The 115,343-nt window shown below is 49.7% G+C and carries 69 protein-coding genes (2 of these 69 cut by a window edge); 20 read left to right on the forward strand and 49 right to left on the reverse strand.

What is annotated here, in order from left to right; genetic code table 11:
* The 5 genes from B4W65_RS05440 to B4W65_RS05460 form a co-directional block, all read right to left on the reverse strand.
* Positions 1–24: the beginning of a RagB/SusD family nutrient uptake outer membrane protein gene (locus B4W65_RS05440; RefSeq protein WP_088654114.1), read on the reverse strand. Its footprint begins 1,767 nt before the window's first position; 24 of the gene's 1,791 nt are visible here — the first part of the coding sequence; the start codon lies at positions 22–24; the stop codon falls past the left edge of the window.
* 10 nt (positions 25–34) lie between these two features.
* The gene (locus B4W65_RS05445; RefSeq protein ID WP_088654115.1) at positions 35–3,226 is read right to left on the reverse strand and encodes a SusC/RagA family TonB-linked outer membrane protein; all 3,192 of its coding nucleotides are present in this window, start codon (positions 3,224–3,226) and stop codon (positions 35–37) included.
* A 317-nt stretch (positions 3,227–3,543) separates the two neighbouring features.
* Complete coding sequence (locus B4W65_RS05450; RefSeq protein ID WP_088654116.1) at positions 3,544–4,290, reverse strand: rhamnogalacturonan acetylesterase; 747 nt, start codon at positions 4,288–4,290, stop codon at positions 3,544–3,546.
* A gap of 26 nt (positions 4,291–4,316) precedes the next feature.
* On the reverse strand, positions 4,317–5,330 hold the full coding sequence (locus tag B4W65_RS05455) for a pectinesterase family protein (protein WP_088654117.1): 1,014 nt from the start codon (positions 5,328–5,330) through the stop codon (positions 4,317–4,319).
* A 10-nt stretch (positions 5,331–5,340) separates the two neighbouring features.
* Positions 5,341–7,065, reverse strand: coding sequence for a T9SS type A sorting domain-containing protein (locus tag B4W65_RS05460; RefSeq protein WP_088654118.1), 1,725 nt, complete (start codon positions 7,063–7,065; stop codon positions 5,341–5,343).
* Positions 7,066–7,312: 247 nt separating this feature from the next.
* On the opposite strand from B4W65_RS05460, the gene B4W65_RS05465 reads away from it, so the two are divergent.
* Positions 7,313–11,719, forward strand: a complete 4,407-nt coding sequence (locus tag B4W65_RS05465) for a hybrid sensor histidine kinase/response regulator transcription factor (protein WP_088654119.1) — start codon at positions 7,313–7,315, stop codon at positions 11,717–11,719.
* Between the two features lie 285 nt (positions 11,720–12,004).
* On the opposite strand, the gene B4W65_RS05470 is transcribed toward B4W65_RS05465, so the two are convergent.
* From B4W65_RS05470 to B4W65_RS05495, 6 genes are all read right to left on the reverse strand, one after another.
* The gene (locus tag B4W65_RS05470) at positions 12,005–12,763 is read right to left on the reverse strand and encodes a hypothetical protein (RefSeq protein ID WP_088654120.1); all 759 of its coding nucleotides are present in this window, start codon (positions 12,761–12,763) and stop codon (positions 12,005–12,007) included.
* A 28-nt stretch (positions 12,764–12,791) separates the two neighbouring features.
* Entirely contained in the window at positions 12,792–14,444 is a 1,653-nt protein-coding gene (locus B4W65_RS05475) for a RagB/SusD family nutrient uptake outer membrane protein (RefSeq protein WP_088654121.1), read from the reverse strand.
* A 32-nt stretch (positions 14,445–14,476) separates the two neighbouring features.
* On the reverse strand, positions 14,477–17,695 hold the full coding sequence (locus tag B4W65_RS05480; RefSeq protein ID WP_088654122.1) for a SusC/RagA family TonB-linked outer membrane protein: 3,219 nt from the start codon (positions 17,693–17,695) through the stop codon (positions 14,477–14,479).
* Positions 17,696–18,688: 993 nt separating this feature from the next.
* The gene (locus tag B4W65_RS05485) at positions 18,689–20,020 is read right to left on the reverse strand and encodes a TolC family protein (RefSeq protein ID WP_158522780.1); all 1,332 of its coding nucleotides are present in this window, start codon (positions 20,018–20,020) and stop codon (positions 18,689–18,691) included.
* A gap of 30 nt (positions 20,021–20,050) precedes the next feature.
* Positions 20,051–23,128: an efflux RND transporter permease subunit gene (locus tag B4W65_RS05490; protein WP_088654124.1), complete on the reverse strand. Its 3,078-nt coding sequence runs from the start codon at positions 23,126–23,128 to the stop codon at positions 20,051–20,053.
* A 38-nt stretch (positions 23,129–23,166) separates the two neighbouring features.
* Positions 23,167–24,240 (reverse strand): efflux RND transporter periplasmic adaptor subunit, encoded by a 1,074-nt coding sequence (locus B4W65_RS05495; RefSeq protein WP_146697717.1) that lies wholly within the window; start codon positions 24,238–24,240, stop codon positions 23,167–23,169.
* Between the two features lie 204 nt (positions 24,241–24,444).
* Here B4W65_RS05495 and B4W65_RS05500 point away from each other — a divergent pair, with 204 nt between their 5' ends.
* The 7 genes from B4W65_RS05500 to B4W65_RS05530 are packed head-to-tail and all read left to right on the forward strand — an operon-like array spanning position 24,445 to position 31,089.
* Complete coding sequence (locus B4W65_RS05500) at positions 24,445–25,011, forward strand: RNA polymerase sigma factor (RefSeq protein WP_205741229.1); 567 nt, start codon at positions 24,445–24,447, stop codon at positions 25,009–25,011.
* An 11-nt stretch (positions 25,012–25,022) separates the two neighbouring features.
* A complete protein-coding gene (locus B4W65_RS05505) occupies positions 25,023–25,580 on the forward strand; it encodes a hypothetical protein (protein WP_088654126.1) in 558 nt (185 codons plus the stop codon).
* On the forward strand, positions 25,570–26,661 hold the full coding sequence (locus B4W65_RS05510; RefSeq protein WP_088654127.1) for a hypothetical protein: 1,092 nt from the start codon (positions 25,570–25,572) through the stop codon (positions 26,659–26,661). The genes B4W65_RS05505 and B4W65_RS05510 overlap by 11 nt, the downstream gene beginning before the upstream one ends.
* 32 nt (positions 26,662–26,693) lie before the next feature.
* Positions 26,694–27,206, forward strand: coding sequence for a hypothetical protein (locus B4W65_RS05515; RefSeq protein WP_088654128.1), 513 nt, complete (start codon positions 26,694–26,696; stop codon positions 27,204–27,206).
* 31 nt (positions 27,207–27,237) lie between these two features.
* Positions 27,238–27,912 carry a hypothetical protein gene (locus tag B4W65_RS05520; RefSeq protein WP_088654129.1) on the forward strand — a complete coding sequence of 225 codons (675 nt, stop codon included), beginning with the start codon at positions 27,238–27,240 and terminating at the stop codon, positions 27,910–27,912.
* 13 nt (positions 27,913–27,925) lie between these two features.
* Positions 27,926–30,211, forward strand: a complete 2,286-nt coding sequence (locus B4W65_RS05525) for a TonB-dependent receptor (protein WP_088654130.1) — start codon at positions 27,926–27,928, stop codon at positions 30,209–30,211.
* A 20-nt stretch (positions 30,212–30,231) separates the two neighbouring features.
* Positions 30,232–31,089, forward strand: a complete 858-nt coding sequence (locus tag B4W65_RS05530; protein ID WP_088654131.1) for a DUF4249 domain-containing protein — start codon at positions 30,232–30,234, stop codon at positions 31,087–31,089.
* On the opposite strand, the gene B4W65_RS05535 is transcribed toward B4W65_RS05530, so the two are convergent.
* A complete protein-coding gene (locus B4W65_RS05535) occupies positions 31,086–31,550 on the reverse strand; it encodes a DUF4494 domain-containing protein (RefSeq protein ID WP_088654132.1) in 465 nt (154 codons plus the stop codon). The two genes, B4W65_RS05530 and B4W65_RS05535, sit on opposite strands and share 4 nt — an antisense overlap.
* A 255-nt stretch (positions 31,551–31,805) precedes the next feature.
* Here B4W65_RS05535 and B4W65_RS05545 point away from each other — a divergent pair, with 255 nt between their 5' ends.
* On the forward strand, positions 31,806–32,045 hold the full coding sequence (locus B4W65_RS05545) for an acyl carrier protein (RefSeq protein ID WP_088654134.1): 240 nt from the start codon (positions 31,806–31,808) through the stop codon (positions 32,043–32,045).
* 106 nt (positions 32,046–32,151) lie between these two features.
* On the opposite strand, the gene B4W65_RS05550 is transcribed toward B4W65_RS05545, so the two are convergent.
* The 5 genes from B4W65_RS05550 to B4W65_RS05570 all read right to left on the reverse strand — a co-directional run bounded on the left by B4W65_RS05550 (position 32,152) and on the right by B4W65_RS05570 (position 41,534).
* On the reverse strand, positions 32,152–33,621 hold the full coding sequence (locus tag B4W65_RS05550; RefSeq protein WP_158522781.1) for a carboxypeptidase-like regulatory domain-containing protein: 1,470 nt from the start codon (positions 33,619–33,621) through the stop codon (positions 32,152–32,154).
* A 101-nt stretch (positions 33,622–33,722) separates the two neighbouring features.
* On the reverse strand, positions 33,723–34,700 hold the full coding sequence (locus B4W65_RS05555; RefSeq protein WP_146697718.1) for a FecR family protein: 978 nt from the start codon (positions 34,698–34,700) through the stop codon (positions 33,723–33,725).
* A gap of 13 nt (positions 34,701–34,713) precedes the next feature.
* Positions 34,714–35,256, reverse strand: coding sequence for an RNA polymerase sigma-70 factor (locus B4W65_RS05560; RefSeq protein ID WP_088654137.1), 543 nt, complete (start codon positions 35,254–35,256; stop codon positions 34,714–34,716).
* Positions 35,257–35,301: 45 nt separating this feature from the next.
* A complete protein-coding gene (locus tag B4W65_RS05565; protein ID WP_088654138.1) occupies positions 35,302–36,915 on the reverse strand; it encodes an endonuclease/exonuclease/phosphatase family protein in 1,614 nt (537 codons plus the stop codon).
* 332 nt (positions 36,916–37,247) lie between these two features.
* A complete protein-coding gene (locus B4W65_RS05570) occupies positions 37,248–41,534 on the reverse strand; it encodes an ATP-binding protein (RefSeq protein WP_240509491.1) in 4,287 nt (1,428 codons plus the stop codon).
* Positions 41,535–41,665: 131 nt separating this feature from the next.
* On the opposite strand from B4W65_RS05570, the gene B4W65_RS05575 reads away from it, so the two are divergent.
* Genes B4W65_RS05575 through B4W65_RS05590 form a run of 4 tightly spaced genes read left to right on the forward strand, consistent with a single transcriptional unit; the run spans position 41,666 to position 45,605 of the window.
* Positions 41,666–43,153 carry a glycoside hydrolase family 10 protein gene (locus tag B4W65_RS05575; RefSeq protein ID WP_158522782.1) on the forward strand — a complete coding sequence of 496 codons (1,488 nt, stop codon included), beginning with the start codon at positions 41,666–41,668 and terminating at the stop codon, positions 43,151–43,153.
* A gap of 15 nt (positions 43,154–43,168) precedes the next feature.
* Positions 43,169–43,840 (forward strand): ferredoxin--NADP reductase, encoded by a 672-nt coding sequence (locus B4W65_RS05580; RefSeq protein ID WP_088654140.1) that lies wholly within the window; start codon positions 43,169–43,171, stop codon positions 43,838–43,840.
* Between the two features lie 13 nt (positions 43,841–43,853).
* Entirely contained in the window at positions 43,854–44,900 is a 1,047-nt protein-coding gene (rlmN, locus tag B4W65_RS05585) for a 23S rRNA (adenine(2503)-C(2))-methyltransferase RlmN (RefSeq protein ID WP_088654141.1), read from the forward strand.
* 21 nt (positions 44,901–44,921) lie between these two features.
* The gene (locus B4W65_RS05590) at positions 44,922–45,605 is read left to right on the forward strand and encodes an RluA family pseudouridine synthase (RefSeq protein ID WP_088654142.1); all 684 of its coding nucleotides are present in this window, start codon (positions 44,922–44,924) and stop codon (positions 45,603–45,605) included.
* Positions 45,606–45,924: 319 nt separating this feature from the next.
* Here the strand turns inward: B4W65_RS05590 and B4W65_RS05595 are convergent, their stop codons facing one another.
* From B4W65_RS05595 to B4W65_RS05635, 9 genes are all read right to left on the reverse strand, one after another.
* Positions 45,925–46,782, reverse strand: a complete 858-nt coding sequence (locus tag B4W65_RS05595; RefSeq protein ID WP_088654143.1) for an outer membrane beta-barrel protein — start codon at positions 46,780–46,782, stop codon at positions 45,925–45,927.
* Complete coding sequence (locus B4W65_RS05600; RefSeq protein ID WP_088654144.1) at positions 46,779–47,135, reverse strand: hypothetical protein; 357 nt, start codon at positions 47,133–47,135, stop codon at positions 46,779–46,781. The genes B4W65_RS05595 and B4W65_RS05600 overlap by 4 nt, the downstream gene beginning before the upstream one ends.
* 96 nt (positions 47,136–47,231) lie before the next feature.
* The gene (locus B4W65_RS05605; RefSeq protein WP_088654275.1) at positions 47,232–48,059 is read right to left on the reverse strand and encodes a glycoside hydrolase family 16 protein; all 828 of its coding nucleotides are present in this window, start codon (positions 48,057–48,059) and stop codon (positions 47,232–47,234) included.
* Between the two features lie 65 nt (positions 48,060–48,124).
* On the reverse strand, positions 48,125–49,579 hold the full coding sequence (locus tag B4W65_RS05610; protein ID WP_088654145.1) for a PKD domain-containing protein: 1,455 nt from the start codon (positions 49,577–49,579) through the stop codon (positions 48,125–48,127).
* Positions 49,580–49,616: 37 nt separating this feature from the next.
* A complete protein-coding gene (locus tag B4W65_RS05615; protein WP_088654146.1) occupies positions 49,617–51,125 on the reverse strand; it encodes a RagB/SusD family nutrient uptake outer membrane protein in 1,509 nt (502 codons plus the stop codon).
* Between the two features lie 18 nt (positions 51,126–51,143).
* Positions 51,144–54,278, reverse strand: coding sequence for a SusC/RagA family TonB-linked outer membrane protein (locus B4W65_RS05620; protein WP_088654147.1), 3,135 nt, complete (start codon positions 54,276–54,278; stop codon positions 51,144–51,146).
* A gap of 322 nt (positions 54,279–54,600) precedes the next feature.
* Positions 54,601–57,495, reverse strand: coding sequence for a triple tyrosine motif-containing protein (locus B4W65_RS05625; protein ID WP_158522783.1), 2,895 nt, complete (start codon positions 57,493–57,495; stop codon positions 54,601–54,603).
* 123 nt (positions 57,496–57,618) lie between these two features.
* A complete protein-coding gene (locus tag B4W65_RS05630; protein ID WP_088654149.1) occupies positions 57,619–60,285 on the reverse strand; it encodes a family 16 glycosylhydrolase in 2,667 nt (888 codons plus the stop codon).
* A 331-nt stretch (positions 60,286–60,616) separates the two neighbouring features.
* The gene (locus B4W65_RS05635) at positions 60,617–62,605 is read right to left on the reverse strand and encodes a glycoside hydrolase family 97 protein (protein ID WP_088654150.1); all 1,989 of its coding nucleotides are present in this window, start codon (positions 62,603–62,605) and stop codon (positions 60,617–60,619) included.
* A 183-nt stretch (positions 62,606–62,788) separates the two neighbouring features.
* On the opposite strand from B4W65_RS05635, the gene B4W65_RS05640 reads away from it, so the two are divergent.
* Together B4W65_RS05640 and B4W65_RS05645 are read left to right on the forward strand one after the other, a co-directional pair.
* On the forward strand, positions 62,789–63,727 hold the full coding sequence (locus B4W65_RS05640; RefSeq protein ID WP_088654276.1) for a bile acid:sodium symporter family protein: 939 nt from the start codon (positions 62,789–62,791) through the stop codon (positions 63,725–63,727).
* Between the two features lie 16 nt (positions 63,728–63,743).
* Positions 63,744–65,087, forward strand: coding sequence for a 1-acyl-sn-glycerol-3-phosphate acyltransferase (locus B4W65_RS05645; protein ID WP_088654151.1), 1,344 nt, complete (start codon positions 63,744–63,746; stop codon positions 65,085–65,087).
* A gap of 21 nt (positions 65,088–65,108) precedes the next feature.
* On the opposite strand, the gene B4W65_RS05650 is transcribed toward B4W65_RS05645, so the two are convergent.
* Together B4W65_RS05650 and galA are read right to left on the reverse strand one after the other, a co-directional pair.
* On the reverse strand, positions 65,109–67,466 hold the full coding sequence (locus B4W65_RS05650; RefSeq protein WP_088654152.1) for a glycoside hydrolase family 31 protein: 2,358 nt from the start codon (positions 67,464–67,466) through the stop codon (positions 65,109–65,111).
* Positions 67,467–67,500: 34 nt separating this feature from the next.
* Entirely contained in the window at positions 67,501–70,356 is a 2,856-nt protein-coding gene (gene galA / locus B4W65_RS05655; RefSeq protein ID WP_240509492.1) for a beta-galactosidase GalA, read from the reverse strand.
* Between the two features lie 237 nt (positions 70,357–70,593).
* Between galA and B4W65_RS05660 the strand changes: the two genes are divergently transcribed.
* Positions 70,594–71,535, forward strand: coding sequence for a glycoside hydrolase family 43 protein (locus B4W65_RS05660; protein WP_088654154.1), 942 nt, complete (start codon positions 70,594–70,596; stop codon positions 71,533–71,535).
* A gap of 1,039 nt (positions 71,536–72,574) precedes the next feature.
* On the opposite strand, the gene B4W65_RS05665 is transcribed toward B4W65_RS05660, so the two are convergent.
* The 8 genes from B4W65_RS05665 to B4W65_RS05700 form a co-directional block, all read right to left on the reverse strand.
* Positions 72,575–74,989 (reverse strand): glycosyl hydrolase family 95 catalytic domain-containing protein, encoded by a 2,415-nt coding sequence (locus B4W65_RS05665; protein WP_240509493.1) that lies wholly within the window; start codon positions 74,987–74,989, stop codon positions 72,575–72,577.
* A 95-nt stretch (positions 74,990–75,084) separates the two neighbouring features.
* Entirely contained in the window at positions 75,085–77,925 is a 2,841-nt protein-coding gene (locus B4W65_RS05670; protein WP_205741230.1) for a TIM-barrel domain-containing protein, read from the reverse strand.
* A 182-nt stretch (positions 77,926–78,107) separates the two neighbouring features.
* On the reverse strand, positions 78,108–82,232 hold the full coding sequence (locus B4W65_RS05675; protein WP_146697719.1) for a hybrid sensor histidine kinase/response regulator transcription factor: 4,125 nt from the start codon (positions 82,230–82,232) through the stop codon (positions 78,108–78,110).
* Positions 82,233–82,367: 135 nt separating this feature from the next.
* Positions 82,368–83,900 (reverse strand): cellulase family glycosylhydrolase, encoded by a 1,533-nt coding sequence (locus tag B4W65_RS05680; protein WP_088654157.1) that lies wholly within the window; start codon positions 83,898–83,900, stop codon positions 82,368–82,370.
* Between the two features lie 91 nt (positions 83,901–83,991).
* Complete coding sequence (locus B4W65_RS05685) at positions 83,992–85,953, reverse strand: hypothetical protein (RefSeq protein WP_088654158.1); 1,962 nt, start codon at positions 85,951–85,953, stop codon at positions 83,992–83,994.
* 20 nt (positions 85,954–85,973) lie between these two features.
* On the reverse strand, positions 85,974–87,692 hold the full coding sequence (locus B4W65_RS05690; protein WP_088654159.1) for a RagB/SusD family nutrient uptake outer membrane protein: 1,719 nt from the start codon (positions 87,690–87,692) through the stop codon (positions 85,974–85,976).
* A gap of 19 nt (positions 87,693–87,711) precedes the next feature.
* Positions 87,712–90,846 carry a SusC/RagA family TonB-linked outer membrane protein gene (locus B4W65_RS05695; RefSeq protein WP_088654160.1) on the reverse strand — a complete coding sequence of 1,045 codons (3,135 nt, stop codon included), beginning with the start codon at positions 90,844–90,846 and terminating at the stop codon, positions 87,712–87,714.
* 183 nt (positions 90,847–91,029) lie between these two features.
* On the reverse strand, positions 91,030–91,218 hold the full coding sequence (locus B4W65_RS05700) for a hypothetical protein (RefSeq protein WP_088654161.1): 189 nt from the start codon (positions 91,216–91,218) through the stop codon (positions 91,030–91,032).
* A 49-nt stretch (positions 91,219–91,267) separates the two neighbouring features.
* Here B4W65_RS05700 and B4W65_RS05705 point away from each other — a divergent pair, with 49 nt between their 5' ends.
* Positions 91,268–94,726, forward strand: coding sequence for a hybrid sensor histidine kinase/response regulator (locus B4W65_RS05705; protein WP_088654162.1), 3,459 nt, complete (start codon positions 91,268–91,270; stop codon positions 94,724–94,726).
* Positions 94,727–94,799: 73 nt separating this feature from the next.
* Here the strand turns inward: B4W65_RS05705 and B4W65_RS05710 are convergent, their stop codons facing one another.
* The 6 genes from B4W65_RS05710 to B4W65_RS05735 all read right to left on the reverse strand — a co-directional run bounded on the left by B4W65_RS05710 (position 94,800) and on the right by B4W65_RS05735 (position 106,145).
* Positions 94,800–96,344, reverse strand: a complete 1,545-nt coding sequence (locus B4W65_RS05710) for a RagB/SusD family nutrient uptake outer membrane protein (RefSeq protein WP_088654163.1) — start codon at positions 96,342–96,344, stop codon at positions 94,800–94,802.
* 19 nt (positions 96,345–96,363) lie between these two features.
* Entirely contained in the window at positions 96,364–99,348 is a 2,985-nt protein-coding gene (locus B4W65_RS05715; RefSeq protein WP_240509494.1) for a SusC/RagA family TonB-linked outer membrane protein, read from the reverse strand.
* 189 nt (positions 99,349–99,537) lie between these two features.
* The gene (locus tag B4W65_RS05720; protein WP_088654165.1) at positions 99,538–101,262 is read right to left on the reverse strand and encodes a glycoside hydrolase family 9 protein; all 1,725 of its coding nucleotides are present in this window, start codon (positions 101,260–101,262) and stop codon (positions 99,538–99,540) included.
* Positions 101,263–101,289: 27 nt separating this feature from the next.
* Positions 101,290–103,722, reverse strand: coding sequence for a GH36-type glycosyl hydrolase domain-containing protein (locus tag B4W65_RS05725; RefSeq protein WP_088654166.1), 2,433 nt, complete (start codon positions 103,720–103,722; stop codon positions 101,290–101,292).
* 21 nt (positions 103,723–103,743) lie between these two features.
* On the reverse strand, positions 103,744–105,372 hold the full coding sequence (locus tag B4W65_RS05730; RefSeq protein ID WP_088654167.1) for an MFS transporter: 1,629 nt from the start codon (positions 105,370–105,372) through the stop codon (positions 103,744–103,746).
* Positions 105,373–105,377: 5 nt separating this feature from the next.
* Positions 105,378–106,145 (reverse strand): NUDIX hydrolase, encoded by a 768-nt coding sequence (locus B4W65_RS05735; protein WP_088654168.1) that lies wholly within the window; start codon positions 106,143–106,145, stop codon positions 105,378–105,380.
* A gap of 193 nt (positions 106,146–106,338) precedes the next feature.
* Between B4W65_RS05735 and B4W65_RS05740 the strand changes: the two genes are divergently transcribed.
* Positions 106,339–107,088 carry an NYN domain-containing protein gene (locus tag B4W65_RS05740; protein ID WP_088654169.1) on the forward strand — a complete coding sequence of 250 codons (750 nt, stop codon included), beginning with the start codon at positions 106,339–106,341 and terminating at the stop codon, positions 107,086–107,088.
* Here the strand turns inward: B4W65_RS05740 and B4W65_RS05745 are convergent, their stop codons facing one another.
* From B4W65_RS05745 to B4W65_RS05755, 3 genes are read right to left on the reverse strand one after another with little or no spacing between them, the layout of a single operon-like run.
* The gene (locus B4W65_RS05745; protein ID WP_088654170.1) at positions 107,089–107,562 is read right to left on the reverse strand and encodes a low molecular weight protein-tyrosine-phosphatase; all 474 of its coding nucleotides are present in this window, start codon (positions 107,560–107,562) and stop codon (positions 107,089–107,091) included.
* Between the two features lie 11 nt (positions 107,563–107,573).
* Positions 107,574–108,251 carry an NUDIX hydrolase gene (locus B4W65_RS05750; protein WP_088654278.1) on the reverse strand — a complete coding sequence of 226 codons (678 nt, stop codon included), beginning with the start codon at positions 108,249–108,251 and terminating at the stop codon, positions 107,574–107,576.
* Between the two features lie 49 nt (positions 108,252–108,300).
* Complete coding sequence (locus B4W65_RS05755) at positions 108,301–109,302, reverse strand: sugar ABC transporter substrate-binding protein (protein WP_158522784.1); 1,002 nt, start codon at positions 109,300–109,302, stop codon at positions 108,301–108,303.
* A 108-nt stretch (positions 109,303–109,410) separates the two neighbouring features.
* Between B4W65_RS05755 and B4W65_RS17775 the strand changes: the two genes are divergently transcribed.
* Complete coding sequence (locus B4W65_RS17775) at positions 109,411–111,192, forward strand: methyl-accepting chemotaxis protein (protein WP_088654172.1); 1,782 nt, start codon at positions 109,411–109,413, stop codon at positions 111,190–111,192.
* A 25-nt stretch (positions 111,193–111,217) separates the two neighbouring features.
* Here B4W65_RS17775 and B4W65_RS05765 read toward each other — a convergent pair whose 3' ends face one another.
* Genes B4W65_RS05765 through B4W65_RS05775 form a run of 3 tightly spaced genes read right to left on the reverse strand, consistent with a single transcriptional unit; the run spans position 111,218 to position 112,918 of the window.
* Positions 111,218–111,580: an MmcQ/YjbR family DNA-binding protein gene (locus B4W65_RS05765; protein ID WP_088654173.1), complete on the reverse strand. Its 363-nt coding sequence runs from the start codon at positions 111,578–111,580 to the stop codon at positions 111,218–111,220.
* Positions 111,581–111,610: 30 nt separating this feature from the next.
* Positions 111,611–111,985, reverse strand: a complete 375-nt coding sequence (locus tag B4W65_RS05770; RefSeq protein WP_088654174.1) for a YraN family protein — start codon at positions 111,983–111,985, stop codon at positions 111,611–111,613.
* A gap of 27 nt (positions 111,986–112,012) precedes the next feature.
* Positions 112,013–112,918, reverse strand: a complete 906-nt coding sequence (locus tag B4W65_RS05775; protein ID WP_088654175.1) for a S66 peptidase family protein — start codon at positions 112,916–112,918, stop codon at positions 112,013–112,015.
* Between the two features lie 93 nt (positions 112,919–113,011).
* Here B4W65_RS05775 and metG point away from each other — a divergent pair, with 93 nt between their 5' ends.
* Positions 113,012–115,045 carry a methionine--tRNA ligase gene (gene metG / locus B4W65_RS05780; RefSeq protein WP_088654176.1) on the forward strand — a complete coding sequence of 678 codons (2,034 nt, stop codon included), beginning with the start codon at positions 113,012–113,014 and terminating at the stop codon, positions 115,043–115,045.
* Between the two features lie 81 nt (positions 115,046–115,126).
* Here metG and B4W65_RS05785 read toward each other — a convergent pair whose 3' ends face one another.
* Positions 115,127–115,343 carry the 3' portion of an HU domain-containing protein gene (locus B4W65_RS05785; RefSeq protein ID WP_158522785.1) on the reverse strand. The gene runs 704 nt beyond the window's last position, so 217 of the gene's 921 nt are visible here — the last part of the coding sequence; its start codon lies off the right edge, out of view; it ends in the stop codon at positions 115,127–115,129.

The following is a 115,343-nucleotide window of genomic DNA, read 5'->3' on the forward strand; positions in this document are numbered from 1 at the left end:
TGCTTTATATATCAAACTCTTCATAATCTACTGTTTAAAAAGTTAAATTCATACCAACTACAAAGGAGCGGCTTTTGGGATAAGCCGAATAATCTACACCGGGAGTCAAAGCCGTTTTTCTACGTGTAGAAACCTCCGGATCGAATCCAGTATAGTTGGTCAGGGTGAATACATTATAAGCCGATGCATAAAACCTTAAGTTGCTCACTTTTATGCGTGATGTAAGATCACTGGGCAAAGTATAACCTAAAGTAAGCGTATTCAGACGAAGAAAAGAGCCATCTTCTACTGCCCAGTCAGAAAACACAAAGCGCTGCATATATGGCGACCACATCGTTGTGGAGGCATTCATTTCTGCCAATTCCACAGGATCGTTGCTGATGGTTCCATCTTCTCGCAGATTGGTCCATCGCTCACCATCTTCCATAATGGTCAACATATTACGCGAGTGATATTTACTGGTTGAGGTGTACTCAATTTTATTGGCGTTGTAAACATCGTTGCCATAACTCCAGTTGAACGCAGCAGACAAATCGAAACCATAAACCCGGCCATTCAAGGTAAGTCCACCTGTATGCAAGGGATTAGCATCCCCAATAACAACCCGATCATCCACATCAACCAGGTTATCATCAGTCTGATTTTGCAGCTTCATAGAACCTGGACGCAAGGTTCCCACAACAGGCGAGCTGTCGACAACACCTTCCTTCAAAATCCAAGCCCCATCAACAAAACCATCAAAATCATCCACCTCATAACGACCTGCACTGCGGTATCCGAACATCTGACCAACGGAGCCGCCTTCGGCTACCATAAAGTCAGCCCCCACTTCGGTGGAAGCCCAGCCAGAATCCTGAGTAAAGTCCTCCATGAGTCCCAGGGACAAGATCTCGTTTTTATTAAACCCAATGTTTCCACTGATGTTTAATCCAAAGTTGCGGGTATCCAATGCCACCCAATTCAGCATGAATTCAAAACCTTTATTCTGAGTCTCTCCCATATTTCGATACTGGTTATCGTATCCGGTACCGGCAACAGGAAACTGAATCAACAAATCTTTGGTATTGTTGATGTAAGCCTCAGCACTACCATTCAGACGTCCTCCCATTATTGCAAAATCAAGTCCCAGGTTACGCGTAACGGTAGTCTCCCATTTCAAATCAGGGTTAGCCATGGTTTTAGATCCTGCCCAATAGCTGTCAAAACCATTGACATAGTTAGTGGTACGTACTTCCAAATTTTGAATCAACTGCCCTGATGGAATATTGTTATTTCCAGCTGTACCATAACTCAAACGTAATTTCAGATCGTCCAGCCAATATTGGGTTCCCTCCATAAACGATTCCCCGGTAACACGCCAGGCTGCTGCTGCTGAGGGGAAATAGCCCCATTGGTTTCCTTCCGAAAACTTAGAAGAACCATCAGCACGGAAAGTGGCACTGAACAAATACTTATCGTCAAAAGCGTAGTTCACCCGACCAAAATAAGACAAGAGTACATCGTCAGGACTGTAATAGTTTTCGATGGAGTGGGGACTCCCCTGTGCTGGCAAGGCCGCTGCGTCTTCCAGTAAGAACGACTCGGGCAAACCATGAACAGTGGTGGTATGCTCTTCCTGCTCACGAACATAGTATTCGTGTCCTGCCAACAAATTCAAACTCTGACGCTCGCCCAACAAATCATCAAGGTCGTAGTTTAAGGTGTTGGTATTTCTAAAGGTATCCCGATTACGTTTGTTAAAAATAATGGCCGGCATTCCGCTGTCGTCAGCAGAAGGTCGATCCTTTACGTAATAGGTGGTCAAACCATAAAACCTTTGATCATTTGATTTATAATCATCGAGTCCGACTTCCGTACGAAGGGTTAAATTATCGATAACTTCCCAGGCAGCACTAGCGTTCATATTATAGGACCTGCGAGCCTGATAACGATCGTTATCTTGAAGTGCAGTAACAGGGTGATAAAGGTTGAAGTCCGGATCTGTCTCCCCGGAACTCGTCAATCCACTTACCGGAAAGGGAGGATAAATCATCGCATACTTCAAGCGGGAATCCGCTGAAGATATTTCATTTTGCTCATTGGCACCCCCACCTTCAATTTCTGTATTTGAATAACGCAACGAAAAATCAAGGGTAACCTTTTCATGGGGTTTATTACTCATTTTCAGCGTAAGGTTGTCGCGCTTAAAGCTGGACATTTGCATAATGGCCTTATCATCGATATGACTGTAACTGAAGGCGTACTTGGTTTTTTCTCCCCCCCCGTTAATGCTCAAATTGTGGTTAAATGTAAAACCGGTGCGTCCAAAAACCTGATCCTGCCAATCGTTACCTTGAACCTCCTTATACAAATCCAAGTCCTGATAATTGCCAAAATAGTCAGTAAAATTCTCAGGCTTATTGGCCAATTGAGCACGTTCATATTGGAACTTGGCATAATCATAAGGCTCCAAAACATCTAATTTCTTAGCCAACTGCTTCCAGGAGGCGTAAGCATTGTAGTTTACATTTACTTTCCCGGCCTCTCCACTCTTGGTGGTTACAATAATTACACCATTTGCACCACGTGAACCATAAATGGCGGTTGATGAGGCATCCTTTAAAACATCGATCGATTCGATGTCGCTAGGCGCGATATCGTTAATGCTTTCAACAGGAAAACCATCGACAATTAAAAGAGGGGTATTGTCACCGGTGATGGAACCACCTCCCCTTACCCGAATCTTAATCTCGGCATCGGGCGAACCCTCTGTCGCAGAAATTTGCACACCGGCCAACTTACCCGTAATGGCCTCAGTTGCACTGGCTACGGGAATGGCCTGCAGCGCATCTCCGCTAACCGAAGCAACCGAACCGGTAATGTCTCTCTTTTTCACAGTACCATAGCCTATGGCCACCACCTCATCCAAACCTATGGAGCTTGTATGAAGCACGGCAGTAATACTTGATCGCCCATCTACAGCGATCTCCTGCTCTTCAAATCCAATAAAACGCAATACCAAAACGGCATTTTGCGCATCGGGTACCTGAAGTTGAAAGTTTCCATCAAAGTCGGTTACCGACCCTGTGGTAGTCCCCTTAATAATGATGTTAACTCCAGGAAGAGGCTCACCCTGGGTGTCGACCACGTTACCTGTGACCAACTGACTCTGCTGAGCGTAAGCCAATAAACCAAAGGCCCACATTCCAGCGATCATTAACACTCGAAAAATCTCTCTTTTTCTCATAATTTGAATTGATTACTTAACAAATTCTACCTTTTTAATTTCATTTGCCAATCTGATCGGGTTTTGCACACATTAACATTTATGCTGCAATTTAAACACAGATCACGGTAAACAGGTGGGACTAATCATCCAAAAAGGATGCCTAAAATGACCAAAAACACCCGCCATAAATCATCTAAACCCTCATAAACAACAAGTTACCTGCCAAGCCACAACATCAATTCAACAAAAGTCTGAATATTTAAAATCCTTTCACAAAAAAACTGCACATCCAGCCACGCGGCTCAATGTGCAGTTTTATTCCGTTTTAGCGATAACTATTTTTTTAAAAAACCGGCCAGTTTGGGGATGGATTTTTTAAGATCTGCAGCAACCAAATCAGCCACTTTAAAGGCGCCATAGGGCGAAAGGTGGGTGTCGTCTGCAAGGGCCTGCTTAAGGTTGCCGTATTCTGTGGTGTCGATATGCAGAAAGAGTTTCTTAGAGGCTTCCGGCCCAAAGTCAACCAGCATTTGCCAGGTACTTTTATGCAAATCGATGAGCACCACATCCAGTTCTGCGGCTACTTTTCTGACGGCATCGGGATAGCCTTCATGGGTGTCGTAGAAAACGCCCTGCTCATCAAAACGTCGACGTACAATGGGAGTAAGTAAAACCGGTATGCCTTCACGATCGCGCACATCGCTTACAAAACGCCGAAGATTGTCGGAATAGGCCCCCTCGGCAGCGGCATAACGCTTTTCCGATTCAATTTTAGAATCGTTGTGACCAAATTCAATAAAAACATAGTCACCTGCCCTTACTTCATTCAACAGATCTTGCCATCGTCCCTCATCAATAAAGCTTTTTGTGCTGCGGCCATTCACGGCATGATTCTCTACACGCACTCCTTCCATAAAATAAAGAGGGAAAACCTGGCCCCACCCTTTTTCAGGATTCCCGTCGCGATAGGGTTTGTCGGCCACCGTAGAATCTCCGGCCAAAAACACGGTAATGGGCTGCTCGTTTTGCAAACAGCCCGTGAGGGTCAGCACCAACAAACCAAAAGACAGAATATTTTTCATAACCAAAAACTATTTTTTTATAAATATTAATTAATCTGAGGCATAAGTGGCGCGCGCGTAGGATCCCACTGATCATTGCCACCAAGCACACGATCCAGAGTGAGTTCCCGGGCTTCTTCAGCAGTCAGGTGGTGCGACCAGCTGACCCTCTCGTGGGTTAAGGCTCCCGGACCATAATTTTCATATTCGGCATAAAACACCGTGGCTTCGGCGTGGGGCTTGTTCCAATTGTGCCAGCCTTCGGGCTTAATGGAGGCATCCATATAGGTGCGCATAAATACCGTTTGGGCATGATCTCGCCAGGGGCGTCCCAGGTAAACCGAAGCCTCCGGGGCCCTACTCTCAATGCGACAATTATTAAAAACAAAACCATGGGGGGTGTCGGCCTCGGTGGAAGCTGCAGTAATATAACTGCCCTTGAGCGGGACTATGGTGCAGGCCTCGAACCAGGCGGTGGCCCATCCAAAAATAAAATCGACGGTGCCCTGGATGTAGCAGTTGTAATAAAACTGTCGGCTGCCTGCCTGATTAGGATACAAGGTATCCTGATGCCCCAGAAAACGACAATTATTAAAAACGGCCTTGTCGCCACTTACCCGTACTGCTACCGCCTGACCAACGGGACCCGCACTGTTTTCAAAAGTAATGTTGTGCGCTGTAAATCCCTCGCCAAAAACAAAAAAAGCAGAAGACCCGGTGGTACCCATTTCTTCCCCAAAAACATTGGGCTTTTGGGCAAAATCGTCGTAGGTAAGCACCACATCCTGAGGATTACTCCCCCAAAACACGACATTGGTCTTCGAGGCGGGTAAAACCAGCTTTTCTTTATAAGTACCGGGACGAATAACCACTATGGTGGCCTCCTTTCGGAAATCCGGAATGGCCATAACAGCTTCCTGAACCGAAGTGAAATCACCGCTGCCATCGGCCGCAACCACAAAATGAGCTGCCGGTTCCTCCTCCGGTAAAACGGCACTGCCGGCCCCCCATAGAGGGGCCAGCAGTCCGACAAAAAACATCAACATCCAACTTCTTCGCATATCCTTAGCTTTACAACTGCAATTTAACAACTTGTTTACTTCCATCAATCAATCGTACTTCTACCAGGTACAGCCCCTTATTTAATCCGCTTACAGGAACAACCTGCTCATTAGCGTGGACCGGGGTTTGTTTAACCAATGTTCCCGACGGAGTGTATATACGCACGGCGGCTATGGCTGTGGAGCGACTTACGACTTTAAAATGGTCGGTGGCGGGATTGGGGAATAAGCTTACCCCTTCCATACTGACTATTTCAGGGTTAGAGGCAATTACCTCATCGGAATAACCGTAATCGTCCACATAATTGGCAACACCCTGCGCCAACTTTGCTTTGGTTATGGGTGCAACAAGACTGTTGAGATACACCTCTACATTGGTAAACATGGTGCTTAAGGTATAGGCATTGCCGTCCGCAGCATTATTGGGATCGAGGCCAAAAGTAGTCTCCCAAGCATCGGGCGTACCGTCGGTATCGGCATCAGCCGGGGCAGCAAGAGATTCCAGCACTGGCCATCCGCCTACATCGGCCTGACTGTCGATGAGGCCGTTGGTGCTGCCATTTGAACCGGTATAAGTATAAGTCCCCTCGCGGGTTTCGCGCACCACACGAACATCTACCGCATCGCGCACCAGACTGGCCCCGGCATAGCCCAAAACCGCCTCATAAGCATCCTGAGCCGAATGTGTGGTTATCTGTCCCTTATCAAACTCCACATCGGAACGCAACTCAGCTTTGGGTTTGGAACTGTACTTAGGGTGAATACCCACCCAATTATCGTTGTTCACACTGGCATATTCGGTGTTGTGATTGCCGTTGACATAGAAAGTGCCCCACACACCGGCCGGCTGTTCATTTCCCCCGTTATCCGGATAAGGATAAGGCTGAAAAATACGCCCCCTGTTACTGCTGGCGGGACCTGGCTTATAATAATTATTGACCATATTGTAACTGCCGCCCTCTCCGGCGTAACCGTTATTGCCGCCCCAGTTAAAAATAACATTGTTTCGAAAATCAACCAACTCTTGGTCGGGAAGATTGGAATAACGGCTGCCACAAAAACGGGCTACACGACTGTCGTGATGGGCCATCAGATTGTGATGAAAACTGGCCTTTTTGCCACCCCAAATGCCCATATAGCCGTGCTTACCTTTGTCGTGCACCGAATTGCGTAAGCTCTCCGAAAGTATACACCACTGCATGGTAAAGTTACTGTTGTCGTAAAACGAAGAAGCCTCATCAGTGGCCCAACTCATGGTGCAGTGGTCCAAAATAATATCTTGTTGCTCCCGGCCCCAGATGGCATCGTTCTCGGTAGCCTTCTCGTCACCCATTCGAAACCGCAAAAAGCGAATGATGAGATTATTTGCCCTTACCTGAACCGTATGATTTTTCAGCGTAATACCATCACCCGGTGCCGTTTGTCCCGCAATGGTCAGGTTTCCATTACGGATGGTAACCGTGCTCAGCAATTCAATGGTTCCCGAAACGGCAAAAACCACGGTACGCGCACCGCTCTGAGTTTCAACGGCATCTCGAAAAGAACCAGCACCTGAATTGTTGAGGTTGGTAACATAAATGATGCGACCACCGCGACCGCCCGTAACAAACCTTCCGTGTCCTTCAGCACCCGGAAAAGCTACAGGAGTAGTATTTTCGATCACCTGTGCGGTCAGATTGCCGAGCGAAAAAAGCATCGTACAAACTGCCATACCCAATGTGTAAATCTTTTTCATATTCTTAATATCGTAAGGTTTCTTTCTCAACAAAATTAAACAAACCTTCCACTTGTAAGCAAGCCAAAGTAACATGCAACAAAAACCCCAACATATTTGGTCACAATACACCACCTGTTAAAGGTAGTGCGGACAATAATTCCAGTTTAACAATCAATTTTTCCACCCGCTTTGCGACTTAAACAAAACTCTTAACTTTTTAACTATATTTGTATTCTCTGCTGAAATCACCACCAAACAAGAGCAAATGATCAAAGCATTCTTACCAATTCTGAGCCTTTTTACCACCGTCCTCTGGGGACAGACTATAAGCGAGAACACAAGAGCAGAAATCCTGCGCTTTGAGCACTACAACACCTCCAGGGGCCTGTCTCAAAACACAGCCACCAGCATACTTTGTGATTCGAAGGGCTTTTTATGGATTGGCACCAACAACGGACTGAATCGCTTTGATGGAAATCGGTTTAGGGTATTCATGAATGAAGAAGGGGGCGAGCAGTATTTTACCCACAACCGCATCATCAATATTTGGGAAGACAACAAAGGCTTCATCTGGTTTGAAACCCACGACGGACACTACCATTATTTTGACCCTGTTAAAGAGACTTTTCAGTCGCTTTCGTATTTGATTTCTGATTTGGAAGAAGGACAATCTGTTTTCACCGAATTTCTGCAATACTCCGACAATGAAATCTGGCTGGGTCTGACCACCAAAGGGGTTTTGCGTTTGATGTACAATAAGGATTTGCACCAATATGATGTAAGCCATTATACCTCCAGGGGCCAACACGCCATTACCAACAATCACGTATCTTTCATCCATTCCGATCGAAACGGCAACATCTGGATTGGCACCCAAAGAGGTCTCACCCAAATAGATAAAGAGAGTCTGCAACAAAGTCACCCGGTTTTTAACCACCTTCTAATTTCGCACAGCTTTACCACCATGGTTGAAACAGCTACCGAACTGTGGTTTGGCACCCGGGAAGACGGCATTCTGAAATTTCAAAAAAACAGCCAGCACTACACCTTTATAAACACACAAAACACCCCTTCCCTTAAGAGCGACAACATTACCCACCTCCACATCACCAAAACGGGTACCGTTTTGGCGGCTCTTGCGCAAAACGGCATGCAGGTTTTCACCCCGCGTTTGAACCAGTGGCAGGACATTTCCTTAAGAGGTCAGCAAATTGAACAGGTGTATGAAGACCAGCAAAATATGGTTTGGCTGACTACCGAAGCCCTTGGTATAACGGGCTTCAACCTGGAAACTGCCGAATCAGAATTTCATTATTTCATAGACCCGAACCAATCCACCTTGCCCGATTCGGAGCGACACATTTTTTACGAAGACAGTAAAGGGAATTTGTGGATCGGAACGCATGAAGGGGGCCTGAACCTATACGACAGAAAGCGCAAAGACTTTCGTCAATTCAAAAACAACCCCCAGGATCCGCACTCTCTTTCGACCAACATTGTAATGTGTATTACTGAGGATCACAGTGGACAGTTGTGGGTCGGAACCGGTCAATTCCAGGGCAGTCTCGAAAAGGTTATTCTCAAAGATGCGGCCTTCGACCACCTGCTGCCACGCACCGAAGCCAGGCACATTTCGGACAACATAGTGCGGGCTGTTTTTGAAGACCCCCAGAAGCGCATTTGGGCGGCTACTAAAGCCGGACGACTCCATGTCTTTCAGAACGGCCGTCAAATTCATGTATTTGAACAATTCCCTACCAACAAAGGCCTGTTAACCGGCGTAAATGTTTATACCATAATGCTGGACAAAGACGGCTACCTCTGGCTCGGTTCAAAAGGCAAGGGCCTATTGGTAAGTCAACACCCCCTAAACAGCTACCAACACCCGGCAGAAATTCGCTTCACCAATTACCAACCAGAAGAGAACGATTCGGGAAGCCTGAGTCACATCAACATTTACAGCCTGGTTCAGGATCCCAGCGGACACATTTGGGTAGGCACCTATGGAAATGGGCTGAATTTGGGAGTGAAGCAAGAAGACGGAAGCTACCGCTTCCGTCGCTACAACACCGCCAACTCCACCCTCAGCAGCAACCTGGTAAGACACATATTGGTCGATCAAAAAAATCGCCTGTGGGTAGCCACAGGCTACGGACTCAACCTCTTCGAAAACAATCCGGCAGAGGGGCATCCCATACGTATCCGCAACTTTTACGCCAGCATGGCCCCCCACACCCTGAGTGTAAACGACATCATTCATCTGTTTGAAGACAAAGAAGGAACACTCTGGCTGGCCACCTACGGTGGCGGCGTTAACCGGCTCGACTCCCTTAGCCGGGAGGATGCTTACTTCACTAAATTTGATGAAATGGGCGGTTTGAGCAACAATGTTGTTTATTCCATCACAGACGACTTCAGCGGCAACCACCTTTGGTTCAGCACCGAAAACGGCCTAAGCCGTTTTCATTTGAGCAACAGCACCTTCGAGATTTTCAACAGCAACAACGGCCTCAACTTCGACAGTTTTTCAGAAAACACCGTTTACCAAACTACCAACGGAACCCTGCTGTTTGGCGGATTCATGGGTATAGAAATTATCGAACCCAGCCGCATTGAAATTCCCAAATGGAACAAAAGAGCAGAGCTCACCAACTTCCAGCTCTTCAACAAAGCCGTACCCATTGGTCCCGACGAGCCCTTGAAAAAAAGCATTGCCTACACCAACGAAATCACCCTCAAAAACAACCAGAACAGCTTCAGTTTTGAGTTTTCGTCGATGGATTACATGGACCCGGTAAAAACCCAATACGCCTACAAGCTGGATGAATTTGATCCCGACTGGACCATTGTTTCGGGCGATCGACGTGCCATCTACACCAACCTCTCCCCCGGAAAATACCTCTTCAGAGTAAAAGCCACCAATCGCAAGGGCGAATGGATCACCAATCAGCGCATCCTGCGCATCACCATACTGCCACCCTGGTACAAAACAACCTGGGCCTTCCTCCTCTATTCCTTGCTCATTGGAATGTTGTTTTACATCATAGCCACCACTGTGGCCAAAATTAACCAGTACCGCAACGAACTCCAGATCGAAAAGCGGGTAAATGAGATGAAGCTCCGCTTTTTCACAAACATTTCGCACGAAATCAGAACCCCGTTAACCCTAATACTGGGGCCCATAGACGACATGTTGCAAAAAGACCTCAGCAACAACGACAAACCGCGTCTCGAAATCATACGAAAAAACGGCAAACGGATGTTGCAGCTCACCAACCAACTGCTCGATTTCAGAAAAATACAAAACAACAAAATGCAGCTGAAAGTGCGTTCCTTTGAGTTGGTCGCCTTCACCCGCAGCATATACGAAAGCTTTGTTCCCCTGGCTCTGCACAAAAAAATTGCCTATCACTTCAGCACCGACCTCGAACATTGCGAAGTTTGGGCCGACCCGACCAAATTAGATACCATCATTTACAACCTGCTTTCGAACGCCCTTAAATTTACCGAAGCCGAAAAGGAAGTGAGACTGCACCTGTCCATTAACCCCGCCGACGAACAAATAGAAATTACCGTAAGCGACCAGGGCCGGGGCATTGCTGCCGCCAACCTTAATCAGCTTTTTGATCGTTATACCATCCTTAGCGGAGAAGAGCTCGCCGGCACCGGCATAGGGCTCTCCTTAAGCAACGAGCTGGCCCGTCTGCACCACGGCGAAATCATCGTAGCATCGGAAGAAAACCAAGGCAGCACCTTTACCCTTCGACTGCGCCAGGGTAAAAAGCATTTTGAAAAGGACCATCGCATAATATGGAGCGAACAAAACGACGCCCTTCAGCCCGTGACCAATCTTCATACCGAAGAAGATTTGCCCAGCCCAAAAAGCGCCAGCGTTCTGGCAGATCCACTGGATAAGCGTCCCTCCATATTGGTCGTGGAAGACAACCCTGAAATTGGAGATTACGTCTGTCGTTCGCTCAGTCCCGAGTTCAGCACCATTTTGGCAGGCAACGGCCAGGAGGCTCTGGACTTGCTCGAGAACCAGAACCCCGACCTGATTGTATCCGACATTATGATGCCGGTGATGGACGGAATGGAAATGACCGAAAAAATAAAAGGCAACTTCAGCACCAGCCACATCCCCATTATTCTGCTTACCGCCAAATCGGGCGTAGAAGACCAGATTGCCGGCGTGGAGCTCGGAGCCGACGCCTACCTGGTGAAACCCTTCAATGCCGGCTATCTCAAAGCCATGGTTAAAAACCTGATTGAGCAACGCCGCCATGTGATAGCGAAATTCCGCGACAACAAAACCATTGATCCCTCCACCCTGAAGGTAAACTCCAAAGACGAAGAATTCCTCCAAAAGCTGATCAGCTATGTAGAAGAAAACCATGCCGAAGACTTCACCATCGAAGAGCTGGCAGACACCCTCTGCGTTAGTCGCACGGTCTTCTACAACAAAGTCAAAGGCCTCACCGGACTGAGCCCCGTTGAATTTGTGCGGCAACTCAAACTAAAAATTGCGGCCCACCTGCTGACCCAGGGCTACAACGTATCCGAAGCAGCCATAAAAGTGGGATTTAACGATGCACGCTATTTCAGTCGGCAATTCAAAGCCCTCTTTGGTTACCTGCCCAGCAAACACCTCGAAAAATCAAAAGAAGACTAAAAATAAGCTCATGAAACCAGCCAAATAGCCCTCTGGATAAAAACACAGTCGCTACCCTGGTATATAGCCGGCATGCACATGAAACACTAAAGCTGGCACAAAGGAACCGTCCACGGGATCCTAACCCTGCAACTGGCACCCGGCGGCGGCACCGCCATAGAGTTCAATAAAAACTAGACCGCAGAGAAAAAAAACACCCCCGGAAGATTCGTTCTTCCGGGGGTGTTTGTATTAAATCAACTACTGTCGGCATATATCATACCTTCAGAAGTTTGGCGTTACAATTTAGAGCTCCACAACCTCACCAAGCGAAAAAGGTACGCTGGCAGATTCTCCAAAATCACCTTCTACTTCAGCCAGTACTTCTTCACCAAAAGTAAGTGTAACCAATCCAGGAGCTCCCACACCATCACCATAACTGTCGTTTACAACAAGTGTGTAACTTCCATCCTCCAGACATAAGTCTACAGATATTGAGGCCTGTCCATCTTCGAATCCTCCACCGGAAGCAACGACCTCTTCCTCAGCATCAAGAATTTCCCAACTGGTTTCACTACCGTAATCATCAAAAACAATGCTGAGGTTAACTTCATTGTGCGCACACGGTGGCTTAACATAAACATCTGCACCAAAATAGGAAAACTCAGCCAAATAAGGATTTACAAATTGATCATCCAGCTCTAACTCTAAGGAAAAATCCTCTCCAATTGGAGCACTATCAGATACGGATAAAGTCACCACCAGAGTATCCACTCCCGCAGGGAAAGAAACCGTGCTGGTACTATTAAAATAGGAAACATCTTCTCCTCTAAAATAGAGCGGCACTTCAATAGCATTATTCGTTCCATTACGAATAATGGTCAATTCAAAATCAGTCTCGCCAGATGCGATCTCGATTCGAGACGGATTATCAGCAAGGAAGCGCACACCATCTGACGACACATTTACAGGTCCTCGTTCCACACTAACTTCCTCATCGCATCCAATTACGGACAAGCCAAGCAAAATGACCAAGGCACCAAAGGAACTAAAATATCTTTTCATAAAAATAATTTTAATTGTCTGTGAATTATTAATCAGTTACAGGGTCTGACAACCCGGCACCCTCACCGGATACAGGTTGAGCTCCGCCTGAATTATTATCCGTTTCACTAATTCCCATATTTGAGTTAATCTCTCGCTGAGGAATACGTAACAAAAGCCATGGATCGTTATAAGCCATATTAAAACGCATGGCAATGGGAAAATTTGAAGTAGTTGAGCTATTAAATCTAACAATATTCTTTTGCAGTCTGAGGATATCGAAGAAGGAGAAACCCTCTCCCCAAAGTTCAATTCTTCTTTGCTTCCAAACTTCGATTTGAAATTGCTCAGCAGAACCTGCACTTACAGTATAGGATGGATCCCTATAATCTTTCATAAAGGTCTCAAGCAAAGTAGCAGCAGCACCAACGTCTCCACTCATAGCTAAGGCCTCCGCTTCAATCAAAAGCATCTCCTCAGATCGCATAATAACCCAATCGGCAGAATTATCTCCATTACCAAACACATTATCTGTTGGTCCAAATTTCACATTCGTATATGGTGAAAATGGCATCTTAACATCAGTTATGCTCAATGGGCCAATAGGTTCACCTTCATGCCCGGGCCATGAAAGGTCTTCTAATATTGGAGAGTTAAGACTCTCATCTACCCACCATCCCTTTCTAACATCAGTCGCTGGAATCTTTGCCCACAACAACGAGCTTATGCTCATATACTGGCCAACATTGGCAGTATAACTATTACCTGCAAAGGAGCTTAATTTAGAGGGCCAGGTATCGTAATTACTGGAAATATTAACGGGATTAATCAGCACTGCCCACATCCAGTTGGCTGCAGAAGCGTCGTTGAACCCGGGCTTACCGGCATCCTCCTTTGAAAGAAACTCGAATCCAGCTCTGGCATCTGCAGCATCTGATGCAGCATTCTCCCAGTTTTGCATTACCAGGTGTACGCGAGCCCGAATACCGTAGGCGACAGCTTGATTCACAGCAGCCTTATTCGGCCTAGAAAAACCCTCTAAAAGCTCAATTGCTTGATTCAAATCAGACAAAATCAAATCATAAACTGCCTGGACTGTAGCTCTCGGATTGTTTGTAGGATCGCCCTCCATTTCGTTAGTGATGATTGGAATAGCTGGCTTATCTTCATTGCCTTTGTATGTAAACTGGTACATCTGTACAAGATTAAAATAATCAAAGGCACGAACGGCAAGCGCCTGACCACGATAATAGTCTAACATTTCGCTGTCAGAGTCCTCGGGAATTGCAGCCAATAGATCATTTGCCAATTTAATCTGCTTGTAGAACAAAGCCCATCTGATATAGGGGCTGGCATAAGTGTATGTCCTATCAGAAAACTCCAAAGGAGTGGCGAACCAGTTATAACCGGCATCCGGACTAACTATGTCGGCACCATTATGATCCCAAGCCAATGTAACCGATGCATAACCAAAATCATCGGATCGTTCAGATGCAGGCAAGGCAGGATACTGCGTTCCAAGAATTGCATACATACCATTCAAGTCGGCAGAAAGCCTCTCCGGTATCAATGCGGCAACTTCTTGCTTTTGTTCTTCTGTGAGAATTGATCCATCTGGACTCGTAACCAAATCATCAGTACATGAAACCAGTAATGAAAGGGCTACAAAAGGAACAAAGACTCTATTAATAAATTTCTTCATAATAATCAACTTTTTTAGTTTTCAACTCTTGGTTAAAAAGTCAAGGTTATTCCTCCAGAGAGGGTACGCAAAGAGGAATAATTATGACTACCTACCGCCTGCCAATCTGTTCCACCAAAAGACTGACGTGGATCCAAACCTTTACGGGCAGTCAGCAAAAACAGATTATCACCAGAGAAGTAAATCCGAGCACTATTGATGTTCAAATAGTCAGTCACAGTAGATGGCAAGGTATACCCAACGGTTAAATTGTTTAAACTCAAGTAATTTGAGCTAACCAAGAACCTGGATGAGTGCATCTGACGATTGTCGTCCAAAGAATTGAGACGAGGTATATTACTGTCTCGGTTATCATACGACCAAGCATCAAGTATGTCCATATGCCAGTTTACACCAGCCTCATCACCTCCATGCATCAATGATTGATAAGTTCCATCAAAAACCTTTCCTCCTAGCTGATAGCCAAAAGCAGCGGAAACATCAAACCCAAAAGCTTCAACAGAAGTACCAAAACCACCATAAACTTTGGCCAACGTACTTCCAAGGTTTACTTGATTTGTTCCGGTGTATGTGTCTACAGTCTGCTTCTGGTTATTCTCGTCAAGTACATATTCACCGTCACCGTCAACAAGGTAATATAAGGCCTTACCCGAAGTTGGATCAACTCCAGCATAGTCTCTCAAGAAAGCATCGTAGAGAGACCCTCCGATTTCATAAATATAGGTAGAGGCCTTAATTCCGGTTTCCTTTACTCCTTCAGCCAAGGCCAAAATCTCATTCTTATAGGAAGTGGCATTCAAATTCAGTCTCCAATTTACATTTGAAGTATTAATGATATTAACTGCTAGGTCAACTTCGACCCCTTTGTTCATAATTTCACCCACATTCATAGGCAAGGAAGAATAACCCAAGGACTCAGGAACTGGCTGATAATACAAAAGGTCACTGGTTTTACGAGTAAAATATTCAACACTTCCCACAACTCGGTCTCTTAGTAATGAAAATTCCGTACCTACGTTGAAGCTATGAGACGTCTCCCAAGTAATATCTCTATTTCCTTTATAATGCAAAGAGGTTGCAAAGTCACCATCTGCATTAAAGACTTTATACTGATCTAAATACGGATAATAGTTGGTTTCTTCCTGATAAATAAGGTTATCATTACCTTGCATACCATAGCTGGCCTTCAATTTCAACAAATCAATCCAGTCAGCACCGAGATTTTGGAAAAAGCTCTCCTTACTGATTAGCCAGGCACCACCTAAACTTCCAAAATCTCCCCATTGATTCTCCGGGGCAAACCTGGAAGAGGCATCCCTTCTATAAGAAGCAGACAAATAAAAGCGTGCATCGTAATCGTACTGAATACGACCAAGGAATCCGTGCGTCTTATAGGTATCGGTATATGAATCTACATTCGGATCCTCAAAAATGGAGTTTCCAATTTCACCTATGGAAGGATTATAAAGTTTCCTGTTGAAGACATACAGGTACTGCCGCGTCATATCATAAGCTTCATATCCAGCCAACACATCAAAATTGCTGGCTCCCATATCAAACTTATAATTCAACAAGTATTGTTGAGTTATACCAATCTGACGTTCATGTGAAACAGAAACCTGGCCCCCATCACTGGCAGCCGAACCATAAAAGGGATTGTACAATCTTGAAGTACGGGTGTTACGAGCATTCACACCTACATTCGTTGTAAACTGTAAACCTTCATACAATGACACTACGGCATACCATTTGGTATTTAAAACGTCACTTATTGAGTTATGATCATTAAGCTTCATTGTAATACCAGGGTTAGACAAGCCCATAAAAGGACGACTTGAATTGGTGGTAGTTCCAAAATCGTAAACAGTGATGCCTCTAGCATCCTTGCGAATTGACCCATCAGCATTTCTGACATACATCGGATAGATGGGAGCCATAAGATTGGAGGTATAGAACAAGTTCCCAGAAGATCCCCAATCGGACTGACCGGGAGGGGCTTGCATATTATAATTGGTATACCCCAGACTTCCGCCAACTTTAAGCCACTCTTTTGCTTGATAATCGGTAGAGGCTCGGGCAGTGTAACGTGTAAATCCTGATCCATCAATAATACCCGAATCGTCAAGATAGCCAGCAGACATGTAATAAGTCATTTTTTCGGAAGATCCAGCGATGGACACATTATGCTCTTGACGAAGGTTGCCCTTATCAAAAAGTTCTTCATACCAATCATCTGGAGTATAATAATAATCGCCATCAGAATATCCTAACTCGGCGTTGGGATTTAACTTAAAATTCGTTCCTACCAAGTATTCTCCCTCAGGAACAGTGTAGACCTGATAACCAAGCCCTCCCTCATCAGCATCTAAAAAGACGGTCTGAGCATAAGTATGTGCAGCAGCTGCCGACTCACCTGAATATAACCTACTGTTATACAAGCTCCTGTAGAACGTCTCATAATACATTCCTGGATCCGTCATAACATCGTAATTAGGAACTCCACGCTTATTAGACCCCCACCTTGAGTCAAGCGTTACGACAGCTTCGCTACCTCTTTTACCTTGCTTCGTCGTAACAATAATAACACCGTTGGCTCCCCGAGCTCCGTATATCGCACTTGCAGCAGCATCCTTCAACACACTAACACTCTCAATATCATTGGAGTTAATTGCTGAAATATTGCCTTCAAAAGGCATGCCGTCCACAATATAAAGTGGAGCATTACTAGCACTCATTGAACCAATACCCCTAATTCGGATATTTGCAGAACTACCGGGCTGTCCACTCGAGCTGGATGCTTGAACACCGGCAACTTGCCCAGCAATAGCATTGGTGATGTTAGAAACCTGACGCTTGGAAATCTCTCTAGCATCAACCGTTGCTGCAGAACCGGTAAAAGCTTGCCTTGTCGCAGTACCGTATGCCACCACCACAACTTCATCCATGGCAATGGCATCGCTGCCAAGCGTAACATTGATTACACTGCGGCCTGCGATTTCCTGCTCCTGGGTTTGCATACCCACAAAGGAGAAAACCAAGACCTCAGCTTCCTGGGGTACATTAATGGTATAATCACCATCAATTTGGGTGATGGTACCCATGGTTGTGCCTTTCACGAATACGGACGCACCAGGTATGGGCTGTCCGTCATCACTTCCTGTGACTGTTCCTGTAATGGTTCTGGTTTGGGCCACAAGAGCATTTAGTCCAAACACCATTACGAACGAAAGTGCCAAAAGAACTTTCTTCATAAAGTTAAAGGTTTAAATTAATAATAGGACAATAATAAATTCATCATATAAGCACGAAGACTTTTCGATGCCGAAACTAATCTCTCCGGAACCAAAGGCTCAGAAGGGGTTTTGGGTTGAAATCAAATCTTCGACCATTTGCACAAATTATACAACAATTACAGCTGCATAAGGTTTACATAAATACAAGTTAAGATATAATTAACCTGATTTTAAAACATTTTAACACTTTTCTTACTGTATTTTATCGACAACACACTAAACCTGACAAATATCAGGATCACCAAGTAATAAAACACAAGTTCGGATGGGTTATGAGTAATACGATGCTACAAAAATAGTAGAAAATTTCATTAAACCATAAGCAAGGAGAAAATAAAATATAAAAATCAAACACACCCCTAAAAAAAAAGGGTTGAATTCAAAAAAGAGTGACATTACTGGAGGGATACCCCTCAAAAACACACCCACGCAAGAATATTTTTAATTATACATTTCCGCAATCGTTTGCGGAGTGTTAAAAAGAAAAAATAGTAACACCAAGACAATTGGAGGACAAACTATAGAATTATGCCCAAAAGCCACTTCATCTTATAAAATGAAAAGAAAAGCTCCACTAATACTATAAAACAATGAAGGGGCGATATACAGGGTAAACCTGATGAATATCACTGTTTTATACTGATAAAAATCAGAGTAGAAATGCGACATGTTTAGAACAATACATTTAAGTATTTGAAAACTAAATTACTACACTAACGTGACATGGGTAAGAGCAGCAAAACTGCATAACGTATATTTATGCAAACCGCTGGACGTTCTTGCTCTCTCAACGACAGCTATCTGCTGGGTCAGATCGGGGTACACCATCGCTCAACTTTTCTGCAAAAAAAAAGATGGACCTCCGTCCATCTTTGCTCTGGCAGCAAGCGCAAGTCTTCTCGATAATATGCCGGGATCTTCAGCCCGGACTTTTAAAGGCCTTAATGTGCCCTACCTTATCCGCCCCATAAACTCTTCCATTTGTCCGCTCAGCACCAAAAGCGACAGTTCCAGCACTTTGCTTTGATACATCGATTCGAGGGAGCGGTCCACGGCATTGATGTAGCCGAGCTGAAATTCTCTAAAACCAAGTCCCGACAGCACCCCTAACTCATAACGTTCCAAAGCCAGGTCGAGATTGGCGCGGGCTACGTCTACGTTTTGCTTTTCAAAATCGACCATCATCAGGTTGTTCAGGTAGGTGTTGTACAGGGTGTGCAGCTGTCCCTTTACAGCGAGTTCGGTTTCCTCGTGGCTGAGACGCCGGTTTTCCAGTTCGATACGGGCATTGCGCACATTGCGGTTTACTTCAAAGCCATTGAAGATGTTCAGACTGGCTTCCAGTCCGTAATTAAAACCCTGCGACTCGTTAAAAGTAATGACCGAGGCGGGGGTTTCTGCCCGGCTGTAGGTGTAGCCGCTGACAAAGTTAATATTGGGATAACGTCGGGCCTGGGCCAGGCGCAGTTCCTGCTCTGTTATGGCCATTCCCAGCTCATTGGCCACCAGGTTTACGTTGTTCTCGAGCGCCATCAGCAAAAGGTCGTCTTCGACCAGAGGAGCACCCAGCAAAATGGTGTCGCCAACAAAGCCGTGATTCTTCAAGGGTTGGTTCATCAGCTGGTTCATTTGAATGTAAGCACCTTGTAGGGCTTCTTTTTGGCGGACCAACAAAGAGCTGTCGGCATTCAAATCCAATCGGGCCTGCTGCAAATCCATACCGGAGGCAGTTCCGATGTTTACTTGCTCGGTAATGATGCGGAAACGCTCACGCGACAAGTCCATGAGCTGTTCGGCCGCTTCCAGACGGTGCTGCTGCACCACAATACGAAAATAAAGATCGGCCAAATCACCCACCAACTGCTCCACTACCCTGCGGGTTTCGAGCTCTGCGGCATCCAACTGGTAGGCGCTGCGCCGGTAGTTGGCAAACATGCCCAGACCGTCGAACAGAGTCCAGCTCAAACTGACGCCGGCACTGAGGTTTTCGGAACTGGTGTTGCTGAAATCCTGTTCCTGTTCGTTAAAGGTGCGCTTACTGTCGGTCTGCGACTTGTTGTAACGTGCCGTTCCGCCCACACTGGGCAAAAAGGGCTGCAACGAATGGTTGTTGTCGGCCTGCTGCCAGCGGTTGCGGACCATGCGTACCGATGGATTTTGTTCCAGTGCCTGCTCAATAAGCGCAGACAAAGGTTGCTCTGAAACAAGGTACTCTTCCTGGTTTTGGGCGAGAGCACTCAAACCGAGGACAACAAAAACACATATAATAAGGTAGTTCTTCATCTTTCTAACGATTTGACTGATCATTGCTCCTTACTCCTTTTCTGTTTCATCCATTTGTGCATCGGCGTTACTCACACTCTTGGAGCTCTCCGAAATATAGGTGTACATAGCCGGAATAACAAAAAGCGTAAATACCGATGCTACGGTGAGGCCCCCAACCACAGCTATACCCATGGACACCCGACTTTCGGCGCCGGCCCCCCAGGCCAGGGCCATGGGCAGTACGCCCAGAATGGTAGAGAGACTGGTCATCAAAATGGGTCTAAAACGAGCGGCGGCTGCATCTACAATGGCGTCGTAGGCACTGAGTCCCGCAGCCTTACGCTGATTGGCAAACTCAACCATCAGAATGCCGTTTTTCGACACCAATCCGATCAGCATGATGATACCTATCTGACTGAAAATATTGAGACTTTGATCGAAGTACCACAGCGACAATAAGGCACCTACCAAGGCAAGCGGCACGGTAAACATGATGACCAGCGGATCGCGGAAACTTTCGAACTGAGCGGCAAGTACCAGATAAATCAATATAAGGGCCAAACCAAAGGCAAAGAGCAGACTGGAGGTACTTTCGACAAAGTCACGCGAATCGCCCGACAGCGTAGTACTGAAAGTATCGTCCAAAGTAGCCCCTGCAATCCGGTCCATCTCCTCAATACCATCGGCTATGGTATAACCGCGTGATAGTCCCGCCGATACCGTGGCCGAAACAAAACGGTTGTAGCGGTAGAGCTGGGGCGGCGTACTGCTTTCTTCTATGGTCACCAGGTTGTCGAGCTGAATGAGCTCACCCGTATTGCTGCGTACGTAAACGGAGGTGATGTCGGCAGGCTTATTGCGATCGCTGCGCTCCAGCTCCCCGATAATTTGATACTGCTTTCCGTTCATGATGTAATAAGCCAGTCGCTGACCGCTGAGACTCAGTTGCAGCGTTTGGGCGATATCGCGTACAGAAACGCCCATGAGTGCGGCCTTTTCACGATCAATATTTACGCGAATCTCCGGCTTCGTGAATTTCAGGTTAACGTCTGAATTCTGAAAGTGGGGACTGTTGCCCACTTCTTCCATAAAAACAGGCAAATACTCTTTTAACTTGTCGAGATTCTGGGCTTGAATGACATACTGAACAGGCAAACCACCCCGTCGACCACCAAAGGTGGCTTGCTGGGTGATAAAGGTCCGTGCACCGGTAAAGGCACGTACCTTTTCGCCCAGGTCATCGGCAATTTCCTGCTGGGAGCGGCTCCGGTCTTTGGCATCACTCAAAGTGATGCGGTGAAAGGCGGAGTTGGTATTCCACAAACCCACAATTTGAAAGAGCGAAGTAATCTCAGGCGCATCTTCCAGCATAAACTGCGACAACTCATCGGAGTAACGCAGGGTATAGTCGTAGGTCGCCCCTTCAGGCGCCGTACTGTTTACCGTCAATTGTCCCCTATCTTCCATGGGGGCCATTTCGGAGGGAATGCTGAACCACAATAGTCCTATGAGAACGAGGGCTACCAGCATCACCAAAGGCGTTGCCCAATGTCGGCGCAACAAAAATGCGTTGAGCGCATTTTTGTAGGTAGAACCCAACCATTGAAAGAAGGGCTCGGTAGCCCGGTACAGTTTGTTGTGACCGCCTTTGCGCTTTTTAAGGATGCGCGAAGACAACATGGGCGTCAAGGTAAGAGCCACAAAGGAGGAAATGATTACGGCTCCGGCAATGACGATACTGAACTCCCGGAACAGGCGTCCGGTAATCCCCTGCAAAAACACAATAGGAAAGAACACCGCCGCCAGCGTAATGGTGGTGGCAATTACCGCGAAGAAAATCTCAGCCGCTCCTTTAACACCAGCTTCCTTGGGGTCCATCCCCTGCTCTATTTTGGTGTAAATGTTCTCCATAACCACAATGGCGTCGTCCACTACCAGACCAATGGCCAGTACTACGGCCAAAAGGGTGAGGATGTTGATGGTAAAGCCGGCCACATACATAATAAAGAAGGCGCCAATGAGCGACACGGGTATGGAAAGGGCGGGAATGAGCGTGGTACGCCAGTCGCGCAAAAACACAAAAATAATGAGCACCACCAACGCAAAGGCCAAATAGATGGTTTGCTGCACTTCGGTGATGGAGTCGCGTATGTACTGGGTATTGTCGAAGCCCACTTCGGCAATAATGTCGGAGGGCAAATCTTTCTTCAACTCTTCGAGACGCAGCAGGGCGTCGTCCACTATGGAAATGTAATTGGCACCGGGCTGGGGCACCAACACATTGTTGACCATGGGCACTCCGTTCATTTTAAGAATACTGTGCATATTCTCCGCCTCTACAATGGCGCGGCCCAAATCACCAAAACGAACCACGCGGTCGCCGTCCTGATACACCACCATGCGGTTGAAATCTTCCACCGAGGTAAAGCGCCCCATGGTACGTACGGTAAGTTCGGTATTGCTGCCTTCAATCCGTCCGGAAGGCAACTCTATATTCTCACGGATGAGGGCATCGCGCACATCCACCGGCGTAAGCTCATAAGCGGCCAGCTTGGCAGGGTCCATCCACAGGCGAATGGCAAAGCGCTTGGCGCCCCAGGTGCGGACCTCGCTCACCCCCTGAATGGTCTGCAGACGCTCCTTAAAATTGACTTCGGCAAACTCGGTCAGGTCGATGAGGGAACGACTGCCGCTGCGCAGGGTAATGGAGAAAATGGGCTGGGCGTCGGCATCTGCCTTGGATACCACCGGAGGGTCGGCATCGGGGGGCAGGCGCCGCATGGCGCCCGAGACTTTATCGCGCACGTCGTTGGCAGCGGTCTCCAAATCCACTTCCAAGTCAAATTCTACGGTAATGCGACTGGAACCATCGCGACTGCTGCTGCTGATGCTTCGAATGCCCTGAATGCCATTGATGGCCTGCTCCAGGGGCTCGGTAATCTGGGTTTCGATAACATCGGCATTGGCCCCGGTAAAACTGGTGGAGACAGAAACAAAGGGCTGGTCAACGCTCGGGAAATCGCGCACGCCCAAATAACTGAAGCCAATAAAACCGATGATCATAATAAATATGCTCATTACAATGGCCAGTACGGGGCGCCGTATGCTGAGGGAGGATATACTCATATTCTATAACTTAAAAATGGAAGAAACCAGGATGGAGATTAACGACTGAACCCCTGAATGGTGACGGGCATGCCGGTTCGCAGCTGCAAAATTCCGCTGGTAATAACGGTATCTCCGGCAGCCAGTCCCTCAGTTACAGCCACCATGGCTTCGGTGCGACTGCCTGTGCGTATGTTAATCAGGTCGGCTTTGCCGTTGCGGTAAACAAAAACCTGGTCGCCATCCATTTGGGGAATAACGGCCTCACTGGGCACCTGCAATACGTTATTGTCGCGACTGATGATGATACTTAAATCGGCGAACATGCCGGGCAGCAAGCGATAATCTTCGTTGGGATACAGGGCGCGCAACGACAGAGAACGCGTGCGCTGTTCCACCATGGGCTCTACAGCATAAACATCGGCATGAAAGGCTTCGCTGTAGCCGGCTACATTAAAAACCACATCACGCCCCTGAAGCTGGGCCGCCTGGTAGCGCTCCGGCACCGAAAACTCAAGGCGCAAAGGGGCTGCTTTTACCAGTCGTGCAATGGGCTGCCCGGGTTGCAGGTAGGTACCGGGACTCACGCCACGGAATCCGATAACCCCGTCGAAGGGGGCACGAATCTGCATTTTTTCGATGCGGGTATTCAGCAGGTTCAGTTCCGACTCGATGACCAACATATCGGTCTGCACTTTGTCAAAGGCTTCGCGACTGATGGCTTCCTTTTCGAGCAGCACCTTTTGACGTTCCAGAGTTTGCGCGATCAGCGCTTTTTGGTGAATGGCCTTGTCGCGCTGTGCCTGCAATTCGGCATCATCGATCCGCACCAGCAAGTCGCCCTGCTTAACGCGAGCCCCCTCCTCAAAATGTATGCTGCGAACCATACCGGAAATTTCGGTGGTCACATTTACCTCCTCGCTGGCTACCAAGGTACCGGCCGCCTTCAACACGTTTTCCATAGCCATGGGTTGTACCACGACTCCGGAGACAGGTAAGCCCCTGCCTGCACCCGTAGGGACGGAAGACTCGGTCTCCTTTTTTGAAAACCACCCAAACTTGGGCAACAACAACAAGGCAAGAACAACAACTACCCCTCCTATCGACAAGGTGCGTTTTAGCGACTTCTTCATAAAAAAATGAAATGCAGTTAATGATTCAAAAGAAAAACTCAAATTAAAACAAAAAGTTCTGATTTGAAATTTTGGGAAGGTGGGCAAATCTTCTTCACATCAACTGTGACAGAGCTGGAAGAAAAAGGTTTAAATAAAACACAAAAACATGCAACTTACTTTTCCTAAATTTGTCTTTCCTAGTAAAACAAACACGGTTTCACCTTGCCAAGTACCGAAATACATCGTTCTCTGATCGAGCAAGCCGCCAAAGGCAACGCGCAAGCTATGAAAGAGTTGTATCGGCTCTACAGCCGGGCGATGTACAATGTGTGCTGCCGCATCATGAGCAACAGAACCGACGCAGAGGATATGCTTCAGGAAGTTTTTATAGATGTTTTTGCCAAGCTGTCGTCCTTTCGCTTTGAGTCAACCTTTGGGGCCTGGATAAAACGCATTGCTGTTAACAAATGCATCAACGAACTGCGACGTGCAAAAGTACAACTTGAATACGCAGATACGCACATACAGGAACCCAGCGATGACGCAGACACCGATTATGAAGAAGATACCACCCTGTCGGTAGAGCGGATTAAAAATGCCATGGGACTGCTGCCCGACGGTTACCGCGTGGTTTTTTCGCTCTACATGCTGGAAGGTTACGACCATGATGAAATATCTGCCATACTTAACATCAGCAGCTCTACCTCAAAAACCCAATTATTGCGAGCCAAAAAGAAACTGATCGAACTTATGCGAACCAGCCAGGAAATCCCATCCATTCCCTTATAAAACAAGAAACCATGAAAAAGCCCTTGCAAGATTTTATAAACCACAATAGGGAAGCTTTTGATGCAGACCTGCCTGCTCCGGAGCTGTGGGAGAAAATTACAGCCCGCTCCCCTGAACTAAAAAAAGGCCGAAAGCGGTCTTTGACTGTCACGATGCAGCGAATGGCAGCGGCTGCGGTGTTGCTGCTCATGGTTGCTTCGGGCCTTTACTGGCTTACGAACGAGCAGAATTTTCACACAAACCGGGACGGAGAAATGCATCGGGCGCAATTCGAAATACAAGAAGCCAGTCGGTTTTACGAACTGCAAATTGCAGATAAAAAGCACAAGGTTTTTGAGCTCACCGCCAAAGATCCGGCCATACGCCAGGGTATTGAAATGGATATGGCCGACTTGGACGAAGTGCTGCTGCAGCTCAAAAACGACCTGAATGACGATGTGGCCAATGCGGAAGTACTCGCTGCCATGATTCAAAATTACCGTCTAAAACTCGAAATACTGGAGCAGACCCTTCAATTTATTGAACAAGAAGAAGCCAAACAACCTAAGGAGATATTGTATGAACTGTAACAAAGCATACTTAGTAGGAGTTCTCCTGTTGGTTACTCACATTGCAGCCGCACAGCTGTTTGAAGACACCCGTACAATCGAGCGCTCGTGGAGCGTGCAGCCGGGGGTACTGGTATCGGTAAACAACAAATACGGTGCAGTGGTAGTGACTTTATGGGAAAAGGACTCGGTTAAACTATCGGTTACCCGCAAGGTGACCGAAAAGTCAGAAGACCGCCTAAAAAAAACAACAGATAACATTGAAGTGCTGTTCAGGGATAATCAACGAGCCATTTCTGCCGAGACGGTTATTGAGAATCGTCCTGGGGGACTGTTTCAAAATCTGATGGAAGCGGGAAACTTCACCGCTTCATCTCCTCGTACGCAAATTGACTACCACATTTGGCTGCCCCGTGAGGCCGACTTAAGCATCATTAACAAATATGGAGATGTTATCGTGCCTTCCCTGGATGGGGCCTTGAAAATAGACTTGTCGAACGGCAATTTCCAGGCGGGTGATTTAAGGGGAAGCAGCGATTTAACTTTGGCCTTTGGCCAGGCACAAGTGCGCAGCATAAAAAACGGCAAAGCGGCACTCAACTTCGTCCATTTTATGTGTGAGCAGAGCGAAAGACTCACGCTGCACGGCCGCTCCTCCACCATTCAGATTACACAGGGGAAATACCTAAAACTCTCCTCCAGACGCGATCAGGTAACACTTGGACGACTGGAACGGCTGGATGCCGACACCTATTTTTCGGTTTTGAATGCCGGTCTGGTAAGCCAAATCGCAAATATAAAAATGACCTACGGGCGATTGGAGCGCCTGAATATGGGGGCGCAATTTGCAAGCTGTAACATCGTTGCACAGACCTGCGATCTGCAGCTTCTGCTGCAACAGCCCACGGCCTACAGAGCGCTTCTTCAATGGAACAAAGCACCCGATTTACCAGAACAACTTGCACCTTTCAACCCGGGCAGGCAAGAAGAAGAGCAGCCGATACAGTTCTATTTCCAAAGCAAGACGGCTCCTGAAAAAGTAAGAATAAATTTAACAGACAGTTTTTTAAAAATGGAACACCGGCATGCAACCCAACAATAAAAACTCTGTCTTTATCCAAACAAGTCACTACAATGAAAATCAGCAAACTCAAATATATAGCAACACTCCTCCTGATGGCACAACTGGCCAGTGTGCACAGTCAGGATTACAAGAAGTCAGTAAAAATTCGTCCCGTTGACAATTACGGGTTAAGCTTTAAACAGCTTACCGGTTTTGAAAATGGGTATGAAATAAGTCTTTCGAAAATTGAATACGGCTACCGTTTGGGGGCACTTAGGGTGTTTCAAAAACCTGCATGGCCCTTAAAATCGGACAAGCTGTTTTTTTGCTACGGCTACGGGGTCCACTTGTCGGCGGGCGACGGCTACGACATTTACAACCCCTTTAAACCTTTCAGCAAGCCACGAAAGTACAACAGGACTTATCTTTCAGCGGGATTAGACGGCTATGCCGGACTGGAATACCGCTTGCTTAAGCACCCTTTAACACTGAATCTGGACTATGAGCCCAATTTTGAGTTTTTTGGACCTGCTTACTTCCGAAGCAACCACGTTTTGGCAGCAGGCATTTCTGTAGTATTCTAAGCAATTAAAAAACAATTAAAAACAACATCAGATGAAAAAGTTTTTTTTAATATGGACAGTGTGTTTACTCAGCGGAATGGTTGCAGTGGCACAAGATTATGAAGACGAACCCCAAATGCGCACCGTTTTTTCGGGTCCTGAGGTCAGCTCCCTGGGCGGTTACGGCGCTCTGGACGTGGGCTACACCAGTATTGACGGACTGGATGCCCTCTTACTGGGCGCCCGTGGTGCTGTGGTGGTCAACCACTCCCTGGCTTTGGGCCTGGGCGGTAAGGCTTTCATTTCACAAACGGTGTACGACTCCTACCTGCAAAACGATTACGAATATATTGGTGGCTATGGCGGCTTTATCTTCGAACCCATAATAAAGTGGGATCAGCCGGTTCACCTTTCGATTCCCGTACTGATTGGTGCGGGCGGCATAGGCTACCTCAGGCACTGGGGCGATTACGAAAATGACTTCGAGGACGAATACAGCGATGAGGACAGCTATGCTTTCTTCGTATTGGAACCCGGTGTGGAAGTGGAGTTTAACCTGGTCAGTTGGATGCGGGTGGCCGTTTACGGAAGCTATCGCCTGACCAGCAACGTAAAACTCGATTACAAAGACGCAGTAACAGATGTAAATGCCCCCTCCTCCATTGCCTCGCCAGATTTACTAAGAGGCTTTAATGCAGGTCTGATATTCAAATTCGGAAAATTCTGATAAGTTCCTATAAATGAGATTATACTTCTTACTGTTTTTGGCATGGACGGCCTACGCCGTCCGTGCCGAAGGGCCGGCTACTGCCTTAAAATCAAGGGTAGTATCGGGCTACATAAAGGATGCGCAGACCGGGGAAGTGCTTATCGGAGCAACTATAGGCATCCCGAAAAGCGGCACAGGAACCGTTTCGAACCATTATGGCTACTACAGTCTTTCTTTGCCAGAGGGCAGGCACAGCCTTCAGTTCACCTTTCTGGGCTATGAGTCCGTAGAAAAAGACCTGGATCTTTCTACGGATAAAAACCTGAACGTTGAGTTGGCCCCTGCCTCAGCCACCCTGAATGAAGTAAAGGTAGTGGCCAACCAAAGTCACTCTCGCCTGGATGAGCCCCTTACCGGTGTTCAAAAAATCAGCGGCGCCACCATTAAGCAAGTCCCCCTTCTTTTGGGGGAGGCCGATGCGCTCAAAGCCCTTCAGCTGATGCCGGGTGTACGCGCGGCAAGTGAAGGCTCCAGCGGTTTCAGCGTAAGAGGAGGCAACCCCGATCAAAACTTAATTCTGCTGGACGAGGCTCCGGTGTATAACGCGGGCCACTTGCTGGGTTTTTTCTCCGTTTTCAACAACGATGCCATTAAAGATGTAAGCTTGTATAAGGGTGACATTCCGGCAAAAAACGGGGGACGCTTGGCTTCGGTACTCGATATAAGGATGAAAGACGGCAATGCACGAAACTTTACAGCATCAGGCGGCGTGGGCACCATTTCCTCTCGGCTGACCCTCGAAGGCCCCATCGCTTCGGAAAAAACCACCTTTCTACTGGCAGGAAGACGCACCTACGCGGATTTGTTTCTAAAAATGTCGAGCGATGAGCAAATCAAAGACAACATCCTGTATTTTTACGATGTAAACGCCAAGCTTTCGCACAGCTTTAGTGAATCGGACCGCATTTACTTTAGTGCCTATTTGGGCAAAGATGTGGTAAAGAACCATTTCAGCGAAATTTACTTTGGCAACCACACCTCCACTTTTAGATGGAACCATGTATTCTCGCCCCGATTGTTCAGCAACCTCACTTTGCTGTTCAGCAACTACCAATACGGTTTAGCCCAGAGCGATGCCAATGCCAGCGGAATCAAATGGATCTCGAACATGCAGGACTATGGGGCACGACTGGACTTCAACTATTATCCAACACCTGCCCACAGCATCAGTTTTGGGGCTCAGTCCACCCTCCACGACATTCTCCCGGGAGAAGTAAGACCCTCCGACAACAGTGTGTTCAGTCCCGTAATAATGCAACGCAAACAAGCCCTGGAGCACGGTTTCTATATCGAAAATGCACAAAAAATAGGGACTAAACTTACCTGGCGATACGGATTGCGTCTTTCCGTCTTTCAAAACTACGATTTGGATGCCAAAAAGAGCGAACACAGTTATTGGCGCCTGGAACCCCGTTCGGGCCTAACCTGGATGTTTCACCCCAAAAGCTCCTTCAAAGCCAGTTATGCAAGAACTTACCAATACATGCATCTTTCGAGCAACTCACAATCTACCACACCGTTAGACGTCTGGTTTTTATCCTCACCGGTGGTTAAGCCGCAACGCAGCGACCAGTTTTCTCTGGGTTGGTTTCGCCACATGGCCAACAACAGTGTTGACCTCAGTATAGAAACCTTTTACAAGGATATGCAAAACACGATCGACTTTAAGGACTATGCCGATCTGATGTTGAACGAGGATCTGGAAAGTGAGCTGCGCTTCGGTCGGGCCTACGCCTACGGCCTGGAATTCATGACGCGCTACAACAGCGGGAAATGGAACGGCTGGTTGAGCTACACCTGGAGCCGCTCCAGACGAAAGGTCAATGAAATAAACAACAATGAATGGTATTACTCGCCTTATGACCTTACACACGACGTTTCCATAGTGGCCTCCTACCGCCTGAGTCCCCGTTTGCTGCTTTCGGGCAACTGGGTATTTACCACGGGGGCCCCGGTAACCTTTCCGGTGGGACGTTTTGAATCGGGCAACGACCTCATCCCCATATACTCAGAGCGGAATGCCGAACGAATGCCGGACTACCACCGACTGGATGTGGGCATCACCTGGAAGGGAAAGGAGAATCCGCAAAAAAAATGGCAGGGCGAATGGGTCTTTTCGGCCTACAATGCCTATGCACGCAAAAATGCCTGGTCCATTTACTTTGAACAGGATGAGAACAATCCGCACCGCACCAAAGCCATGAAAAGCTATTTATTCAGCATTATTCCGGCCATCACCTATAACTTCCGCTTTTAATCTCTATAAACCGCACCATTATGCAAAAGATACTGCGCATCACAATACTCTTCCTCCTTGTCCAGCAGCTGTTTTCGGCCTGTGGCGAAGAAGAAATTGAACTTGAACTGGAAGGAAGTACCACCCGGCTGGTGGTAGATGGCCTCGTGACCACAGATACCATGGCCCACAAAGTGCGCCTAAGCTTGTCGGGAGACTATTTTCACAATCAGTCGCTCCCCGGCGTATCAGGTGCTCAGGTAAGCCTGTCCGACGGACTGGCGAGTATTGATCTGCAAGAACTGGCGGAGGAACCGGGCACCTATACTACACCTTCCAATTACTACGGCAAACCTGACCACTGGTACACGCTCCGCATAAGCGGAGTGGATGCAGCCGGAATAGATCCCCGCGAGATCTTCGAAGCCCAAAGTTTTATAGCGCCTTTGGTAACTCCCGATTCCATAGCCATGGAATACGATCGCTTCTGGGAATTATGGAAAATACTACTTTACTGCCAGGACCCTGCCGAAGTCGAGAACTACTACCTGTTTCACACCTACTTAAACGAAAAACTCATCACCGATCGCTATGCCAAAGTCAGCATCATCGACGACGAATTTTTCAACGGCAACTATGCCAATGGGGTATGGATAGCCGATCTCGATACCAGGGAGGAGGATCAAAGACCAAAGGCAGGCGATGTAATAAAAGTAGCATGTTACATGATCGACCACAACTACTTCAAATTTATTGAAGCAGCACAAATCGAGACGACTCCTCGTGCCCCCCTGTTCTCCGGTGCACCGGCCAACGTACCGGGCAACATTTCCAATGGAGCACTGGGGATATTTTCAGCCGCCTCGGTGTCGCGTATTTCAACCGTATTTGAACCTTAGGCCTCCGGTTCCTGGCTGCGTGTTACGAGGTCGGCCTCATAGGGAAATACATCCATAAGGGGACTCTCATTGATGCCGTTGACTTCAAAATCGACGGTCATGCCGTCCAGCGCCTGCATCAAATTGTCGTAGGCCTCCTTCAGGTCGTTGCCCATAACCAGCATGGTATTAGATACTTTCTTTTCCTTGCCGGCTCCTTCGTCGAGAGCAACATAGCTGACTTTACATTTGAACCAGCGATCGGCATTGTCGAAGGGAAAAATATCGGCATAGTTGGCCTTGCGGATGTTGGTGACCATAAAATCGCCCCGAATCATTTGCTCCAATTCCTGATGAATGCGGTTCTCTGCCTCAGTAAACGACACCGCATCAACCAAGTAGGGCTCATTCACCTTCTTCTCCCTGCCGGAGACCTCATCAATTTTCACGTACTTAACTTTACATTCGAACCAGGTATGCATGGTAATAATTTTAAAAGATGGACAGCAAAATTAAGAAGCCGCGGCAAATTGAGGCACTTTTGGGGAACAAAAGACACAAATACTTATCAACAACATAAGAAGCTGGGCAACACCCTGCTGAAAGCAAGCAAAAGAAAAATTCAACCAAAATTAAAAAAAGTTCATTTCAAAATACGTGTGCCCCCCTGTTGGATTGTCCTACCTATGAATGCGCCTCAAAAGGCGGTATTTGCAAAGACATAAACAAAAGAGAAGATGAACGATAAAATGATTCGCAGAAACCTTTATAAGGTACTGAGAAAGACCGGAGTACCCCGGGATAGAATTGCTGAGGATGCCTCGTATGAGAACGACATGCTGATGGACGATATCGATATGACCTGCTTCCTGTTTTACCTGGAAACTAAGTTCAATTTGGCCATTGAGAATGAAATTCTACCGAAAATCCCGACTGTACAGTCGACCATAAACTATCTTCAACAACGCTGTGCTTAAACGACATAGCTTTAAATTTTAGTGCAGCCCTCCTGAAGAAGCAAAGCAGTTCCGCCCCCGGAACTGCTTTTTTGTTGCCTGTTTTTTGTTGCCTGCCTAAGAAATTTTACTGCTCCCCCTCCTGAAATACCCGTCGTAAATCCTCATCGGGCTCTACCACATTGTAAAACTGCCAAAAATGCGGATCAAAGGCCCCCAGCTGTTCCGACAACACGTAATCCGGACGGTAGGCCTCCGACCAGGAAATGCGCTGGCGACCGTCGGCGGGAGCAAAATCGCTCACCAACAATTCCGAAACAGTGGCAAAAAGACTGCGTTGCCGCCGATCGCGGTCGTTGACGCGCAGACTGACCTCCCCCCTTACCCTGGAGAGCACCCATTGCCCTTTCCAGGGGCGATAAGCCAAATGATAGCGAGCCAGCACCGGGCGTGTTCTGAAGCGTCGAGAGTCGCGACGCACCAAGTAGGAACGACTGCGCCGGATAGAGGCAGGAGTCAGCTCAAAATCGACACTCACCACGGCACGGCTCTCCTTGTCGATCCGCAGCTCTCCCCTGTAAAACAGTCCCTCCTCATCGCTTAGGGGTTCAAAACCTATCCGATAAAGCATCCGGTTATTATCCACATCTACCCCCTTGTACAAATAACGGTAAGCCGAAACGCCCTCCTTATCGGGCAAAAAATCGCCATTGCGCACAACATCCACCTGAGCAAAATGAAAGGGTCCGCCCAGCAACTTGAACTGCACCACCTCCATATCACGAGCCGTAGCACCCTTACGCCCCTTTACAAAGCGAACCCGCTCGCTTGCAAAACCGGAGTGATAAGAAGGTTTATAAATGTCTACCACCGCCTCGGACACCTCAACATACTCGTCGTCCTGACGAATTGTTTCCCGGAAAAAGGCGGTCAGTAAAAAGGGCTCGGAGGGATAGTTCTGTGCCAATCGACGGCGAACGGAGCGCATCAATTGGTCGGGATCGGTGTACAAAACCTGCACCTCGGGCAGGTGAATGGAATAATCCTTAAGCGCCACCTGCAAAGCACTGTCATTTTGGGGAAGCGAAAAACGTTCACTCACAAAACCCAGAGAAGAAAAAACCAGTGTTTCTCCGATAAAAGAACGGGGATAGCGCAACACAAAACGCCCCTCGTCGTTGGTGCTTGTCCCTAGGGCCCGGCCTTCCACGCCAACATTTACCATGGGCAGTCCCCCGGAACCATCGGCGGCCATAACTCTTCCACTGACTTCGACCAAGGCAGAGGGGCGACTGCCGGGCGTGCTGCGCCCAACAATAACCTGCTGGCCCATAAAAACGACCTCGAGATTTCGTGGCCCCGACAGTAAGGCCGTAATCCATTGTTTATCGAAGCCTTCGGGCAAGGCGCTGCTTACGAGACTGTCGCGACGGAGCACTGCTGCGTCGTAGGCAAAATCCAGGTCGTAACGCAGGGCCAGACTATCCATCACCTCGCCCAGAGGAACCAACTCCTCTGCCTCCTGCGCCCTAAGCAAAGAAAAGGGAACCAGCGTTATCCATAAAGACAGCGCCCATAGCCAGCTGTGGTTTGCCATAGTCATGCTTAAAGCTACAAAAAACAGCCCTTATTAAGGCAGATCGACAAGAAACTTCTGCTCCATACCTTTAGGAAGCACTCATCGGCAGAATAATGAACTTATTTTCGACTGAGAACCACTACGCCATTGACCGTATGCTGCTCCAGCTGAAAGGTGGTGCAAAGTACCTCCACCACGTGTTCGAAGGACTGATGACTGAAACTGCCTCCTAATTTTTCTTCAAAAATAGTAGGGTGGTCGGCCGTAATGGGACGTCGATAGGTCCGTTCCAGCGTTTGAAACACCTCCGAAAGCGGTGTGTCTTCAAAAATAAGCTGCCCGGTTTTCCAGGCCAGATAATTGCGGTTGAGCGCTACCTGCTCCAGACGCTTGGTGCTGCGGTGAAAAACAAGCCCCTCTCCCTTCTGCAAAAGAATATGTTCGCTGCCCTCCAAACCGGAATGCACTTCTACGCGACCGCTGCCCACTTCTACAGAAACGCCAGTCGGTTCGGGCCAGGAACGGACATTGAATGCGGTTCCGACCACCTTTACAAGCAAGTCCTCCGTTTCAACATAAAAGGGCCGCCCCCCTTGTGCTTCCACCTCAAACCAGGCCTCCCCATGCAGATACACCCTGCGCTCATGCGGACCAAATTCCTCCGGGAAAGATAAGCGACTGTTGGCATTTAAACTAACCCGGGTACCATCCTCAAGCACCACCTCCTGAATATCTTCACCTCCGGCCGTTACCAGCAATTCTGGCTGATTCGCAGCAGGAGTCCACAGCAAGGGCAGCAGCAAGGCCAGGAGCAGCACAGCGGCCGCAGCCAGACTCAAAGCCAGTGTGCGCTCTTTCAACAGAAAGAGCGGCGAATGGATTTTCCTTTGCAAACGTGTCCAGGCCACATCACAGTCCCTACGGTCGACTTCCTCAGTTCCAGCCGCATCCCAAACCCAAAGCCACTGCGCCCAGTCGCTCCGGTAGTCCGCGTCAACAGCCAGGCTGATCCGGTGTCTCTCTTTTTCCGACTCGGAGGCTTCTCCGGCCAACAATCTTGCGGCCAAGGCTGCATCAATACCAGTCGTTTGTTTCATGCTGCGGATATTATTAATCACTTACTTCACTGTTCTTAAGGACCTGGGGCAGACTGCTGCGTAGAAACTGCAGGGCTTTCCCCATTTGCGCTTCTACTGTTTTAACCGACAACCCCAACTGCGTTGCAATCTCCCGGTATTTGAGTCCATCCAGGCGACTCATTTTAAAGATGCGCCGGCGCTGTTCGGGAAGGGCATCGATCAAAAGTCGCACCACCTCTTCCCGCTGCTCGTCCACCTCATCGACCTCTTCTTCGGCCATGGGCGGAAGCAGCTCCAGGGAAGATTGTCGTTGATGCTGCATTAAAAAAGTGAGACTTTTGTTGTGGGTGGCACGCAAAAGATAGGGTTTGATCTGCTTTACTTTCAACCTTTTTCGCCCCTCCCAGATATTGGCAAAAACCAGCTGTACCACATCTTCCGCTGCAGCTTTGTCGCCCACAATTTTGCAAGCGTAGCGAAGCAAAAGCCTGTAGTGCGTGCGAAACACTGTCTCAAACGCACCAGCGTCTCCCGCAGCCAAACGCTCCATCAATTCCTGGTCGGCATTACCCATAGCAACAGCCACTTTGTTAACAGACTCCCGGGGAGTAAAAAACCCTTACTCCTTCCAATCAAAAACGACCACAACGGCAGCATGGTCAGAAGGAAAACCAAGGCGATGCTGGTCAACAATACGTGCCGAAGTGGGACTTACCGTATTTCCGTGGTAAAAAATAAAGTTAACCCGGTCGTGCAGCACTTCTTTAAAGCGCGGCGACCAGGTAAAACCGGGCTCTTGAACCGGATCCGGAAAAATCTCCCGGTAAGCATCTGAAAATCCTGAGTTTTCAAGAATTTGTGTGGCCGGAAAGGGAAGCACCAAATTGTGGCGCTTGCTGCGATTGGCTTCCACCCAGTCGAGATGCGAACCGGAATTAAAATCACCGGCCAATATTACAGGAACCCGATCGTTGCGGTCCAAAAGCGCTTGCAATTCCCACGAAATATAACGCATCTCAGCGCCGCGTGACTCCTGCTCGCGCAACAAAACCGAATCGGCACTGGCATTGCCCGACATAATGTAGGGCGCCAGATTAGGCAAATAACTAAGATAAAGGGGACAAAAAACGACTTGTTGCTGGCGGGGCAGTTCTATGGTAACCGCACCGGCGTGACGGGGGCGATACACATCGTAGGTCTGACCCAAAGGATAACGACTCAGCACAGCCAAGCCTTCGCTGCGCTGATAATAGTAAAAATCAAGCATGTCGGCGATCAGGGGACCGCTGGCAAAACCTTCCTGAATGGCCACCAAATCGGCACCACTTTCGGCAATCATATCGGCCATGCGTCGGGGTCCAACAAAACGTCCCTCACGCATGCCACCACCCCAAAGGTTCCAGGTCATTACTGTTAAGGAATCCGGCAGGCGCCTCGGCATGGTCTTCACCGGTTTGCGGTACTGCGCAAAAAGGGCAGCCACCTGATCCGAACTCAGCACTCTGCTCCAGAGACTCAGCTCATCCAGGCTGCCATTGAAAGCCTCCATAACCGGGTCCAGGGCAAGGGGACTCGCCCCCAGAAATATCTCCCGGTCAAACACTTCCAACTCTTGTTGAGGGAGGGTATACACCGCGCGATTTACCCCATCGTAATACAGGCGAACCTCCCGCGTGTTAAAATCTATGGAAAAACCAATCTGATGCCAGGCTCCATCATTCAATGGCTGCCGCTCGGGACTTGCCTTATACCGGGTTTGCTCCACCCCATCAGAAAACCACCAGCTCCAGGAGCCGCATTCTTCCGTTTTTATTTCCCAGCCTTTGGCGTCGAAATCATCACCGTCCGCCATCTGAGCGGCCACGGTATAACTGTTGTAATCAATGGGCGACTTTTTAACCCACAACAAAAAAGTAAGTCCCGGATAATCGACCAGCGAAGTACGATGCGTATTGCTTAAAACCAAGGGCTTACGAAAAACGGCACTGTCCGACAAATCAAGAGCAGCACCATCCAAACCTCGACCATAAGACACATTGCCATCGCCTCTAAATCCCAGGGGCAAAATACCACGATTCACCACCTCCCCGTTAAAATCAAGCGCCACCAATGGCATTGCGGGCAAAGGCGTCTCCTTCTTCCCGAAATCACAAGCCACCAAAGCACCCATCAACCCCGCCGCCATTGCGAAGGCCCTAAAAACCCTATTTCCTAACAGTACTGAAACACTCATAATACCGTCTTTAAAATTTATAACACCCAGGACTGAAGTCCTGGGCCATGATTGGGAAAGAGCGGTGTGCCCCCGATAGGGGCACGGACCATAAACGGGACTGAAATCCCGATCGAGGCGCTGCCTCGATATATCTACGGCGGCTCCGCCGCCGTGCGGACTTCAGTCCGCTTTCCAGAACAGGCGCTTCGCGCCTGACCACTTCCTCCCAGTCATAACCCAGGGTTTCAACCCTGGGATCAGCGAGGGCCCATCTGCGAGAGCCAGACCTGCCCTCTGGGGCCAGACCTGCCCTCTGGGGCCAGACCGGCCCCAGCCAGCCGCGTAGTGGCCTACCAGCCCTCCTCCAGGCGACGCACCAACTGCGCCACCCCGGCCAATAAGGTCTCCAGCTTCAGACTAAAATCCGCCTCCTCCGCCTTAAATGCCGCCTCCACCTCAATGGCCAAGGGATACAAGTCCACCGCCTCCATGGTACCCACAATGCCTTTAAGGGAGTGCAACACCCTGGCCATCGTCTCATGATCGCCTGCCTGCTGTAACTCCTGTATGCTTTCACCAAAATGTTGGTAGTCGTGACAAAATCCTTTAAGCAAGCGCTTGTACAAATCGCTGCGTCCGCCCATGCGTCTGATTCCGGCTTGCACATCCAGTCCCTCAATATCCGGAAAATCTACACGGACTTCCTCCCCAACGGCAGCGACTGCAGGACCCTCATCCTCCAGACCAAAAACCATCCGGTAAATCACTCTGAACAGATCCTCCGGATCAATGGGCTTGGCAATCATCCCGGACATGCCCGCCTGCAAACACAGGCCCTCCACATCGCCAAAGGCCTCGGCGGTCATGGCGGCCACGGGGACCTCTTCCCAACCCTCAATTTTCTTTATCTTTCGTGTAGCGGAATAGCCATCCATTTCAGGCATATTAATGTCCATCAGCACAATATCGAACGGACACTCGCCCTTGGAGGAACGAGCCAAATCAAGAGCCTCTTTCCCCCCGGAAACCACCTCTGCTTTAACGCCTGCCATATCCAGCAGCTCTATGGCAAGACTCCGGTTGCTGGCCGTATCGTCCACCACCAGGGCATGTACCGGTCCCTTTTCACGCAACAACTCACGATACACGCGTTTGCGACCAATGGGCTCTGCATCCATAACACCTCCGCCCAAAACATCCATCAAACAATCAAAAAGCATGGAGTAATTGGCCGGCTTACTGAGCAGTACCGGGTCGCCAAAGGCGGCAGCCAGGCGGTGCATACTGCTTTCATTAAAAGGCGTAGACAAAAACACCAGGTGCTCATAACCCGCGCTGTAATCCTTCAGCATGCCCAACTCTTCAGTATGCTCTCCAAATATATTGGTATCCAAAAACAGTATCCTGTAACATTCGGTCTGTTCCCTCCTTTCCAACTCCCGCCATAAAACCTTAGCCCCATTTACCCGGCGCACACTAAAACCAAAATCCTGCAACATGTGCTCCAGACTCTTGGCCGACGAGCGGTTGGCATCGGCAATTAAAACCGTATCGCCCTCCCCTTCGAAGGCATGCACCATCTGCTCCTTTTTTTGCACCGACTGGCGACCCAGTTTAACGGTAAAGGAGAAAATACTGCCCACGCCGTACTCACTGTCCACCCATATTTTCCCGCCCATCAAACTGGTCAGGCGCTTACAAATGGCCAAACCCAGACCGGTACCTCCGTATTTACGGGTGATGGACACATCGGCCTGCGAAAAGGCTTTAAACAGGTTCTGCTTTTGCTCCTCCTTTAAGCCAATACCGGTATCGCTCACCGAAAAGAATAAAACCAAATGATCCTCCTTCTCTTCCTGCACACGTACCTTAACAAGGACCTCCCCCTGATCGGTAAATTTTATGGCATTGTTCACCAAATTCACCAACACCTGTTCAATCCGAAGGGGATCGCCCACCAAATTCAAGGGCACATTGGGCGCGTAATCGAAGACCAGGTTCAAGCCCTTTTCGTTGGCGCGGAAATAGACAATGTCGGCCAGGTTCTGCATCACACCCTCCAAATCGAAGTCGATTTGTTCGAGTTCCAGACGGCCAGCCTCTATTTTCGAGAAGTCGAGAATATCGTTGATGATCCCCAAAAGCGAACGCGATGAGGATTGGATGCGCTTGAGGTAATCGGAGTGCCCGGGCACATCAATTTTCTCGAGGCCCAGGTGCGTCCAACCAATGATGGCGTTCAGCGGTGTGCGGATTTCGTGACTCATACGGGCCAGAAAATCGCTCTTCGCCTTGGTGGCGTTTTCCGCAGCCTCCTTGGCCTTCTGCAACTCTTCGGCACCGGCATTCCGTGCCAACACAATACCCAAAGTAGTGGCAAAGGCCTTAAACAGCGTTTTGTGCGATTCGTTCCACGAGCCCCCTCTTACCCCGTAGGCAAAGCCAATGAAACCCCAGAAGTGCTTTTGCACAAAAACCGGTTGCAAAAGCATGCCAGAGGCATTCATCCGACGCAGGAACAGTTGCTCGGCCTGCTCTGCCTGCCGCATACTCACCACCACTTCCTTCTTCTCACTCAGGCGATAAAACCAGGTGGTGGAAACCGACTCATAGGACAGACCAGCCATATCTTCCCGCCGTACCGGCTCCAAAAGCGTGCGGTCCCATTCTACCAGGTGACGCATGGCAATTTTTCCACTGGCATCGGAACGCTCATTTACAAAAACAAAGGCGCTGTCCACACCAGCCCCCTCACCCATTACGCGCAAGGCCTTGAGCATGGCGACTTCAGGCTCATTGTTGGCAATCAGCTCCTTCACAGCTTCCGAAACCCCCTCCAGCAATTTGTCGCGCAACATCAATTCCGACATGGCATCTTTTTGCGCAGTAATGTCGATGATGACGCCTTGAAGGGTGACTTTTGTCGAATCCGGCTCGTACACCGGCAATCCCTTTTCGTACACCCATTTGCGCTGACCATAGAGGTCGCGCACCCGGTATTCAATTTCATAGGGACGCTGACGCAGCACCGCCTGACGAATCTGGTCCCTGACCTTATGCACATCCTCGGGATCGATAAAAGGCATAATGCTCTGACCTTCGCTGATAAATGCATCGATACCCAGTCCAATGAGCTTTTCTACCCCTCCGCTTACAAAAAGCATGGTGCGGCGGGCGTCGTTTTGACAGTGATACACAATACCTGGGACGTTGCTGACTATATTGTGGTAGTTTTCACGACTTCGCTCAAGCTCCGACAAGGCACGACGCAGGTCGGTAATGTCGGTGGACACGCAAACCAGCGAAACGGTTTGTCCCTCTGCATCCTGTATGGGAAACTTGTTGGAAAGAAAAATACGACGTCCATCGGCGCCGGGTATAAATTCCTCAATCTGCACAGCCTTTCCATTGCCCAGCACATCGGCATCGTTGCGACTGATGGCCTCGGCATAATCGGGGGGAAATACCGCCTCGTCGGTCTTTCCGATGATGCGGTGCGCCTCAACACCCAGAATTTCCTCCATAGGCTGGTTTATGAGGGTATAACGCCCCTGCAAATCCTTCACATAAATCAGGGAGGCACTGTTGTTGATGATGTCGTTGAGCAGTTTCCTGTTTTCACGCAGGAGTCGGTCCTTCTCCTCACGCAACTTTTCATCCTTACGCAACCTTCGGATAAAACGGTAGGCCATAAACACCCCTACGCCCAATGCAAACACCAGAATGCTTAAGAGGAGCCACAGACTGAGGGCCGACCACCGCTCCATCGCAAAGGATTGAAGGCGGTTGGCGCGCTCTCCGGCGTATTGAAGACTCAGGGCGCTGTTGATCATCAAATCCTGGGCCTCCTGCAAGTGGTGAATGGATACCGCCAGGCCAACCATCACTTCCTGATACGCCGCCAAATCACTGCCCAACTGCCGCAGCGCCTTTGCTGCCCTGGAATCGGGCGCCACCACATCGGCAGGGGGCAGCAACAATCGAATGCGCTGAAAAATGGTGCGGACCGAGTCGGGCACCACCACGCTTTGTGGATAGTTCCATATTTGTTTTTCGGCCTCCTTCAAATGCAACAATTGAAAAAGGAGGTCGTTGCGGGGATCGATGCTGCCACCGGCTCCGGCACTGCTCAAGCGGGGCAATGGTTCCCTGGCTGCCAAAAACACCCGCTGAAAAAGTTGGTCCATGCGCTGCTCCGACTGAAGGCGTCGCGCCTTCAGTTCGGTAAACATGCTCCAATAAATATTGAAGTCCTGAATCCATTGGTCCACATCCTCCAGCTCCAACCTGCTCTGATGGTACAAACGGCTTTCGCGAGCTTTGTGCAGGGCCTGCTCAATTTCAAGGGTGAGACTGTCGACCTGGCCCATGTGCAGGGTATCGCTGCTGAGCGAATAACTCTTGGTTTCAATGCGAGCCAGGTAAATTTGATGCAAGAGCTTGTCTACCTTTTCGGTACTGTCAATCCAGTCGTTCAACCGCAGCACCCCAAAAACAGTTGCTCCCGACACCGTAACCAGCAACAACAGCATAAGTATGTAACCACGGTACACCTTTTTACTGATGGAACTTTGCTGGGCTCTAGGCCGTTGGAACAACATGGGCAAACGCATTCGAAAGAATATAATTCCCTGCAAACTTCGCAAATTTTTAGCTAAAACAGGCATGTAGCGCGCTTAAATATCCATAAAGGCTACATATCGCAGCAACTTACAGCCGTTTCATGACACAAAACAAAATATTATCTTGCGGCCAAAATAAATGGCCGATGCACAGACTATTGATTGTAACCCTGCTGTTATGCAGTCTAAGGGTTTTGGCTCTTCGGGCCGAAGAGCCGGTGTACGAATTTCGGGGCGTATGGGTGGCTACGGTGACCAACATCGACTGGCCCTCTCAGCGGGAGTTGCCTGTGGAAGAATTGAAAAAAGAAGCCCTCGAGATCATCGGCTTGCACGACAGTCTGGGTATGAATGCGCTTATCCTGCAGGTGCGCCCGTCGGGCGATGCCATTTACCCCACGCCCCTGGCCCCCTGGTCGGTTTATCTCACCGGCGAGCAGGGGAAGGCGCCGGAGGGCGACTTCGACCCCCTGCAGTTTTGGATTGACGAATGCCACAAGCGGGGCATGGAGCTGCACGCCTGGATCAATCCCTTCAGAGCCTCCCTGCACGCCACCGATTCCCTGCACCTGACTCATCCGGCACGCATCCATCCTGAGTGGACCATTACCCACAACGGCCGCCTGTATTATGATCCGGGCCAGCCCCAGGTGCACGAGCACCTGCTGCAGGTGCTGACCGACCTGCTGACACGCTACCAGGTGGACGGACTGCACATCGACGATTATTTTTATCCCTACCCGGTAACGGGGCAGGTGTTCAACGACTCGGCCAGCTACCTGGCACGACTCGATTTTGAGGAGCCGCTGAGCATCCACGACTGGCGCCGACAAAACACCGATCGCTTTGTAATGGCCAGTCGTGAGCTGATCAAGGAACTGCGGCCGGACGTCCGTTTTGGCGTGAGTCCCTTTGGCGTTTGGCGCAACCGGAGCGACGATCCGCGGGGCAGTGATTCCCGCGCAGGCATCACCTCCTACGATCATTTGTACGCCGACGTCATCAAATGGGCCCGCGAAGGCTGGATCGATTACGTGGCGCCACAAATTTACTGGTCGACCCGCGACGAGGCAGCCAACTACATCAAGCTGGCCGATTGGTGGAATAAAAATGTGGAGGGAGCACAGCTGTATATTGGTCACGCCATCTATAAAATAAATGGCACGCAGCGGCACTGGGACCGTCCCACCGAGCTGGCCGACCAGCTGCGCTATGCACGCAGGCTCGACAAGGTGAGCGGCAGCATCTTTTACAGCCACAATCATTTTTTGCGCGACAACCACAATCTGGCACAACTCCTGAGCGATACGCTGTATCGCAATCCGGCCCTGGTGCCTCCCCTGGAACGTTTCCGTGAGGTGAACATTCCCCCGCCCTCACCTGTTTCCAATCTGCAACACAAACGAGGCGTACTCACCTGGGAGCTGCCGGCAGAAGAGGAGCAGGAAAACTTGCGCTTCCTCTTGTTTTTCAGCGACAGGGACAACAGGGAAGAAAGAGTAGTAACACAAAGCACCTTTTACCGTCTGCCGCCCACTTTGGGGCGCAAGCGACGCTACACCGTGCAGGTTGTGGCAGTAGATGCCCACAACAACATGAGTCCCCGCTCCGAAACCCTGCGCCTCCGTTTTTAAAACACAGCAAATAAAATGTCACAGCCCGTCCGCAGAAAAAAAGAAGTATTTCCCACTAAAGTCCTGTCCAACACCGAAATCACCCCCGGCGTTTTTTCCATTGAAGTGGAACGCCTGCACGATTTCATTCCCGGTCAGGTAGTCGCCGCCGCCATCAACACCAGCGACCCCTTACGCCTCTACAGCATCGCCTCGGGCAAGGAGCAGCCCTTTTTGCGTCTGCTCTACGATGTAAAGCCTGGGGGACTCCTCACCCCTCAGATGGCGCGCCTGCAAAAGGGCGACACCCTCTACGTCTCCGCCCCCTTCGGTCGCTTCACCAAAGCGCCCGACGATGCCTGGTGGATTGCCACCGGAACGGGTATCGCTCCCTTTTTGAGCATGGCCGAATCGGGTCAGACCCAGGGCCCCACCCTCCTGCAGGGTGCGCGCTACCTCACTCAATTTTACTATGCCGATTTTTTCAAAACCGCTTTTGGCGAGCGCTACCTGCGTTTCTGCACCGCCGAAGAGCATCCCGAGGTGATTCATGGCCGACTCACCAACTATCTAAAAGAAAGCGATGCCGTGCAGGCCGGCAGAAAGTATTACCTTTGCGGCAACGCCAATATGGTGGTAGATGTGCGCGACCTCCTGCTGGAGCGCGGCGTACCCTTCGAAAACATAGTGGCAGAGATTTATTTTTAAAAAAGAGGCAGAGATGGAACAGAAGGAAGTGCTTTTCGGAAAAACCCTGGACGAATTGAAGGTGGTGGTGAAAGAAATGGGACTGCCCGGCTTCAGCGCCGGTCAGATTGCCGACTGGTTGTATAAGAAAAAAGCCGGCAGCATTGAAGAGATGAGCAACCTCTCCAAAAAAGCCCGTGCCCAACTCAGCGAACGCTTCGACATGGGCCTCACCCCCTCCTCCAAAGTACAGACCTCTGCCGACGGCACCAAAAAGTACCTCTTCCCCGCCCACAAAAACCTCTTTGTCGAGGCCGCCTACATTCCCGAAGAAGACCGCAAAACCCTTTGTGTATCTTCCCAGGTGGGCTGTAAAATGGGCTGCTTGTTTTGCATGACCGGCAAACAGGGTTTTCAAAGTCAGCTTACTGCCGGCGAAATCATCAACCAGGTGCGGAGCATTGACGAAAGCGACCTGTTGACCAACGTGGTGTATATGGGCATGGGCGAGCCCATGGACAACATCGAAGAAGTGCTTAAAAGTCTCCAAATCCTCACCAGCGACTGGGGCTTTGCCTGGAGTCCACGCCGCATCAACGTCTCCACCATTGGGGTGGTGCCCGCCATGCGGCGCTTCATCGAAGAAAGCGAAGCCCACCTGGCCATCAGCATGCACTCTCCCTTTGATGAGGAGCGCAAAAAACTGATGCCCATTCAACAGGTTTACACCATTGAGCAAGTCATTGAGACCTTGCGCGACTACGATTTTGGTCGCCAGCGCCGCATATCCTTCGAGTACATCATGTTCGACGGCATCAACGATACCGCGGCCCATGTAAAGGGCATCAGCAAGTTGCTGAACGGACTCCGTTGCCGCATCAACCTCATCAAATTCCATCCCATACCCGACTCGCCCCTGCGGGGCACCCCGCACGAGCGCATGGTCTGGTTCAGCGAACAGCTCAACAAAAAGGGCCTGGTCACCACCATTCGTCGCTCCAGGGGGGAGGACATCTACGCCGCCTGCGGACTCCTTTCTACCAAGACTTTGGTGAAGAAGGACGAGCAACAGGACTACTAAAACGTCCACCAAGCCTGCTTAATGAAAGCCCACAACCCCTGCAACATTGTGTTTGAAGATGCACATTTGGTGGTCATCGACAAACCGGCGGGACTCCTGACCATTGCCACCGAGCACGAGAAGACCCTCACGGCCTATCATGCCCTGAGCATGCACGTTAAAAAGGCCCATCGCGCCAACAAAATCTTTATTGTACACCGGCTCGACCGCGACACCTCGGGCCTGCTGGTCTTTGCCAAAAGCGCCCAGGTTCAGCGCTTGCTGCAGGACCAATGGGACACCATGGTAAGTGAGCGCAGCTATGTGGCGGTGGTAGAGGGACAGTTGCAAAAACCCGAAGACACCATCGTCTCTTATCTGCACGAAAACAAAGCTTTCGTAGTGTATTCGAACCAGGACCCCAAAGGCGGCAAAAAGGCCATCACCCACTACAAGGTGTTGCGCTCCCTGGGCCCCTACAGCATGCTCGAAGTCCACCTCGAAACCGGTCGGAAAAACCAAATACGCGTGCACCTGCAAAGCATCGGCCACCCCATTGTCAACGACAAAAAATACGGCGCCAGGACCAATCCCTTTGGTCGACTGGGCCTTCATGCCCAGGCCCTTTCCTTTACCCATCCCATCACCCGGGAAACGCTTCATTTCAAAGCCCGCACCCCCAAAAAGTTCCAACTGCTCTTCTGCAAGGGACACCAGAAGTCGTAAAAACAATTACAGACACCACGAATCAATCTTATTGAAACAAGATTTTCATGTCTTGATTAACACAGTTTTGTTTTTGTTGAGACCGACGACGAAGGTATTCTCAGTAAGGTACAAGCTTATTTCACCACACTCCAAAGCAAGAATATTGATTGGTGGGACACAATCTCCGACCAGGAAAAAGAAGCAGAAAGCTTTGAAGCCAGGGTCGAAAGACTTATTAATAGACTAAAAACACAAAAACGCCTTTGCCCGCCTTCCGGCAAACAGAAAAATCTGAGACGCTGTGTTATCGCGCCCCAGACTTCTTTAGTCTATCAAATCAAAGATTGAAGCGCAGCCCGATGGACAACTCTATCCGGCCGAGCCCCTCATACCTGTCCTCCTCGAGCTCGACAAGCTGTTGCTGATAGCCGTCATCTATTGTGAATGAAGTCAGCACGCCGCTTAAGGCAGAAAGCTGCAGACCCAGGGCCAGCTTTTCAGACAAGGCAAAATCATACCCCAAATCAACAACAAAACCCAAGGTGCTTCCGGTCACCTCTCTTCTGTAAGAGTCCTCATGACGGGCACGGTATCCCAAGTAACCAATGGAGTAACAGGCATAAAAGGCATCTGCGTAATCTCTGTCGTAATAACGAAAAGCAAAGGTGGGACCCACAAAGAAAATATTCAACTCAGTAGTTAACTGGGTTTGCCCGCCACCCGCCATATAAACATCAGCACTGTTCTTTGATTCAAAAAAGCCACCTTTCAAACCAGCCCCAAACATCTCGTTAAAATAATACTGCACATCACCACTGAACTGGGAACCCGATTTTAATCCACGTAGGAAGGACCTCTCTGCGGAAGACACCCCTTCAATAATTTTGGCAGTCTGGTAGCCGAAACCGCCATTCAAGGCGAGGCGAAGACTGGAGTGCAACTTTTCCTCTTCAGGAACAAGCGCAAGAACACCAGACTCTTCATAAAACCCCTTTTCCCATACAGTCACCTGCTCTATAGGCATAAGCGTCTTTTGCGCCTTACCGGCCTGCAACATGGTAAAGTACAAATAATCCCGCTGAACCTTGGTGATTCGAACATTCAAAGAGTCTCCCTCCGAAGTAAGCAGCAAGTCCTGACTCCTCGCAGTCGTGCCAAACATCAACACCACTGCCAAAAACAAAAATACTCTCATTGATTTTTGGTTTTATAAATGTTTGCACTTATCCGATGGCAAGTACTGCCCAAAGCACTCGGCAACCGGTGCCTGGTCAGCTTCAGCACATTGCCACCAGCCTTTCGGGCTTCCAGCATCGCCTCTTCCAGCACTTTTTCATAGCTACAGTTTGTCGTGAAGCCGGTATCGCCGACCTTGACTTCTCCCAGGTATTCGGCGTCCTGGGGGACTGTCTCGTTCAGGCCCAACACGATGACTTGTTCACGAAAATCAAGGGGAGCATAAGCGGTGACCAGACTGCTGGCCACTCTAGGATTGCAGGCCACCAGCAGAAGGGCGGCACCCGCAAGCAAATAGAAGCATTTTTTCATTTGGGTTGTTAAGATGTAAACAATGGACGCAAAATATAAAAAAGTCCCGATGCCTGAACATCGGGACTGAAATAAAATACAAGATTAAATAACGCACTACAGATTCCCACGGTTGTACACCCTCACGTAGTCGACTACCATAGTGGCGGGACAGATGTCCTCGGCAATGCCATGAGCTCCGCCCCAGTTGCCACCAACAGCCACATTCATCAGCAAATGAAAGCGTTGATCGAAGGGCCATTCGGCAGCACCTTGTCCACTGTTCTCAAAAGTAAAGACCTTGGTCTCATCAATAAAGAAGTCGATGCGATCGGGGTACCACTCGATGCCGTACACAAAAAACTCCGTCTCACTGGTCGGCATCCAAACGCCTGCCCCTACATCGGTCCCAATGGAATGGTTAAAGGCCCCGGTGTGCACGGTGGTGAAGATTGAGTCGGGTTCAAAGCCCACATGCTCCATAATATCGATTTCCCCACTGTGGGGCCACCCACCATAGGCATTGTCGCTGGGCAACATCCAAATGGCCGGCCAAATGCCGCGGCCTCCGGGGACTTTAGCACGCACCTCCACCCTGCCGTACAACCAATCGCCCTTGCCCTTGGTAATTAAACGGGCCGAGGTGTAGTCAAAACCCTTGTAGCGCTCCTTGTGTGCAGTGATGTTTAAAAAGCCCCCCGACACCCAGGCATTGCTGTCGCGCTGCGCCGTATAACACTGTAATTCCCTGTTGCCCCAGCCGTAGGCGTTGCCGAGGGTATCGTACGACCAGCGACTGGAATCGGGTAAGCCCTCATACTCAAACTCGTCGCTCCAAACCAGGGCCCACTCCTGACGCGACGAACAGCCGGTCAGCAAAAAGAGGCCCATCAACACCAACAGCCAGGCCCTGGAAGCAAGCACTCCCCATCTATCGATCCGCATACTTACAAAGTTTAAAAGAGGACCGACAACCAGCAGGTTGCCGGTCCCCCCAGGTTCCAATCTAACTATTCACTAAAACTAAAATCATCGAAGAAGAATACCCCGCCACCACTGTGGCCTTCCATACCAAACTGAATCACAATCTTATCGTAATCCTCACGATCGGCAACGTGACTGAAGTCAAAGGTCAGTTCCAGCCACTTGTCCTTTTCCAAATCAGCCATCACGATTTCAGTCTGGGTAGACCAGGCATTACCGCCCAGGTCGCTGTTCTGCAACTTTACGGCAACGGCAGGCTGCAATTTGGTGTTGGTAACGTGAGTGCCGGCAACGCTGTATTCGGTGGTATAATCGTTGTACGAAGGAATAAACACCTTCATGGTAATCTGATTCTGAGAGCTCAGGTCAAATTTATACCCTTCGGCAGCGTAAAAAATGTTGGAGTAAAACTCGCCGGCCTTTTTCTGGTACAGGAAGACTTTGGGCGATTCGTTCAAAGGCACTGGCGCAGGATTCTGGTAGCCGGGGATGCTTAGGTCGCCCATGGCATCGAACGCAAAGCCGAGCATATCTTCCACATCGGCTTTTTCGAAGTCCTCACTCAAGGGGACCACCTTCAGCGGCACTTCCGGTTTTACATTCAGCTCCTTGGGAATAAAGCGGTACCACCAGGCATTACCGGGCTCAGATGCACTCAATACTTTAAGATACATCTCAGTTTCATTCAAAGACAGGATCTCATAAGTGGAACTGCCGGCAAAGTGCCCCATAAAGGCGTTGTCGCTCAAAGTCAGGGTAGAGTCGGTGGTATTGAGACTAAAAGTATAGGCATCCAGCGGCACATAAGCCACATCAAAGTCGCCCGCCGGAGGCTCCACACTTTGCGAATAACCCAAAGCAGCCAGTCCCGCCAGTCCGCCACCATTGGTATAAACAAAGCCGTTGTTTACCCAGTTCATCTGCACGCCCACCTGCTTAAAGGTAAACTCCTGGGTGTAAAGCGAACATTCCAATTTGTCGTTGGGACCAGCTGCCCACCACTGGGGACTGGTCATATCTGCAGCGCCTACCCCAAAGTGACCGGAATTGTACTGATCAAAAACCCAGGTTTTTCCATCAGCATTCTCCGCACCACCTGTAAGGGCAGCGTAAAGCGGATGCTCAAGCAGACTCAAATCGTCGTTTTCGATGGTCAGCGAAAAGGTTTTGTCTATGGCGCCCGCCTTGGTATACAGCACCATGGTAACGGTATAATTACCTGCAAAAGGATATTCGCCCGTCACCTGATCGCCCTTGCCTTTGGAACCGTTACCAAAATCCCACACAGCTACACCTGTGGCATTAGAGGTATTATTAAAAGTCACCACATTGGGCCGATCGGCCTGGGGCGTGGTGGTAAAAGTCACCTCCGTTTCCATGGGCTTAGTGCCCAAATCGTAATCGTCCAATTCTTGCGGCTCGCAGGCAAAAAAGAGCAAAGAGAGTGCCCAGACCGCAGAAGTCCATTTGTATTTTTTCATGATTCTTCGTTTTTAAATTATTGACCGTGTCTGCAGCCTAGTAGGCATTCTGTTCCAATTTGAATTCGCCTTCGGTCCGGTCGATCTCCGACTGCGGAATGGGCAGGTACTTCTTCTCGGGCGCCCAGGTACGTACCGAAGCGTATTCCGGAAGGTTTTCGGTCAGGACCTGTGCATCGCCCCAACGAACCAAATCCCAAAAGCGCATCCCCTCACCTACAAACTCTCTGCGTCGCTCGAGCTTAATGTTCTCCACATTGGCGGGAATAGAAGGAACGCCGGCTCTGGTCCTCACAGCATTCAAGGCGTCCTGGGCCGTCAATCCTTCGCCGGGAGCCACGCCATGTATCGCAATCAATTCGGCAATGTTCAGGTAGGTCTCTGCCAAGCGGAAAATACGCAGGTTGTTCTCGTAGTTCAAATCAACATCACCGGGCGGTTCGTTGTAACCTATCCGTGCAGCATACTTGGCCATAAACATGCCGGTATTCTGAAAACGGGAGACGTAAGTACCTTCCTCAAAAACGTTGATGGAAGCATCACGACGGGCATCGTTGGCCTCAAAAATTTCATAGGCAGCAGGTCTTACCGGACCAAAGCCCCATCCACCTTTAAACACCTCATCGTCTTTCAATTCGTTGGGCGAGATAAAAGCCGGAAGGTTGGTTCCATAGCCGTGCCAGCCCGAATCCCAGGTCTTGCCGCCGTACTCACCCGGCAGGTGATTCACTTCAAAGATGGATTCGTCGCAAAATTCTCCCTCACGGGGCCATATCGAAGCAAAATCGACCAGCTCATAGGCCTCACTGCTCACAATCTCATTCATCTCGGCCAAGACCTCAGGATAGCGGGCCTCCTCTTTTTGGTACATGACCACGCGCGCTTTCAGCATGTAGGCGGCAGCCAGGGTGGCACGACCGTCGTTTCCGGCTTCGGCACGCATGGGCAGTGCCTCCAGCGCAATCAGCTCATCCAAATCGGCCATGATGAAATCGTAGATTTCATCGGCCTGGTACTGCTTGGCCATATAGGGGGCCGGTAAGTCTTCGGTGAAGAAGGGGATATTGCCCCAAAACTTCCACAACCAATGTAAATAGTAGGCCCTTAAAAAGAGGGCTTCGGACTTCAATTCGGCCAAACGGTCTTCATCCATGCCCACGGCATTCTCACAGGAAATCAAGGTCGCGTTGGCCCGGGCAATGCCACTGTAGTATATGGTCCACAAACCTTCGGGCACCTCAGTCGGTGTAGCGTCGAGCTGCGACAAGCGGTACAGCATGGCCTGGTCGCCGGCATCTCCCCCGCCTTTAAACACGTCGTCGCCGCGCAAATCAGAAACAAAAAACAAACTGTTGTAATTGTTGTCGGCATAACTGTCGAACAACAAAATTTGATAAGCAGAAGTCAGGTTGGCCATTATGGCCCCTTCGGTAGCAGGCCCTCCGGCCTCCTGCGACTCCGTAGGCTGGATGGTTAAAAAGTCATCGTTGCAGGCCGAAAACCCCAGCAGAGCAACAATGAGCACTGTATTTAGGTATCTTTTCATGGTGTTCTGTTTTTTGAATTAGAAAGTAATGTTGGCGCCAAAAGAAATGGTACGCGCCTGAGGATAAATACCCTTGTCCACACCAATGGTAAAATAATCTCCGGATGCCAATTCAGGATCAAAACCATCGTAACCGGTAAGGGTCAACAGATTCTCCCCCGCTACATACAATCTGAGTTTGGAAATAGAAACCCTTTGACTGATGGTGGCAGGAAGGGTGTAACCCAGTTGCAGATTTTTCAGACGCAGGTAAGACCCATCTTTGACGTACAAATCGGACGAAGCCCAGTTGCCATTGGGATTGGCATTGGTCAACCTCGGCAGTGTATTGGAAGTCCCTTCACCGGTCCAGCGATCCAGAATCCAGGCCGGACGATTCATGGCAGGAATGTCCCCACGGGTAGAAAAATCGAACACATCGTTGCCCAGACTTCCCTGAAAGAAAGCATTCAAATCAAAGTTTTTCCAATCGCCGCCCAGATTCAGTCCGAAGGTCCAATCGGGCATCCCTTTTCCAATTTTCACGCGGTCGTTGTCGTCAATAACATCGTTGCCGTCAACATCCACAAAGCGCACATCTCCGGGTTGCGCTTTCTTATCGTAAGCGGCATTATAGGCATTGGCTTCGGCCTGATTTTGCAGAATTCCATCCGTCTTATAACCGTAAAAGAAAGGGTACACCTCACCGTTTTGGCCTTTAATGTAGGGACCAACACCCGACGCACCGGCATTTTCATAGATGGCTTCGCCCGACTCATTACCCAACTTTATCAGTTTGTTGTTGAGCAGGGAAGCGTTGCCATTGATGTAATATGAAAACTCTCCAATATTGTTTTTAAAACCCAGTTCAAACTCCAGACCGGAGTTTTCCATTTCTCCCGCATTGGCCATTGGCGCCCCCTTACCCACATAACGGGGAATGGGCTGATCCATCAGCATCCCGGAGGTGGTCTTCTTGAAATAATCGAAACCAAAAGTCAGCGCGCTGCGCCACAAACGGGCCTCAAAACCCAGGTTAATCTGCTCGGTCTCTTCCCATTTAATGTCGGGATTCGGCAGCTTTGAGGGACTGGCACCGTATTGCATGGCCATGTCGTCCCCGGCACCAAAATAATAGTTTTGTCCACCATCCATCAGGGAAGTATAGCGGAACTCACCAATGCGCTCATTACCATTTATACCCCAACTTCCCCGGATACGTAAATGATCGATAAATTCGGGACGGCCCTCCATAAAGCTTTCATTGGTAATGTTCCAACCGGCCGAGAAGGACGGAAAAACGCCCCATTTGTTGTTCGCTCCGAAGCGTGACGAACCATCGCGACGCACCGTGGCCTGAAACATGTACTTCTCACGGAAGTTGTAGTCGATGCGACCGAAATAAGAAGCCAGGGTTACCGAACTGTAACCACCTGTGCCCCCGGCCACACGCTCCAATGCACGATCGGCAATGGCGTAGTTGATGTTGGCTTTGGAAGGATCGTTTTCCAAAAGGTCGTAATCGTCGCCCCACAACTCGCGAAGGGTGTATTCCATGGCCGACTGTCCCAACAGGGCAGTAATGTTGTGGGCCTCGTTCAGACTAACACTGTAGCTCAGGGTGTTCTCTAACTGCCAGCGGAACCCGCGGTGCATGTTCGAATAGACGTGACTTTGGGTGTGATTTTTACCCTGACTGGCCAAAAAGTGCTCAAAAGTATAACCATCGTTGCCCCAAAAAGCCAGGTCAACCCCGTAACTGCTCTTGAATTTCAGGTTGGGCAGCACATCCAGTTCACCCCAAAAAGTGGAGACAAACTTGTCGGAATTGCCGTAACCGTTTTGAGGCGCATGCAGCATGGCCACAGGGTTGGCTATTTCCTGAAAACCTGCAGGCGGCAAAGAGAATACTTTTCCGTTGGCATCGCTTACCGCATGGGGGTAATCGGCCAAAACGGCCTGCGGATCCTCGGCATAAACCGGCACCAGGGGATTAAAGGCCAAGGCACTACCCAAAACAGAACCGTACTCGGTATTGGTCTCGATGCTGGAGGACTTATCGCGCGAATAGCCGGCATTGATGCCCACGCGGACTTTATTTAAAAAGCTGCGGTCGTCGGCCTCAAAAACGGTGTAGTTGTTGTTGGCCCTGATGCTGTAACGCTCGTAATTGGATTTGCCGTAATTGCCACCAACAATCCCTTCCTGGTTGTAGTAGCCAAAAGATAAGAAGTAAGAACCTTCCTCATTGCCTCCTTGCACGCTGAACTGGTGATTTTCTACAGGGGCATTGTAATTGAAGGTTTCATCCTGCCAGTCGGTTCCCTTACCGGCGGCAGCAACCTGTTCGGCAGTATAGCGCGGTGTTTGTCCGTCGTTGGCCAGGGCCTCATTCATAACTATCATGTACTCCCGGGCATTCAACACCTCGCGCTTTTTCCATGGATTTTGCCAGCCATAGGAGAAATCGTAACTCACGGTGGCTTTGCCTTTGGTGCCGGACTTGGTGGTGACCAGCACCACGCCGTTTGCGGCACGTGCACCATAAACAGCAGCAGATGCTGCGTCCTTAAGAATCTCGACCGACTGGATGTCGGTGGGATTCAGGTAGGAAATACCGCCATCGACAGCCATTCCGTCGACGATATAGAGTGGCTCACTGTTGTTGACCGTTCCAATACCCCTGATGCGCACTTTGGAATCGGCACCGGGCTGACCCGAGCTTTGGGTAATTTGCACGCCGGAGACTTTGCCTTTCAAAACATCTTCGATGCGTGAAGGCTTGGCATTGTTCAGATCTTCGGCACTCACGCTGCTGATGGCAGCAGTGACTACACTCCGCTTCTGCACACCGTAACCCACTACAATCACCTCGTCCAGATCGGTCCAGCTTTCCTCCATCTCTATGTTGACTTCGGAACTGTTGACCACCACCTCACGAGAATCCATTCCTATAAAGGAAAAAATAAGCGTGGCGCCCATGTCGGCAGACAAGGAATAGTGCCCGTCGATATCCGTTATGGTACCCATACTGGTTCCCTGCTGAACCACACTTACGCCGGGTATGGGACTTCCGTCGGACCGGGCAGTCACCCGCCCGGTAACATTCACCTGTTGAGCCACCATCACGGCAGTCGTCAGGATAAACAACAAAATACCTAGTGTTCTTTTCATAAAACAAATTTGATTGGTTGGTGTGAAAACTTAAAGGTTTAAAAAACTAAAACACTGAGGCAAAACTAATCCCAATTGTTAACGAACACTAAAAACCAGCTTCACTTAAACATCATTTCGCACCTCACAAAAACCTCATTCAGCAAAACATAAAGACCTTAAATACAATCAACTAATCAAGAACTAAAGCCACGAACCGCCTCACTCAGCATAAACTGCGTCCGGCTTTTTACCTTTAATCTGCTTTACGCTTATTAACAAAAAGGTCGGACAAGCAGTGCATGCGCTGCTTGTTCGACCCTTTTGTATCCCAAGTAAAAACTTAAATACTCATGATAAAATCCGACAGATTGTCCTTTCCCTCCAATCCAAGTTTTTGCCGCAACTTATATCGATTGTTTTCTACCGCACGAACACTGATGTTCATCAGCGATGAAATTTCCTTGGAGGCCATGTCCATACGCAAATAGGCACAGAGCTTTTGCTCGCGTGACGACAAATCGGGAAAGCGCTCCCGCAAACGCTTCAAAAAATCGGCATGCACCTGCTCCAGGTGTAACTCAAACACCTCCCAGTGCGCATCGTTATCGATGTCTTTATCGATACGACGCACCAGCTCATGAATACGCCGTTGCAAACCGGCTCCCTCCTTCAAGCCAGCAGCTTTCAATAAATCCTCCTTCAGGGAGACCAAAAACTCATTCTTTTGAATGATGCCCATGGTTGAGTTGGCCAGCTCTTTCTCCTTAAACACCATTTCGTTACGCAATTTTTCATTGCGCAAGCGAATCATTTCCTTCTCCTTCTCCAGAGCTTCATTTTTCAATTGTTCCTCCTTAATTCGGAAGTGTTCCTTCTGACGCTCCGTGGCCATTTGACGGCTCCGTGCCATTAAATAGCCCATTAAATACCAGGCACCCCAGGCCAACAGCAACATCAGAATTACATAAACGACTCTGGCCAGAATGGTGCGGTACCAGGGAGGGCTTATCTTAAAAGCAAAACTAAGGACGGGACTCTCTACACCATAAACGTTACGGGCCTTAACATGAAAAATATAGCTGCCCTCCCTAAGGTTGGTAAATTGCCGACTTTGGCCATCGGTCCACGCACTCCAACCCTGATCAAAACCTTCTATAAAAGTGGCATAGCGAACACCCGACTTCTCAAAATAGGTGGCGGAGTAACTCACCTCAAAGGCATTGTTCGAGAAAGACCATTCGGGAACAGGATCAGAAGCGACCAACGAAGTAGAGACAAAATAAGCAGGGCCCTCCTGCAGGTTACGAAAACCACGCAGATGAACATTAAAAGGAGCAGCAAACTCCTTGGCCGAATTTACCGTGTAATGGGCAAAGCCATCCTCCACGCCAAACAAAGCATTATTGCTGTCCACCACATACAAATACTCAAAACCGTTGACCAGACGGCCATTCATCGGATAAAAAGGCGCCGATTGCCTCACAAAGGAGCCGTCCTCCATTCGCCGCAAAACCCCGGCACCCCGGGCATTAAAAAACCAAAGGTTGTGTTTGTCGTCCTCCTTCAAAAAGGAAGGAAAGCCCTCCTCCAAAAAATAACTGTTGATGTGGTGGCGGTAAAAGCTCTCCGTACCTTCGTCGTAACCAAAAACCCCTTTGAGCGAACTAAATACCAACTCCCCTCTGACCTTACTGACATTCAAAGCTAAGTCCTTATCCAAACCTTTTACGTCGTTGTAGGCTTCTACTCGTTTAATGGTTTCATATTCGGAATCAAAATAAACACGAAAAGCCCCCAAATAGCCATGCGTAACCCACAGACTGCCGTCCGGTGCCCACTCCATAAATCTTGCCGAACGGCTAAAACCTTCCAGCGTCTTCAAAAAATGCCATTGCCCCTGCCTTTTCTCCAACAGAAAGAAACCATTATAGGCCCCCACCAGCAAACGGTCACTACGCCCGGGCAAATACCTGAAAATCCAGGCACCCACCACACTGGGAGGGGTAATTAAAGTGGCCTGACTTTCCCTAACAGCAAAAACGCCGGAATTGTGGCCGCACAACAAGGCGCCATCCTCGTCCTCAAACAGCGACCAAACCTGTCCGGCAGTACCTTCAATGCGCTTAAAATAACTGCGATCCTTCACCGGATCAACAAAATCCTTTTTGTCCACCCGGTACAAGGACTGATTGGTTCCCAAATAAACCTGCTCGTCGGTAAAAGCAGCTGCGTAGCCCGTGCCAATATCGTAGTAGCCCTGCAAAAAACTAATGGTCGAGTGGTACGCTATACGTGCAATACCGTTGTCAAGACCAGCCCAAATATTGCCCTCCTGGTCAATTTCGAGACTCAGAACCGTATTGTTGCTCAAGCCACGGTCTTTATCCACCAAGGCCCGAATATTTCCTTTGCGATCGCTAACCACCACGCCCGATTGAATCGTTCCAAAAACCAACTCATCCTGGCCGTAGCTGGCGCCACAAAAAACGTTGGACCGATTCAGCAAATCCGACACCGGCGTCTGCCACGACCTAAAGCCTTCTTCGTCCCACAGATAAAGCCCCTCGGTTATGGTCCCCACCAAAATCCCTTCGTCACCCAGGTCAAACAAAGCACCAATACTTACCCCACTGAAATCTTCTCCCCCCTTTACCGTCTTAAGTTGGCCGTCAACATACTCCATTAAGCCAGCATTTTCATCCGAAACAAACAAACGCTCTTTTACCAGAAACGCTCTGGTGATGCGTGTTGCAGCAGGTACCCACCGCAGCGAATCCTTCCCGCGTAAAAAGGCCAGGCCCTTATCGGCCTGAAAAACCACCTCTTCTCCAAAAACAAGAATCTTCCAAACATCTCCCACATCCTCCACGGGGATATGGTGGCGCAAAGAAGCATAACGCCAGTCGTTTTCCCCATTGAATGCATAGAAACCCAGTTCGTTGTAGGCGCCCATATAGACCAGTTCTTTTTCGGCCAGCACCGAGCGACTGATAACGGGGACCGACTGGGGCAATTTGCGCCAAAAGGAACCATCGTACTCCAATACCCCATCGTTGTTGGCCACATAAAGAAGCCCATGGGGCGACTGACTCACAGCCCAATTTTGGGTCCCGCCCTTATAATGCCGACGGTTGTACCACTCGACCTCAGGAAGACCAAATAAGGGCACATCGGCCCGAACAACAGAAAAACAGCTGTTGATCAACAAAAGCCACACCCACAAAAAATACCGCATTCGCCTACATTCCATATCGAACCCTAAAAAAATTGCTTGAAGTGTCCCTAAATTAATAATTATTAACAAACAAAAGCCGGCCAGGGGCCGACTTTTAATATATCATCCAAACAAAGCTGGAAACTAGTGCAATACCACCTTATGCGCCACTCCGGCCACATGCAAAACATAAAGTCCACGTGGAAGATCCCCAACAGGCAATACACTTACAGAACCTACAGAAAGCTGCCAACGCACCAATTGTCCATGAATATTGTACAGCTCAAGCTGCTGATCGGGCGCACACTGAACTTCCAGAACATCCTTTACCGGATTACGCAGCACCTTACCCTCCAACACCTCCGCAGCAGCAAAAGACGTCGGAACAAGCGGAGTCAAAAGTACTTCATCCAAAAAAACGCTTGTTTTTAAGGTCGTACTGCCCGGTATATCACCCATTTCAAACACCAGCTTGCCATCGTTATAGGCATTATGCTTGGTAAAGGTGTGGGAAAAGGACTGCCACTGAGTAGTCAAAGCAAAAGTCTCCTGATCCATAAAGGCAACAAACCAGGGATCAGCCTCCAAGCCTTTGCCAACATTCACATTTATATTTCTATCATCCAACGCCTTAGCCTTAAAAGTCAACAGATAATCGCCATCGGGCAAGGTCAAGCCATCAATAAACAATTGCACCGAATGATCGGCCCAACCCGCCTCCGCAATGCTAACGGCCGCCTCCTGGTCGCCCCCGTACACCACCTGAGCCACGCCCCCGTCACCGGTCCACATGGCCCAACGATCCGGTTCCGGCTCCTCTTCGTCCCCGCCCTGATACAGGTTGGTGTTGACTGGTGCCTCAGCATGCAGAGAGTAAACAATATCGTCAAAAGCAACATCGCCAATACTTGTACTGCTGCCGGCCTGTGTTACCGCAAAGGGTACGGGCACGGCCGACAAATCCAGGCCATCTGCCACCAGAGAGGCGAGCGGAAAACCAACCTGGTGCCAAACACCATCCCGGACAAAACCAGAGGGATCATTCCCTGCAAGGAAGTCCACATGCCCCTTGGAGCCATTGGCACCCGAGATTTCAATCCGAAAGCTCTCAGTTGAAGCACTTTTAACTGAAAAATGCAGGTAGCCGTCGGCAAAATGTGACAGATCAGCTGCCTCATCGTCGTGTACGCCAAAACCCCACCAACCGGCACTCCCCTGCGACGCAAAAGCCAGCACTTCTTCCCCATCGTAAGGTTTGGTAGTGAGTGCGCGCAAAGTATTCTCCCAAATGTAGATGTGTCCATCAAGGTCGTCAATGAGCAGGGAGGCAGCGACATTGGGATTCTCGGTATAAATGCCGTAATGATCGGCCTCGATTTTATTCTCAGGAAGCACCAAAGGAGCATCTCTGTCGCCATTCAAAGCCGGATGTTCCAGTACGCTGGCCGAAGTACTGAAATACACATCGTCGAGCAGCAAATCAGCCACAGCCCCTTCGCCGCCGAGCATAAAAACGTTTGACAAGTTACTCATATCCAAGCCTCCTCCCAACAAATGGGCTACGGGAATACTGATCCGCTGCCAGGTACCATTGCGTTGAAAACCAAAAGGATCGGATCCGTAATTGAAGGCAATGCGGCCTTCTTTTCCATTGTGATCGCCAAGACCTATCCAGAAATTGTCGGACGAGGAGGTACGCAGGGCCAGATGCAGGTAGCCCCCTGCGAAATGCGACAAATCAAGCCCGTTGGCCGCATTCAGCCCAAAGCCAAACCAGGTGCGGGCCGCCGGAGCCCTAAAGACCAGCGCTTCTGCCCCTTCATATAAAGGAGCGTCTTCCAGGGGCTGAAGAGATCCTTCCCATATTTGCAGGGTAGTAACCAAGTCATCTAATACAAAGTGCTCAGCGATATTCGGATGCTCGGTAAAAATTCCGAAAGTCTCTCCTGTGGGCGGGGTAGTGGGGGGACTCACCAGCAGTTCGCCCTCGCCTTCTCGTTGATAAACCCTGATGTAATCGACAAACATTTGTGCAGGAAAGGGGGCCGTAATGGCTGTGGGATTGGTAATCCCTGGGAAAGAACCGCCAACTGCCAGATTAAGAACAAAATAATGGGGCCAGTCGCGAAACTCTTCCGCATCGGTCCCGCTGATATCCATCTCAAAATAGGGAGTCTCCAGATCGTTCAAAAACATCTGGATGGTACTTGGGGTCCAGATAAGGGTAAAGGTATTGTAATCGTACAAATTAGTACCCTCGGGTGCGGTCCATTGGGGACCATAGCCGGCGTAATTTCCTTCGTGCTGCCAGTGCAGGGCGCCGTTGAGCGTCCGATCCTGCTGACTGTTGGCAATACCCTCGGCGTGCCCGGCTTCCAGAATGTCTATTTCTCCACTGGCGGGCCATCCGTTTTGGGTGCCGAGCATCCAAAAGGCAGGCCAAAGACCGTTTTCCAGCACGGGTAATTTTATGCGTGCTTCAATTTTCCCATATTTCACCCCCACTTTTCCGCGGGTTTGAATGCGGCCCGAGGTAAAATCGTAACCGTTGAAATTTTCACGGCGGGCGGTAATAATCAGTGCGGAGTTGCCTTCTCCATCGGGCCCCACGGCCACATTTTCGGCCCGGTAGTGTTGCAATTCGGCATTGGCTCCGGTATTCCAAACGCCCACACCGGTCTCGTAGTTCCAAACATCGGTATGGAGACTTGTGCCCTCAAAATCTTCTTCCCAAACAAGTTGGTACTGAGCCTGAGCGCCAAAGGTCCAAATCAGCAAAAGGCTGGAAAAAAGCCATCGGTAATTTTTCATACTGCTAAAGTTAAAGGTTTTAGTTTTTGCAAAAGCCTGTCCGCCTGAGCGGACAGGTTTAAATGTCAGGTGTGAAAAGACATAGTTTGCGTCATCGGTGTCAAAATTACGCAGCAACTGTTAACGAAACCTAATAACAACCTTCACTTTAAGCTCTCTAAAAACTCACAAAAACCTCATCTGGGCATTTTCAACAAAACAAACAAAACACTATCTAACAACTCATTAAACACAAAACTCCTCCTCACACCCCACCCCACTTCAAACAAAAAAGAGACGATCTCAAAAGTCTGGAATCGCCTCTTTTTATATACCCTATCGCTGTAGAATTTTATCTTTCCTGGCTCAGCGGTCTCACAATGGCGGCCCAACCGCCACCCGACGCCATATGAATATCCATTTGAGTGTTTCGGTCCACCCGAACCACCTCGCGCACATAGTCGGTGGCCTCGCGGTAGGCGTTGATGCCGTCCCGAAAGATTTCCGCCTCAAATTGTCCCTCTGGCAAAAAAGAAAAATCCACCTTCAGGTCGCGCCCATCCCAATTGGTCATTCCCCCCAAATACCAATTGTCGTCCTTTTGTCTCGCCATCAGCAAATACTCGCCCAGCTTGGCATCCAGCGCCACCGTGGCGTCAAACACGGTAGGAATGGCTGCAACAAAAGCAGTAGATTCGGCTTCACGCTGATAGGCCGTGGGCTTGTCGGCCAGCATGCTGAAGGGCGACTCAAACACTACATACATAGCCAATTGGTGACAGCGGGTACCCTGACTCACGGGATTGCTGTGTATGGCGCGCCAATTGAAGCGATTGGCGTTGCGCATGGCACCGGGCGTATAATCCATGGGGCCCGCCAACATCCGGATAAAGGGCGCCGTTACATCGTAGGTAGGAAAATCGGTATACTCGGTCCACTTAACCTGCTCCAGACCAAAAACCCCTTCGTAGGTCAGCACATTGGGATAGGTCCTATGTAAACCCGTAGGCTTATAGGCGCCATGAAAATCGACAAACTGCTTATATTCCGCAGCTTTTTGGGCCGCTTCGTAGTAAAAATTAACCACCGGCTGATCGTCGCGGTTCATAAAATCGATCTTATAACCCTTCACCCCCATGGCCGAGTAGGTCGCAAAAACTTCATCCATTTGCTTGCGCAGCGGTGCCCAACCGGCCCAAAGCACAATGTCCACCCCCTTGGCCTGGGCATGGTCTATAATGGCCGGCAAGTCAATTTCGGGGACAATCTTAAGCAAATCCGTGCTCTCCGACCAGCCTTCGTCCAATATCACATACTCGATGCCGTACTCAGCGGCAAAATCAATGTAATGTTTGTAAGTCTCGGTATTGATGCCGGCCTCAAAATCCACGCCCGAAATGTTCCAGTCGTTCCACCAGTCCCAGGCCACCTTTCCAGGCTTAATCCAAGAAGTGTCGGCTATCCTCGAAGGGGCAGCCAAGAGATACACCAGGTCGTTGTTGAGCAGTTCGGCATCGTTGCCTGAAACGGCGAAAACACGCCAGGGGTAGCTGCGCTTTCCACTGGTTACAGCCAGGTAATCGGCATAGCGGGTCACGATCGATTGCAAATTGTTGTGCCCCCCGGGCTCCTCTTCCAGCGGATAAGGACTCAACTCCCCTACAAAACCATTGCGCGCAGCATTCACTTTCAGGAAAAATCCGGGATAATCTTCCAAATCGGCTTCGGTAATCACCACCTTAACCCCACTTTTCTGCTCCACCAAAAAGGGAAGAATAACGAGCGAGTCGGCATACATCTCCTCAAGGGATTGCACCGTATAGGGACTCTCATGAGAGGCCTGATAACGATAAATACTCTCCCGGATGTAGGGCACCCAGGCCTTGTCGGCCTTTGGGAAGTCGAAAGCAAGCGTTTCGCTCATAACCTTTACTTCTCCCTTTAAGTTGGTCTCGAAGCGATAAGCCATACCCTGATCGTACACACGAAATACCACACTGTAATTGCCCCTAAAGTCGAGCCGCAATTCATTGTAAACTTCCTCGATCTCGTCCTTCTTATAAAAGGGACTGTTCACCAGATTTTGGTGATTTTGCAGCTGAATTGTTTTTAGGCGGACTTGCTGACCCAGAACGCCGTATTCCTCGAGCTCGATCTCCATACCGGGCGAACTACTAACGACCTCCTGGTCGTAATACAGAGTCCACGCAACACCCTGATCCACCTTCACCACCAATTCGAGCCGCCCCGAAGGCGAGGAAACGGGCAACTCCTGCTCGGCTGCACGTATTCCTGAGCCAAGCAGCAGGCAGCACACCAACACTACAATAATTTTTTTCATAGACTATTTGTTTTTGAGGGATTGCACAATTTGGTAAGTACACAAAAATAAACAATTTGCCCACACAGGCCTAACACAATCTTGTCAAAGCCTTTGCAAATCATGTGTCTGCACCCTAACTTGGGTTTTGGAATAGTTTTCTTATTTTCGCCCTTTCTTTTTTCCGAACCAGAAAGCCAAGTAATGAAGGTATTGGATCAGATTGTACTGAACTTTTCGCAGCAGGGATTGCTGGCACTCAACATTGTTATAGCCCTAATTATGTTTGGGGTAGCCCTGGACATTCGCTGGCGGCATTTCATCGACCTGCTTAAAAACCCCAAATCGGTTGTGGTAGGTGCGGCAGCTCAATTTCTGCTGCTTCCGGCCCTTACCTTTTTACTGGTTTTGGTGGTAAAACCCACGCCCACCGTAGCCTTGGGCATGATCTTAGTCTCTGCTTGTCCCGGCGGCAACATTTCCAACTTCATGAGCTACCTGGCCAAAGGCAACACCGCCCTTTCGGTCAGTCTGACCGCAGTATCCACTTCCCTGGCGGTAATTATGACCCCTTTAAATTTCACCCTTTGGGGCAAACTCTATCTCGACTTTTACGAGCGCTCCGATGCCGGAGCTTATCTGGTGCCCATTGAAATAGAACTCTTTGAAGTGGCACAAACAGTCGTACTACTGTTGGGCCTACCGGTATTTCTGGGACTGATGTTCAGACATTATCTGCCTCGCCTGACACAAAGAATATTGCGCCCGGTACGCACCGGCTCCATTGTGGTATTTATTGCCTACGTCATCATTTTACTGAGCGCCAACTTTGAGCCCTTCATCCGTTACATCCACCTGGTATTTTTAATTGTACTGGTGCACAACGCCCTGGCCCTGGGCACGGGCTTTTCTTTGGCCTCTTTATTGAAACTCCCGAGGGTCGACCGACGTACTGTAACCATTGAAACAGGCATCCAAAACTCCGGTTTGGCCCTGGTGCTGATCTTTAACCCCAAAATTTTTCCACCCGAACTGCAACTTGGGGGCATGGCCTTTATTGCGGCCTGGTGGGGCGTTTGGCACATTGTAAGCGGATTGATACTGGCGGGACTCTGGTCGCGCAAAAAACTGAACAAGGCTTAAGCTAAAGACTTTTATTATGAGTTACGAAAAATGGTCGCTGCGCTATTATATACTGAAACAGTACGTACGATTTATCGACTGGGTCATTCACCGTCGCACCCTTATTCAGGGGAAGGACAACATTCCCGTTAACAAGCCGCTGGTGTTTGCGCCCAATCACCAAAATGCGCTGAGCGACCCTATGGCTGTTTTGCTGAATGTACGGTTTCAACCGGTTTGGCTGGCCCGGGCCGACATCTTTGGCAAAAGCAAAATTACAGACGCCATTCTTCGCTTCCTCAAAATTATGCCCGTTTACCGCATGCGCGACGGCATGGAAAGTCTGGGTAAAAACGAAGTCACTTTTACGACCTCCGTTAAGGTCCTGCAAAACAATGCTGCACTGGCCCTTTTCCCGGAGGCGGCCCACACCTTTAAACGCCAGATCAAAACCCATAAAAAGGCCATCCCCCGCATTGTTTTTATGGCCGAGGAGCGCACCGGGGGCCAGCTCGACATCCAAATTATTCCCACAGGCATCCACTACAGTCACTATTGGAAATTCAACCGCACCCTTATTCTTAATTTCGGACCGGCCTTAAGCGTCAAACCCTTCTATGAGGATTATGTCAAGGATCCACAGGGCGCCATCCGGCGCCTGCGGGAGGCGCTTCAGGAAGCCACGCTTCCCCTGATCGTCAATTTCAGGAGCGAAAAGTATTACAACGATTTCGAACGCATCCGTAAAATATACGGCGAACGCTTTTTACAACGCAGCGGAGGCACCTTTTCTCCCCTCAGTCTGTTCAACAGCGATCGTATTTTGGCCAACCTGCTTGACCAGCTGGAGGACGAAAAACCGCAGGAAACGGAGCAATTCGTGGAGACCTCACGCACCTATGGACAACTGCTGAAAAAGCACCGATTGAAGAGTCGCCTCGTTTTGAATGATTTCAATTACCTGCCGCGCCTGCTCGGTCAGTCGCTGCTTTTAATCGCAGGCTTGCCCATCTTTCTGTTTGGCCTGCTGTTCAATGGGCTGCCCTTTTTCACCATCGATTGGGTGGTGCGGAACAAGATCAAGGACCGGGCCTTTTGGAGCAGTGTTATTCTGGTATTGGCACTGATTGTTTTTCCCTTGTTTTACCTGCTGGAATTGTGGGCTGTAGCTCCCTGGATTCCGGGATGGTGGCGCCTTCTGTTTGTAGCCAGTCTCCCCTTTGCCGGAAAACTGGCCTTCAACTGGTACATTTTGTGGCGCAAAACCACGGGCACCATCCGGGTGCTGCGCATCAAATGGTTCCGTAAGCACCTCTGGAAAACCCTGATGCAGCATAAGCAGGAGTTGTTTAAGCAACTCGACCAGCTGCTGCCCGCCTAGGCAGATTGGTGACAAACAGAATTAAGGGGCAACAAACTGTCCATCCCGTTTAACCAGATGGAGTTTTTGCAATTGACCATCTGAAGGAAGACAAAGCAGCCCCCAGGCCTCCTCCGCATCTGCGGCATATACACGTTGACTTACCCGGGACCAGTCCATGGCACCGGTATGCTGGGCCAAGGGCAAGTGCGGCACAATAGCACCGTCGCGCACCAACAGCACAACCGGAATTTCACCGGCAGCAATGGTCTGCCACCCCGGCTCATAAACCCGACCGCTTTGGTAGTCGATCCATTTGTGCCCCCCCGGCAAATACACGTGGCGCTCAGTCACTTCTTCAAACATTGGGGCCACCAACAGATCAGACCCCAACAGGTAAGCATCATCGACCAACCAGGCGCCCGGATCATCGGGATATTCGACAAACAGAGCGCGCAACATGGGCAAGCCCTGACTGCTGGAAGCCTTGGCCTGGGCATAAATATAAGGCATCAAACGGTAACGCATATTTACCGCCTCCCGAAAAGCGGCGGTAAAATCTTCTCCATACGCCCAGGGTTCTTTGGGTGGAGCCCCGTGGCTGCGGGTATGCGAGGACAAAACACCAAAGGGCAACCAACGTCGATAAAGTGCTTCGGGGGTTTCCAAAACAAAACCGCCTACATCGTGACTCCAAAAGCTGAATCCGGAGAGACCGATACTGAGTCCGCCCCGCAAGGTGGCCTTCATGGCCGAATTGGTGTTGGCCGGGTCTCCACCCCAATGAAGCGGATAACGTTGACTGCCTGCCCAACTGCTGCGCGCCCACATTATGGTTTCTCCATTCACCTCTCGGGTAACATCGGCCACCGCTTTATTGTAGCGCAGCGGATACAGATTGTGTTCATAAAATCCAGTGCGACCGCTGTGATACAGGCCGCTCATTGGAGCGGCTTCACCAAAATCGACCTTAATGGCGCCTACGCCCAATTGCAGTAAGGCCCTGATTTTATTCTGATACCACACGAGTGCTTCCGGATTCGAAAAATCCAATATGGCGTCTTCGTAAGGCAGGCCCCCCTTGGCAGAACGAACATAAAGGCCTTTATCTACTATTTCGGGAAACAACTCATTTTGAGGAACAAAATAGGGCAACTGCCATAAGCAGGTTTGAAAGCCCTCCTCCTTTAAATCACCAATCATTTTTCCTGCATCATCAAAACGCGAAGAAGAAAAGCGATAATCGCAGCGCCAGTCGGTCTCAAACCAGCCGGTGTCAAAATGTATAACGTCGGAGGGAATGCGGTGCTTCCTCAACAGATGAGCAACCTGGCGACCGTCGTCTTCGGAAAAATAGCTGATGCGGCTCATCCAAAAGCCGAAGGACCAGAGCGGTGGCATTTCAGGACGTCCTGTTAGTCCGGTATAGGCACTCAGCACTTCCTTGGGAGCACCCAAAAACACAAACAGGTCAAGACTTTCATCGCCCAACAAAAGAGAATTAACATTGCTGTAGTAACGCCCAACGTCGGCCGTTACAGGAGCAGAAGTATGCATAAACATACCGTAGCCACGACTGCTCAAAAAGAAGGGAATGGGCTTATAACTGGTTTCATTTTGCGTTCCGTTGGCATCGTCAACGACCAACACTACGCGCTGACCACGCTTATTCAGCTCGGTGTACTGTTCACCGAAACCAAATATTTTTTCATCGGGGGCCAAAGTAAATGCGGCTGAGAAACTTCGGGAATAATCGGAAGCACGACGCACCCAACCAAAGGGCATTACAGGCGTGTAGGTGGTTTCGGCATTGTCGCTGTGATGATTGGTACTGGTCAGCAACTTACCCGCTGCATCAAATACAGCAATGCGCCAGGGATTTTCGCTCACCACAACGGCCCCATAACGGCTTTGGTAACGGTGACCACCAGCTACCCTTTCGTAGGCCCACATTTTGCCTGCCGGGGCACGACCATCAACAAGCATCAGGGAAGGCTCATCCTGCTCACGCGACAGCTGATGGCCCGAGGCAGCACGTATCCGAAAGGTGCGCTCATCTATAAAATCGATGCGAAAAGGCAGCGCGGGCGCCACCTCATATTCCCCTTCAGGAAACTCATTGGGAACAACTGCACGCAACACCCCCAACATATTGTTGAAGGCCACCCGGGTCTTATACGCATAGCGCTCATAGACCAACTGCCCCTGCGCAGTGACAGGGTCAAAGGCCTCCAAACGATCGGCCAGGTAGTAAGTATTCTGAAAACTCCTGAAATCAGCAGTTAAATCTGCCGGCTCATTCATGAGTCCCATCTCCTGCAACTGAGCTGTTGCAGAGGCTGCGCCTGTCGCCAGAAGGGCGACAAGCAGCAGCTTTCTGAATCCAAATGTTAGGTGCATGTGAAAAGGTATTGAATAAAAAACAGGCACTCGCCTATTGGGCCACCAGTTTCAATTGAAAATCTTGTAAATGTTCCGCTTTTCCCGTCAGGACCACCTCTCCGGGCGCTCCTGTCGACTGCACCAGCACTTGGGCCAATCCGTTGAAGGTCCTTCGTTGCCATTGCCCTGCCGGCAGTACAACTTGCAGCTCCCCGGGGTTAACATTGGGCTCGTCCCATACGTGGTTCTTCACATAGGGATGGGCAACAATAACCAGGGTGTTGCTCCCCACACTCAAATGCTCCGCAGGCAGGCTAAAAGTGTGCCGTTTCTGCTCATCACTTAGTCCTTCGGCCAGGAGATGACCATTGAGGTAAACCGACTGCCCGGTGCCGATACTGCGAAACATCCAGGTGATTTCCCCTTCGAGTTGTTCGCGGGTCAGCGCAAAGCGCCCCCTAAAAACGGTGGCTTCCGCCTGCGAACCCGGTGCCAGTCCCTCTTCCGGAAACGCAGCACCCCAGCTCTTGTCGTCGTAATCGGGCCGAACAGCCGCCGCTACATCCAGGCCGCCAGCCGGCGCTTCCTTCCAGGCAGCGGGTTCCACACGCAAATAAGAGGGAATAAAACGATCGGGCTCATGGGACGTAGGGTCTCCATTCCCCACCCCAATAATGCTGGCGGGTCCACTGATGTCGAAGTCCACCAAAACATTGGCATCGGGAACAGTGCGTCCTTTTCGGTCTTTTAGAGCTACAGTGACTACTGCCACATCCCTGCGATCGGCTTTTATTTCTGTGCGATCGGCACGCAAATGCACCTGCCGGGCTGCACCGGTGGTTTCCACCACCCGCGTCATTTTTCGCTGACCGGCTTTGTAACCCACGGCCTTAAGGGTCCCGGCTTTATAGGGCACCTCCCAGCTGAGGTGACTATTCAGCTCCATAGTTTTGCGCCCCAGACTCTTATTATTCAAAAACAGTTCCACCTCGTCCATGTTGCTGTATACCCATACATCTATCCCCTCTCCTTCACGCCCCGGCCAGTTCCAGTGTGGCAGAATGTGCAGGACGTCCTCACGGCTCCACCACGATTTCAGATAATAAACGTTGTCTTTGGGAAAACCGCAGAGGTCGAACATCCCAAAATAAGAAAGGACCGAGGGATAGGTAAAGGGGGTGGACTCGCCCCGATAATCGAAGCCGGTCCATATCACCATCCCGGCCAGGTAATCGCGACTGGCATAGTGTTTCCAGCCGTGCTGAATGGCAAAGAAACCTGTTGGCGTGTCGCGGTCGTAGGCTGCCAGGTACTGCCGCTCGGCATCATCAAAATAAATGCCACGTGTGGTATTGGTCGATCCTTCCTCAGTACCCAACGAGGGCTGCCAGGGAAAGCGCTCGTGGTGAACATCGGTATCGCCGTGACGCAAATAATTGTAACCCATTACTTCAATAACCGAGGAGATGCCTCCGCCCCAGCTGCCGCTGACGGCAGCGTTCAAAGGACGCGTAGTGTCAAACCGACGGGCATAGGCCTGCATGATTTCAGCCATGCGCGCACCTCGATCATTGGTTTCAATAGACCATTCTTCATTGCCGATGGACCACAGGACTACGCTCGGATGGTTGCGATCGCGCACCATCAGGCGGCCCAAATAATCCATAATTTGGTCGGTAGTACCCATCAAGCGGTTTTCATTCAAGATTAACATGCCGACGCGGTCGGCCGCCTCCAAAAGGGCCGGTGTTGGCGGATAATGCGCCGTTCGGTAGGCGTTATTGCCCATGGCTTTGAGTTGTTTAAGACGCCACTCATGCAAGGCATCGGGAATGGCGGTACCCACCCCGGCATGATTCTGATGATTGTTGGTTCCCTTGATTTTGACGTGCCTACCGTTCAGAAAAAAGCCCTTATCCGCCGTCCATTCGATGGTGCGTATTCCAAAGGTGGTACGGTAAATATCGACGGTTGCCCCATTTTGCAGGAGGTGGCTTTCCATGGTGTAGAGATGGGGTTGCTCCAAATCCCACAACAGAGGATCGGCCACATCCAGACTGTCGATGAAGGTTCTGCGCTCCATCGGCGCCATACGGAAGCTCCCAGCGCTTTTTCGAGCGACCTCCTGTCCCCCAGGATCAAGCACCACATTCACAAGCTCAAATTCAGCCACCTCAAGCGCCTTGTTTTGCACCTCAACTCGAGCGGTCAATGCCGCTTGTTTTTCTCCAACACTCGAAGTAACAAAGGTTCCGTATTGCGGCACATGCAAAGGGGCCACTTTGGTCAGCCACACATGCCTGTAAATGCCCGCTCCCTCGTAGAACCAGCCCTCCTCCATACTGGCATCTGCGCGCACTGCAATAACATTTTCGCCGCCAAAATTCAGGTATTCGGTCACATCAAAAGCAAAACTGGCGTATCCACTGGGCTCGTTACCACAATAAAAGCCATTGACCCAGACACGGGCGTCCCGGTATATACCATCAAATTCCAGAAAAATTCGCTTACCCTCATCTTCTGCAGGAAGGGAAAAGTTTTTACGGTACCAGCCTACACTGTTCTCAGGAAACCCGGGGCCCACTGTTTTATATCCGTGAGAGTGACTGGCGTGCGGTGCAAAACCCTGCTCCACAGCCCAATCGTGGGGCAAATCCAGTGGCCGCCAACTCCGGTCGTCAAACTCCGGGGCAGCAGCCCCGTCGGCATAACCGGCCTTGGCCAAATAGGTAAAATAACGGGTACCTACATTGAAATCTCTGGCTACATCCCCGGCATGCCCGTAAGCAAATTTCCAATCGAAATTCATCAAAAGGCGCTCACGTACCTGAGCATACAAATTGCTGCTGCCCATACTCAGCATAATTACCATCCCAAGCATTAGGCACAAGCCCTTATTACATTTCATATACATCGCTTAATAAGTTCAAGTATTCCAATTACGAACAACGCTTACAAAGATATTTTAACAGTTGTTGATACTTGTACACCAAATGAATCAATAAGCTGACTTATTTGTGCAAACTAGGGGGCCAAATGTTTTTTCGAGCCCCCCAATTTGTATTTCCAACCTGCGCACAAAGCCTGATAAACTAAGGATAGTTCGGGACTTTTATTATATTTGAGCAAACTAAAATCAAATACTATGCGCAATCTCTTATTTTCACTTGTTGGCCTCTTTCTGCTGGCCGCTTGTGCCCAAACCCCGGTAGAAGACCCCGTTTACCTCTTCAGTTATTTCAAAGGCAATGGAGACACCGGTCTCCACTATGCCTGGAGCGAAGATGGATACACCTGGCAGGAAATGAACAATGGCAAACCCCTTTTAAAGCCAACGGTAGGCAAGGATAAACTAATGCGCGACCCATGCATCATTCAGGGACCCGACGGCACCTATCATATGGTGTGGACCGTGAGCTGGACCGATCGTGGACTGGGCTATGCTTCCTCCAAAGATTTGCTTAACTGGTCGGAGCAAAAATTCATTCCTGTAATGATGCATGAAGATTCGGCCCGAAACACCTGGGCACCAGAAATTACCTACGATGCAGGCAGCGATGAATTCATGATTTACTGGGCCACAACAATTTCCGGACAATTTCCGGAGACCCAGGTAGAGGCAGATGCCGGTTACAACCACCGAATGTATTATGTAACGACCAAGGATTTCGAGACTTTCAGCGAAACCCGCTTGCTCTATGAGCCCGGTTTCAACGTAATCGATGCCACCATCATTCCCCACGAAGGCGAATTTGTAATGTTTTTAAAAGACGAAACCCGCACCCCGCCAGCCAAAAACCTGCATGTGGCCACCGCAAAACAGCTAACAGGCCCCTATACAGCACCGCTGGCTCAGATCACGGGCAACTATTGGGCAGAAGGACCAACAGCACTTCTTCTCAACGGCGAATGGGTGGTGTATTTCGACAAATACACCGAGAAAAAGATGGGTGCGGTAAAATCGGCTGATCTGCTTAACTGGACCGACATCTCTGACCAGGTGAACTTTCCTGCAGGCACTCGTCATGGAACCGCTCTCAAAATCGACCGCAAAGAACTCGAATTCCTCCAGGCCTCCCAGGACTAAAGTCCCGGGCCATGATTAGGACAGGTCGGTGTGCTCTAAAGGGCACGGATACAAAAGGGGACTAAAGTCCCCCTCGAGGCGGGACCTCGATACTTCTGAGTATAGACATCTCCTGCTTTCAAGACATCCTGCCGCTGGGGCACGGGTGCCCCGAGGCCGCGGACTTCAGTCCGCTTTCCTGAACAGGCGCAAAGCGCCTGACCACTTCCTCCCAATCATAACCCAGCCGACACACAAGGCCTCCCAGGACTAAAGTCCTGGGCCATGATTAGGACAGGTCGGGGTGCCCTAAAGGGCACAGACACAAAAGGGGACTAAAGTCCCCTCGAGGCGGGGCCTCGATACTTCTGAGTATAGACATCTCCTGCTTTGAAGACATCCTGCCGCTGGGGCACGGGTGCCCCCAGGCCGCGGACTTCAGTCCGCTTTCCTGAACAGGCGCAAAGCGCCTGACCACTTCCTCCCAATCATAACCCAGCCGGCACACAAGGCCTCCCAGGACTAAAGTCCCGGGCCATGATTAGGACAGGTCGGGGTGCCCCGGTAGGGGCACGGTCTCAAAAGGGGACTAAAGTCCCCTCGAGGCTTCGCCTCGACACTTCTGAGTATAGACATCTCCTGCTTTGAAGACATCCTGCCGCTGGGGCACGGGTGCCCCCAGGCCGCGGACTTCAGTCCGCTTACAAGAACAGGCGCAAAGCGCCTGACCACTTCCTCCCAATCATAACCCAGCCGGCACACAAGGCCTCCCAGGACTGAAGTCCTGGGCCATGATTGGGACAGGTCGGTGTGCCCTAAAGGGCACAGACACAAAAGGGGACTAAAGTCCCCCTCGAGGCGGGGCCTCGATACGTCTGGTCATAGCCATCTCCTGCTTTCAAGACATCCCGCCGCTGGGGCACGGGTGCCCCAAGGCCGCGGACTTCAGTCCGCTTTCCAGAACAGGCGCAAAGCGCCTGACCACTTCCTCCCAATCATAACCCAGGGTTTCAACCCTGGGGGAAGCGGTGACCAGCGGTAGCCAGCGGTGGCCAGAGCCTCAGCGCCCCACCTGCACCAACAAGGGCTGCCCCGCCTTCAGGCGCAACTCCAATCCTGCTCCCTTGCGGAGCACACGCCCTTGCCCTTCGCTGTGAAAATCCGTCAAAAAGGGCAAAGCCACCTCCAGGCGCTGATCAATATCCGACACCAGTGTAAAATGCAAACCTTCCTCATTCCAGCTCAGCCGGCTAAGCTGTACCTGGCCCCTTAAAGCCATACCTTCTACGCTGCCATGGGTCCACTCCGGCGGTAAGGCCGGCAACAAGCGCAACCGACCCGGCTCAGAATAAGCCAGGGCACGTAATATCACTGCCGGAAAACCCCCACTCATATCCATATTAAATAGATTGCCCGAATTGTGATAGGTGGCCAGGGAAGGGGCCCAATAGTAACGAGACATCCAATCGATGATTTCGCCGGTAAGTTCTGCCTCCCCCATATTGGCGGTCACCATGCCCAGCTGGGCCAGACCAAAAACCATTTCGCCTCCGTTTTGCAGTCGCCGGTGATGGAGTCGTGCCTCCACAGTTTTACGGGCAGCATGCATCAGGGCAGGATTGGCGACAAAATCGGGATCGATGCGCTCATAGAGACTGTACAACTGGGAAACGTGACGGTGACTGTGGTTTTCGGTATATTTCTCCGGCAGCCACTCAGCCAGCTCTCCCGCCTCATTGATGCGATAGTCGGGCATCTTTTCGAGCATCGACGACCACTTATTCAATTGTTGCGTCTCCTCGCCCAAAAGGCGACCGGCTTCCAGGCAATTGCGCAACACCTCCCGGGCTATCATCACATCCATAGTGGCGTTCAGGGCGACTTGCGAGGCACTGTTGCCGGGATTGTTCTCGGGCGAGTAGGAGGGATTGAACACATACTTCCCATCAGATCCTTCGTACAAAAAGTCCTCATAAAACCAGGCACTCTCCTTCATTATCGGATAAATGCGCTCACGCAGCAGATCCCTGTTGCCCGTGTACAAATAATAATCGTAAAGAATGCCGGCGGTCCACCCAGCCCCTCCGGTCCACAAGCTCAGCGTCCAGGTCTCGTCAAAGTGGATGTTGTAGCCATGGGTGCTCGAATGGGCCGGCACATGAATGCCGCGCGTTCCAAAGAGTCGTCGTGCATTTTCGCGATACCAGGGCAGCATCCGCTCGTGGTAGGACAAATAAGCCTCCATCAATTCCGGGGTATGGGCACTGAGTAGGTGTGAGACCGCCACCTCCACGTTGCCGTCGTGGGTAAAGCCCGACGACCAGGGGGGAGTCCAGGTTCCACTCCAGATGCCCTGTAAGGTCGGGGGATTAACCCCTGTAGAAGAAAGGATGTTGTAACGGGCCGCATCAAATTGCCTTTCAATAATGGCACCGTTTGATCCCCTGCGGGCTCTTTGCACAAAGGCTTCGGATTGCAAACCTGTCTCGGGGGCATCTTCTTCTCCCAATTGCAGGCGTACCCTGGAGAAGAGGTCGCCGTGGGTGGCCCGCTGGGCCGCCAAAAGGTTGTCATAGTCCCAGTCCCCTGCCGCCAACGCTTCCTGCAAATGCGGCAAAAGAGAAGCGTCATTCTCCATAAGGGCGGCCAGTTTCATCACCACCAGCACCTCATCGGCATCCTCTATGATAATTCGCTCGCCGCGTGTCTGCATACTCCCGCCCTTCAGTACTACACGGGCTGCTGCATCAAAACCATAGGGAATCCCCTCATAATGATGCACAAAACGAGTACTGTAGGTCAAACTGCCTGCTGCGGCACCCGCCTTGGCGCTCTTAATCCCACTCCCCACAAATTCATACTGATCCCAGGCAATGGGATGCTGTCGCAGAAACAGCTCCACATTAAGGGGAGCTTCGCCCTGCAGACGCAGCACGACCACGCTGTCGGCCCGGGAGACAAACAGACTGCGCTGATAAAGGGCGCCGTTTTGTTGCCATTGCACTTTAGCCTCTCCGGTTTCAAAATCGACCATACGCACATAGTCGCTCACATTGCCCGCCTGGGTAAGCACCCGCAAATTACAAAGAGGTACAAAGGGATCTATCCAATGCTTTTCGCCATAGCCTTCGGCCATACTCTGGGCTACCGGAATGGCGGCTGCTTCGTCGTAGCGGCCCTGCGCTATCAGCGCACGAATTTCCTCCATACGTGAAGCCTGATTGATGGGCGGCAAAGGAACACGCACCGGCATGTGGTTCAAGGCATGATTGATGATGATGGTCTCGTCGTGGGGCTCCCCAAAGACCAGCGTACCCACCTCTCCATTCCCGCTCAGCAAGGCATCCTCCCATTGGGGTGCCGGCTTCCAGCTTACAAAACCACGCTCGGGAACCGGAAATCCCTGTCCCCCGACGCTTTGGGCACCCGCCCAAAGCAGAACTACAAACCCTAAGGAAAATCGAATATATTTCATGTGCTCCTGAATTTTCATTTGGTTCAAAGATAAGAAAGGCCTCGTGCAGACGTTTCTGCACGGAGGCCATTCACCCTTACCACTATATAAGCTTATTATCTGGCAATTTGCAATTCGCTGCCATCGTATTCATATACCTTTCCACGATTCAACACCGCCAATTCAAATGGTGTACCATTGTCCTGGTCAATAAAAATCACGCGAACAGACTTTTTCTCGGCCATCCCCTCAAAACTTCCGCTGCGCTGGCCCAAAGTCAGGGTTTGAGCAGCCTCATTCCAGTTCAGCACAATCGAGCTAAAGGCACCCTCTTCGTAATTGTAATTTGTCGCCTCATCTTCGTACCACTCAAAAGACCCGTCTTTTCCGGTAAATACCATAATGGTGTAGGGCTCGTCGCTTTGCTGTGCAGTATGCTCAATTTCAGGACCGAAAGGAATTACACTGCCTTCGGGGACAAAGAGCGGCATGCGCTCGTAAGGAGCCGCTACAACTTTGGTGCTGCCGCCTTGATGAAATGCGCCGGTATTGAAATCGTACCAGCCCTTACCGGCAGGGAAATAAACCTCGCGCTCTGTGGCGCCATACTCACCCACGGGACAAACCATAAAAGCAGAGCCGAACAGGTATTGGTCGTTGATGTCGTAAACACTCTTATCGTGAGCATAATCCATGGCCAATGCCCGCATTATGGTGTAATCCTTATGGTACACGGCTCCGGTGAGACTGTAAATGTAGGGCATCAGCCGATAGCGCAACTTATTGTAAAACAACATAGATGAATAGGCAGGATGTCCCTCAGGAGCAATGTTCCAAATTTCACGGAATGGATACTGTCCATGCACTCTGAAGAGGGGAACAAAGGCGCCAAACTGGTACCAACGGGTATTCAATTCCCGCCATTCCTTCATGTCTTCAGAACCCTCCCGGGCCGTCTCGTAGCGCTTCTCTACACAAAAGCCACCGATATCCATGGTCCAGTAGGGCATGCCCGACATAGAGAAATTAACCCCGGCTGTAATCTGGGCCCGCAAATCTTCCCAAACGGTACCCACATCGCCGCTCCAGGTCACGGTACCATAGCGCTGCATACCGGCAAAACCGGAACGGGTTAGAATAAACACCCGCTCGTCGGGATTGTAATCGCGCTGACCTTCGTAAATGCCTTTGGCATTCATCAATGCATAGGCATTGAAATACTTGGTGGCGGGACCGTAATAAGTGGGATTCATCAGTGCCTTACGGTATGCTATGCTGGCGTTGGACAAAATGTCGGGCTCGGTGGCATCGAGCCACCAGGCATCGATGCCCAAATCGTACAAATTATCTCGAATCTGGTCCCAGAACAACTCCCGGGCACCGGGATTATAAGCATCGTAAAACGAGCCCATGTAACCATCTGCAATCCAGTCGCGCACACTGTCCTTCACCGCCTGCTGATACATCCAGCCCTTTTCGTCAAATTGCTTGTAGTGTTCGGTATTGGTGTAAAACTTAGGCCAAACCGAAATCATGATGCGGGCATTGTTGTCGTGCACCTCCTGAATCATTCCTTTAGGATCCGGAAAGCGTTGCAAATCGAACTTCTGACTGCCCCACTGATCTTCCTCCCAAAACGACCAGTCCTGTACAATATTGTCGATGGGAATCTGCCTGCGCCTAAACTCTTTCAGCACATCCAGGAGTTCGTCCTGGGTCTTGTAACGTTCTCTGCTCTGCCAAAAACCCATGGCCCATTTGGGCATCACCTGAGCCTTACCGGTCAGTTCCCGATAACCGCTGATAACTTCGTCCAGATTATCTCCTTTAATGAAGTAATAGTTGATCTCGTCGCCCATTTCAGAGAAAAAGGCCAACTGGTTTTGCGCTTGCGGATCCACTGGTGAAAGTGCTTTTAAACCAATGTAGGACTCGCCCCCGTCGGGAAACCATTCCAGTTTAAGGTCAACCTTTTCACCTGCGGTCATTTCTACCTGAAACTTGGCCACAGAAGGATTCCACGCTGTTCTCCAACGCTCAGCCATCAGCTCCCCGTTGATCCAGATTTTGGTATAGCCGGCATAGTACATCAAAAAGTGGTGTAAGCCGCTTTCCCCGGCCTCTATCTGCCCTTCCCAGGTGATGCGGGAGTGGTTAAAATTGAAACCTTCGGGAAAGTTTTGAATGGTCTCCAGGTTCTCATAGTCAATGGTGCTCTCGTTGCGTACCGTAAAAACATGCTCCGTATCCACATCGTCTACATAGGTGGCGGTAAGACTGCCTTCCTCCCCCTCTGCATTGTAAAGCTTAAACTGATCCATTTGTCCGTAGGGCCGCGGATCTCCGTAACGCGAAAGGGAGTAATTGTCCCACAACACCCCATAGTTACCGGTAGAAACGATAAAGGGGACCGACACCTTGGTGTTGTATTGAAAGAGCTCCTCGTTACGTCCCTTGTAATTCATTTCGTGGGCCTGATGCTGACCCAGACCGTAAATGGCCTCCTCATCGTCGGGCGACGCCCACACCTGGCGCAACTCGTAGCCCTCCACCCCATCTACAGTAACGGGCTTAAAGCTTCGGCCTTCGGTCTGCTCCTGTAAAACGGTCTTTCCGTCGGCATCCAAAAACCGAACGGCCCCACCGTTAAGGTCAACTTCGGCTTGCACGGCAGCGGTCTTTAGAATAACCTTCCCGGCTTGATCCTCCTCTATCGAAAAATCCACACTGCCATCGGCCGACTTAATGGCAATCAAACTGGCTTGATCACTAAAGTTGCCGGTGGGCGAAGTCCTCACCTGAATAATCTCATCGGCCACCACATCCAGGCGAACCACATCTCCATTGGCGCTCTTTACTTCCAAACCGGTTTCGGTGGACTGGTAATTACCATCCTCACACGAGGTCCAAAAAATGGATGCGACCATCAGGCCATAAGCAAAAAATCTTTTCATCATATCGCTGTTTATTTTGTACAATCAAAAGCACGAACAAAATCAAAACCCATTAACACCACCAAAAGTATTTTAACAAAAATTACCAACACAGGCACAAATGAACAAAAACCGGGGTGCGATTGTATTGAACAGGGTTGGTTTTGTAATCCCGAGGGGGTACATTTGTCTACAAGCCATCAATTTTAAGATTGACTATCAGGCGAATAGTTAATCTTTGCATATTCTGAAGGAACCATCCCGAATTCTTCCTTAAAATAGCGCGAAAAATATTTGGGATCATTGAAGCCGACCTCATAGGCAATCTCGGAAACACTCAGTTGACTTTTTTCTAAATACTGGGCAGCCCGCTTTAGTCGCATGATGCGAATGAATTCAACGGGCGTTTTACCGGTGAGGGCCACCAGCTTATTGTAAAGGTGACCACGACTAACCCCCAATTCTTTGCCCATTTTTTCGACCGAGAACTCACTGTTACCAATATTTTTCTCCACTGTTTTAAGTGCCCGTTTCAAAAACTTCTCATCCAAAGAGGTAATGCCAATTTCTCCGGGCTTAACCTCAAACTTCTGACCAAAAGAACGGTGAAAATCATTGCGCAGCGCTATAAGACGCTCCATTTTCAACTCCAGAATATCGTGATTAAAGGGTTTGGTAATGTAATCCTCCGCTCCGGCTTCCAAACCTTCCAGTTTGTGAGCTTCCGAGGAGCGGGCGGTCAACAAAATAACGGGAATATGTGAAGTACGTTGATCCGACTTTAAGCGCTTGCACAAAGTCATCCCATCGGTACCGGGCATCATAATATCGCTCACTACCAGGTGAGGACGCTGTTCCAAAGTCAGCTTCCAGGCAGCCTCGCCCTCTTCGGCCTCCAGTACCCGATACCTGGCACTCAAATTATCGCACAAATAGCGACGTAAATCATGGTTGTCTTCCACCACCAAAACCAGGGGACGTGAGGGGTCCAGGTCAACATTCTCCGCCTTTGGCAAGGGACTAGCTGCTGACTCATTGCCCACCACTGCCGACTCGGTGTCAGCATTTTCAATCAGCTCCTCTGGCAAGGGCAGACGTACCCTGAAACAACTGCCCTGGCCCTCTTCGCTGTCCAAAGAAATTTCTCCTCCATGCATCTTCACAAATTCGCTGCACAAAGAAAGACCAATGCCACTGCCCTGATTCATGGCGGCCTCGTTATCGGGATTTTGAAAGAAGCGCTCGAACACCTTATCCTGCAATGCTTTGGGCACCCCCACCCCGCTGTCTTTAACAGTAAGTATTATTTCACCGGGCACGGAGGCCTCCAGAGCAACCGCCACCCGTCCCCCTGCAGGGGTAAACTTGGCAGCATTCGACAAAAGATTGAAAACAATCTTTTCCATTTTATCGTGATCAAAATGAGTGAGGTAGGCGGACACCTTGCTGTCAAAAGAAAAATGAATCTTCTTACTCTCAAACAAATCGCTGAAGGAGCGACAGGTATCCTCTAGAAAACGCACCAAATCGCCCTTTGACAGACTTAATTTAATGTTGTCCACTTCCAGTTTCCTGAAATCGAGCAACTGATTCACCAGATTAAGTAAACGCCGGGCATTGCGCTGAATAAGCTCCAACTGACCTTTTATATGCACATCGTCTACCTGCTTAAGCAATCGCTCAGCCGGTGTTAATATGAGGGTTAACGGGGTCCTGAATTCGTGACTCACATTGGTAAAAAACCGCAGCTTCATGGCATCCAAATCACGCATGCGTTCGTATTCGTGATGTTCCTGCTGACGTAAAAAATTCATTTCGGCACGACGACGAATAATGCGCGTCAACAACAGCACCAGCAACACAAAAAGCACAAAATACACCCCGTAAGCCCAAGCCGTGGCATAAAAGGGAGGAATCACAAGCACTTCCAGTTGTGCTTCTTCATTGCCCGTCCAACTGCCGTCGCTGGCTGCTGCCATTAGCCTGAAGGTATAGGTGCCGGGATTCAGGTTGGTATAAGTCGCTAATCGATTGTCCGCTCCTGTTTCTATCCACTGCTCATTAAATCCTTCCAGCATATAACGAAAACGGGTACGTTCGGGATGAAAGTAATTCAGTGCCGAAAACTCAATGGAAAACACATTCTGATTGTGCTTAAGCGAAATGTGTTCACTCTTATTCAGAGCTTTGGTCAGCAACACCCTATTGCTGTGTGTTTCACCTATGGCGATTCGCCTGTTGTGCAGGTTCAAATTGGTTAACACCACGGGATAACGATGCCGGTGGGCCACCACGGCATCGGGATCAAAAATATTGAATCCATTGGCGCCCCCAAAAACCAACTCTCCGCTGGAAAGTCGCAGGGAGGCGTGTTCATTAAACTCTCTTCCCTGCAGTCCATCGAGCACATCGTAATTACGAAACAAAAAAGTATCGGACGCTGCGTTCACTTTAAGATTGGAAAGACCATTGAGGGTCGAAATCCACAAATTTCCTTTATCATCGGGCTGCATACTGATGATGTTGTGATCGGGGAGACCATCCTCCTCCAGAAAAACCCGAAACGTTCCACTGGCACGATCGAGTAAATTCAAGCCGTTGCGCGTTCCTACCCAAATGCGACCCGCTGCATCTTCCTGTATCGACAAAACGTGGGGATGACTCAAACTCCCCGGGGTTCCGGCCTCATGCGCGTAATGTCGGAAGCGCCCGGTGGCCACCTCCAACACGTTTAACCCGCTGGAAGTCCCCACCCACAAATTCCCCTCCCGGTCCACCGACATAGACAAAACGTAATCCGAATCAATGGAATTGAAGTCGCCGCCCCTATGGTGAATAAATGCATCGTTGCGCTCATCGTACAACTCCAGACCACCGCCCAGAGTGCCTACCCAAATTCGCTCTTCCTCGTCTTCCACGATTTGCCAAACGCGGTTATCCGACAGGCTGGAAGGAACACCATCCTCGGCCACATAACGCTTAAAACGGCCATCTTCAAAACGATTGAGTCCACCCTGATAGGTTCCCGCCCATAAGCGACCCTTTGAATCCAGACAAAGAGATACCACCACATTGTTGCTTAAACTATTCGGATTTCCGGGTTCATGTCGGTACTGGGTAAAACTTCGTTCCTCCCTGTCGAAATAAACCAGGCCGTCGTCGTTGGTTCCAATCCAGAGGTTGCCCTTATGGTCTTCGGCAAAACAATTCACATCGTTCGAAAAATAACGATCCTCCAAGGCCGGATGGGTGCGGTACAATTCGAACTGAAACAATTCGGGATGGTGATAGTTAACCCCATTTTTGAAAGTACCCACCCAAATGATGCCGTCATCGGTTTTACATAAAGAGGTAATGCTGTTGGCGCTTAAGCTGGTAGCATCGCCTGGCACATTACGAAGCACCGTGCTTCGGTGATTGTCCTTATCCAGGAGATAGATGCCGCCATGGTCGGTTCCCACCCATATTCTCCCGGAATTATCTTCCTCTACCGCTGAAATACTGACTCCCGGGAGTTCATCACCGGTGTCTTCGGCTTTAAACACCAACACCTCATCCTTTTGGGGATGGTAGTGGTAAAGTTCCTGCCCAAGTCGGGGACTGAACAGCCAAAGGTGCTCATCGGCATCCACAAACAAACGAAAATCCCGCTCATCTTCCGGAAGTGTTGCCCCTACCCCCATATCAATGCGATGAATTACCTGCAGCGTGCTTCGATCCATAACATCTACCAGGCCATTGGCATGCGCTACATACAAACGATCGTCCCTGCCCACGACCACATCCATCACCCTATTGGAGGAGGGACTGCCAGCATCGTCGCGTTTGTAATAAAACTGTCGCAATTCCTTCTTTGCCCCATCGTAAAACCAGAGCCCTGTCTGGCTGTTGCCCACCCAGGTATTGCCTTCTCCATCAGCACGCACGGTCCGGATTCCTGTTCGGGTAAAAGCTGGATCCAACTCAAAAAACAAATGAGAAGTACCAAAGGCTTCCAAATTCGGATTGTAAATAAATACATCGTTATTGGTCAGCAACCACAAACATCCCTCATGATCTTCAAAGATATCGAGGATGCTGTTGTCCGGCAGCGAGGCCGGATTCATGGGGTCGTTCTTAAAAACCCTGAAAGTATACCCATCGTAGCGATTGAGACCCGAAACGGTGGCCAACCACAAAAAACCATCGCTGTCGGCAAAAAGGGTATTTACCTGATTGTTAGACAAGCCCCAACCGGAATCCACGCGGCGAAAGAAATTGGCCGCCTGTTGCGCTGAAACAGCAAAAGAGAAAGCAATCAACAAAAACAGTAAACTGCACCGAAACTTCATAAAGGTCAAATTGGGTGAAAAACACTGTTAAATTACGTAAATTCTTTTACCCTGCCAGCAGAAAACCTTTGGGGACAAACAAAAAGACCTCCCTGACGCAGGGAAGTCTCTTTGTTTAAATACACCTAAAACTTTCTATTCCACCAACTTAGCACGCACCAGCGCGTCCACTGCACCCTGGTCCTCCACCTCGCCGTTGCTCCTATCGAACAGACCAAAGCCATTGTTCCCAAGGTGACCATTGTCCCAATACACCGGAACCAGTCCCTTTTCAAGCGCAGAACGGGTAACATACTCCAGGTAAAACTCACGGGCAGCCTTGTGCTGCGCATAAGTCTCCCCGCCCAAACTTTGCAGGTCGGTGCGGTGCAACGCACCGTACTCACCAATTATAACGGGCACGCCTTTATCCACAAAGGCCGTCTTCATCATGCCAAATGCTTCCTCCACCCAGGCTTCCTGTCCCCATGAACTTACGTCGCCTCCGGCAAAGGAAGCGCCCCATTGGGTGTCGTAAGGCTGGTCCTCTTTGAGTGCAAACTCGTAAGGATCGTAATAATGCACCTCCACAAAGAGTTTGTCGGCGGCCTCGTCGGCGGGCAACACAAAACCATTAACGGTATGGCTAATGTTGGTATTGAATCCCTGTACCACCAAATGCCGATAGGCGTTTCTGCCACCTGTGGCCCTTACCGTTTCAACAAAGGTTTGATTAAAGGAATTCTGAACGGCCAGATGCTCGGCGCTGGGATCGGCATAACTGCCTTCCAGGTGCACCTCATTGGTTCCCGCAAACAGCAAGCGATCATCGTAATCTCTGAAATAGGCAGCAATCTGCTGCCAATAAGCAGCCAAACGGGTGTTAAGGGCTTCCTGCTGGTCGTACAGTGGGTGATCCAACCAGCCGCCGTCCCAGTGCACATTAATTTTCACAAACATATCGTTGTCCAGGGCATAATTAACCACCTCTTCCACCCGCTGCAACCAACTTAAGGAAATCAGCATATTGTCCCTATCGGCCAGTTTGTGCGACCACGACACGGGAATACGAAGGGTATTAAAACCGGCTGCCTTAACCCCGTCTATCAGGGCTTTGGTGGTGACCGGATTGCCCCAGGAGCCTTCGCCCCCGCTGTAAACACCGTTGCTTGCAACAATGGCTTCCAGCGAATTACCCAAATTCCACCCCAAGCCCATCAACTCAGAGAGCTCCAGAGCTGTCAAATCTCTCATTCCGGTCTGATCGGGTTCCAAAGTGGGCTCAAACTGAAAAACATCAGCCACCGGCTCCTCTGCCTCCTCGCCCGCTGCCTGTTGCAGCTCCAGGACCAGCGCATCAAGCCCAGCGGCCTTGATGCTTAAACTAAGGCTGCGTGCCTGAGTGGTGGCATTGGGATCGGCAGTAATACGCACCAGAGCATTCCCCTGTCCCGACGAAATATTGGGACGCGCCCAAGCACTGCCCGAAAAGTCAATTTGCCAAACACCGTTGCTGGTAATGCTGACTTCCTGAACACCCCCTTCGGCTTCAAAACTCAGCTGTAGGGGACTGGCTTGCAACACCACCTTCTCCTCAGGCTCGGGATCGGGTGCTTCCTTTTTATCGTCGCAGGCAAAGCCCAACAATCCCCATCCAATAAGGCCCATCCAAATCAATCGCTTCATCATACTTTTGCTTTCTTACTGAGAAATTAAAGTTGGAGTCAAAGGCCTAAGCCTTTGACTCCATAATAACAAACCTAATATTTAAGCCTTCCTCCTACTCAATAACATAATGCAAAATGGTGGTTTCTTCCTCACTACTGGAGTAACCCAACCACAAACCCTCTGCTTCTACAGTACTGAGACTGGAGTCCCCGTGGGGCATAATAAACCAGGTCCCTTCATTGCCTTCCGAAGACAGCCACCTTGGAGCAGAACCCGCATAATCTATCAGAGGAATATCAAAGGTTAAAGTCAAACCCTCAGGATCAATAACAACAGTTCCTGTCTGTGAAAAATTCTCGTCTACCTCATCGGTAACCCAAACAGAATTTTCGCCGTCAACCTCCTCGTGTTCCGTGGTCAGCACCTGTCGGACAGTTAGAGATATATTTCCATCCACCAGGGTAAACTCAAGAGAAGCGCTTTCTGCAATATCGGCTGCCGCAGCGTCCCAAACCCAGCCATTAGAAGTGTAATCCTCTCCAAAAGTCTCTGCACTGGTCCATCCTCCACTAAAATCAGGTCCAACTCCAACCCAATCAACAAACCAATTGGGATCTGGCTTAAAGGTTCTGGTACCTGATCCAGTGAGCGCTTTTACAATGGCCTTACGCGTAGCTTCTACAGGATCTGTAGCGCCCGCCCCCATGGAGGGCACCAGATGATAGGCAGAATACTCCGGCTTAACGGGATCTTTGGCACCTACCCACATGCCACTCAAATTACCCAACACATCTTTCTCAATCGAGAGGATGCGCAACTGATTCTCAGCGGTGAGTCCAAACGAAGCCCAGCCAATTACAGAGAAAGAGGGCGCAATGCCTTCGAAGGTATAAATACCCTTGTTGTCGAGCGTAAAACTGCCTTCCTCCTGTGTTCCGTCCGGCGCAGTATAAACGACACTGCCATCGGCCGAATTCATCACCAGCGAAAAACCTTCATAAACCGAAGGATCGGGTGTCCCGAGCCAGTCGGGGTAGTCCTCCGGAGCATTCCAGCCATTCATGCGACTGCCGTCCAGGTTGGCCCAATCGAGCGGGTTTTGGGTAGATAATTTCCAGGTAATGGTGGTAGAAACCACTTGCGACACTTCCTCTTTCCAATCGGCAGGCAACTGAGGCTCGGGATCGGGCACATCACCTGGATCGTAATTATCGGCATAATCTTTAGAAACATAACTAAGAATGTAATACCAGGGCCCCTCATCATTGGTACGCATAATGGCTACACGCAACTGATTCTCGGTCAGTTCCACCACCTTGATGGCGGTATTCCAATTCGAAGCATTCTCGATATAATTGTCCGGACGCAACAAATTGGCATCGACAATATCCAGCGTTTTTGAATTAACATTTAAAAAGTAAGTGCCCGACTCCAACTTGGGACTCTCTTCTGTGCCGCCCTCATTGTACTTAACAGCTGAGAAAAAGGCCCCATTTTTCAAAGAGAAAGTCATCGTACTGTTCCAACCCATGTTCTCATCGGTAGAACCGGGAGGCATGTTCCCCGGATCCCAGTTGACGGTATAATTTTGAAATTCCTGGTCAACAGAGGGGTCGGCATAGGAAAGAGGCCCCGGAGCCAGGCCGTAACTGCCATTGTCCAAATACCAGGTCTTTTCTTCGCCCACACCGCCACTCAAAAGCGTCCACAGGGGATCGTTCACGTAATTGAGGTTGGTGGTGGTCAGGTTCAGCTTAAAAGTATCGGCCTGAACCACACCTCCGGCAGATATTACACCATAGACAAAGCTGTATTCGCCCTCGAATGGTATGCGAACGGTGTCCTGAGCAAGGGTGCTCCGGCCCATGGGGGTGATCCAGAAGGGCTGATGTCCGGGATTCTGAGCCTGCAGCACTATCGCGTTGGGGTCACTGGCATCCTGAGTAATGCTGTACTTCAGCTCCTCCTTCTTCAACAAGTCGCCCAATTCAAACTCGTCGGGCTGACAGGCGGTGAACAGCACGACTCCTGCTGCCAATACCGCCTTTGTGGTGTTCCATATATTGATTCTCATAATTCAGTTGTTTTAAATGATTACCAACCGGCGTTTTGCTTCAGCACCCTGTTCGAAAGCGTTATCTGGGTTTGCGGAATTTGAAACAAGCCTTTCTTCTCTTTAAAATCTGCGGCTTTAATCACAACTTTATCGTCGTTCCCTCCAGAAAGCACTTCAACACCACCTTCTTCGGCTATTATTGCAGCAGCAGCATCGACGCCCTGACGCAATAAATCCCAGTAGCGAATACCCTCAAAGGCAAATTCCAGCTCACGCTCTTTCAGGATATTGACTGCACTGGGAGCCACTTCCACGTAGCCCTCTCCTACTGCACCTTCAGAGGTGTAGGCCCGTTGGCGCACCTTGTTCAGATAGCTTGCTGCGTTGGCACTCCCCAACTCTGCAGCCATTAAAAGCACATCGGCATAGCGAATGATCACCCAATCCTGGTACTGCGAAGCTTGAAAATCACCTTCTCCCAGACCAGAGACCTCGTCGACCAGTGTGAGCGTGCCGTCGGCACCTTCTTCCCACTTACTCATGGGCGTGTACTTCTTAATGGTATATCCGGTGTACTCACGTTGTTCGGTCAAGGACTCAAAACCGTCTTCCAGACCTTCACCCGCCAAATCAATAAGCGAAGCGGCGCGACGCAGATCGCCGTTACCAAAGGCAGCAGCCACCTTGGGATGTACCGTACAAGCGCCCCAACCTCTTCCGTAAGGAAAGGTGCTGTGCTTGCGCAGACCCAACATAACCATCCAGCGGTTGCCGTCCATATTGCCGTTGTAGTCCTGGGTATAGTTAAATTTCTTCACCAATACACTTTCCACATTTCCGCGCTTATAAGCTCCGGAGCTCTCGGCAACACGATTGCCTTCCTCATCGGTAGTTACCACAATGCTCGATGCCGGCCACAAGTCTTTAAACTCGCTAACCAAATCGTACTCCTGACTGTTTATAACGTCCTCGAGGTGACCAAGCGCCTGCTGAGCATTCACCTTTCCTACCAGATCGCTTTTTTCAAAGTAACCGGTATAGTACAAATAAACACGGCCCAACAGTGCTTTGGCTGCCCATGCAGTTATGCGCCCGTCGTTCTCGGCAGCATTGGCTTTGGGATAGGCGTCTGAGGGGATGTTTTCAGCACCAAAAAGCAAATCGTCGGCAATTAAAGCATAAACCTCATCGGGATTGGCTTGTGGCACATTGGCCTCAGTAGGCTCGGTCAGCAAGGGAATGTTTCCGAACAAACGAACCATATCGAAATACAAGATGGCACGAAGTACGCGGGTTTCCCCTTCAACACGCTTTCTATTGGCCAGTTGGTCGGCCTCATCGGCCCCGTTCCAGCTGATGTTGTCGAGCTCCTGCAACAATTTATTGCAACGGAAAATGCCTCGGTAGTAGCTTGTCCAAAGGTCATTGCCAAGGTCCGAATAGGTGGGAGCCTGACTGAGATCGAAACGGTCGATGGCCTGATAGTTGCGGTCATCGGTTATGCCCACACCACCAAAACACTGGTCAGACATCACCTCAGACAACAAATAGAAGGACGCATCGACATCGGAGGAAGTCCGTTGCCAACCATCGTAGCAACCAATCAATGCCAGTTCGGCATCGGCCTGGGTCGCATAAAAGTTCTCATCAAAAAGGGAGGTCTGCGGTTCCACATCCAGGAAGCCTTCCGAGCAGGAAGACAAGCCCAGTGTGGCCACCCCCATGGCTGCGACTAAATATAATTTTATTGACTTCATAAACTCTGATTTTTTAGCATTAGAATTTAACATTTACACCCACCAAATAGACTCTGGGGCGCGGGTAATAGCCCAAATCAATGCCCGACACCCAGTCACTGGTTCCATAACCAATCTCAGGATCCATGCCGTTGTATTTGGTAAAGGTGAAGGCATTCTGCACCTGGGCATAGAGACGGAACTGGCTCAGGTACTCCCAATTCACCAGGTTGCTGAAATCGTAACCCAACGAAATATTGCTGATGCGCAAATAATCACCATCCTGCAAATAAAGGTCGGAGAAGTTCCAGTTCACGTTGCCTTCGGTGACCCTTGGCATTTTGTTGGAAGTCCCTTCCCCGGTCCACCGATCCAACACAGCGGAGGTATAGTTGGCCTTTTTGTTGGCATGATTGCGGTACGATTGTACAATCTTGTTGCCTGCAACGCCATTGGCTGTCACATTAAAATCAAAGTTCTTATAATCCAAATTCACACTAAATCCAAAGGTGAAATCGGGCATGCCGTTGCCCAGGTCGACTTTATCTCCCTGGTCAATTTTCCCGTCCTTGTTCTGATCCACATAAATCACATCACCAGGCTTAACGTTCGACTGATAGATGCCGTTTCCGGCTGCTCTCCAATCTGCAATTTCTGCCTCGTTCTGAAAAATGCCGGCGGTCTCGAATCCCCAGAAATAGCCAATGGCGTATCCGTTTTGTGCCCGGTAAAACTCTTCCGAGTTATCGTACAGCATATTGGTCTCACCGTGAATAATGCCGTCTTCGGTAGGTATGGAACCCACCTCGTTCTTATTGTAGGCCCCATTCACGGCAATGGCGTAACGCAGATCGCCCAACTGATCGTTCCAGTTCAGGCCCAGTTCTACACCTGTATTTTTTACATCTCCACCATTAATAAAAGGTGCTCCGGTTCCGGCTGTTCCCAAAATGGGCGCCTCCACCAGCCAGTCCTTGGTGGTCTTGATGTAGTAATCCATGTTTAAGCCCAGTCGGGCAGCCAAAAAACGGGCATCCACTCCGACGTTAATCTGCTCAGAGGTTTCCCACTTTACAGAGGGATTGGCCAGGCGACCGGGATAGGCGCCCTTCAGGTTCGAGCCCAGGGTGGTTCCGAACAAATAGTAACCCGCCGGTGAGTCGCCGTCGAAATTGGTGATTATCATGGGGGAAGCATACTGAAAACTCTCAATGTTTTGGTTACCCACCTGCCCCCAACTGGCACGAAGCTTCAAATAATCCATAACATTTCCGGTGTTCGCTAGGAAGCCTTCTTCACTCAAAACCCATCCTGCCGATACAGAAGGAAAGTAGCCCCAACGGTTGCCCTGCTGAAACTTCGAAGATCCATCGGCCCTGAAGGTGGCATTCAACATATACTTCTCTCTGTAGTTGTATCCCAGTCGCCCAAAGTACGAAGCCCTGCGGGCCTGAACAGAAGGACCGCCACCAACAGTACGTTTTTCGGTAACCCCTACAATGTTGCCTTCCTCATCTTCAATGGAGGTGGCCTGACCCGTCGTGTTGTCGAGGTAGGCATACTCCCAGCTGTTGAACTGGTCGAGCAAATCCCAATTGGTTCCCTTTACACTCATGCCCTGGTATTGAATGGATTCCATACCTGCCAGCACATCAAAACTGTGATCGTTCAGCTCAAAACTATAATTGGCGGTGTTGGTCCAGGTAAGCGTATGCCCCTTAGACATACTCTGCTCAACACTGGTGTGATCCTCATTGTACGAGTAAACTGAAAAACGGTAGAGGGGACTAAAACTTCGGTATTCACCGGCATAGTAATTGATACCAAAAACCGTTTTCAAGGTCAGGTTCTCAATGGGGTTCAGCTCAGCATACACATCGGCCAGCAGGCGCTGGTCGTCGTTCTCTCGGTTGTTGTTGATCATCATATGACCGTAGGGGTTGCCATCGCCATCGTACCACTCCGAGGCCGAAGTGTCGTTGTAGGGCAAACCATATTTTCCGTTGTCGCTGTAAACAGGGGCCAACGGAGAGGTCATAAAAGCACTACGCAGCGTATTGTTGTACTGATTGCCCACCTGAATACCATTCTTTTTAATGTAACTGAAGTTCAGGTGTTGGCCTACCTTCAAAACCTCATTGTACAACTTATGCTCGGTGTTCAAACGAAAGCCATAACGCTCGTAATTGGAGACTTTGGGTCCGCCAACCACACCTTCCTGTCCGGTATAATTCAATGACAAGGCATAAACAGAACTTTCTGAACCACCACTTACCCCTAAATTATAATTCTGAGTTACGGCATCTTCCACAAACATCTCTTGTACCCAGTCGGTATCGGCTGTACCGTTGAAGATGGAGGGATTATACAGCGCTGAGCCGGAATTGGCGGCCTGCTCCTGCATAATGGCCATATATTCCTGGCGGTTGAGCATGTCGGTATAGCGAGGCAGTTGCTGAATGCCGTAATAGGCATCAAAGCTTACCAGGCCCTTGCCGGCCTGACCGGTTTTGGTGGTAACCAAAACCACTCCGTTGGCTGCCTGAGAACCATAAATGGCCGCAGATGCAGCATCCTTGAGCACATCAATACTCTCAATGTCTGACGGAGAGATGGAAGTGATGTCGCCTTCAATGCCGTCGATAATGTAAAGAGGACCAGAATTCCCGATGGTACCCAAACCACGGATGGTCACTTTCATATCGGCACCGGGCTGACCTGAGGTGGAACTGATGCTCACCCCGGGGGTTTGTCCCTGCAAGGCTTGCAAAGGCGAGGTGGTATTCATCCGCTGAATATCGTCGCCCTTCACCTGAATGGTGGCCCCGGTATTCAACTTCTTCTTTTGCACGCCATATCCTACAACCACTACTTCTTCCAAATCGAGGAAGGAAGACTGCATGGTAACATTGATGGTGCTGCGTCCTTCAACAGCAAGTTCCTGGGTATTCATACCCACAAAGGAGAATACCAGCACATCGCTGGCTGCTGCCTGCAGAGCGTAATTTCCGTCAATATCACTGATGGTACCTACGCTAGTGCCCTTTATCACCACGGAGACGCCGGGAACCGGATCGTAATTGGAATCTGTAACCGTTCCGGTTACAGTCAGCTGGGCCCAAAGGGACGACCCTGCCAAAACCATTAATAATAGCAACAAACATTTTTTTAACATAGCGTTCGTTTTAGTTCATTTAATTTTTGATTGCAACTAAGCAGCTGCGTCGGCTAATGATTTCCAAAGGTATTTTAACACTATTTTAGATTTTGGGTGATTTGTTCAGGTTATGGGTAGCATTTGTACAGCAGGGGGGATAAAATGTAATTCAGAAGGGCTGCATTTGTATCAAAACAATCGTTAAACCCGCTGATTTTCAACAACAACAACAAAGTCTGAAAAAGACTCAAAAAAGCCCAAAAAAGTCAACTGCAAACTTGCAAGCAGGAGCAGCAGGACAAGGCCGTGGCACGGCCAAATAAAATACGCCAAGTGTTCTTTGAGATAATCACTTGGCATAAAATCAGCTACTTTTTGTAACTTTACCATCCATTAAGGGGTAATACCGCAAAACTATTTGTTGTCGCAATTGTTTACTATGATTAATCGTCAGTTCCTTGTTTGCCTGCTGCTGGTATTGGCTCTTTGGGGGAGCGCAAGAACGGCCTGGGGACTGCCGGGCAATTCATTTTCCCTGAACCACTTTTCTTCCTTCAATAAAATACCAGGTGAATCGGTGCAATGCATTTATGAAGATCACCTGGGTTTGCTTTGGATGGGAATAGAATCTACAGGTCTGGTAAAATTTGACGGAAAAAACTACACCATCTATCAGAACAGTCCGGATGATTTACAAAGCATCAGCTCCAACTACCCCACTAAAATATACGAAGACCAGGAAGGAGCCATTTGGGTGGCCACACCCAACGGACTGAACAAATTGAACCGAAGCACAGGCCTTTTTCAACGTTTTCAATTCGATGCAGACGATAGTCTGAGTCTATCCTCAAACACCATCAACGATATTCTGCCGGATCCTTTGGGCCGTTTGTGGCTCGCAACAGCCAACGGAGTCAGCATTTACCTGCCATCTGAAGACCGATTCTTCCGATTTTTGCACAATCACGACGCCGATAATCCCGCTGCCAACAATGAAGTGAGCGATTTGCACATGGATAAGAAGGGCAACATTTGGATAGGATCGGTGCTCAACGGCTTGTTTCGGGTAGAACCTGAAACGTACCGGGCGAACCCCGAGGAATGGACCATGACCATCCATGATTTCTCCGGCAACATCAATACTGAAATTAAAAACTGGGAAAACCGTCTTCGGCAGGGAGGCACCAACGCCATCCGCTTCATCACTTCCAACAACGATGCAGACACGCTGTGGCTGGCCAGCCAATCGGGACTGCATTACTTTACGGTAAACGAGGAGCGCTTTCATCACTTTACTTTTCGCCAACCCGGACTCCGCCACCTTAATTCTTGCACCTATTTGTCGCTGCTCGTCGACAAGGAAGACAGGCTGTGGGCCGGCAGCTCCAACGATGGCCTGGTGATGATCAATCTGAAGGCAGCCGACCAAATCACCTATTTGAATGCGGACCAATACACCAGCAATCAACTCAAAAGCAACGCCATAAGAGAGATTATAGAAAGTCGATCAGGCCTCATCTGGATCAGCACCAAATTTGGGGGTTTGCACTATTACGACAAGCGGCAAAACACCTTTGCCTTGCTGCGGGCAGATCAAAGTCCGGGGGAGGGACTCAGCAACGAATTTGTGCTGACTGCATTGGAAGACAGTCGTGGCTACCTTTGGGTGGGCACCAAAGGAGGCGGCCTTAATCGCTACGACCGAAGCACAGAAAGTTTTGAGGTTTTTGGAACAGAATGGAAACCGGGCAGACTAAGAAGTAACCGTATTGAATGTCTGGCTGAGGACGAGGAAGGACTGCTGTGGGTGGGCAGCGCCAATGGGGTCTGGAGCACCTCGGTAAAAAACCCCAAGGACTTTACCCGGCACGTCAACCTCCATGCCCGAAACTTTTTCATTGAGGACAGCGCCTGGCTTTGGATAGGAACAACCAATGGTTTGTACCGCTTCTCCCTCAAGGAGAAAAAGATGAGTCCTTTACCCACACAACACAAAGAATTTTTTGATGCGGAAAGCAATATTGGGATTACCCGTATCATGAAAGACCCGGATGGCGTCCTCTGGATAGCCACCTCCAACAACGGACTGTTTGAATACCATACGCACAACGACAGTCTGGTAAATCACCAGGCCCGGCCCAACACGCCCGGAGCCATCAGCGGCAACCAGGTAAGGGCCCTGCACATCGATCAGAACGGCCGGTTCTGGATCGGAACAAAATCCGACGGATTAAACCTCTTTGACCCGGAGAGCCGACAGTTCCGATCCATGTCCAACCCCGAATTGCTGCCCTCCAACTCCATTTATCACATTGTTGAAGATGAAGAGGGAATGTTGTGGATGGGGACCCACAGTGGCATCAGTCGCTACAATCCGGAAAAGGAACGCTTCGAAAACTTTGGATCGCACCATGGGCTACAGGGACTCATTTATGAGATCAATGCGCACGCGAAGACAGCTGAAGGGCTGATCCTGATGGGCGGGGCAGGCGGACTCAATATATTTGAACCCTCCGCCATCGAATATCAACCTTATCAGGCTCCTCTTATTTTATCCCGACTGGAAGTTTTTAACCAGGTAGAGGCCATCGACATCAACCATTTCGAAAGCTTTACCCTGGATTACAACAGCAACTACATCTCCTTTGAGTTTGCCCTTCTGGATTTCACCAAGCCGGATGAGAATATATATTCTTACCGACTGGAGCCATTTGATGAGGAGTGGATAAGTGCAGGGAACCGCAATTTTGCCACCTACACCAATCTGCCTCCGGGCAGTTACCGTTTTATGGTAAGAGGAGCCAACAATGATGAGATTTGGTCGACCCAGCCCCTCGAACTGGAGATCATCATTCCCGCACCCCTTTGGAAAAAGTCGTGGTTTATGCCGGCCCTGATTATATTGGGACTGGCCATTATCGCGCTAAGCTGGTACCTGAAAATCAACACCGCCAAACGCAGGGAACGCATTCTTCGTCAGGAAGTGGAAGCACGCACCCACGATTTGTTTGAAGCCTACAACAAACTGGAAGAATCTAACCAACAGGTGGAAAAGCACAACAAAGCCCTGCGCCGACAACGGGACCGCATTTCTCGGCAGAACCTGGAACTGAAAATCCACCGACAAAATCTGGAGTTAATGGTGGCCGACCGGACCAGGGACCTTGAAGAAGCTTTGCAGAAAGCCGAAGAAAGCGATCGTTTAAAGTCCGCCTTCCTGGCCAATATGAGTCACGAAATCCGCACACCACTTAATGCCATTATGGGCTTCATCGACCTGCTCGAAGCGGATGAATTTGACCCCGAAGAGCGCGCCCGCATCAACACCATCATCCAAACCAACAGCAATGCCTTGCTGCAATTAATCAACGACATTATTGACATCAGCATTATCGAAGCCAACCAACTGGTCATAAAGAAGCAGCAGATCGACTTTCATCAATTTTTGGCGGACCTTCAACTGCACTATCAAAGCAACAAAGAACTGAAAGACAAGTCGGTAATCCTGATACGCCAGTTTCCGGAAGAAAATGAAACCTTGTTTCTTCATACCGACAAAGGAAGAGTTTGGCAAATATTCAGCAACCTCATCAACAACGCCATTAAGTTCACCGAAAAGGGCAGCATCAGCTTTGGCTACGAACCCGACCCGGAAAACCCGGCACAACTGCGTTGCTTTGTTAAGGATACTGGAATTGGCATCTCTGCCGCCAACCAACAAAAACTCTTTCAACGTTTTCACAAGATAGAGCCACTCAGCTCCAAAGTGCACAGGGGAACGGGACTTGGCCTCTCCATTTCCAAGCATCTTTGCGAACTTTTGGGCGGACGCATTTGGATGGAATCAGAATCGGGAAAAGGAAGCACCTTCTATTTTACCCTGCCTCTGGATAACTGACAGCCTTTTAAATAAAAAACAGGGGCTGCAGACAAATACGCCTGCAGCCCCCGAAACCCCAACCCTAAAATCGTTAATAGCCTGGATTTTGATCAGACAGCTCAATGGCGCTGTTCAAATTTATTTCGGCCAGGGGAATGGGGAAAAGCTCATGCTTATTCGACTCGAAGCCGGGCACTTCCTCATCGGCCAAACCCCAGCGAACCAAATCCCAATACCTCTGCCCTTCAAAGGCCAATTCCAGCTGACGCTCCTTTACAATGAAATCAAAAAGTGCGTCACCGGTCAAATCCTCCCAGGCGCTGTGATCGGTATCGCCTGCCCTTTCACGAACCAGTTTGATGAGCGGAACAGCCAGGCCGCTTTGGTTGTCTCTGGTGTAAGCCTCGGCCGCCATGAGCAACACATCGGCATAGCGTATGATCTTGAAGGGAGTGCCATAATTCACCTCCGGCACCGGACCGCCGGTCTCAGTAGCCACAGTTGAATACTTCATCCGAATATAACCATCGTACTGGGCCCAATGGAAATCAGCCACCGAATGGTCAACAGTTCCACCGGCAGCCAAAAAGTCTGCTTCAGAAATAAGCGAGCCGCTTCTCCGGTTTTCACCGGCATCGGCATACAAGAGATCTCCGATTTCCTGAGTAGGTACATTAACCCCCCAGCCGGCATTAAGACCAATCACGTCCAAATTGGCAAAAGCGCCACCGCGGGGCCCCATCAAGATCACCATAAAATTCGACTCGGCCGTACCGTCCCAGGGGCCACCCCAATCGTGGCTGTTCTGACTGGTATACAGCACTTCAAAAACCGATTCCAATCCAGCCCTTTTCTCCTTCAGCCAAATGGTGCTGTAATCGGGCTCCAATCCATACTCTTCACTGTCGATAACCAGCTGAAGCACCTGGTGGGCTTGTGGAAATTTTTCCTGATACAAATAAACTTTTCCCAATAAAGATTGGGCACTTCCTTTGGCAACCCGGTACTTCTGAAGCTCCGGAAGTTCACTTTTCAGCGGAAGAACAGCGGCCGCATCGGTCAAATCGGTTTCAATAGCCGAGTATATGTCGGCCACAGCGGTCCTGGGCTTGCTTTCCTCTGCCTTCGAAGAGGCATTAACCGTATAATAAGGAACAGCACCATACATGGTTACCAACTCAAAATAAGCGTAGGCCCTGAAAAACTTGGCTTCAGCAACGATTCTTTCCTTATTCTCCACGTCTCCAATATTGTTGATCAATGCATTGGAAGCATTCACAATACGATAAAGGGCATGCCATACGTCCTTAATGGCCGGATTGTCCATTTCGTGCACCAGTCGTCCGATTTCCTGCAACTTTGGTGCATCGGCCGGACCGGCTCCGCCGGTATAGGCGTCGTCGGCGGGCAAAACCTTTACAGCAAAAAGGCTCGACCAGTCGTTATAGTTGTTGTAAGCCACCGACAGGTAGTCGTAAATTCCAATAACGGCCTGCTCGGCTTCCGCTTCGGTGGTCAGGTAATTGGCGCTGTCAAAACGTCCGGTAGAGTCTTTTATCAGATCGTCCTCTGAACAGGCTGCTAACCCGGTCAGCACCAACAGCAATGCGATATGTTTTTTAAATAAAGTCTTCATTGTAATAAACCATTAGGAGTTAAAAAGTAACAGAAATACCGAACATGACCTTCTTAGTCAGGGGATACAAACCACGATCGATTCCCAATCGCTGATCCTCACTGCTCCCGGCCTCGGGATCCATTCCCTTATACTTGGTAAAGGTAAAGTAGTCGTCGAGCGAAACAAAAAGACGGGCGCGCTCCAAGCCTGCTGTGGCAAGCACATCACGCGGAATGGTATAGCCCAACTGGATTTGCTTAATGCGCAGGTACGATCCATCCCCTACCATCAGGTCGCTGCGGTAAATGTAATCACTTTCGTTATCCGGTGCGGGCATAGAAGCACTCTGACCGGGAGTAGTCCATCTGTCGGTATAAAAATATGCGGGTTTATTGGTAGTGGGACGATCGGTCCGGTACCAGCCCATAAAAACATCGTTGCCTTTAACACCCTGCATAAAAAGACCGAAATCGAAATGCTTATATTCGAGATTAACGGAGGCACCGTACAGTAAATCCGGGTGAGGATCACCAATTTCAGTAATATCGGCAGCGGAGATCTCCCCGTCGCCCGAAACATCTGCCACAATAACTTCTCCGGTTTGAGGGTCAATCCCTTCGGTTTTATACCCCCGGAAATACCAGAGCGGCTTTCCTTCTTCGAACCAGGTTAAATCGTACCCCCGAAGGGCAGCTCCCTGTATGGGGGTATCGTTAACCAAATCGGTCACTTCATTCTTCAGGGTACTTAAATTCACACTAAAATTATATTTTAATCCCCCGGGGGTTTGGTCGCCGAAACCCAGGGAAAATTCAAGTCCACTGTTTTCAACAGTTCCCCCATTAATAGAAGGAACACCATAGTATCCGGTTGAAAGCACGGGAGAATCATCGGTCAGCAATCCTTCGGTCACTTTTTTATAGTAATCGAACGAAAAACTCAACCTGCTGTCGAGTGAATACAAATCCAAACCAATATTGGTCTGCTCCGACTTCTCCCAACCCAATTCGGGATTGATGGGTTTCTCAATTCGAACCCCCTGATTCAATGATTCGTCCTCGCCGGGATACATAATATTGGTCGAAACCCAAAATTCTTTATCGCTAAAGGGAACCACATTCATTATGCTTCCATTTTCACCCCAACTGGCTCTTAACTTCAACATATCAATCGCGTCGATGCTCCAGAAGTTTTCTTCAGAAATGTTCCACCCGGCTGAAACGGAAGGGAAATTACCCCACTGATTGCCTACAGGTAGCACACTGGCACCGTCGCGACGAAGCGTAGCTTCAAGCATATAGCGATTTTTAAGATTGTAACTCAACCTTCCGAAATAGGAGATCTTAGTTAAATCTTCCCATTGTCCCCCCACCCGGTTGGTGGACTTCTCTACACTGTATTCATGATAGGCAAAGGCATCTCCCTCCTTGGGCATTTGGGACTTAAGGTAGTAATTGGGATGCTTAAAATCTTCGTACGACATCCCCACCAGACCGGTCAGTTCATGCTCGCCAATCCTTCTGTTGTAGGAGGCGAAGTTCTCCCACAATACATTACTGTATTTGTCGATCCAGTCTTCAACAATATTAACCTGATTGCTTCGCTCTACCGAAAAGTAGTACTTGGGCGACCAGGCTTTTCGGGTGACGTAATTCAACTCCATACCCACCCTTGAGGTGAATGAAAAACCGGCAAATGGTTTCAGGGTAGCGTAAAAGGAGGCCAGCAGTTTATCGGTGATCTCCTGGTTGTGCGTGTTTTCAATGAAAGCCACCGGGTTGGCCGTTTCACCGGTAACAAAACGTCCCAGCGCATAATATCGACCGGCAGAATTGGTTAAAAACACCGTGCCCTTATCCACTTCGGTCTGGATGGCCGGGGTAACGCCATTTTCAAGAACCGGAGTGTAGGGATCCATCAGCAAGGCGCTGTTTACTACAGACCGGTATTCATCGTCCTCGGGAAGCATTTGACGATTCGAATGGGCAAAATTCAAATTATTTCCGATCTCCAACCAGGGCTTAACCTCACTTTTGGTATTTATCCTAAAGGTGTACCTTTCAAAAGCAGCGTTGGAACCACCAATGGCACCATCCTGATTCAAATAAGAACCGGCCACCATATAGGTCGTTTTTTCCCCACCGCCCGACACACTCAGGTTATGCCTTTGCATGGGAGCAGCCTCCGAAATCTCAGAAAGCCAATCGGTATCGTAGCCTTCATTGTTGTTGATGGTCAATCCGGCCTCCGTCATAAACTGCTTGTATTCTGCAGCATTCATCAACTCCATTCCGGTTGAAAGACGCTGAATTCCATACTGAAAATCATAATTCACTTTTGCTTCACCCTTCTTTCCCATCTTGGTCGTGATGAGCACAACCCCATTGGCCCCTTCTGTTCCGTAAATGGCAGCAGAAGCGGCATCCTTCAAAATCTCCATAGAGGCGATGTCATTGGGGTTCAAATCATTGATGGAAGAAGTCTTCATCCCATCCACAATGTACAAGGGATCACTTTTGCCGTTAGATCCGGTACCTCGGACCCGGATTTTGACACCGGCACCCGGTGAACCGGACACCGGCAACACCGATATTCCTGCGGTTTTCCCCTGTATGGCGTGCTCCACACGCCCCACAGCTCCACGTTCGAGGTCCTCCGATTTAACCGACGAGATGGCTGCGGTAACCACACTCTTACGCTGAACACCATAGCCCACTACCACGACTTCATCCAAATCACTAATCGTTTCGGACAAGCTTACATTGATAACAGTCTGGTTTTCAACAGGCACTTCCTGACCAGAGAAACCAACAAAACTAAACTCCAAAACATCGGTCGAAGCGGCCTCAATAGAATAGGCGCCGTCCATATCGGTAATGGCTCCCCGCAAGGTGCCTTTCACCACCACGTTAACACCAGGCAATGGCTCGCCTTGGGTATCGCTTACTTTACCGCTGACAGTATTGGTCTCCTGACCAAAAGCGGTCAAACTAAAAAAAGAACATAAAACTACTACTGTCATTGTTTTCGCAAACAACTGACAGCCTAGCGTTTTGACCTTTTTTAACAGGCCAAAACTCCTAAACACTTGTGTTTTTTCCATACCTTTGGAACTCCTTAGTTTTAATTAATACTGATTGAAATTAAGAGGCTTGCACTCAACCGGCTGAGCGACCAAACCAGGCCGGTTGGGTGCTTTGTTTACATAGAGTTATCGGGTCATCCGGGCGTCCAGACCGCCCAGTAAATAGACCAGAGGGGCATTCCAATTTATAGCTATTTCGTTGGTGGAATAGCTGCATTCCAAATCCACATACGATTTAGCGGGATAAGTACTGCGTTCGGCATCGGGACAGTCTTCAAACGTGGCCAAATTGGGACCACCTGCCAAAAAGCCGGGGATGGGATCATCAATACCATCGGCTGCAGCCGGTCGATGGTGAATATTAAAAATGCGCTTGGTTCCGAAACCGGTGATAAAACAAAAACCCGTAGCGTTACGACCCAAAATGTAGTCCAAATCGGAAACCGCCGAATTCAAATATTGGGGCCTACCAGTGAGCGCATGGGCAAACAGCTTAATCATTCCCTCATTGGCTACCTGAGAATTGGATCCCCAAACAAAATTTTGGATACTCACCCCATAGGGCGACTGCTCAGACACCAAGGCCAAACGGGCAGCCAGATCAAGGAAGTCTCTGCGCACACCCAGCTCGCGCAACTCGTCGGGCAGCTCATCGTAACGACTCAGCAGACTATAAAATCCGAGTGTTTCAACCTGATTCCAGGACGGAACCTGCGGCTGAGCGTACTTTTGCATCAGCACCTCTTTATATGCGTCCGAACCATTCAGCAAATAAAGTTCGGCTGCCGCCCAGAACCACTCATCACTCAGATTGTCGTCGCCATAGGCCCCGGTAGCGATATCGGCAGGCTGTTGGTAATACAGCTCCGGATGGGCAAGGGCCCACTGCCAGGCTTCTTCTGCCGCCACCCGACAACTGTCGGTCAAACCCGGCAACTGCTCCGACCACGGTTCCAGCATACGAGCTGCCGCCGCGCTGAGCGCAGCATAATTAAGCGCTGCTGCGGTGGATTTGGCGACCACATAACGGGGGTTAGTGGCTTCATGCGGCATCACAAAACCCTCAAACTGCTGGGTGGTGAGTTTGTGATAGACTCCTCCATCATTCGGATCCTGCATACTTAAAACCCAACGCAAATTAAACAGCAGCTCGGATAATAAATCGGGCAGACCGCTTCCACTTTCGGGGATGTTCACCTCCAATTCGTCGTAATAACTGCGCTGATCCTCGAGGGCACGCAGCAAGGTGTAGGTGGTGATGCCGCTGTTGACGACATACTTGTTGTAGTCACCGGCATCGTACCAGCCCAGCGGGGAGGAGATAACAGTGCCTTCCGGACGCAAGTCGTCGGCCGCTGAAGCGTGAACATAGACCAGGGTATCGGGATGTCCGGCCGGACGTGCCCAGGGGCCCGCATATTCCTCCGCAATGGGAATAGAAGTACGGTTCAGATAAAACGCTTTCAGGGCACTTTTGCTGAGCGCCCGATAAGCGTCTGCGTTGACTGCCAGCTGATGACGCTCATCACTGCCCTGTAACACCACCGTATAATTCCCTGTTTCACGCAAGTCGCTGAAATCGACCTTGCGTACAGAATCTCCAGATGCTGCCCAATACTGTGCAGGCTCAGGAACAGCACGAAAGACTTCCTTCCCACGGTCGTCCAACAAAACAAACAAATCAACCTCCGCCGCAACCAAGGCCAGCTTAGGCCCTTCCTCAAAATAGGCATACTGGTTGTACAGCAGACTGCTTTTATGCGCATTGTTTGTAGTACCTGGCTCCTGACAGGCCATGAACAAAAGGGAAAACAATAAAATAAAAAATAGTGATTTAAGGGTGTGGTACATAGTGTATTTGGTTTGGTTAAAAAAAGATCAGCCCATGGTCACTTCGATTTGATGGGTTCCAGCCGGAAGAACCGGCAACAAGTTAGCGCTGTGCTCTTTGCCATTGATGCTTACCGCAGCAACCCCCTTACTTACCCCTTTGGGGTTCGTTACCTTTATTTCATATACCGCTCCACGGAATTTCCGAACAACCTCAAAGCCCTTCCAGGTGGCTGGAATGCAGGGGTCGATCAACAAGCCTTCATACTGGGGCTGGATGCCCAGAATATAGCGACTGATGGCGTAAAAATTCCAGGAGGCCGTGCCCGTCAGCCAGGAGTTCTTGGCCTCGCCAGGTTTAAAGGCATCTTTTCCTGCTACCATCTGAGCATAAACATAGGGCTCGGTTTTATGCAATTCACTGATGTCCTCCAGGTAGGCGGGACAAATTTTCTGGTAGTACTCCCAGGCCCGCTCTCCCCGTCCCAAAACAGTCTCACCGATCATGATCCAGGGATTGTTGTGACAGAAAATGCCGGCATTTTCCTTGTATCCGGGTGGATAGGTTGAAATTTCACCGTATTCAATTACGTAACGGGTAAAGGCAGGATTGTTGAGAACAATACCGTAGGGGGTGTCGAGCCGCTCTTTAACCGCATCCAGCGCCTTCTCCACCATGCCCTCTTCCTGACCGATACCAGCCATGGCACACCAACCCTGTGATTCAATAAAAATCTGGCCCTCCTCATTTTCACGACTTCCCACCTTATTTCCAAAAAAGTCATAGGCCCTCAAATACCAGTCGCCATCCCAACCATGCTGTTTAACGGCATCCACCATTTTCTCAACATGACGCTCTGCCCTTACAGCTTCTTCTTTCTGCCCAATTTGGCGACAGAGTTGCGCATACTCGCGACCATAAACCACAAACAAACCGGCAATCATCAACGACTCGGCTGTACCGCCACTTTTATTCTCAGTAGTTTGAAAGGACTCGTTCGGATCCTTCGAAAAGCAGTTCAAATTAAGACAGTCGTTCCAGTCGGCCCGCCCAATCAAAGGCAAACCGTGTGGACCCAGATTGTTTATCACATGGTTGAAGGAAGCCTTAAGGTGGTCAAAATGCGGCTTGGCCGTACTTTCATCGTTGTCGAAAGGCACCAACTCGTCCAGCAGCGAAAAATCACCGGTCTCTTTAATGTAGTCCACGGTCGACAAAATGAGCCAAAGCGGATCGTCGTTAAAGTTGCCACCAATGGCATCGTTGCCGCGCTTGGTCAAGGGTTGATACTGGTGATAGGCCCCGCCGTCCTCAAACTGAGTAGAAGCAATGTCGATGATTCGCTCACGGGCCCGCTCCGGAATCTGATGCACAAAACCAATCAAATCCTGGTTGGAATCACGGAAGCCCATTCCACGACCAATCCCCACCTCAAAGAAAGAGGCTGAGCGCGACATATTAAAAGTAACCATACACTGGTACTGATTCCAGATATTGACCATGCGGTCGAGTTTTTCGTCCCCGCTCCTGACCGAAAAAACGCCCAACAAACGGTCCCAGTGGGCACGCAGATCGGACATGGCACGCTCGACCTTCTCAGGGGTGTCAAAAAGGGCAATCTCCCGCAATGCCTTTTCCTTATTGATAAGCCCTTTGCTTTCCCACTTCTCTTCCTCCTTGTTCTCCACATAGCCCAGCAAAAAGATCAGCTCTTTGCTTTCGCCGGGCGCCAGCTCCAATTCAAAATAGTGAGAGGCCACGGGCGACCAGCCGTGAGCATGTGAATTACGGGGGCGACCTTCGAGGACGGCTTGCGGTCCCGAAAACTCGTTGTAAAGCCCAACAAAGGACTCCCGATCGGTATCGTAACCCTGTACCGGCGTGTTGGCATGATAAAAAGCAAAGTGGTCGCGCCGGTCCTTGTACTCCGTTTTATGGTAAATGGTCGATCCGCAAATCTCTACCTCTCCGGTACTTAAGTTGCGTTGCAGATTATTCTGGTCGTCCTCGGCATTCCAAAGGCACCACTCCATAAAACTAAAGAGCTTGAAACTTTTGGTACTGCTTCCGGTATTGGTCAACTTGACTTTTTGCACCTCGCACCACGATTTCAGGGGGACAAAGTAGAGCACCTCGGCTTCAAGGCCGTTTTTGGCACCTTTTATGGTGGTGTAACTCAAGCCGTGCCGGCATTCATAATGATCGAGGGGTGTCTTAACCGGCTTCCAGCCGGGCGACCATACGGTGCCCCCATCATTGATGTAAAAATAGCGTCCGCCATTGTCCATCGGGACATTGTTGTAGCGGTAACGCGTCAAACGACGAAACTTCGCATCTTTATAAAAAGCATAGCCTCCTGCAGTATTCGATATCAGCGAAAAGAAATCCTCATTGCCCAAATAGTTGATCCAGGGCCAGGGGGTTTCGGGCTGTTCAATCACATACTCCCTTCTCTCGTCGTCAAAATGTCCAAATCTCATTTGTGTGTGTATTATTTAGTATTATTTTATAGCTGTAGAAAGCGTGCCGGCTTCCTGTCTTCTCCGGTTAAGTTCTAAAGTGATGGCGTCCATCTTATCCTGATTGAGCGGATAGATGCCCATCAACACCGCTCCCAGCAAGGCGATTAAAGCAGGAATCCAGCTCATGAGCATAATAATGCCCGGCACAGCGCCCTCAATGGCCGAACTGTCCTGTCCGTTGTAATGAAAGGCAGCGAGCACCAGGCCAATGATGGCACCAGCTACCCCACCGCCAAACTTGGTGGAGAAGGACCCCGCCGAATACACCAGACCAGTTGCCCGTCGACCATTGATGTACTCCGAATAATCGGCCGCATCGCCCAGCATGGCAAAAAACAAAGTGGGAAAAATGGCCGCCCCAAACTCGGAAACTATACCGATGACAAAAATGGAAAGGGCATCACCGGGTCCGCAAAAAACCAAAAGGGCATTCACCAATCCGGAGAACACAAAGGCATAAACAAACAAGCGCTTTTTGCCCAGCCGTTTGGCCAGCCAAGCCGTAGCCATGGCGCCTGCTATGGAGGCCACCATCAGCGCCACCATATAAGAAGCTGCCAGCAATTGATTGTGCAGGTAATGGGTGAAATATATCACCACAATGCCCTGCTTGATGGAATTGTACACCTGAAAAATCAAGCCGGTCAGTAACAAAATCCACCAGGGCCTGTTTTTAATCAAATCGGCCAAATCGGCCAACAAAGAGCTCTTCTGCGTGGGCAAGGGTTGCACTCTTTCCCGGGTGGTAAAAAAAGTAACCAATAAGGAAAGTGCAAGCACCACCGACAGAACATAAATGGCGGAGCTGTAGCCCCGTTTCTGATCGATGATTTCAATGTCGCCAACCTGCAGACCCTCTTCTCCGCTCACGACAAAAGTATAGGAAATCCCGGCCTCCATCGAAAAACTTTTGCCCTTGGTCCCAAGGTGTTCAGGATCCAGAGCCAGAGAATCGGCCCAGGCAAAAAGGGCAATGCCGTCACTGGTTTTAATGTTGACGTTGGGAACCTCTTCAGGACTGGACACCACAACCTCATACCTGGCTCGATCAAGCTCACGCAGCTGAATGTCGGACGAAATATTTCCGTAATGAGCCACCAGAAAAAGCAAGGCCCCCTGAACCAACATACCACCCCCAAAGGCTCCTACCATGCGGTAGGAGCCCAGGCTGGTCCGCTCTTTATCATCTCCCGTCATAACAGCCATTAAGGCGCCATAGGGAATGTTATTGGCGGTATAAACAAGTGTGAAAATGATGTAGGTGGTATAAGCGTAAACTATTTTCCCGGTGGGACTCAAATCGGGTGCTGTAAACAGGAGCGACAAGATGGCCCCAAGAGGCAGGGCGGTCCACAGGATCCAGGGCCTGAACTTACCGTAACGCGAGCGCGTACGGTCACCCACCACACCCATGAGCAGGTCGCTTACCCCGTCGCTGGACCGTGCTATTAACATCAGCAATCCCACAGCAGCGGGTTGAAGGCCAAAAACATCGGTATAAAATATAAACAGAAAGGTGGAAACCCCTCTCCAGGCAATATTGGCGGCCCCGTCTCCCAGGGCGAAACCTATCTTCTCTTTAATTGAAAGCTTTTGGGCTGTATTCATGGCACTTAAATTGCAAAATCAAGTATGTCCTTACGGTTGGCCTCGTATTGATCCCTGTCGAACACATACAAACGGGCAGGTTTATGCGCCACGCCCTTTTGTTTTTCATCCAGAGGGACCAGATACTTCATTCGGGCCACCTTTTTTCGAAAGTTCCGCTTATCCAGACTCACACCCAGAATAACTTCATAAATCCGTTGCAGCTGTGAGAGGGTAAACTTTTCGGGTAACAAGGCAAAACCAATGGGTTCATGCAAAAGCTTGCGTCTCAAAGCCGCCAGGGCTTCTTCCAGAATTTCAAGATGGTCAAAAGCGAGGCTTTTGACCTCATCCACCGGCATCCATTGCACATTACGTCCCTTCCACTCCAGCGTCACATTGTCCGTGGCCAACAAAGAATAATAACCCACCGTGATGATGCGTTGATCTGGATTTCGTCCGTTGGCCCTTAACCAGGCCCGGTCGTTTTCCTTGCTGATTCGGTGCGGAGAACCGAAGGTTTTAAACTGCTCCAAATAAATATCCTGTAATCCGGTCAAATCAAACAGCACACGTGCAGCGGCCGCATCCAAATCCTCATCTTCATAGATGTGGTTACCCGTCAAGGTTAAATCGTTGAACCGAACAGCTCCGCTTTCGGGGTCGGTCATCACCCGATCAACCAGCAAAACCTGCAAACGGGTAAAGTCGAAACCGAAAATAACACAGTCGACCGACACATAATTGTTGTAAACCTTTGATGCGGAAAGGGCGCCGTTACTTGCTTTTGCCATTCTACTTAGTGTGTTTTTTACACTTTAAAATTATTTGGCTAATTTATGGCATAAAACCAAAAAACCAAATAGTTTTTTCAGACCTTTACACAAAATTTAAGTATTGCTGTTGGCAAAGTCAGACCCGGCGCGACTTTGTGTAACAAATACACTAAATAAAATTTGTAATTTATATTTATTCTAAATAACTCACATGAAAGAAAACCGCGAAATGCACCTTGCCGTACTCATAGACGGAGACAACATACCCTACGCCAACATCAAAGGAATGATGGAGGAAATTGCCAAGTTTGGCATCCCCACCTTTAAAAGGATTTATGGCGACTGGACCAAACCACAACTGGGAGGCTGGAAGGGCGTATTGCTCGAAAACGCCATCACCCCCATTCAGCAATACAGTTATACCAGTGGGAAAAATGCGACCGACTCGGCCATGATCATCGATGCCATGGATATTTTGTATTCCGGCAAAGTAGATGGCTTTTGTGTGGTATCCAGCGACAGCGACTTTACCCGTCTGGCCACCCGCCTTCGCGAGTCGGGCATGCTGGTGATTGGAATGGGCGAAAAGAAAACCCCATCCCCCTTTATTGTAGCCTGCGATAAGTTTATTTATCTGGAAATCCTGGCCTCCTCCGACGACAAAGACAGCGACAAAAAGAGTAAGGACAAAGAGCAAGCCTCGGTTCAGAAAGTAGACAATCGTTTGTTGAACCTGTTGAAAGCCACCATTCAGGACCAGGCAGATGACGACGGTTGGGCCTTCTTAGGGGAGGTGGGACAAATGCTGAACAAGAAGCGACCGGATTTTGACCCGCGTAACTACGGCTTCAGTCGCCTTACCCCTATGCTCAAATCACTAAAAAAGAATTTTGAAGTGGACGAACGCATCCTGGACAAATCGAATACACGTCATGTGTATGTGCGTGCACGAACAAAATAATTAGGAAGTCAGCTTTTGATAGAGGCCTTCACAGGCATCTTCCAGCAAATCAAGCACAAGAATAAAGCCATCCTCTCCTCCATAGTAGGGATCGGGCACTTCGTTGTAGCCCATGGACTGTGCAAAATCGGTCATTTTTACCACCTTGGCCCGCGCAGCTTCATCGGGGGCCATGGCCAACAAATCCCGAACATTTTCATCATCCATAGCCACCACCAAGTCAAAATATTCAAAATCGATATCGGATTTAACGGGGCGACTGATGCTGTTGAGCTGGTAGCCCCGCTTACGGGCAAAACGCTTCATTCTAGAATCGGCAGGTTCGCCTTCATGCACACCTATAATACCGGCTGAATCGATTTCAAAACGCCCGCCGGCACCATGCTTTTCAACAACCGCATTCATCACTGCCTCAGCACTGGGCGAGCGGCAAATGTTTCCAAGACAAACAAACAACAAGCGCATTTTATCCATTGACACACCCCTTAATGTATTTTAAAAACCCTATCGTTGTAAGCCACTTCATCCTGTCCATTAAACTTATAATAATAAGCCCCTTTTTTTGACTCCGTGGTATTTTTAATGTTAAGTCGCTCCAACACCCCGAGCGACAAAACCTTTTTGCGGAAATTACCCGGATCAAAGGGACGTTGAAAAATAGCTTCATACAAAAGACGTAATTGCATAAGCGTAAACTTATCGGGCAAAAGTTCCTTCCCTATGAGTTCGTTGGAAGCACGACTTTGCAAGGTTCTGAAACCACCCGCAATGATTTCGCCGTGATCAAAAATCAACTCAGGCAGTTTATTTACCGGCCACCATAAGGCACCCGACTGGTGAACCAGTTCCTTGTCGTATTTATCCACTCGAATAAGCGCCGCAAAAGCGATGCTTATTACACGCGCACCCGGATCCCGGCCAACCTCAGAAAAGGCTGCCACCTGTTCCATATATATGTCCTTGAGCCCGGTGGTTCTTTGAAGTACGCGCATGGCAGCATTTTCTACCGATTCGCTTTCCCGAACAAAACCGCCCATCAAAGACCATTTTCCACTTTCGGGTTCTATATCCCTGGGCCAAAGTAAAAGCTTAAGCTCCCCCTCTTCGTAGCCAAAAATCACACAATCGACTGCGACGTGTAACTTTGGGTGATTGTATACCATGTTAATGCACTCAAAAGGCGTATGTTCGCCATCAAAAAAATAAATATTCCTATCGGATATCGCTCCAGCTGTATTGTCCCGACTCAATCAAAACCTCTTCAATGGTTTCGGAGGTAACAATCTGGGAGGGCACCTTAAAGGTCACAATGTCCGCAAAACCATTGTTGGTACGCGAAGTGGCCAGTTCGGAAATATCTCGCCCTTTCAGCATCTCATCGACCAACTCTGCAGTTCTGTAGCCCAATACTTTGTGTGGATGATAAACCGTCATCGTCATTTCTCCCTGGTACACCTTCCGTACTGCTTCCAAAATGGCATCCTGGCCGGTTACCACCACTTCTCCCAACAAATCATATTTACGCAGAACCTCAACGGCAGCAAGTCCCATGGGATCACTGCAGGTGATTACTGCATCGATATCGGTACCGTAGGCATCAATAACCTGCTGCAATTCAAAGCCGGCACGCTCTCCATTCCATCCCTCCACATAAGTATCGTACAAAATATTAATGGCACCGGAAGCGACGTGCGGCGCCAAAATACTGTCGATGTGCTGCTTCAACTCAAAACCATTGCGGTCAAAGCGATCGCCATTCAACAAGACATAATTGCCGCGGGGCTTCTTTTCGAGGGCGATTTCACAAAACAAGCCTGCCAGGGAGGCATTGTTTCCCGTCAGATACAAATCGTAGTCAGAATTGTTTATGAGTCGGTTGTAGGCCACAACCTTTACGCCCTGACTCTTGGCATCCCTAACCAAAGGGGCAATGGTGTTGCCATTGACACAGGCGATAACCAAAACATCCACACCCTGCTCCAGCAGCTCATAACCCTGAGCCAACTGCAGGGCATCGTCGTCCTCAGCCTCCTTAATAACCACCTCATGTCCCAGCTCACGCAAACGCTCAGCCATAAAATTGCCCTCCGCTTTAAAGCGCTCCCGAAAAGAGGCGGGACTCAGATAACCTACCGTATAGCTGTCGGCACCCGAACAGGAGACAAAACCCAACAAAATCAACCCCCAAAAAAACAAAACAACAATTCGGTTCATATTCAAGTTTTTAAAATGCATTATTACCCTTAATCGATAAATTCTAACTTTGCAGCAACGAATTTACGTAAAATTAAGTAGATTTAACCTGAAAATAAACATTAAGATATGAGCAAGATGTTCAACTGGAAGAATTTCAACATCCGACGCAAAATTACTCTCGGGTTTTCAAGTATTATATCCATAGCCCTCATTACCGGGATTGTTCTATTGATCAATCTCTATCAAATTTCGACAAAGACAGGAGAGATGGTTAACGCCCACATCCCCTCTGCCAATGCCTCGAACCAACTGATGCGCTACTGGCTCGAATCCAGTGAGTTTATGCGTTCCTACCAATTCAGTGGCAACGAATATTTTCACCAACAACACAACATCACCCTACAGCGCATGCAAAATGCACTGGCTGAATTACAAACCTTAACCAAAGAGCGGGACCAGGAATTGCAGGAAAAAGGCGTCTTTATAACTCTCTTGGCCAACTACACCCGGGAATATCAGCAGGCCGCAGAGCGTTATCACCAAAAGCGCAGTCAGTTGAACGACGATCTGAGTAATTTTAGAGCTGGACTGAAGGCCCTCGCCGGCAACGCTGCTTATGCGGGCTCATTCACCAATTTACAAGTATTGAACCATCTCTACCGCCTGGACGCACAGTTTGGGCAGAGCCTATATGAAAGGCAGGGAGCTGCAGAACTTGAAAAAACACTGGAGGCCATAGAAAACCGTCTGCAACAAGGAGGCGTAACCGGCACACTCAGAACTTCTGCAGATGAGCTCTTGTCGACCGGGAAACGCCTTAACCAAGACCTTTCTGAACTGCGTAAGGAAGAACTCAAGACCTACGAATGGGCCAAAAAAGTAATGTGGGAGGTCAGGGCTTCTGCCGATATCGGACTGGATCAAATTATCCTGACCGGAAATACCAGCAACGACATTACCATGCGTCAGCGCAACCTGCAAATCATTACGCTGAGCTTGTCCCTCTTGTTGGGTCTCCTCTTCATTGTTCTGCTGTCCAATTCGATCAGTCGCCCCATTGAACGCGGAATAGCCATGGCCGAAAGGGTGGCTGCGGGGGATTTGACCACCAAAATTGAAGAGGACAGGGAAGACGAAATTGGCCGACTGGCCCGGGCACTGAACAACATGACCGACAACCTGAGCGATTTGATTGGTAAAATAATTGCCAGCTCCAACTCCATTTCCCTGGCCAGTGAACGTTTAAGCTCCAAAGCCATGGAGTTGGCCGAAGGGGCTAACCAGCAAGCTTCCTCCGCCGAAGAAGTATCCTCCTCGATGCAGGAAATGCATGCGGTAATTGAGCAAAACACCGACAATGCACGACAAACAGAAAGCATTTCGGCCAGGGCAGCGGGACAAATGAAAGAAAGCAACCAGCGAAGCAGGGATGCGGCCCTGCACCTGGAAGAGATTACCAATAAAATTTCGGTGATTAAAGACATTGCATTCCAAACCAACATATTGGCCTTGAATGCGGCTGTTGAGGCGGCTCGTGCGGGTGCCGAAGGACGGGGTTTTGCGGTAGTTGCTGCAGAGGTACGTAAACTGGCCGAACGCAGTCAGGCTGCCGCCGTTGAAATCACCAAAGCATCGTCGGTTACCAATGAAGCCTCACAGGTTGCCACCGAATTGTTGGACAGCTTGACCCCCGAGATTGAAAAGACGGCCAATCTGGTACAGGAAATTGCTGCGGCCTCCAACGAACAGGTTACCGGGGTACAGCAAATCAACCTGGCGCTCCAGGAACTCAACCAGGTTACCCAGCGCAACGCCTCTAACGCAGACGAAATCAACCTGGCCGCTACCGAATTGATGGATCTCTCTCAGGAATTGTCGCAGGCTACGGCCCATTTCAAAGCCAACTAAGGCAAGCCTTATAAAGCAAAAGGACTTAAAGGTCCGTGCCCGACTCGAGTTGGGTGCGGACTTTCTTGGTTAGTGAGGCATACACCAGAGCGTAGGAATGGTCAATCAACAGCCGTACCAGCTCCGGAGCTAAAGTCCCATCCATATCCAGAGTGTTCCAGTGCCGTTTGTTCATGTGGTACCCGGGACGAATGGCAGCATATTGCTCGCGCAATTCCAGGGCATACTCGGGATCGCATTTTAAATTGATGCTGAAAGGCCCGCTCAAACCCGTTAAAACAAAAATTTTACCGCCAACTTTAAAAACCAGGGTATCCTCATCAAAGGGCAAATCCTCGCTTACATGTGGTTTGGACAGGCAATAGGCCCGTAAGGTTTCAATATCCATAACAACTACCTTTATCTCAAAACTACTCTGCTACTCTGCCTGGGCCGTAAAAGCAGCTTCCAAATGCTCAATTTCCCAGGTCCCGTTTTGCTTTGGCAGACAGCTCAACACATCAAAGCGAACACGTCCGTCAAAACGCGTGTAGCGAACATAGTGATCGGCGGCCAGCACCAGATAACGAATTTTCATGGGTCCGATACTGTCGCGCGGGTGCAAGATTTCGGCGCTGTCGCCACTTCGGGTGCGCACCTCGGCGACCACCAACACCGAACCATCCATGGCAATGATATCGACCTCCTTATGATGAAAGCGCCAGTTCTGTGCGAGTATGCGGTAGCCTTTGGCACGCAAAAAGTCGGCCGCCTTTTGCTCACCCAGCTTTCCCAGTTCATTGTGTGCTGCCATGGTCGGGTTATAATTTGAGCGCCAAAGTTAAGACACATATTCCAAAACTGCCAGTTCTGCCTGCAGCTTCAAGCGGACTTTGTGTCCCATCAGCAGAGGACGATTGAGTGGAGCATGTCCGGCCGGAAAATCGTACAGCACCGGAAAACTGTAATCCTTCACAGCCTCAGCAATAATTTCATAGGCCGTAAAACCAAAGGGCGTATTCCCATCGCTCAATTCGGTCATTTGTCCCACCACCAAGCCGGCCAGGCCTTTGAGCTTGCCCGCTATTTTTAAGCCCTGCATCATCCGGTCTATGTGGTAGAGCTGCTCCCCCACCTCCTCTATAAAAAGAATGCTGCCGCAGGGATCAAAATCCAAGTCAGACCCTTTTAACATCGACAGCATGGTAAGGTTGCCTCCGACGAGCCGCCCCGTCCCCTTCCCCGGACGATTGAGTGGATGCACAGGAAGCTCATAAACGGGCAGTTTCCCTTGCAGCAAGTCCCACAACTCACTCATCCCCGTATCGGCAGGATGCCCGTCCCCAAAATTCTTGGGCATGGGGCCATGTACCGAGCCCATACCCAGCTGGTGCAGCTGGGCATGCAAAACCGTAATATCGCTGAATCCGACCAACCATTTGGGCTTTTCAATCAGAGGGCGCCAATCGATCATCTCGAGTAAACGCACCGCCCCATAACCTCCGCGCAAACACCAGATCACCTCCACCTCGGGATGCAGGAGCATGGCATTGAGATCGGCCGCACGTTGGGCGTCAGTCCCGCCAAACTGATGCCAGGCACCAGTGGTATGGCGACCTCGCAAATGACGCATGCCCAGACGATCCAAAAACTGCTCTGCTTCCCTCAGCCAACGCTCAGCTACTTTGCCCGAAGGCGCAATGAGTCCCACCAGCGCGCCGGGACGAATAAAATCGGGATAAACCATCTCTCTGGTTTTAAATGTTTACTTATCTTTGTCGAAAATAAAAAATATTATCAGGACCACCTATCTTCCCTGGTACAAGAGACCCGTTTTTATATGACAAAAATCAAACGCACGCTGGTTACCACCGCCCTGCCGTATGCCAACGGCCCCGTTCATATCGGCCACCTGGCCGGAGTATATGTTCCCGCCGATATATATGTTCGCTACCTTCGCCTGAAAGGGGAAGATGTGTTGTTGATTGGCGGATCGGACGAACACGGCGTACCCATTACCCTAAAGGCACGCAACGAGGGCATCACACCGCAGGATGTGGTGGACAAATACCACAGCATCATCAAGCAGTCTTTTGCCGACTTTGGAATATCCTTTGATGTGTATTCGCGTACCAGCAGCAAAACCCATTACGAAACAGCCTCCGAATTTTTTAAATCCCTGTACGACAAAGGGGAATTTCTGGAAAAAGAGAGTCAACAATATTACGATGAGGAGGCCGGCCAGTTTTTGGCCGACCGCTACATCACGGGTACTTGTCCCCATTGCCATAAAGACGGGGCCTATGGCGACCAATGCGAAAGCTGTGGCACTTCACTGAATGCTACGGACCTGCTGCACCCCCGCTCCACCATTAGTGGCAGTACACCGGTGCAGCGGACCACCAAACACTGGTACTTGCCGCTCGACAAGCACGAGGCCTTTCTGAGACAATGGATTTTGGAAGAACACAAGGAGTGGAAACCCAATGTTTACGGCCAATGCAAATCCTGGATCGACCTGGGTCTGCAGCCGCGTGCGGTAAGTCGCGACCTCGACTGGGGCGTGCCTGTCCCGGTAGAAGGTGCCGAGGGCAAAGTCCTTTATGTTTGGTTCGATGCCCCCATCGGGTACATATCGGCTACCCGCGAACTGACGCCCGATTGGGAAAAATACTGGAAAGACCCGGAAACCCGTCTGCTGCACTTTATCGGGAAGGACAACATCGTATTTCACTGCATCGTTTTTCCTTCTATGTTGAAGGCTGAGGGGACTTACAATTTGCCCGACAATGTGCCGGCCAATGAATTTTTGAATCTGGAAGGCGACAAAATATCGACTTCAAGAAACTGGGCAGTATGGTTGCACGAATACCTGCTCGATTTTAAGGACAAGCAGGATGTATTGCGTTATGTATTGACGGCCAATGCCCCGGAGACGAAGGACAACGACTTTACCTGGAAGGACTTTCAGGCGCGGAACAACAACGAATTGGTAGCCATTTTCGGAAACTTTGTAAACCGCAGCGTGGTGCTTACCCAAAAGTACTACAATGGGGTGGTTCCTCAGCCGGACGAACTTCAGGATTTTGACCGGGAAACCCTGGAAGGCATTGGTGTTTTTGCACAAAAGACGCAGGAGGCCCTGGACCAGTTTAAATTTCGGGAGGCGGTGAAGGAGGCAATGAATCTGGCCCGCTTGGGCAACAAATACCTGGCCGACACCGAACCCTGGAAGCTCATCAAGACCGATGCGGCCAGGGTGGAGACCATCATGTATGTGGCCCTGCAGATCACGGCCAACCTGGCTATTTTGATGGAACCCTTTCTGCCCTTTGCCGCAGAAAAGCTCCGCAAGATGTTGAATATGGGGCAGGTGGACTGGAAGCTGTGCGGCCAAAAGCAGGTGCTGCAAACGGGCCACAGTATCGGCGAGGCGGAACTGCTGTTCCAAAAAATAGAGGACAGCGAAATTCAAGCGCAGCTCGATAAGTTGCAGGCCTCAAAAAAGGCCAACGAAGCAGCTGCAAGGACCGCAAACCCGGCCAAAGAAAACATCAGCTTCGACGAGTTCAGCAAGATGGACATCAGAACCGGAACCATCCTGGAAGCCGAGAAGGTGGCCAAGACCAAAAAACTGCTGAAATTAAAAATAGATACCGGTCTGGATCAACGCACCGTTGTATCGGGCATTGCTGAATTTTTTGAACCGGAAACCATTGTTGGTCGCCAGGTGAGCATACTGGTGAACCTGGCTCCCCGAAACATAAAGGGCATCGAATCGCAAGGAATGATTTTAATGGCCGAAGATGCCGACGGACGCCTCGACTTTGTTGCCCCGCAAAGTCCGGTAAAAAACGGATCGGAAGTCCGTTAACCCCGGGCTGCCTGCCCCCTACACAAAAGCCACCGTTTCACTTGAAACGGTGGCTTTTGACTTATATACTAACAGAAAATCTTAGGGTTCAACGTGTACCCAAACCGAGGCAAAACCCGGACGGCTTCGCAAGTCCTCCATAGCCTCAAGAGCAGAAGCCTTTGTAGGGAAAGACTGCAGGGAAATGCGGTAGCGGCTGTTCCCGGCCGGCAAAACGCCGGCATGGTCAAAACCTTTGCGCACCAGGGCGGCCACTTCGGCACGGGCCGGTGCTTCTGCACGAAAACTGGCGGCAATG

This window comes from Geofilum rhodophaeum (assembly GCF_002210225.1).
GTDB classification, from domain to species: domain Bacteria; phylum Bacteroidota; class Bacteroidia; order Bacteroidales; family Marinilabiliaceae; genus Geofilum; species Geofilum rhodophaeum.

What these genes read in the sequence shown, in the direction of transcription:
- B4W65_RS05560 (WP_088654137.1), bottom strand. Translation starts at nt 35,256, where the DNA reads ATGGGTAATGCCGACCAGGAATTGATGGAGCGTTTGGCTGCGGGAGAC.
- B4W65_RS05730 (WP_088654167.1), bottom strand. Translation starts at nt 105,372, where the DNA reads ATGAATACAGCCCAAAAGCTTTCAATTAAAGAGAAGATAGGTTTCGCC.
- B4W65_RS05525 (WP_088654130.1), top strand. Translation starts at nt 27,926, where the DNA reads ATGAGATTATACTTCTTACTGTTTTTGGCATGGACGGCCTACGCCGTC.
- B4W65_RS05755 (WP_158522784.1), bottom strand. Translation starts at nt 109,302, where the DNA reads ATGAACCGAATTGTTGTTTTGTTTTTTTGGGGGTTGATTTTGTTGGGT.
- B4W65_RS05595 (WP_088654143.1), bottom strand. Translation starts at nt 46,782, where the DNA reads ATGAGAGTATTTTTGTTTTTGGCAGTGGTGTTGATGTTTGGCACGACT.
- B4W65_RS05650 (WP_088654152.1), bottom strand. Translation starts at nt 67,466, where the DNA reads ATGCACCTAACATTTGGATTCAGAAAGCTGCTGCTTGTCGCCCTTCTG.
- B4W65_RS05580 (WP_088654140.1), top strand. Translation starts at nt 43,169, where the DNA reads ATGTCACAGCCCGTCCGCAGAAAAAAAGAAGTATTTCCCACTAAAGTC.
- B4W65_RS05620 (WP_088654147.1), bottom strand. Translation starts at nt 54,278, where the DNA reads ATGAAAAGAACACTAGGTATTTTGTTGTTTATCCTGACGACTGCCGTG.
- B4W65_RS05675 (WP_146697719.1), bottom strand. Translation starts at nt 82,232, where the DNA reads ATGAAGTTTCGGTGCAGTTTACTGTTTTTGTTGATTGCTTTCTCTTTT.
- B4W65_RS05520 (WP_088654129.1), top strand. Translation starts at nt 27,238, where the DNA reads ATGAAAAAGTTTTTTTTAATATGGACAGTGTGTTTACTCAGCGGAATG.
- B4W65_RS05765 (WP_088654173.1), bottom strand. Translation starts at nt 111,580, where the DNA reads ATGGATATTGAAACCTTACGGGCCTATTGCCTGTCCAAACCACATGTA.
- B4W65_RS05455 (WP_088654117.1), bottom strand. Translation starts at nt 5,330, where the DNA reads ATGCGAAGAAGTTGGATGTTGATGTTTTTTGTCGGACTGCTGGCCCCT.
- B4W65_RS05745 (WP_088654170.1), bottom strand. Translation starts at nt 107,562, where the DNA reads ATGGATAAAATGCGCTTGTTGTTTGTTTGTCTTGGAAACATTTGCCGC.
- B4W65_RS05635 (WP_088654150.1), bottom strand. Translation starts at nt 62,605, where the DNA reads ATGAAAAAAATTATTGTAGTGTTGGTGTGCTGCCTGCTGCTTGGCTCA.
- B4W65_RS05775 (WP_088654175.1), bottom strand. Translation starts at nt 112,918, where the DNA reads ATGGTTTATCCCGATTTTATTCGTCCCGGCGCGCTGGTGGGACTCATT.
- B4W65_RS05630 (WP_088654149.1), bottom strand. Translation starts at nt 60,285, where the DNA reads ATGAAAAATTACCGATGGCTTTTTTCCAGCCTTTTGCTGATTTGGACC.
- B4W65_RS05470 (WP_088654120.1), bottom strand. Translation starts at nt 12,763, where the DNA reads ATGAAAAGATATTTTAGTTCCTTTGGTGCCTTGGTCATTTTGCTTGGC.
- B4W65_RS05515 (WP_088654128.1), top strand. Translation starts at nt 26,694, where the DNA reads ATGAAAATCAGCAAACTCAAATATATAGCAACACTCCTCCTGATGGCA.
- B4W65_RS05720 (WP_088654165.1), bottom strand. Translation starts at nt 101,262, where the DNA reads ATGTACCACACCCTTAAATCACTATTTTTTATTTTATTGTTTTCCCTT.
- B4W65_RS05710 (WP_088654163.1), bottom strand. Translation starts at nt 96,344, where the DNA reads ATGAAGACTTTATTTAAAAAACATATCGCATTGCTGTTGGTGCTGACC.
- B4W65_RS05640 (WP_088654276.1), top strand. Translation starts at nt 62,789, where the DNA reads ATGAAGGTATTGGATCAGATTGTACTGAACTTTTCGCAGCAGGGATTG.
- rlmN (WP_088654141.1), top strand. Translation starts at nt 43,854, where the DNA reads ATGGAACAGAAGGAAGTGCTTTTCGGAAAAACCCTGGACGAATTGAAG.
- B4W65_RS05670 (WP_205741230.1), bottom strand. Translation starts at nt 77,925, where the DNA reads ATGATGAAAAGATTTTTTGCTTATGGCCTGATGGTCGCATCCATTTTT.
- B4W65_RS05690 (WP_088654159.1), bottom strand. Translation starts at nt 87,692, where the DNA reads ATGAAGTCAATAAAATTATATTTAGTCGCAGCCATGGGGGTGGCCACA.
- B4W65_RS05535 (WP_088654132.1), bottom strand. Translation starts at nt 31,550, where the DNA reads ATGCATACCTGGTTCGAATGTAAAGTTAAGTACGTGAAAATTGATGAG.
- B4W65_RS05705 (WP_088654162.1), top strand. Translation starts at nt 91,268, where the DNA reads ATGATTAATCGTCAGTTCCTTGTTTGCCTGCTGCTGGTATTGGCTCTT.
- B4W65_RS05590 (WP_088654142.1), top strand. Translation starts at nt 44,922, where the DNA reads ATGAAAGCCCACAACCCCTGCAACATTGTGTTTGAAGATGCACATTTG.
- B4W65_RS05685 (WP_088654158.1), bottom strand. Translation starts at nt 85,953, where the DNA reads ATGAGAATCAATATATGGAACACCACAAAGGCGGTATTGGCAGCAGGA.
- B4W65_RS05700 (WP_088654161.1), bottom strand. Translation starts at nt 91,218, where the DNA reads ATGGTAAAGTTACAAAAAGTAGCTGATTTTATGCCAAGTGATTATCTC.
- B4W65_RS05770 (WP_088654174.1), bottom strand. Translation starts at nt 111,985, where the DNA reads ATGGCAGCACACAATGAACTGGGAAAGCTGGGTGAGCAAAAGGCGGCC.
- B4W65_RS05610 (WP_088654145.1), bottom strand. Translation starts at nt 49,579, where the DNA reads ATGAAAAAATACAAATGGACTTCTGCGGTCTGGGCACTCTCTTTGCTC.
- B4W65_RS05480 (WP_088654122.1), bottom strand. Translation starts at nt 17,695, where the DNA reads ATGAAGAAAGTTCTTTTGGCACTTTCGTTCGTAATGGTGTTTGGACTA.
- B4W65_RS05505 (WP_088654126.1), top strand. Translation starts at nt 25,023, where the DNA reads ATGAAAAAGCCCTTGCAAGATTTTATAAACCACAATAGGGAAGCTTTT.
- B4W65_RS05490 (WP_088654124.1), bottom strand. Translation starts at nt 23,128, where the DNA reads ATGAGTATATCCTCCCTCAGCATACGGCGCCCCGTACTGGCCATTGTA.
- B4W65_RS05575 (WP_158522782.1), top strand. Translation starts at nt 41,666, where the DNA reads ATGCACAGACTATTGATTGTAACCCTGCTGTTATGCAGTCTAAGGGTT.
- B4W65_RS05680 (WP_088654157.1), bottom strand. Translation starts at nt 83,900, where the DNA reads ATGATGAAGCGATTGATTTGGATGGGCCTTATTGGATGGGGATTGTTG.
- B4W65_RS05530 (WP_088654131.1), top strand. Translation starts at nt 30,232, where the DNA reads ATGCAAAAGATACTGCGCATCACAATACTCTTCCTCCTTGTCCAGCAG.
- B4W65_RS05460 (WP_088654118.1), bottom strand. Translation starts at nt 7,065, where the DNA reads ATGAAAAAGATTTACACATTGGGTATGGCAGTTTGTACGATGCTTTTT.
- B4W65_RS05615 (WP_088654146.1), bottom strand. Translation starts at nt 51,125, where the DNA reads ATGAAAAGATACCTAAATACAGTGCTCATTGTTGCTCTGCTGGGGTTT.
- B4W65_RS05545 (WP_088654134.1), top strand. Translation starts at nt 31,806, where the DNA reads ATGAACGATAAAATGATTCGCAGAAACCTTTATAAGGTACTGAGAAAG.
- B4W65_RS05660 (WP_088654154.1), top strand. Translation starts at nt 70,594, where the DNA reads ATGCGCAATCTCTTATTTTCACTTGTTGGCCTCTTTCTGCTGGCCGCT.
- B4W65_RS05475 (WP_088654121.1), bottom strand. Translation starts at nt 14,444, where the DNA reads ATGAAGAAATTTATTAATAGAGTCTTTGTTCCTTTTGTAGCCCTTTCA.
- B4W65_RS05625 (WP_158522783.1), bottom strand. Translation starts at nt 57,495, where the DNA reads ATGCGGTATTTTTTGTGGGTGTGGCTTTTGTTGATCAACAGCTGTTTT.
- B4W65_RS05735 (WP_088654168.1), bottom strand. Translation starts at nt 106,145, where the DNA reads ATGGCAAAAGCAAGTAACGGCGCCCTTTCCGCATCAAAGGTTTACAAC.
- B4W65_RS17775 (WP_088654172.1), top strand. Translation starts at nt 109,411, where the DNA reads ATGAGCAAGATGTTCAACTGGAAGAATTTCAACATCCGACGCAAAATT.
- B4W65_RS05485 (WP_158522780.1), bottom strand. Translation starts at nt 20,020, where the DNA reads ATGAAGAACTACCTTATTATATGTGTTTTTGTTGTCCTCGGTTTGAGT.
- B4W65_RS05465 (WP_088654119.1), top strand. Translation starts at nt 7,313, where the DNA reads ATGATCAAAGCATTCTTACCAATTCTGAGCCTTTTTACCACCGTCCTC.
- B4W65_RS05665 (WP_240509493.1), bottom strand. Translation starts at nt 74,989, where the DNA reads ATGAAATATATTCGATTTTCCTTAGGGTTTGTAGTTCTGCTTTGGGCG.
- B4W65_RS05495 (WP_146697717.1), bottom strand. Translation starts at nt 24,240, where the DNA reads ATGAAGAAGTCGCTAAAACGCACCTTGTCGATAGGAGGGGTAGTTGTT.
- galA (WP_240509492.1), bottom strand. Translation starts at nt 70,356, where the DNA reads ATGAAATGTAATAAGGGCTTGTGCCTAATGCTTGGGATGGTAATTATG.
- B4W65_RS05565 (WP_088654138.1), bottom strand. Translation starts at nt 36,915, where the DNA reads ATGAGTGTTTCAGTACTGTTAGGAAATAGGGTTTTTAGGGCCTTCGCA.
- metG (WP_088654176.1), top strand. Translation starts at nt 113,012, where the DNA reads ATGACAAAAATCAAACGCACGCTGGTTACCACCGCCCTGCCGTATGCC.
- B4W65_RS05715 (WP_240509494.1), bottom strand. Translation starts at nt 99,348, where the DNA reads ATGACAGTAGTAGTTTTATGTTCTTTTTTTAGTTTGACCGCTTTTGGT.
- B4W65_RS05450 (WP_088654116.1), bottom strand. Translation starts at nt 4,290, where the DNA reads ATGAAAAATATTCTGTCTTTTGGTTTGTTGGTGCTGACCCTCACGGGC.
- B4W65_RS05555 (WP_146697718.1), bottom strand. Translation starts at nt 34,700, where the DNA reads ATGAAACAAACGACTGGTATTGATGCAGCCTTGGCCGCAAGATTGTTG.
- B4W65_RS05695 (WP_088654160.1), bottom strand. Translation starts at nt 90,846, where the DNA reads ATGTTAAAAAAATGTTTGTTGCTATTATTAATGGTTTTGGCAGGGTCG.
- B4W65_RS05550 (WP_158522781.1), bottom strand. Translation starts at nt 33,621, where the DNA reads ATGGCAAACCACAGCTGGCTATGGGCGCTGTCTTTATGGATAACGCTG.
- B4W65_RS05510 (WP_088654127.1), top strand. Translation starts at nt 25,570, where the DNA reads ATGAACTGTAACAAAGCATACTTAGTAGGAGTTCTCCTGTTGGTTACT.
- B4W65_RS05645 (WP_088654151.1), top strand. Translation starts at nt 63,744, where the DNA reads ATGAGTTACGAAAAATGGTCGCTGCGCTATTATATACTGAAACAGTAC.
- B4W65_RS05725 (WP_088654166.1), bottom strand. Translation starts at nt 103,722, where the DNA reads ATGAGATTTGGACATTTTGACGACGAGAGAAGGGAGTATGTGATTGAA.
- B4W65_RS05600 (WP_088654144.1), bottom strand. Translation starts at nt 47,135, where the DNA reads ATGAAAAAATGCTTCTATTTGCTTGCGGGTGCCGCCCTTCTGCTGGTG.
- B4W65_RS05750 (WP_088654278.1), bottom strand. Translation starts at nt 108,251, where the DNA reads ATGGTATACAATCACCCAAAGTTACACGTCGCAGTCGATTGTGTGATT.
- B4W65_RS05740 (WP_088654169.1), top strand. Translation starts at nt 106,339, where the DNA reads ATGAAAGAAAACCGCGAAATGCACCTTGCCGTACTCATAGACGGAGAC.
- B4W65_RS05605 (WP_088654275.1), bottom strand. Translation starts at nt 48,059, where the DNA reads ATGCGGATCGATAGATGGGGAGTGCTTGCTTCCAGGGCCTGGCTGTTG.
- B4W65_RS05445 (WP_088654115.1), bottom strand. Translation starts at nt 3,226, where the DNA reads ATGAGAAAAAGAGAGATTTTTCGAGTGTTAATGATCGCTGGAATGTGG.